Below are 93,004 nucleotides of genomic sequence, written 5' to 3' on the forward strand. Positions count from 1 at the left end.
CCCCACCCCACATCGACCCCCACCAAACACCCCGACGCAACCACCACCACACACCACCCAAAACATGACACCGGGCGAAGCAGACACGTCTCAGCTAGGCAGAAACCCTGACCGGCGCACCCGTCTCCAGGGACTCCTGTGCTGCATCCGCCACCTTGGAAGCAGCCACAGCGTCCTCCGGCGTGCAGGGATTCTTCCGCTGCCCGCGCACCAGTTCAACAAACGCAGCCATCTCCGAGCGATAAGCCTGATCAAACCGCTCCGCAAAAGTCAGATGAGGGGCGCCCGTGGGAAACGCGACGCCGGGTTCGGCGGACCGCATGGCCATGTGCTCGTCCATCCCAACCAGGACGGAGCCATTGGAGCCTTGGAGTTCCAGCCGGACATCATGGCCGGCCCCGTTGTAACGGCTGGCCGAGACCGTGCCTACCGTGCCGTCGTCGAACGTCACCACCGCCAAGGCAGTGTCGACGTCGCCAACCTCACCAATTGCCGGATCGCCGTTGTTGGAGCCTTTGGCATAGACCTCCACGATTTCCTTGCCGGTGAGCCAGCGGAGGATGTCGAAGTCGTGGACGGAGCAGTCCCGGAACAAGCCACCCGAGGTGGCGAGGAACTGGACCGGCGGCGGGGTCATGTCGCAGGTGACTGCCCGAAGCGAATGGATCCAGCCAAGCTCTCCGGCTTCGTAGGCCCGTTTTGCCTCGAGGTAACCCGCATCGAAACGACGCTGGTGCCCGATCTGCACCACGCCGTTCTTCTCCCGGATATAGTCCAGGACCAGGAGGGATTCCGGAACGTTCACGCCCACAGGCTTTTCGCAGAACACAGGGATCCCGGCATCGACACCGGCACGGATGAGCTCCGGGTGGGTTGCCGTGCCTGTGGCTATGACCAGACCGTCCACCGCGGAGGCAATCAATTCCTCCACAGAGCCCAGGAAGTCGGCGCCGACAGAGCCGGCCACCGCGCGCGCATGCTCCTCCGCGACGTCTGTCAGCTTCAGTCGTACCTTCACACCGTCCTGCGCCATGGTGCCGTTCAGCGCGCTGATGTTATTCGCATGCATCACACCGATCCGGCCAACACCTACCAGTCCGAGGGTCACTTCGTTCGTCATGTTCTGTCTCCGTCACTGCAGCAGAAAGCGGTCTCGGGGCGAGAATCCTGAAGCGAGACTAGACCTTGTTAGTTTGTCCTGTCAAACTTTTTGATTCAATGACTCCTCCAGTGCAGCATCCGCATCCAACAGGACCTTCGCCGCCACTTCGAGCCCTTCGATGCGCCCCAGGGACACGTCTTCATGCTCGATGTTCACCAGCATGTCCGGGTCCACGTCATGCAGCGCCCGGAGGAATTCGGTCCAAAAGGCGGTGTCGTGCCCACGACCCAGGGCAACGAAGTCCCACGCCGAGTTCTTGGGCCACTCATTGGCCCACTCATCGCCGCCAAGGTTGGTGCGATTCTCGTCGGCTGAGAGTCTGCGGAAGCTGTTGTCCAGCACACCGTAGAGCGCGGCATTTTCCGGGTTGACGCGCACGTCCTTAGCTGCCGCCTGGAACACCAACGGGCCAAGCTCCCGGACCACGGCCACCGGATCCATCTGCTGCCAGAACAGGTGGGAAGCGTCGAGCTCCACGCCCACATGGGTGGCGCCGGTGAGCTCGATCAGCTTGTAGACGTCGGCGGTGTTGAACACGATGTTCTGCGGATGCAGCTCCAAAGCCACCTTGACACCGTGATCGGCAGCGAGGCGATCGGTTTCCTTCCAGAAATCCGCAGCCACGCCCCATTGGTAATCCAGCACATCCAGTGCTGCCGAGTTCCAGGCGTTAACCACCCAATTGACGGTACTCGCGCCAGGCTCACCACCGGGAAGGCCGGACATGGTGACCACCCGGTTCTGGCCCAGGCGGCTCGCCAAACGGATCGAGCGCCGAATGTCCTCCGCGTGCTTTTCACCGATCTCGCGTTTGGGGTGCAGGGGGTTGCCGTTGCAGTTCAAGCCTGCAATGGACACGCCAGTGCCCTCGAAGACCGCGAGGTAGTCATCACGGGCTGCGTCGCTTTCCAGAATCTGGTCAAAGGTAGGCACGTGCACAGCGGGCAGGAAGCCGCCCGTGTTGATCTCGATCCCCGTGAGCCCAAGGTCGGCAATGACTTTCAGCGCTTCGGGCAGGGGGCGGTCGTGAAGGATCGCGTTGTAGACGCCGAGCTTCATAGCGTGATCTTCTTTCCGTTGTTGAGAGCGGAGTCGGTGACGGCGCCAAGGAGCTCCATATTGCGGACACCTTCATCGAACGTTGCACAGCGCGGCAGGGAGGACTCCGCGCTGAGGCCGGCAACCTCTTCCAGGAAAGCCCGCGCCTGGTAGCCGAACGCGTCGTTCTGGCCGAAACCAACCTCGGGCGCATCCATGGCAAGGCCTCCGGCGATGTAGGGGTGGCCCGGGCCAAGGATGACTTGGCGGTAGCCGTTCTCATTCCCGGATCCATCGTTCAGGAACAACTGAATCTCTGAAGGCCTGCGCTGGTCGAACTTGGCTGCGCCATTCTCGCAAAAGACTTCAAATTGCAGGCTGTTGGCGTGGCCTGCCGCCACACGTGAGACTTCGAAGCTGCCGGCACCGTTGGTGAACTCAGCGTTGAAAGCGGCGTAGTCGTCATTCTCCACGGCTTCAAATACGTCACTGACGGCAACATGGTCATGGCCCATCACGGCGCTGAGCGGCAGGGGACGCTTGTCGATCGCCGTCGTCAGTCGTCCGCCGCTGATGGATTTGATGTCGCCACAGAGGAATTCGGAGACGTATGTCAGGTGGCTTCCGACGTCGGCCAGCGCACCTGATCCGGGCCCGCCCTTGTAGCGCCAGCTCATGGGCGCGGCGGGGCTGAAGCCGTAATCCGTCCAGTATCGGCCACTGAAGTGGAGCACATTGCCAAGCGTTCCATTGCGGATCAGGTCGCGAATGTAGGCAATGCCAGGGGTGCGGCGGAAGGTGAAACCGATGCGGGCAAGGGTTCCGCGGGCTTCCGCTGCCCGGGCGGCGGAAGCCATGGCCCGTGCGTCGTCCAAGGTATCGCTGAGCGGCTTTTCGCATAGGACATGCTTGCCGGCGGCCAACAACCCTTCGACCACTTCGCGGTGCAGGGAGTTGGCGATGACCACGCTGACCACATCGATGTCGTCAGCTTCGGCGATGGCCTGCCAGGAGGTGTCGTTGCGCTCGTACCCGAAACGGCGTGCTGCCAGTGAGCCGAATTCAGCATTGACGTCGCCGATCGAGACGAGGCGGACCGGTGGCAGCACCGGGCTGTAGAGGGCAGATGCGGTCCGGTAAGCGGCAGCGTGGGCCTTGCCGGCCATGCCCGCACCGATGACGGCGACGCCGAGGCTTTCAGCCATGATTTCTCCTTCGAAATTTCGCCTGCGCCCGAGGCGCTTTACGGCATTTTGTAGCGCTACAATTTTTACGCTGGATCTGATCGTAACTATGTCTATATGTCCTGTCAATCATTAACCGACTATCCTCGAAGACAGAACGAAAGGCATCCAGGAATCCCGTGACAAGCCCCGGAACACAGAACAGTCCCCTGGCCCGTCGGCCAACGCTCTACGACGTCGCTACCCAGGCGGGAGTCTCGCCGTCGTTGGTTTCCTTGTTCCTCAAGGATCCCGCACGCATCAGCGAAAAGCGCCGGGGCGCTGTGCAGAAGGCCATCTCGGAGCTCGGCTACCGGCCCAGCCGGGCCGCCACCACCCTGGCGAGCAGCAAGACCAAGAGCATCGGCCTGGTCATCGACGACTACCGGAACCTTTGGTTCGTGGATCTTCTCCGCGGCATGGAGTCCGTCCTTTCCGATCTCGGCTACCAAGTGATGCTCGCGGACTCCAGGCCAGGCGAGAACCGCATCAAGGAAGCCACCGACGGCCTGCTTGCCATGCATGTCGACGCCCTGGCACTCGCGGCCGAGCCCAGCGAAGCCATGTTGTCCGGAACCTGGGTTCCCACCGTGGTGGCAGGCTGGCGCAAAGGCATCCCGGAAGGCGCGGACCTGATCACCAACGACGACGACACCGGCGGCCGCCTGGCCGCCAACCATCTGCTGGAACTGGGCCACGTCCGCATCGGTCACCTCTCAGGTTCCGACGGCGCCTCCGCACACCGGCGGGCCGGTTTCCTGCGCGCTGTGGAGACTGCCGGCGTCGGGCCTGTCGTCAGTGAGTCCGTCGGCACGTCGGAGGAAGACGGCTACGCTGCGACCGTGTGGCTCCTGGAGCACCACCCGGACACCACCGCAGTCTTCGCAGCCAACGACACCATGGCGCTGGGCGCCTTCGCCGCCCTCAAGGCCCGTGGCTTGTCCGTGCCGGATGATGTTTCGGTGATTGGCTACGACAACTCCCCCTTGGCGAAGTCGCGCTACCTGGACCTGACCTCCATCGACAACCGGAGCGATCTGGTCGGAGTGGACACCGCCCGCAGACTGCTCGCACGGATCGAGGACCCCGCGCTCCTCCCCGAGCGGAAGCTTATTGAACCCGCCCTGGTACTGCGCGGCACAACGTCCACGCGCTGAGGCCCTGCTGCTGAAATAACTCTGCCCGGAACCGTTGCAGGCTCCGGGCAGAATTCCATGAAGGGCTGCCTAGTGGCGCTTGGGGGCGGCCTCCGTCGTGGCCTCGGCGACATCCGCTACCTCGGCTTTGACTTCCTCGAGCGCCGCGGAGTGTCCGCCAAGCTGCTCCAGCTCATGGGCCAGCTCAGCCAACTCCGCGCCACCAGCCATCTGGGCTGTCAGTTCATCCAGGGTGATGTCCTTCTTGTCGTAATAGCCGATCGACTTGCCGCGCTTGAGCAGCAGGAACCGGTCACCGACGGGGAAGGCGTGGTGCGGGTTGTGGGTGATGAAGATGACGCCCAGGCCCCGGTCGCGCGCCTGCAGGATGTAGCGAAGTACGACGCCGGATTGCTTGACTCCCAGCGCTGCTGTCGGTTCGTCCAGGATCAGGACTTTGGCGCCGAAGTACACAGCACGGGCAATTGCCACACACTGGCGCTCACCACCGGAAAGCTGGCCGATGGGCTGCTCGACATCGCGCAGGTCGATGCCCATGTCGGCGAGCTCCTTCCTGGTGATGTCCTTCATCTTCTGGACATCCATGCTCTTGAACGGACCGAAACCGCTGGTGAGTTCAGAGCCGAGGAAGAAGTTACGCCAGATGGGCATCAGCGGGACCACGGCGAGGTCCTGGTAGACGGTGGCGATGCCGGCGTCGAGGGCGTCACGGGGTGAGTTGAACTTCCGCTCGTCACCCATCACCTGAAGTGTGCCCTCGTCGTGCTGGTGCAAACCAGCGATGATCTTGATCAGCGTGGACTTGCCGGCGCCGTTGTCGCCCAGGACGCAGGTGACGCGGCCGTTGTCCACGGCCATGGTGACATCGCGCAGGGCGATGATGTTGCCGTAGTGCTTGCCTATGCCATCGAGTGAGAGCAGGTGCACCGGTGTGTGCGTCAAAGGGTCCTTCTCGTCTTTCAGCAGGGTTTGCTGGTCAATCTGTTGTGCGTTCATGGTTCCGGCCCCTTACTTCAGCTCTGCCCGGCGTTTGACGATGAGGTTGACGATGGTTGCCAGCAGGAGCATCAAGCCAAGGAAGAACTTGAACCAGTCCGGATTCCATTGTGCGTACACGATGCCCTTGTTGGCCATGCCAAAGATGAAGGCACCGATGGCGCCGCCCACTGCTGAGCCGTAGCCGCCGGTGAGGAGGCAGCCACCAATGACTGCGGCGATGATGTAGAGGAACTCGTTGCCGACACCTTCACCGGACTGCACGGCGTCGAAGGCGAAAAGGTTGTGCATGCCCAGGATCCAGCCGCAGAAACCCACAGCCATGAAGAGGCCGATCTTGGTCTTGGTCACAGGGACACCTACGGCCCGGGCAGCATTGGCGTCGCCGCCCACTGCGAAGATCCAGTTGCCGACCTTCGTGCGCAGGAGTACCCAGGATGCGATCAGGACAAGGACGATCCAGAAGAAGACGGTGATCTTCACTTCCACTCCGCCAATGCTGACGGAGGACGCAAAAACCGCACGTGCTGATTCGAAGCCGTCAAGCTTGGAGATGGACGGGGAGGAAACACTGCCGCCGATCAGGCGGGTCAGCGCCAGGTTGAGGCCGGTGAGCATCAGGAACGTGGCCAGGGTGACGATGAAGCTTGGCAGCTTGGTCTTGACGAGGATCCAGCCGTTGATGAATCCGATGCCCAGCGAGACCACCAGGGCCAAGCCCACACCAACCCAGGCGTTCAACGAGAAGTTCCAGCTGAACAGCGAGGCGGTCAGCGCTGACGAGATCACGGCCACGCCGGTGGAAAGGTCGAACTCGCCACCGATCATCAGCAGCGACACGCCCACGGCCATGATGCCGATGGTCGAAGAACCGTAAAGGACGGTGGCGAGGGCGTTCGGTTGGGTGAACGTCTGTGACACCGAGGCGAAGAAGATAAAGAGGACCACGGCACCAACGAGGGCACCAACCTCGGGCCTGGCGAGGAATTTCTGGAAGGGGTTGCGGCGGCCGACCCGTTCATCACCAGGCGATGTCGCCGGCGGCAGGGTTGCTGTGTTTGCCATGGGAGTGACTCCTTGTTGTCCAGGCTGCGCGGCGGTTGCCCGCCGCGCAGCCTGATGCCGGGATCTAGCGGACGCCCTGCTGGGCGAATTTGAGGACGTCGGAAGCGTTGGACTTGTCCACGATGGTTGGTCCAGTCAAGACCGGCTGGCCGCCACCGATCTTGAAGCCGCCGCGCTTTGCCTGCCACAGGGAATCCACGGACATGTAGCCCTGGAGCCACGGCTGCTGGTCAACAGTGAAAATGACTGCTCCGTCAACGATCTTCTGGGCGAGGTCGGCGTTGAGGTCGAAGCTGGCCACCTTGGACGAGCTTCCAGCGTCAGTAACAGACTTGAGCAGGGTCAGCGTGATCGGGGCACCGAGCCCGATGATTACATCCGCGTCCTTGGCCGCCTGGAGTTTGGCAGTGGCCGTGGACTGGACGGCTGTCATGTCCTTGCCGTCAACATAGAGGATCTCCGTTGCGGGAACCTTGGCCTTGACGCCGGCGCAACGGGCTTCCAAACCTACGTGGCCCTGCTGCTGGATGACGCAGACCGGGTGCTTGTAACCTTCGGCTGCGAGCCTGGTGCCGACGGCCTCGCCGGCCAGTTGCTCGTTGGAACCGAAGTGGGTGAAGGCGCCGAGCTGGGCCGAGACGGATTCGCCGGCATTGAGGCTGACCACCGGGATACCCGCATCGGTGGCCTTCTTCAGTACATCCTTCAGGGCGTCCGGGGTCGCCAGCGTCACGGCGATGCCGTCCACCTTCTGGTCAATGGCCTGCTGGACCAGCTGCGCCTGGCGGCCGGCTTCGGGGTCGCTGGTGTACAGCAACTCAACATTGTCCTTCGCCGATGCTTCCTCCGCACCCTTGCGGACGATGTCCCAGAAGGTGTCACCGGCAGCGGCGTGCGTAATCAGGGCAACTTTGATGCGATCAGTGCCGGCCACCTGGCCGGCGGCTGCTCCCCCACCGGAATCTGCCGGCTTGCCACCCTGGCTCGAACAAGCGCTCAGTGCCACCAAGGGAACCACTGCAGCGACGACCGCCGCTTTGCGCCATGAGAATTTTGCCACCGTTATCTCCTTTGATTTCAGGTTGAGGGGTCCGAAGACTCGTATCCGGATCTCCCCACTACACCGATCATGGTGACTCGCCTCACACTTTGTCAATAGTTTGTCCTGACATTAGGATGTTTTTACTTGACCTCCTCGTGTAGACGACAAAGAACGTCCCGCGTGGGGCGATGACCTTGACGGCTATAACCCGGCTGCTATCATCAAAAAAGGCAGTATGTCCTATCAAGAGAACATGACCTGACATACGCTTCCATCCGGCAGAGGAGCCACATCCTGCTTCCCTGGCCGGTCTTCAGCAGGCGTCTAGGAGAATCCAGTGGCGAACCAACTCAGTCTCAGCATCGATCGTTCGTCTCCAGTGCCCCTCTACCACCAAGTGGTCCAGGGCATCGAGGCCGCGATCCACAGCGGCATCCTGGAACCCGGGAGCCGCTTGGACAACGAGATCGACCTCGCGGCACAACTCAACCTGTCCCGGCCCACCATGCGCAAGGCAATGGATGAGCTCGTCCGCGCCGGTCTCCTGGTTCGCAAACGCGGTGTGGGAACACAGGTGGTAGCCAGCCAGGTCCGCCGGCCGCTGGAACTCTCCAGCCTCTACGACGACCTCAGCAACAACGGCAAGAAGCCCACCACCGAAGTCCTGAGCTTCTCCCACGTCGAAGCCGACGCGCTCACGCTCACAGCCCTCCAATTGCCCGCCGGCTCCAAGGTCTACCACTTCACGCGCTTGCGCAAAGTGGGCGGCAAGCCGCTGGCGCTCATGGAGAACTGGGTCCGCGATGACATCACCAGCATGGATGAAGCCCAGCTTTCCAAGGAGGGCCTTTACGCCATCCTCCGCCGTGGTGGCGTCAACTTCAGGCTCGCTTCGCAGCGCATCGGCGCCATGATTGCCAACGACTACCAGGCTCCCCTGCTCGAAGCAGAGGTGGGTTCAGCCCTGGTCACCATGGAACGCACTGCCGTGGACGACACCGGCCGCATGGTGGAAACCGGTCACCACGTCTACCGTGCCGACTCCTACAGCTTTGAAATGACACTCGTACAGCGCTAAAGCAAGGACAGATTACATATGGCCAACTGGGTCTACCCGCTGGGAACAGCCAATGACGGCAAGTGGGACATCTCCCTGGGCACGTCAGATTCCAACCTCGCCGTCGACGGTTGGGCCCACACGGGACTGAAGGTGGCGACGCTCGCCGCCGGGGCCGCCGTCGAACTTCCCGCAGCCGCGGAAGAACGCATAGTGGTGCCGCTGAGCGGCTCGTTCACCGTAACGGTCGACGACGGCGAGTACGTCCTCGCCGGGCGGCAGTCCGTTTTCCACGGGCCCAGCGACGTCCTGTACACGGGCATCGATAAGGCAGTCACCATCAGTTCGAACGACGGCGGCAGGGTCGCCATTGCGACCGCCCCGGCCAAGGCCGCGTACCCGACCCGGTTGATCACCGCAGCCGAGACCCCCGTGGAACTTCGCGGTGCCGGTAACTGCTCGCGGCAGGTGCACAACTTCGGTACGCCCGCCGCACTGGAAGCGGACCGTTTCATCGTCTGCGAAGTCATCACCCCGGCCGGCAACTGGTCGTCCTACCCTCCCCACAAGCACGATGAGGAGAAGGACGGCGAGACCAGCCTTGAAGAGATCTACTACTTCGAGACCCGGGTAGCTGCCGGTTCGCCCGCGCCTGAAGACGCCGACGCGTTCGGCCACGCGCGCGTGTACGCCTCCGACGAGCGCCCCATCGATGTCTCAGCCGAGGTCCGCACTGGCGACGTAGTGCTGGTGCCGTATGGCTGGCACGGACCTGCCATGGCGGCGCCGGGCTACGACCTGTACTACCTCAATGTCATGGCCGGTCCTGGCCGCGTGCGCGACTGGCTCATCAGCGACGACCCCCACCACGGCTGGATCCGTCGGACCTGGGAAGGCCAGGACATCGATCCCAGGCTCCCGTTTACGGCCTAACCGGCTGAGTTTTTGTACAGCTAATGCCCCCAAGACCGCGTCTTGGGGGCATTAGCTGTACGAAAACTCGCGTTACTTGGCCTGGGCGATGTAGTCGTTCATCGTCTTGAGCTGGTAGCGGGACACGTCTTCCGCGTTCTCATCCTCGGCGAAGACCGAAGAAACCATCACGGTGTTCGCCTTGTCCAGGAAGCCGATTTCTTTCAGCCCGCCAAAGAACTCGTCCCAGTTGACGTCCCCGTCGCCGATCTTCAGGTGCTGGTGGACGCGTACGGCGTTGCCGGGCGGGTTGGTGATGTAGCGCAGGCCGTGTGACGCGTGATGGTTCATGGTGTCCGAGACGTGGACCAGCCGCAGTTTATCCCCGGCCGCCCGCATGATCTCCAAGGGTTGGTTCCCCATGTGGAACGTGTGCGAAGCGACGTAGACCATGCCGATATTCGGCGAGTTGACGCCGCGGATCACGCGCAGGGCAGCAAGCCCGTCTTCAACGAAGTCGTCCGGGTGCGGGTCAATCAGCACGTCCAGATCTTCGCGTTCGATGATGGGCAGGAGCTCTTCCATGGAGCGGTAGAACGCCCGCTCCGACTCTTCGGCCTTCTCGGGACGGCCGCTGAACTCCGTGTTCATGGTCTGCACCCCAAGGTCCACGGCAATCTGGATGGCGCGCTTCCAGTAGCGGACCGCGGCTTCCCGCGCATCCTCGTCCGGACCGGACCAGCGCAGGACCGGCAGGACCGAGGCGATCTCGACGCCGGCGTCCTTGCACGCTGCTTTCAGCTTCCCCACCAGCTCGTCGTCTGCCTTGGGATGGTTGAAGAACGGGATGAGGTCCGCGTGCGGGGTCATCTGCAGGTATTTGTAGCCCAGGTCCGCGGCCACACGCGGGAACTCCAGCAGGCTGTGACTGTGGTGGAACGGGGTGGGATCCAGTGCGATCTTCATGCTCAATCCCCTACTTGTACAGGTCCGGCTTGGTGTTCAGCTGGACTTTGACCTTCTCGCCGGACTTCTGGGCCTCGACGCCTGCCTCGCAGCAAGCCGCGGTGGCGTAACCGTCCCAAGCGGTGGGCCCGCCGATTTCGCCACGAAGGGCGGCGTCCACCCAAGCCTGCACCTCGACGTCGTACGCCGCTCCGAAACGCTCCTCAAAGCCCGGGGTGACGTTGCCGCCCCACTTGCCCGCGGACTGGATGTAGGGGCCGGCGTCCCCGCCGATGCTCACAATGCCGTCCTCGAAGGAAGCCTGCGTAGCCACCTGGTAGCCGAACTTGGCGTTGACATAGATTTCGACGTCGGCCAGCACACCTGATTCGGTTTCCAGCAACACGTGCTGGGGATCGTGCTGGCCGTTCGGGGCGTTACGCGTCGCCTTGCCCAGGCGGACCTGCACGGAGGTGATTTCCTCACCGGTGAAGTAGCGGATCGCGTCGAATTCGTGGACCACGGAGTCGTTGATCAGCATCTCGTTGGTGAAGCCCTCGGGCGTTGTCGGGTTGCGGTGCTGGTGGTGCAGCATCAACAGCTCCCCCAATTCGCTGTTGCGGATGACCGACCCGAGCGCCGCATACTCGGCGTCGAACCGGCGCATGAAGCCCACCTGGATCCGCTTGTGGCCGAGCGCCTGCTCGGCCTGGACAACCTTCCAGGCGCTGTCGGCGTCAGGGGTCAGCGGCTTCTCGCAAAGAATCGGGAAGTCCTTTTCGAGCGCCTTGTAGAGGATTTCCTCGTGGAGGAATCCCGGGGTGGCAATGAGGACGGCGTTCACGTCACCGTTGTTGAGGGCCTCGTCGGCGCTGGCCAGCGCCACGGCGCCGTCGATGCCTTCAATGGCGGCTTGCGCGCGGGCGAGGTCGACGTCGACGACGGCGGCAACTTCAGCGCCGTGGATGCGGGTGCTGAGGCGCTTGATGTGGTCCGCACCCATGCGGCCCGCACCGATGACGGCAACGCGGAGAGTCTTGGTCACTGTTCTTATCCTTCGTGAGGTTCTTGTGGGGGTGCTGTTGGCGGGCGTTACTGGACTGCGTTACTCAACGCGGGTACGGGATCCGCAGGAAAGCAGATAGTTGCGGGTCCGCTTGGCGATGGGCATCGGCACATCGAATGCCACCGGGTACATGTCCTGCTCCACGATGCCGAAAATGGGGCGGTTGAGCGCCTCCACGGCGTCGATGACGGCGCGCAGGTCCGGGAGTCCGTTCGGCGGCTCGGTCATCACGCCGGCAATGTTGGCAGCTGCCCACGTCATGTTCTTCTCGTTGACCTCGGCAAGGACCTCGGGGTTGATCTGCTTGAGGTGCAGGTAGCCGATGCGGTCCGGATAGTTTTTGATGAGTTCCAGGCTGGAAGCGCCGCAGTATTCCGCGTGGCCCGTGTCCAGGCAAAGGTTCAAGTACCGCGGATCCGTCGCCGCCAGCAGGGTTTCGATGTCCTGCTGCGCACCGACGTGCGAATCGGCGTGCGAGTGGAACTGCTGGTGCAGCCCGAAGTCCTCCAGCAGGACCTTGCCCATGCGGTTGTGGCCTGCGAAGAGGTCCGCCCACTGCTCATCCGTCAAGTTACCGTTTTCCACGGCCTCGCCTGTGACATCGTCCCGCCACATCGCGGGGATGACCACCACGTGTTCACCGCCCATGGCTGCCGTCAGTTCGGCAACCTTGCGCGCCGGTTCCCACGCCTCGTCGTACTGCTTGGCCCCGCGGTGGAAAGCCGTGAAGACCGTTCCCGCAGTGACCTTGAGGTCGCGCTGCTTGAGCTCTTCAGCCAAGCGTGCGGGGTCGTTCGGCAGGTAGCCGTACGGGCCCAGTTCGATCCACTTGTAGCCGGACTCCGCAACCTCGTCCAGGAAGCGTTCCCAGGGGGTCTGTTGGGGATCATCCGCGAACCATACGCCCCAGGAGTCAGGGGCGGTGCCGATGATCAGCTTGTTCTCAACATCAGTCATGACAGCGTTGTCTTTCTTCGGGAAGCTGCTAGTTGGAGGGGAAGTTGTACGAGGCGCCGGAGGCGTGGGTGGGCTCGGGCCAGCGTGAGGTGATGACCTTGCCCCGGGTGTAGAAGGAGACGCCTTCGGGGCCGTAGATGTGCTTGTCGCCGAAGAGGGAGTTCTTCCAACCACCGAAGGAGTGGTAGGCCACCGGCACGGGCAGGGGTACGTTGATGCCGACCATGCCCACGGTCACGGAGCGCTGGAACTTCCGGGCGTTCGCGCCGGAGGAGGTGAAGATCGCGGTGCCGTTGCCGTACGGGTTGGAGTTGATCAGGGCGATGCCTTCCTCAAGGTCGGCCACGCGGACCACCACCAGGACGGGTCCGAAGATTTCCTCGGTGTAGGCGGTCATTTCGGTCTTGACGTGGTCGATCACGGTGGGGCCCACCCAGAAGCCGTCTTCGTGGCCGGGGACCACCAGGTCACGGCCATCCACCACCATTGCCGCGCCGGCCGTTTCGGCTTCGGTGACGATCTTGACGATGCGTTCCTTGGAAGCCGGGGTGATGACCGGGCCCATTTCAGCGTCGGGTTCGGTGCCGTTCTTGACCTTCACGGCCAGGGCGCGTTCTTCGACCTTCTTCACGATCAGGTCGGCGGCGTCACCGACGGCCACAGCGACGGAGATGGCCATGCAGCGCTCCCCCGCTGAGCCGAAAGCGGCAGCGGCGAGGTGGTCTGCGGCGTTGTCGAGGTCGGCGTCGGGCATTACGATGGCGTGGTTCTTCGCCCCGCCCAGGGCCTGGACGCGCTTGCCGTGCTTGGTGGCGGTCTCGTGGACGTACTGGGCGATCGGGGTGGAGCCGACGAAGGAGATGCCGTCCACGTCCGGGTGGGTCAGCAGGCCCTCAACGGTTTCCTTGCCACCGTGCAGGACCTGGAACACTCCGTCCGGCAGTCCGGCCTGCTTCCACAGCTTGGCCAGCAGCATCGAGGCGGACGGATCGCGCTCGGAGGGCTTGAGGATGAACGCGTTGCCGGTGGCGATGGCCATCGGAGCCATCCACAACGGAACCATGACCGGGAAGTTGAACGGCGTGATACCGGCTACCACGCCCAGCGGCTCGCGGAAGGAGAAAACATCGATGCCCGTGGAGACCTGGTCAGAGTAGTCACCCTTGAGCAACTGCGGAATGCCACAAGCGAACTCGATGACCTCCAGGCCACGGCCGATCTCGCCCTTGGCGTCAGAGAGGACCTTGCCGTGCTCGGCGGTGATCAGCTCAGCGAGTTCGTCCACGTGGGCGGCCACGAGCTCACGGAACTTGAACAGCACGGCGGTGCGCTTGGCCAGGGAAATGTCACCCCAGGACTCCGCGGCCTTCTTCGCGGCGGCAACCGCTGTGTTCAGGTCAGCCTCGTTGGCCAGGCGCAGTTCAGCCGTAACCTGGCCGGTGGCCGGGTTGTACACCGGCTGGGTGCGGTCGCCCTCACCGGTGGTTTCAGCGCCGTTGATGAAGTGGTGAATGGTGGTCAGTGTGGTCGTCGTCGACATGTGCGGACTTCCTTTGGTCTGTAGCGTGACGTGTGCGGGAATCAGCCGAGCAGTTTGCGCTGGCGGTTCTTGTGGTCGGTGTACGTCTTGTAGGCCTGCTGGGTGGACTCCAGGTCCGAGACCTGCGAGACGGGGACGTCCCACCAGGATTCGGAGGACGGCGCATCCAGCAGCGGATCGGATTCGACGTGGATCACGATCGGGCCGGTCTCCGGGGCTGCCTTGGCTTCCTTGATGGCGGCGCCCAGGGACTCAATGACGTTCTCTCCAGGCTCGATCCGGATGACCTTCGCGCCCAGGGATTCGGCGTTGGTGGCGAGGTCGATGGGCAGGTGTTCACCGGCGTCGAAACTGTGCTGTTCTTTGTCCAGGACGCGGTACTGCGTACCGAAGCGCTGCGAGCCGAGGGACTCGGACAGCGAACCGATGGAGGCGTAGCCGTGGTTCTGGATCAGGACTACGATCAGCTTGATGCGTTCGGCGACGGCGGTGACCAGTTCGGTATGCATCATCAGGTAGGAGCCGTCCCCCACCATGACCACCACATCCCTGTCCGGACCACCGGCGGCGGCTTCGGCCAGCGCTGCGCGCTTCACGCCCAGCCCGCCGGGGATTTCGTAGCCCATGCAGGAGTACGCGTATTCCACGTGGTAGCCGAACGGGTCGCGGACACGCCACATCTTGTGCAGGTCACCGGGCAGCGAACCGGCGGCACAGATGACAACGTCCTGGTCATCCATGGCCTTGTTGGTGGCACCGATGATCTCGTTCTGGGCCGGCAGCGGTGTGTAACGGGTCTCGAAAGCCTCGTCCACGATCGCATTCCAGCGCTTCTTTTCCGCAGCGACCTTCTGTTCAAGGTCAGTACCGACGCGGTACCCGCCAAGGGCCTCGTTCAGCTTCACCAATGCCTTGCGGGCGTCAGCGACGATCGGGAGCGTTGTCCCGTGCTTGTAAGCGTCGATTGGGGCCACGTTGATGTTCACGAACTTCACGTCCGGGTTTTGGAACGCCGTGCGGGACGCGGTGGTGAAGTCCTCGTAGCGCGTGCCGATCCCGATGATGAGGTCCGCTTCGGCGGCGATGGCGTTGGCCGCCGTCGTGCCGGTTGAACCGATGGCACCGAGGGAGAACTTGTGGTCCCACGGCAGGACGCCCACGCCGGCCTGGGTGTTGCCTACCGGAATGCCGGTCAGTTCAGCGAACTTGGCGAGTTCATCGTTGGCGTAGGCGTAGAGGACTCCACCGCCGGCGATGATCAGCGGGCGCTTGGCCGCGCGGATGGCCTCCACGGCGCGGCGGATGTCGTCATCCTCGGCCTCGGGGCGGCGGATCCGCCATTCACGTTCGGCCAGGAACTCTTCCGGGACGTCGAAGGCCTCCGCCTGGACATCCTGCGGCAGCGAAATGGTGACGGCACCGGTTTCGGCCGGGTCCGTCAGGACACGCAGCCCGTGATGGAACGCGGAGAACAACTGTTCCGGACGCGAGACCCGGTCGAAGAACTTGGACAACGGACGGAAGGCATCGTTGACCGTGATGTCGTAAGCGTACGGGAGCTCCAACTGCTGCAGCACAGGGTCCGCCGCGCGGGTTGCGAAGGTGTCACTCGGCAGCAGCAGCACGGGAAGGCGGTTGGTGGTGGCCAAGGCGGCACCTGTCAGCAGGTTCGAGGAACCCGGGCCGATGGAGGTGCTGATCGCGAACGTCTGGCGGCGGCGCGTGTGCCGTGCGTACCCTACCGCCTGATGGGCCTGGGCCTGCTCGTTGCGGCCCTGGTAGTACGGCATGATGGTGGGGTCCGCAGCTTGGTACTGCTTCAAAGCCTGTCCCACACCAGCAACATTGCCGTGTCCGAAGATGCCGAACGTGCCCGGAATCAGGCGCTCACGATACTCCACTCCGTTAATGGAATCCACGGTGTACTGCTTGGAAAGGAACTCGACCACGGCCTGCGCCACGGTCATCCGACGGGTTGCTGTTCCCATGGGTCTTCTACTCCGATACTTTCACTGGAATACGGGCATCAGCGCCATTCTTCGCCGCGACGGCGGGCACGGACGCAGTGTTGTTCAGCAGCGAGGCGGCCGTTGCTACGGCACCTGCGACGTCGCCGTCGTGCGGGTACAGCAGGGTGCGCCCGACCGTCAGGCCACGCACGCCCGGAAGTGCCAATGCCGCTTGCCAGCTGGCGAACACCTCGTCCTGGGTACCGTCCGGGTCGCCGCCCAAGAGTACGGTCGGCAGGGTGGTCGAGGCCATGACGCGTTCCATTTCGGCCACCACCGGCAGCTTCATCCAGGTGTAGGCACTGGTAGAACCGAGGCCCTCGGCAATTCCCACGGACTTGATCACAGCATCCGCGCGGAGGTCGTTGCGGACTTTGCCGTGGGCGTCACGCACGGACAGGAACGGCTCCACCATGGCGATCAGCTTGCGTGCTGCCAGGGAATCAATAGCTTTGGCAGTGGCTTCGAGGGTGGCCACCGTGTCCGGGTCGCCCAGGCAGATACGGGTCAGCATCTTGCCGCCATCGGCACCGAGTGCTTCAAGGGCCTCTGCCGTGTGTCCGGTGAAACGGTCGTCGAACTCGTTGACCAGACCGGCCAGGCCGCCACGGTTCATGGAACCAAAAATGAGTTTGCCATCCAACGCGCCCAGGAGCAGGAGGTCGTCCATGATGTCCGGCGAGGCGAGGATGCCGTCCACGGCGGGGTTGGCCAACGCAATCTGGAGGCGGTCCAGGAGGTCGCGGCGGTCGGCCATCGCCATGGGCTCGGAGCCGACGGCCAGGGCACCACGGGCCGGGTGGTCAGCCGCGACGATGAAGTTCTGCTTGCCGTGCTTCAGTCCGGGGTGCCTGCGGCGCGTGGCTGCAGCGCGGGCAACAGCTTCCGGGTCTTCAAGCCTGATCCGGCTCAGGTGCTCATAACGGCGGGGGTCATCGTTGAGGCTCAACGCACTGCTCCTTCTGCGAGGGTCGAGGAGGCTGCAAGTGAGGCACCGGGAATGGGCCGGCCACGTTCGGCGAGCAGCGAGGTGACCTCGTCCGGCGTCGGCATCGCATCTGCGCACGACACCCGGGAGGCGACAATCGCGCCCGAAGCGTTGGCGTAGTCGAGGACTTCCGACAGCGGCCAGCCGGACAGCAGTCCGTGACAGAAAGCGCCGCCGAAGGAGTCGCCGGCGCCCAGGCCGTTGACTGTTTCCACCGGGACAGGCGCCGAGACCACGCGTTCCGTTCGGGTCTTGGCCATCACGCCTTCAGCGCCAAGCTTCACGACGGCGATTTCGACGCCGGCGGCCAGCAAGCGGTCTGCCTGCTCATCAGGCGTTCCCTCACCCACGGCGACGGCGCATTCCTTATCGTTGCCGATCGCGACAGTGACGTGCGGGAGGATCTTGGCGACCTCGGTGCGGGCTTCTTCTTCGGACGACCAGAACATGGGGCGGTAATCCAGGTCCAAGATGGTGAACTGGCCCGGCTTCAAGCCTGTCCGGGGACGGGCCTGGTGTGCGGCGATGTGTGCGCTGCGGCTGGGCTCCTGGCACAGGCCGGTGACGGTGGACCAGAAGATCCCTGCTTCGCGGACAGCTTCCAGATCAAGCTCTTCGGCTTTGATCTGCAGGTCAGGCGCCGTGGGGAAGCGGCCGTAGAAGTACAGCGGGAACTCGTCCGTTGCGGGCTTGATCGCGCAGAACGTCACTGCCGTGGGGTATTCCGCAACCGGCGACACGAACGAATCGTCAACATTGAACTTGTGAAGTTCGCGGTGCAGGTACTTCCCGAAGGCGTCATCGCCGGTGCGGGTGATGACACCGGTGCGGCGGCCATGGCGGGCTGCCGCAACAGCCACGTTGGAGGGCGAGCCTCCGAGGTACTTACCGAAGGACGTCACGTCCTCCAGGTCCACTCCGATGTCATTCGGGTAGATATCAACGCTGATGCGCCCGATCGTGAGTAGTTCGTGGGTCACGTTAATCGTTGACCTTTCTCTTGTGAACTCTGAACCTTTGAGCGCTGGGCCCCAATGCCTTGCCACCCCTCAGTGAGCGGGGCCACATGACTACTTTGCACCAGATTTCATGTCCTGTCAAAGGTTTGTACTGACATATTTACAACATGACACGGGCGGCTTTTACTTGCTCGGAACAGCCAGTTCCCCACTGACATATTGGCTGCGCCCAAAGCCAAAGGACCAGTCCCCCGGCGAGTTCTCCACGTAGCCAACAAAGACATCCTTGCCCGCCACGCCCACACCGGCCAGGCCAGTCGCGATGGCCTCAAAGAGGGAGCTCTTGGCCTCCTGGCTGCGTCCACCCTGGGTGAAGATCTGGATCATGACCACACTGTCGGTGCGCTCGAAACCCAGGCCCGCGTCCTGGGCGACGATTTGACCCTGCGCATGTTCCGTAAGGATGTGGAAGTAGTCCCGCTCGGGGATTCCATACTCGGCAAGGATGGCGTCGTGGATGGCGCGGCTGAGGGCAGCCAGCTCCGCGGGCGAGCGACCTTGGTTTACATCGATTCGAACAAGCGGCATTGCGATCCTCCTGAAGTACTTTGTCCTGACATACTAACAAACATTTGTATCTGGAGTACAGCAAAAGCCCGCCCGGGACATTCCGGACGGGCCTTTGCTTGAGCGTTGCGAGGCCCACTCTGCGCCCCCAAACACGCGAATACCCCGCACAGCAGGCCCCACAACGAACGCTTAAAGTACGACGGCGGCCCGGCACCTTCCGCGGGGAAGGGACCGGGCCGCCGTCGTAAATGACACCCAAACTCCTGAGCGACACCCAACCTGATCCAGGACACCCACATACGGGCGTCACCAACGAATATGCGCGTCGCCAGCAAACATGCGCGTCACTCGTCCCCGCGCTGCGCCACCCAAACACGCGAATACCCCGCAAAGCAGGCCCCACAACGAGGAACCTCACGTTGCGAGGCCCGCTCTGCGCCCCAAAACACGCGAATACCCCGCACAGCGGGCCCCACAACGAACGCTTAAAGTACGACGGCGGCCCGGCACCTTCCATGGGAAGGCACCGGGCCGCCGTCGTTAGTCTTACTGCGGAACCTAGAGCGTTGCGTAAACTTCGCGCAGCAGCTTCGCGGTCTCGGACGGCGTCTTGCCGACCTTCACGCCTGCAGCTTCGAGGGCTTCCTTCTTGGCCTGTGCGGTACCAGCGGAACCGGAGACGATGGCGCCGGCGTGGCCCATGGTCTTGCCTTCGGGAGCGGTGAAACCAGCCACGTAGCCAACAACAGGCTTGGTGACGTTGGCCTTGATGAAGTCGGCTGCGCGCTCTTCAGCGTCGCCACCGATTTCGCCGATCATGACGATTGCCTTGGTCTCGGGGTCAGCTTCGAACGCGGCCAGGGCGTCGATGTGCGTGGTGCCGATGATGGGGTCGCCACCGATGCCGATCGCAGTGGAGAAGCCGAGGTCACGGAGTTCGTACATCATCTGGTAGGTCAAGGTACCGGACTTGGACACGAGGCCGATGGGGCCCTTGCCCGTGATGTTCGCAGGGGTGATGCCAACCAGGGCCTCGCCCGGGGTGATGATGCCGGGGCAGTTCGGTCCGATGATGCGCGTGACCTGCTTGCCGTCGGCGTCCACCTTGGACTGGGCCAGTGCCCAGAACTCTGCGGAGTCCTGAACCGGAACACCTTCGGTGATGACAACCACGAGGCCGATGCCGGCTTCGATGGCTTCAACCACGGCGTCCTTGGTGAATGCCGGCGGAACGAAGACGATGGAGACGTCAGCGCCGGTTTCAGCCATGGCTTCCTTGACGGTGCCGAAGACCGTGATTTCCTTGTCGCCGTGCAGGACCGTGGTGCCGGCCTTGCGGGCATTGACGCCACCAACAATGTTGGTGCCGGCCTTGAGCATCAGGGCGGTGTGCTTGGTGCCCTCGCCGCCGGTGATGCCCTGAACGATGACCTTGGAGTCCTTGTTGAGGTAGATAGACATTGTCGCGTCCCTTTACTTAGCTGCGTTGGCGAGCTCGGCGGCCTTGTCGGCGCCCTCGTCCATGGTGGCGGCCAGGGTTACCAGCGGGTGGTTGGCCTCGGTCAGGATGCGGCGGCCTTCCTCAACGTTGTTGCCGTCGAGGCGAACAACCAGCGGCTTGTTCGCGGAAGACCCGAGCTCGGCCAGTGCACCCACGATGCCCTTGGCAACAGCGTCACACGCAGTGATGCCGCCGAAGACGTTCACGAACACGCTCTTGACCTGGGAGTCGCCCAGGATAACGTCCAGGCCGTTGGCCATGACCTCGGCGGAAGCTCCACCACCGATGTCCAGGAAGTTGGCGGGCTTGACGTTGCCGTGGTTCTCGCCGGCGTAAGCAACGACGTCGAGGGTGGACATCACAAGACCGGCGCCGTTGCCGATGATGCCTACTTCGCCGTCCAGCTTGACGTAGTTGAGGTCCTGGGCCTTGGCCTTGGCCTCGAGCGGGTCAGCTGCGTCCTTGTCTTCCAGCGTTGCGTGGTGCACGTGGCGGAAGTCGGCGTTCTCGTCCAGGGAGACCTTGCCGTCGAGGGCAACGATGTCGCCTGCTCCGGTGCGGACCAGCGGGTTGACCTCAACCAGGGTTGCGTCTTCCTTCTTGAAGACATCCCAGAGCTTCAGAATGACGTCGGCGACCTTGCCGCGCAGTTCTTCAGCGAAGCCTGCAGCTGCGACGATCTCGTCAGCCTTGGCCTGGTCGATGCCCACAGCCGGGTCGATGGCGATCTTGGCCAGGGCCTCGGGACGCTCGACAGCAAGCTGCTCGATTTCCATGCCGCCTTCAACCGAGCACATGGCCAGGTAGTTGCGGTTGGCACGGTCCAGGAGGACCGAGAAGTAGAATTCCTCGGCGATGTCAGCACCCTGGGCGATCATCACCTTGTTGACGGTGTGGCCCTTGATGTCCATGCCCAGGATATTGGTGGCGTGCTCAAGTGCCTCGTCGGCAGACTTGGCAACCTTGACGCCGCCGGCCTTGCCGCGGCCACCAACCTTAACCTGTGCCTTGACGACTGTTACGCCGCCGATCTTCTCGGCAGCTGCCTTCGCTTCTTCAGGAGTGTGCGCCACGATGCCGGCGAGCACGGGTACACCGTGCGCTTCGAACATATCGCGCGCCTGATATTCAAACAGGTCCACGGTTTAGTGTCCTTCTACGTCGAAGTAGTTTTCTGTTCAGCCGGGAACCGCGATGACCGCGATAGCCAGCTGCGGAGAGTACGCGGTAACAACCAGGATTGAAGCCGGTCACATTGCGTAAGGTCCTCTCGGAACTTTAGCCCTTTGAGGAGTCCCGCCAGCTACACAGTACCCGTTAAGTGAGTAACCTTACACTTCTATCGTATGTAGAAAAACCGCATAATCACGCGGATTTTGGGTTCTTCCGGATCCGTGCAAAGCCCATCAGAAGCCTTCCTTCAGGCTCCCGCGGACCGTCTTGCCGCCGTCGGAAACCAACTGGTAACCCTCACGGCTGACGAAGAACGCCACGCCCCCGGAGACGTTTCCGCAGGCTACTCCCCCGTTGTAGGCAGAACACCGCAGGCCGTTGCGTTCGATGTTCTGGCCGTCGGCCAGCTCGCGAAGCTTGGAGATGGGACCGTTGCGGCTGCCCTTGGGTCCGAACTCCGACTCCATTTGTGTTACGCCGGAACGACACGAGCCGTAGACGGCCTTGTCCGGAGTGAGGAGCGCTGTTCCGCCAAGGTAGCCCAGCCCGGTGCCTGCGCAATCGTCCGCCATGTCGTCAAGCTCAGCCTTGGCGTACGCGGCAAGTTCGCAGTGCGCCACCGGCACTACCGCGAATTTGTTGTTGGCTGCGTCCGAGTAGCTGTTGGCCTCGTACGGGAGGTTGAGGTGGCCGCCCCTTGAGGAGGTCATGGCGCACACGATGTTCCGGTCCCCGGTGACGAAAGCTGTCACGTCCTCGCCCGCAGCCAGAGTGGTCTGCTCAGAGACAGGTACCTGCTGCAGTTGCTCCAGCGGCGGCAAAGGGGCAGGCGGAACGTAGTCCGGGTCCTTGGCGGCGAAGGAGCAACCCGACACCAACACCAGGAGCAAAGCGGCCAGAATCCCCCACACTGTGCGTCGCATGGCACCAATTATGCCGTGCGGCCTCATGCATCAAGCTTGGTCAGCGGCGCATAACGCAACAACAGGCGCTTCTCGCCGACGTCGAACTTCACCTTCGCGACCGTCTTGTCGCCCGCACCTTCGACGCCGAGCACCACGCCGTTGCCGAAACTCGTGTGGTTGACTTTGTCCCCCACCACTACGGAAATGACTTCCTTCTGTGGCTGCACCCTGTTGCGTGCGACAGCGGCAGGAACGTCGGCGTCGAACCCTGCGGTTGGGCTCGCGGCCACACCGCGGGAGGTACCCGCACCCCAGAACGAACCACCGTAACGGTTGGAACCGATGGGAGCACTCCCCCATCCGCCCGCCTGCCGGCTCATGCCTTCGCGCTTCCACTCCACGAGTTCGGACGGAATCTCTTCGAGGAACTGGCTGGCCGGGTTGTACTGGCTTTGGCCCCACATGCTGCGGACCTCCGAGCGCGTGACGTAGAGCCGCTGGCGTGCCCGGGTGAGCCCCACGTAGGCAAGCCGGCGCTCTTCTGCCAGTTCCTTGGGGTCCGTGGCCGAGCGTTGGTGCGGGAAAATCCCGTGCTCCATGCCGGTCAGGAAGACCACAGGGAACTCAAGGCCCTTTGCTGTGTGCAGAGTCATCAGCGTGACAACTCCCATGCGCTTGGCTTCTGCCACCGCAGCATCGATGTCCGCGCCGGGAGCGTCCGGAATCTGGTCGGCATCAGCCACCAGGGACACCTGTTCCAGGAACTCGCCCAGTGAACCCTCCGGGTTGTCCCTTTCGTACTCACGGACGACGGCTACAAGTTCGGCAAGGTTCTCTACCCGCGATTCGTCCTGCGGGTCGGAACTGGCGCGCAGTCCGGCGAGGTAGCCGGTCTGTTCCAGGACTGCCTCGAGGGCTGCAGCCGCGCCGGATCCGGAGGCGACTTCCGCGAGGTCGTCCAGGAGCTTCACGAAGCCGAGGACAGCGTTGACCGAACGCGTGGCCATGCCCGGCGCCTGGTCCGCCCGACGCGCCGCAGCCATGAAGGATGTCCGCTCGCGCTCGGCAAGGGCGGCGACGGCACCCTCGGCACGGTCGCCGATCCCTCGTTTGGGTTCGTTGAGCACGCGGCGGAGGTTGACGTCGTCGTCCGGGTTCACCAGGACGCGCAGGTACGCCAGGGCGTCCTTGATTTCCTTGCGCTCGTAGAAGCGGGTGCCGCCGACAACCTTGTACGGCAGGCCCACGCGGACCAGGACGTCTTCAATGGAGCGCGACTGCGCGTTGGTCCGGTAGAAGATGGCAACGTCTCCGGGACGCAGGCCTTCCTCGTCCTGCAGGCGGTCGATTTCCTTGGCAATGAACTGGGCTTCGTCGTGCTCGTTCTCGCCCACGTAACCGATGATCTTCTCGCCATCGCCTTCGGCCGTCCACAACCGCTTTTCCTGGCGGTTGGGGTTGCGGGAGATGACGGAGTTTGCTGCGCTGAGGATGTTCTGCGTGGAACGGTAGTTCTGCTCCAGCTTGATGGTGCGCGCGTTCGGATAGTCGGCTTCGAACTCCACGATGTTGCGGATGTCCGCACCGCGGAAGGCGTAGATGGACTGGTCCGAATCACCCACCACGGTCAGTTCGCTGGGTTGGACCTCCGTGTCAGTGCCCAGGCCCACGATCTCCCTGACCAGAGCGTACTGTGCGTGGTTGGTGTCCTGGTACTCGTCCACCAGGACGTGCCGGAAGCGCCGCCGGTAGGACTCCGCGAGCGCAGGGAAAGCCCGGAACATGTAGACGGTCTCTGCGATGAGGTCGTCGAAATCCATGGCGTTGGCCTGGCGCAGGCGTTGCGTGTAGCCCTTGAAGACATCAGCCACGGCGGTTTCGAAGGGGTCGTTGTGATTCGCCGCGGAGGAGTAGGAGTCGGCGTCGATGAGCTCGTTCTTGAGGGCCGAGATCTTGAGCTGGATGGCCTTGGGCGCGAACTTCTTGGGATCGAGGTCCAGGTTCTTGGCCACCAGGGTGATGAGGCGCAGCGAGTCGGCGGAGTCGTAGATGGAGAAGTTCGAGTTCAGGCCCACGTTGGCGGCCTCTCGCCGCAGGATACGGACACAGGAGGAGTGGAAGGTGGAGATCCACATGCCCTTGGCCCGCGCACCCACCAACGCTTCAATGCGCTCCCGCATCTCGGCTGCTGCCTTGTTGGTGAAGGTAATGGCCAGGATTTCGCCGTGGTGTGCCCGTTTGGTGGCGATGAGGTAGGCGATGCGGTTACTGAGCACGCGCGTTTTGCCCGAACCTGCGCCTGCAACGATGAGCAGCGGACTTCCGGCGTGCTTGACTGCCTCTTCCTGCTGCGGGTTGAGCCCTTGGAGCAGGGCATCGGCAGAGGGGAGCCCGGACGTGCCCGGGTTGCCCCATCCCCCTGAGGCAGGAGCGTCCAACTGGCCGCCGCCGCCCTCCTGAAGACGGGGACCCGGCGCACCACCACCTGGGCGTGATAGCTCCGGGGCAGCCTTGACTGCGGCTTTGGTGCCTGCTTTGAAGGGTCCGTCTGCGTAGGGGTCAAACAACATATCCATGGTGCCTACCAGTCTAGGCGGTGCCCCCGACACTATAGGGCGGGACGTCCACGGCCCCGGGGCCAACCACCGGAATCTACTGCCGCGGGTCCTCCAGCAGCCATCCGCCGGCAGTGAGCCGCTCCCGGAGTCCCAGCCTCGTCAGGGGCTCCGGACCGTCCTGGAACTTCCGGCGCACTGATGCCAGGTGTTTCTTCACACCATCCACGGAGATACCCAGCAGTTGGGCTGTCTCCGCCATGGTTCCGGCCTCTCCTCCGAGGTAGACGGAGACCACTTGGTGCTCCCTGGCGGACAATTGCGGTTCCCCCCGGCCGGCATCCATGGCTGCGGCCACTTCAGGGGTGATGTGTTGCAGTCCTTGCGCTGCGCGCCGGAGCGCGGTTTCCACCACACTCGCGGAGGCTGTCTTGGGGATGTACGCCATGGCGCCGGCCGCCATGGCCTGGCGCATTACGGCAGGGTCAAGGACTGAACTGCACACCACAACCTGCGGGCCGGAGGAAAGGATGGCCTGGATCTTGGCGCGCAGCGGGACCTGGTCACCCAGGAGAACGTCCAGGATAACGACGTCGGACAGGGCACCCAGGCTTGCTGCGGCTTCGGCCCAGGAGGCGAACCGGCCAACCACACGGATGCCCGTGGTGTTGTCCTGGAGCCACTGGGAAAGCCCTTCGAGCAGGACGGCGTGGTCCTCCACGATGTCCACTTCGATCGTGGGTTGGGACACCGGGTATCGCACTTAAATCGGTCCTCCCCGCATATGATGCTGGCTAAGTGGTCATCATATTCCGATGACGGTTTTTGGGGAGACATTCATGGGGGCATGGATAAGGCGGCTGGCAACCTGCCGGCCCGCGTTGGAGCGCTCGGACCTGCTGGCCAGATCCGGGACGGTAATGAGCTTCGTTTTCGTGGCGGCCTCCTGGCTATACCTGTTTCCGATCATGGGCGGACCCCTGTGGCACCGGGCCTTGGCGTGGGTGCTCGTGATGATGCTGGTGATGTGCTTCGCTACGATGCTGCGGACCGATTTCTGGCCCCTTCGGCTGATGATCGTCGTGGGCCTGATCGCCCTGTCCGAACTCCTGGCTGGAGTCAGCTACCGCCAGGATTCGGACTCGCTGCTCCTGGCGCACAGCCTGCTGATCGGTGCCAGCTCCACGGTGGCCTTGTCCTTGCGAGCTTCTTGGCAGTCGTCGGTCTATACGGCGCTGCTGGCCGTCCTGGTATTTGGGCATACCATCGCGACATCAATCCTGCATCGCCTCGGTCCCATCACCTTCTCGATTCTTGTGGGATTCTGGCTCATCATGCTCGCCATCCGTCACTCAGCGCCCAGGGCCCTGGATATTTTCCTGCGCGACCAAGCTGTGAAGGCGGAATCCCTTGCTGCCCAGGCGGTCGTCCGTGACCGGACCAGTGCAGCCGCCCATGACGCCCGCTTGCTTCACGACACCGTGCTGCGGGGGCTGACCCACTTGGCCCGGGGCGGCGCCGGGTTGGCTCCGGAGGACTTCCGCAGCATGTTCGCCGCTGGGGAGTACGACGGCGTCGGGTCAGGTCACCGGAGCCCCGGCACCCCGGCGGAAGCCACCACGCTGGACGGCCGGCGCGCGGCCCTTGGCAGCGAAGGCGGGCTGGCCGTCGTCGAGTCTTCCACAGCCGCTGACGTGGCGTCGTTGCTGAAAGAGCGGGCCCGCGAACAGAGCCGGAACGGCTTCACCGTGGACGTTTTCGGCGAGGGCGGAACCCTGCCGCCGGATACCTTGCGGGCGGTTGCTGATGCTGCCGGGGAATGCATGGTCAATGCGGCCCGGCATGCCGGGAGCGATCACGTGGATGTGCTCATTTCGCGCACAGGTCCTGTGGTGTCGGTCCTCGTCAGCGATGCGGGCCGCGGATTCGACCCCGGGTCCCTCCCGGCGGAGAGCTTCGGGGTGAGGCATTCGATCATTGAGCGAATGGCACAGGTCGGCGGGAACGCCAGGCTGTTGTCGACACCAGGGCGTGGAACCACTGTTGTCCTTGAGGTCGAGGCGGCATGAACCGATTCCTTCCGGATGTACACGTGGCCACTGCCGGTCCCCTTTTCCTGTCCCGGGGCATCCTGGTGAGCATCAGTCTGACGCTCTGGATATTCTCGGCCATGACGCAGATGGTGTCCTTCGACGGGAGCAGCCTTGATCGCTCAAGGTTTGCTGCCGTGGCCCTCGACCTCATTGGCTGCTGCGCGGCTTTCCTGGCGTCTGCGCCGGCAACGCCCCGCAGGCATCTTCCCTATGTGCGCCTGGCCTGGCTGGCCACGTCCATTATTTCGGGCGTGATGACGGCCCAAGTGGTGACGCTGGGCTCGGGCTACCTGGCCCTCGCCTTCAACGTCATGCTGGGGTCGGCTTTGGTCTTCCTTGTCTGCATGCGGTGGGACCTGATGGGTTTCATGCTCCTGTCGGCCGCCAACTCGGTCCTGAGCAGCTTCTACTACGCCACCACTCCGAGATTCGGGTCCGGCGAGGGCCTGCTGATTTTCTTCATCACGCTGATCCCGGGGCTTTTGGGCGCTTTGTTCGTCGTGGGAATCCGGAGCCGCATGGAGGAACAGCTCGCCCGGCATTCCGCCCAGGCCATGACTGCCCTGACCAGGCAGGCTGATACCCGCAGTTCGGCCCACACCGAGGAGCTGTCAGCCACACACCATCAGATCCAGGAGCTGTTTGCGAGGGCAGCCCGGAGCGAAAGCCACCCGCTGACGCCGGGCCTGGCGGAGGAAGCCCAGTGGCTCGCCTCGCGGTTGCGTGCCCAGTTGATGGTGGCACAGGGCAGCGACTGGTTGTCGGAGTCCTTGGTGCTGGCCGGCCTGGACTCCACGGCCACTGTGACGGCCCAGCCGGACCTCCTTCAACGTATCCCGCAGGCACAGCGCCCGGCACTCCTCGCGGTCACCATGCTGCTGCTGAAGCCGGTGCCGGACGGGCCGCGCCAAGGCAGCAGTTTGCCCGGAAGGGTACATGTCTATGTGGAGCCGCATGTGAACGATCATTTGCTGATTACCTGGCGTGTGACCGGACTCAATCCGAACCGCTGCACCCCCGCGTTGTGGAGCGAGGTGGAAGCCCTGGGTTCGCCACGCGTTCACACGGACCCCGGAGGAGCCAGCATCATTGTCCCCATCAAGGCACCCAAGCCATGGTGACGCGCCTGATGGTGGTGGACCAGCACCAATTGATGATCGATACCTTGGATGCGTGGTTGCGCCGCAACGCCCCGGACCTGGTGGTCGCGGCGGGCTTCACTACCGTTCCCACGCAACTCCAGCAGGAGGCCTTGGCCGGCCTTTCGGTGACGGTGGCTGTCCTGGGTACCCTCGATCGCCGGGAAAAACTGGTCCCGGCAGTTCAACAGCTGGTGCGGGCCGGATTGCGGGTGGTAGTCCTTGCCACCGCCCTGGACCGCTGGGACGCGGGCGCGGTCCGCTCCGCCGGTGCCTTGGGTTATGTGCCCAAGGCAGCCGGCCCCCGGCACACGGAACTCGCCCTCCGCGCCGCCGCATCCGGACAGGAATATCTGCATCCTGACGTCCTGGCCGGTCATGACAGCAGCACACCGCTGCGCATCACACTTTCACCCCGGGAACAGCGTCTTGCCGAGCTGTACCTCGGCAGTGACGCCATGTCCGTTCGTGGCGTTGCGGATGCCATGGGAATCAGCGAGCAAACAGTCAAGGCGCACCTTCACCGGATCCGGCAGCGCTACGCCACGGCCGGCATCAAGCTCGGCAATGTCATCAGCCTCCGCAAGCAGTTAAGCAACGATGGCTGGATCAGCTGACCCTTGCTGTGCCTTGGCCCGCCGGCCCCTGCGCTTTCGCGCCGGCACCTTCCCCGGCTCCGAAGCCAGGATGCTGATCAGGGCCACCAGCAATGGCCCGCACAAAGCCGCCATGTAGCCCGCAATGATCATCTGCTTGTAAATTTCGGCCTGGCCGCCATTGAGCATGACGGCCCAGAACTGGAACCAGCATCCCAGCACCATGATGACCGCCAGCCTTCCCACGGCACTCCGCTTCCGGAAAGCCACGGCCAGGCCCAGCAGCAGCGTCACCAACTGCATCCCGACGAAGGCCACCGGAGCAGCTTTTACGGCGCTGAACAAGCCCAACACCACGGGAAAACGCCGTTCCTTTTCATAAGGGCCATGATCGGAACCCTCAAGGTACGAGCCAACATAGCCCAGTTCCGGAGTCAGCATGGCAGTCACTCCGCGTTCGCCCATGGTGATGAGCCGTTCCGGATGCGTGGCGTAAAAACCGGCGATCGTGCCCAGGCTGATCTTCTCCTGGAACTGGGAGTACAGCGGGTTGTAAACAGCCGAACGTGTGGAGGCCACCGTAGTGTCCATGGAGTTGATGAAACTTGGGTCCAGCCCCAACCATTCGAGGTCTGCCTCAGGGGTTGGGCTGTACGGAAGAAGCTCCACAAAGACGGCGTTGTAAAGGTTCACTTCCGAGAAGCGCTTGGGTTGGACGTTGATGAATGCCACCGAAAACGCAACGATGAGCAGCACCGCCGTCGCGGGCAGCAATAGCGCGCGCCAATGTCGACCCCTGCCGAGCGCACCGTCGGCCGGTTTACCGTCGGACGGAGGCACGACGACGGCCGCCTCACCGTCCGCTGCACCCCGCCGCCACGGCACCCAGAGCAGCGCCAGGGCAATAACGGGCAGCCACGAGACAGTTTGTGTTTTTGCCGCAACGGTAAAGACCGTCGCGAAGACGACCAGCAGCAAAGCCAGCCACCGCGGACCGCTGCCGTTCCAGTAGTGGAGCAGCGCAACGGACACGGCAAGAATGCCAAGGAAGGCCGCGGGTTCGCTGTAGGGCGAGACGAAGAAGTCAGCGAAGACGCCGTCTGCCATCACCCCGGTGACCAGCGCGGCGATGAGGATACGGAACCAGGTCCGGCCAGGCAGCACGTTGATCAGGGCCGCGATCAGCAATCCGAAGACCACACAGCAGACGATTCCAACGGCACGGGTGTCCAGCCCCGGTCCCCAGCCCAGGAGGGGTGTCAGCAGTTTCCCCAACCACAGGAACAGCAGCTGGGAAGAGTAGTACGGCTCCCCTGTGCCGTTGGCGCCGCAGCCTTCACCGTAGAACTGGTGCGGGACCCAGGAAGGGTGGATGTACTTCGTGAACCCCGCGTAATCCCAGGGCCGTTGGTTCATGACCCCCAGGGAGCACAGCAGACCATGCCCCTCGCCCTGGTCCCCCATCCCCACAGGTTCCGGAATGAACAGCCGGACCATCATGAGGGCGGCCGCAACCAGCCCCGCGATCAGGGCCGCGCCGTGGACTGGTCCCAGCGTCAAGGTACCGGGACCGAAGGTCCTCGCAAAGTATCGTCCCAGGCTGCCGAGCGGACGGGCCTTGGTGCCCTTGCGTCCGCGCACAGGGGCAGGGGTGAACGTTCTCTGCGCTTTCCCGCCACGTTCACGGAGCTGCGTGGCGCTCCCGGATCCTTGATCAGCCATTGTTTACTGCTCCCCCGGTGACAGGCACGCGCACGGGAGCCAGGGTTCCGGTCACCAATTCCGGAGCTTCACCCGGTACTGCCTGCCGGGCGGAGGCCACGGCGCAGCGGACGGTCCGGGCAGTGCCCACCGTCCGGATGATGGGATGGACTGTGACGCCTGCCGGCAGTTTTTCCGTGCCGAGGAATTCGAGCGCATAGGGAAGGCAACGCGCTTCACGCGCCACGGGTGTTGCCAGTGACGCGTCCTGGGCGATCCATGCGCTGATGTCTTCCGCGGTATGGGGCTCCGAACACGGGACATCGGTTCCGTCGTCGGAAAGAACGCCGTCCTTGTATTCCTGCCGGTAGCAGAGCCGTACTGCTGCCGAGTGTGGTCCCGCCAAAGCATCCTTGAGGTCAAGGCCGGTTTCCTGCGGGGTGCCGTCTTGGTCCGTGACCGCTACGTCGCAACGAACCGCCCGGCTGCCGGCAGCCCAGGCGTCCCTGTCAGGGAAGTAACTGGTGACCGCCAGTCCGAAGGTCCCGTCCCTGTCGGACGCGGAGAGATAAGTACGCAGGTCCTCGCTGGTGCACAGTCGTTTGCCGGCAGCCTTGAGCTGCTGCTGGTTGGGACGTGACTCCTGGCGGGCCAGGGGTTCGGGCATCGTCGTGACCAGGAAAGTCTGGGTGGTGTGGCGTTCGGTGCAGGAAACAGGCGGGCTGGCTTCGCTGCTGGCATCGAATTCTTCCGGGGACACCACGGCATGGCAGAGTCCTGTTTCCGGACTCGCCGTGTCCACCCCGGGTTTTCCTTCATCACAGGCGGCCAAGGCTGCCGTTATCATCACCGCGGCCATGACGGCCGACGCCCGGAACAGACTACGAGGACGCACGCCGGCCCTTGCTGCGGGTCGCTGCACGGTTTTTGCGGACGACGGCGGCCCGAACCAGCACGATGATGGCCGCGACGAAGCCGAAAATCACCACGAAGGAACCCAGGAAGTGGTGCATGACATCGAATCCCTGCTGCCCCCAGCTCTGTTGCGCCGCTGCGATCATGAAATAGCGGGTTGCGTTGCTGATGCAGACTATGAGGAGTGCGATGAGGGCCGCGGGCATGAGCCGGGAGACGGGGATGCGTCCCATTAGGAAAAGAATCCCGGCGAGGCCTGCGATCGGCGTGAGGAGGACGGCGCTGGAGCACAGCCCGGTGACTTGGAGGGCGAAGGGCTGGCCCCCGCCCACATTGTGGAAAATGATGTCGCCCACGCTGTAGGAAGCCCCGCCGAGGACGCCGTCGAAAATGGCGGACATGAGCCAGGCTTCGGCTGCCCTGATGTGCTCCTGCTGCAGCATGGCCGCGGCCGCGGCAGCGATGAAGACCAGCCCGATGAGGCCCCCGCCACGGGCCTTCCGTACGGGGATCGCACGGGGTCCGGTGGGGACGCTGATGTTGCCGGCTTCGGCGCTCATGGCCACTAGGCTTCCTTCGCTAGGAGTTTGACGTCTGTCTCCTGGTTGCGGCGGGTCTTGGCCCACCCCTGCCGTCCTGTGATGAGGCGGTAGGTTGCCCTGAGCACCGTGACGTAATTCTGGTACATGTAGAGCCAGTAGCCGAAGCCCCAGAGGACACCGAGCATGAAGTTCTTCTCCGGCGTGACCTGCTTCCGGTACACCAGGCCCCACAGCGCGAACGGCAGCACGCCTGTTGCGAAGATCAGGGGAATGATGAACCATGCCGCACTGATCCAGGCGCCAAAGCTGCCCATGGTCAATGAGCCCTGTGCCACCATGGTGATAAACAGCGTTGGCCACAGGACCAAGCCGAGAATCTGGATGAAAGGCTGGACCAGGAAGTAGCTGGATTCGATCGCGCCGACGTTGCTGAAGTAGGGCGATTCGAAGATCCGCTTGAGGTAGACGCTGCACTGCATGCCGCCGTGGCACCACCGCGTGCGTTGCGTGAGGAGCCTGCGGAGGTCAGGGAGTGCTTCCTGGGCTACGTGGGTGTCATGCATGTAGACGGTCTTGTAACCACCCAGCATGATGTGGATCGCGAGTTCGTAATCTTCAAGGAGCGCCCCGTGCCATGGCTGGCCGGACGTCCTGGCGATGACATCCAGGGCGGACAACCGCGTGAACTGGCCGTTGCCGCCCAGGCCGACCGTCAGGGTGTGCCGCCGAAGGGACTGCATGGCCGCGATGGTGGTGCGGAACTCCATGTCCTGCATCAGGACCAGGTACCGTCCGAAGGACTTCCTGAGACGCTGCATCCCGGTGCCGCCTTCGAGGGCCGGGTCCTGCAGGTTGGACATCCAGACGGCGGTTTGGGCGGCGCCGACTTCCGGGTCACCGAACGCCAGGGGACCAGCCGCCTGACGGAACGCATTGTCAGCCAGGTGGCCATCGGCGTCGACCACCAGGACAATCACCGACGACCGGTCGACGTCGGCGGGCAGCCAACCGTCCAAAGTGCGGTAGGCCGCGTTAAGCGCATCTCCCTTGCCGGTGCGGGCCAGTGGCCGGCGACGGCGAACGAGGTGGATCATGGCGTCGCGCTCAGAGGCCGCGTCCACGATGTCGGCGGTGGCGTCGTCGCTGTCGTCATCGACAACCCATACGTGGGCCTGCGGGAATTGCCTGCGGAGCAATCCCAGGGTTTCGCCGATCACCACTTCTTCATCGCGGCACGGAATGAACACATGCCACGAGAAAGAGTCGGGATCGCCCTCGGGATCGGGTTTGCGCCGGAGGAAGGGCACCAGAATCACCAGGATGTACGACAGAAAAACCACCAGGAGCACAAAAGCCAGCGCCTGTGCGGATTCGAGTACCGACATTTACTTCCGATGCTTGGGCGAGGCCGGAAAGGCCCGGGAAAAATGGGGATGGCGGGACGGCCCGGAAAGAGCCGCCCCGCCGATGGTATTACGAGTTGGGATGTGCTCCCCGCTTTGCGGCTTTGAGCCTGCTGTTTCGCAGGACTACAAAACCGGTAATCAGCAGGGCTACCCCCACGAGGATGACCCAACCAAGGGTTGGGGCTCCCGTGACAGCGAGCGTGGTACCGCCGGCGGCGGTACCGCCTGCGGTCCAGTTATTGCCGTACATTGACTGTTCTCCTTTCGCCGTGCGTGATCGCCGGGGCGATCAGACAGCGGCTACCGCGGTGCGGCGGCGTGAGCGGACGAACAACCAGGTGAGCAGAGCCAGGAGGGCCACGCCACCGCTGATGGCCATGGTGTCGGCGTTGACCAGCGGGATCGCCGCTGCGTCAAGGTTGGGTCCGACGGTTGCGTTGGCCAGGTTGACGGTGGCGATGGAGCCGCCGGCAACGGCGATCTGCAGGGCGCGCTGGGTAAAGGCCCCCGACGGAGCGGTTTCCTGGACGTTGACCTTGGCCGAAACGAGGGCGGTCAGCGCGGTGCTCAAAGGAGCCACAACGCTGGTAGCAACTGCTCCGGTCACGCCGTTCAGGGTGGTGGTCAGGACAGACAGGGCAGGTCCTGCGACGAGCTGGGCGATCGGTCCAAGACCGTTAACGGCGGCCGTGGCGGTTGCCAGGGTGCTGCTGACGATGGAGGTCAGCTTGTTGGCAACAGCCTGCGGCAGGAACGAGATCAGGTCGGTTCCGGCCGGCAGGGAGTTCAGGTCCGGCACGCCGGCAACGGCCAGCAGGTCTGCCTCGGTGATGGAGATGGTTCCACCGGCCACCGGGTTGGCCACCGTGACGCCCAAGGGGGTCAGGACGGCGTTGGCCGTGTTGATGGCGGTGCTGATGGTGCCTGCGACGCCGCCAATGACAGTGCCGCCGACTTCAGCCGAAACGCCGGCCAGTGAGTAGGCACCCTGGGGGGCTGCACCCTGGTCCTTCTTGGCTGCCGCCGCGAGGGTGGCCACCTGAAGGTTGACGTTGACCAGGTCCGTGCCACCGAGGATGGCTGCAGTGCCGAGGCTGACGCGGGCTGCCGGGATGGCAGGATCGCCGGACGTGGGAAGGCCGCCGGGCAGGGTCACCAGACCGGGAGCGCCGCTCACGGTACCGGAGAATGCTTCCGAGGAACCGTCGTTGACTGCCTTGCCGTACTGGCTGACAGCACCAACCTGGATGATGCCGTTGTTCTGGAGCAGCGGGATGTTGCCCGCGCCCACGTTGACGACGCCGAAGACTGCGCTGAGATCCAGCGGGTCGGTGGCCTCAATGACTGCCGGGCCGCTCGGCGGGGTGCCGATCTGCTGGGCAGTTGCTGCTCCGTTGGATGCCAGGTTGGCAAAGTTCGGAAGTGTCAGGACAGAACCATCGATGATCTGTCCGCTGCCCACCGAGATGACGTCGGTGGGCGCTGCGTTTGCGGCTGGTGCGGCCACGAGGCCGATTGCCAAGGCCGATACGGCGGTGACGCCGACGGCTGTGGGCCACAGCTTGCTCTTGCTGTTCAAGTATTTCCCCCTTGCGAACGCTGCAGGACAGGGCTGTTCTGCAGCTGAGACCGTGGGGGCAAACGCCCCCCGGTGCAAAATAACAAGGGGAATGGGGCCAGGTCCGCGGGGGTACCCGAAGGGGTTAACCCGCGTCCTGGTTCTATAGCTGTTCTATTTACTGAGTTGGTGTCAGTCCGGCAGTTCCAGCTGGAACCCGCACTGGCACCGCAGCAACTTCGTGCCGACGTCGACTGCCGAAGCGTCGTCGCCGGGTTCGTCGGTCGACAAGGGCGCGTAGATGCTCTTGACGTTGGAGCCTGCCAGGGACATTGCTTCGCCGCAATGGAAGTACTCTCCTGCGAAGCGGAGCAATCCCTCCAGCGAGCGCACCTTGTTCAGGACCGCTGCCACATCACGGAACCGTGCCCTGTGCAGGTAGTTGCCTTGGCATTTGCGGCAGACGTACCCGACCTGGACCTGCAGTTCGCCCGGATGCGGCGGCAGGGACTCGATGGATTCGATGGCAACATTTTCGTTCGTTCCGCAGTGCAGGCAGCCAAGGGGCCGCATGTCTTGCGTCAGCCGTGGAAGGCTGGGACCACCAATGCCTTGCATGGCGTCTCCTGGGGCTCGGCAGCTGACCGGTCAGCACCTGGGCAGCGGGACGAACCATTCGTCCCAGTACAAGGAAACCATTACTAAGGCTACTTAGCAATACCCTGCGGGGTACGTTGGCGGCAGCTAGGCGAACTGCGGAACCGAGGTTAGCGCGGCACCCAACTCGCGGACCGCCGTCGGGCTTCCGGCAACGAACCAGTTCATCCCGTTGACTTTCACGACGGCGGTGTCCCCGCCGGCCGCGCGAACGATCGCCTTGCCGGGCAGCCAGTCCCATTCGGGGCAACTGTGCTGGAACCAGCAACCGAGTTCGCCATCGGCCACCCGGCCCAGGTCACAGGAACCTGAGCCAAACATCCGCAAGGAGGCGGCGGTGATGGCGGCCGCGTGCCATGGCATGGCCGTGCGCGGATCCGCGAGCCAGGTCGGATGGATGTACGTGGCTGCGCAAATCCCGGCCACCGAAACATCGCCGGAACCGGAAATGGGTTCTCCGTTGAGCGTCGCCGCCTGGTCCTCGCCGCCCAGCCAGAGCTTGTCCAGTTCGGGCTGGTAGATCGCCCCCAGCAACACCGACGGGTCCACCAACGGGCTGCCGGACTGGCCACTGTGGGCGGTGTCGCCACGCTTCAAGGCAATGGCCGAGCACCAGTAGGTAGAGCCGTGCAGGAAGTTGTAGGTGCCGTCAACGGGGTCGATCACCCAGGTCCGTCCGCTGGTCCCGGCCACCGAGGCACCCTCTTCACCAAGGATGCCGTCCTCCGGCCGGCAACGGCGCAGTTGCTCCAGGACGTAGGCCTCGGCTGCGTGGTCGGCTGCGGTGACGACGTCCGAGACGGACGTCTTGCGTTCGCCCTGCAACCCGCCCATCCGCATGAGCAACGCCAGTTGCCCCGCTTCCCGGACCAGGGCGCTGGCCAACTGGTAGTCATCAAGTGAAGGATCGAGTTCAGTTGCGGTGTGCCTGCCGGTGGTCATGGATCCAGCTTAGGTGGCGGGATAATGAATGACATGGCCAAGACACCAGCTCAGCGGATCAAAAAGCACGGAGCGAAGGCAGTGGTTCCCGACCACACACTGCCTCCCGTGATCAACAGCACCACCGCGCGGACGCCGCAGAAGGCACAAAACAACTCCAGGTTGATCGTGATTGCCGGCGTGGTGGCCAGCCTGTTCCTCTTCTGGTACCTGCACCTGTTGACCCTGAACCAGATGACCCAGCTTTCCGGCGGGCTGGCAATGCCGGACTCCCTGATCGGCGGTTTCTCCCCGGACTACATCGCCCAACTGCGCGCAGCCATGGATGACGCGGCACGCGGCCAGCTCAACTACGTCCACAAGACGGCCGGCACGCTGTTCCCGTTGATCTTCGGCTTCAGCTGGCTCCTGCTGATCGGCACCAACGTGGCGAGGAAGTCCTGGCGCTGGGCCATGTGGGCCGCTCCCCTGCTTTTTGCCGTGGCCCACTTGTGGTCGAACGTGGCCATTGATTCGGTGCTGGCCGCAGAGACGCCCGACGCCGGTTCGGTCGCCGTGGCATCGGCCGTCACCGTTGCCTCCTGGGTACTTTTCCTGGTGAGCCTCGTGTGTGGCGTCGTTGCCGTCTTCCTGGGAAAGAAGCGCGCGTCCTGAAACGGGGGGCCACCTCCCCGCCCCCGCCCCCGCAGCAACCGTTGAGGATAGCTCTCCCCATTCCGCGTCCCGGCCCGCCCGGATAGTGTTGCGCTTGCCGCCAAGTGCTGGCGCGCAGTAAGTGGATCTTGGGGGATCAATGGGGGAAATTCACGTCGATGCGAGGCTCAACATCGTTGAGCTCAGCGGAATCGCCTGGGCAGAAACTGTCCGCAGGGCGGCCGAAGCAACGGGCAGCGAGGCCGACGCCGCCGCCTATCCGGAGTACTTTCCACGTCCGGACGCGCACCACCAGGACGCCGGGGACGAACTTCGCCGTGCCGGCATCCTCGATGCGCAGGGCACCTTGTCACCGCAATGGATACTGGCGGTTACCCTCGCTGTATCGGCACCCCTGACGGCCACCACGGTGGTGCAGTTCCAAGACCAGTCCATCCACAGCAGGGCCGGCCTGGCAGGAGGGCGGGGCGTCGCCGTCTCCTATCGACGCCGTATAAGCCACCAGCCAAACGGTGTGGTGGTGACGGAAGTCCGCAACGCCGTCGAGGTTTCCTTCTTCCAGGAGGAAAATGCGTGGGCTGCCCTCAGCCGCCATTTTCCCCGGCTCCATCAGCTGGAGCCCTTGCCGGAAGCGACGCCGCAGGCGGTAGCGGCCAACACCAGCTGCACCATCCACCTTGACGTGTCAGGCCACCTTGATGTTCCAGGCACTCCGGCGCCAGGTTCCCGCCCCTATACCAGCCGGCGCGTTTGGGCCGTCGCGGACCAGCTGTACTCCGTTGACCAGCTGAACTCCGTTGACCAGCTGAACTCCGTGGAAACCGGGCCAGGACAGAACCCCGCGCCCACCCTGACCGCCGTTCCATCCACGGACCCCGGGCTCGAATTCGCCTGGTCCCTCCTGGGAGCAAAGGAATACCTTGGCAGCGCTGCCGGTCGGAGCGTGCGCTCATGAGCCTTTACGGAATGGATGTGGAGGGCGGGCGACGCCTCAGCAAAGAGTTTGCCCGCAGCAGCCAACGCCTGCTGGACCTGAGCGGCAACCTCACTCCCTTGATCACCGGTGTGGACTGGCACGGCGATGACGGGAAGCGCTTCACGCAGGAGTGGATGGCCTACCGCAGTCAGCTCATCGCGGCAGGGCATGCCCTCGCCGCCGCTTCCAGTGCCGTGCAACGCAACGTCGACGAGCAAATGGCCGCCAGTACCACCGCGGCCGGCTCCGGGAATCCATCCGTCCTTGACCGGCTCCTGGACGCCGCCGCCGGGGAGGCTGAGGACCTGTGGGATGCCAGCGGAAAAGTCACCAGCCTGTTGGCAGGCACTGCGTCCACCATGTGGAACCTTGCCCAGGACCTGGCTCCCCTCCCTGTGGGGAACCTCATGGATGCCGAGGAAAACCGTGCCTCGCGGCTGGGCGACTTCGTGAACATGGGCTGGGGGTGGCTGACCTCGGGCGAGCCACCGTCGATCACCCAGCTGGTGTCCAACGGGGTGCTGTTCGTAGCGGCGACACTGAACACAGCCGCGACGGTGACGAGTTTCGGCTTCCACAATCCGCATTTGATGGATGACGGAAGGCCGGTGGCCGGAGAGCCCATCCCCCTGACCGTTGGCAAACCCGGAACCGCCGACGTGAACGGCAGGCCGGTCACGCCCGTGCCGTCAACCATCAGCTCCGTCCTGGCCGCCACCGACGCAGCCTACGCCGACGCAGGAATCGCGGGCACGGAAGATACCGGGATCCGGATCACCACAGTCGACAAGCCGGGCAGTCCCCCTGCCTACATCATCAGCATTCCAGGGACCACCCGGTGGATGCCGGACGGCGCGGCCAACCCCACCGATCTCACCGGGAACCTTGAACTTGCCGGTGGGAACCTGTCCACTGCCGCCCAAGCGGTCCGCATCGCCATGGAGAAAGCCGGCATTCCCCAGGACGCACCGGTGATGCTGTCAGGTCATTCGCAGGGCGGCATGATCGCCACGGCCTTGGCATCCGACAGCAGCTTCACCGACAGGTTCAACGTCACCAACGTTGTCACGTACGGATCGCCGGTGGATTCGGCACCCATCCCGGCATCCATCGACGTCCTGGCCCTTCAGCACGCCGGTGACCCCGTCCCGCAGGTGGACCTGGCGGATGCCACTTTGCTTCCCGGCGGCAGCATCACCACGAGCCGGGACAACAACGCCCTGGTGGTGACGCTGCCCAATCCGGACATCGACCCGGGGTTCGCCGGTATCAGTTACCACGACTCCTACCGTTACGTTGACTCGGTAGCGCAGCAGGAAGCCGGGGGTCCCATCGCCCAGTACAGTCAAAAGGAATCCACCCAGCAGTTCCTCACAAGCGATGCCGGCCAGGTGTCCTCAACCGTGTCCAACATCTCCCGAAAGCAGTGACCTTGAAGAAACTTCCCAAGCCGGTGCCGGCCCTGATCATCATGATGCTGATTCTGGGCATCACGGCTTGCGGTGTGGGTGGCCCGTCCAAGGCCGAGCGGCTCGGCAAGGACATGCAGGACGCTGCTGCGTCCGTGCCGGGAGTAAAGGACGCCCAGGTCCACGTGAACATGAATACGTCCGGCAACTTCATCACCGCCAAGCTCACAGGAACCGGCTCCGAGCACGCCGCGCTTGCACAGGCCCTGGAAGAGGCCCTTCCGGCCATGCTGGAGAAGACCACGGACTTGGACTCGGGATCCTTCTCGGTCAGTATCTTTTCACCCGACGACTCGGTTTCGGTGAGTGCTGGCGACCTCGGCTACGCGGGAGGGACTTCACTCGTGGACTTCCGCGAGTACTTCCTCAATCGGCCCTGAGCGCTTTTTCGTTCCGTTCGTACCCGCTGGGCAATAACAAGGCCTGCAGTGGCCAGGCCGATAGTGACCGGATACCCCATGAAGCGTTCCAGAGTTCCGGGCCGGGGTACATCCATGGCGGTGATGCCGCCAATGACCAGCGCCCCAAGGCAGAGAATCCCGCAGATTCCGAGGAACCAACTGACGGGGGTTTGCCTGAACCACAATACGGCCAGCAGGAGCAAGGCGAACCCTCCCCCAATGAAGAACATGAGGGCCCCTGCAAGATGCCACGGCGAGCCCAGGTCTTCGGGTACCAGTCCCACAATCACCGTGCCCACCCCCGCAACGCCCGTCAGGATCCGGATGGCGACCGCCATGATCCAGGGCACGGCCAGCACGCGGATGGGCGTTTCACCCTCCTGCGTCGCCCGGAAACGCCTGGCCCGGACTTCCGGCCTCGCCGCGACGCACAGGAGCCCGGCCGTCAGGAGGATTGCCCCGAGGACCAACGCCAGCCCCTGGACCACGAAAGAGGCATTCATCAGCCAATGCAAGGGCGAACAGACTGGCCGGTCCTCATACAGTCCGCAGGAAACAGCGCCCAGGTCGCTGATGAAGCCCGTGGCCCTGCTGTAGGGCTCCGGACCGGCCCAAGCCTCGATCACAGCAGCCTCGGCCACGAAGTACTGGACGACGCTCAGTTGCGCCCATCCCCCAATATTTGCCCTGATGCTGCGGACATCCGGAAGGAACCATCCCGCCGGTGCCGACGCCGTTGCACGCCCGTTCATGGTGGCCAGCCTAGCTGTGTTCGGGCATCGCCCCGGCAGCTTGTATGCTTGTAGTCGTGTCCGGGCCCTTGAGCTCCAGCAGTGGGATTCCGAGCCATGGACACACAGGCCCTCGTAGCTCAGTGGATAGAGCACGGCTCTCCTAAAGCCGGTGTCGTTGGTTCGATTCCAATCGAGGGCACTTGAAGCACCAGCAGCGCATCCAGGACTTGCGGGCCTACCTGGCCGGCAGCTGGAGTGTGGAGCGTAACCTCCTGGACCGCGCCTCCGGCGCCCGCGGAACCTTCACCGGCGTCGTGTATTACAGACCGAACCCCGACGGCGGCCTGGACTACCGCGAAGACGGCACCATGCACTGGCCCACCCACACCGGCCCCGCCTTCCGTGAATACGTCCTGACACCCGGCGCCGCACCGGACTCCATGGATGTGTCCTTCCCCGACGGCAGGCCTTTCCACGTCATGGGATTCTCCGAAGAGGGCCACCAGGACAAGCACTGGTGCGATCCCGACGACTATCAGGTCAACTACACCTACAACGGCCCGGATTCGTTCAGTTTCACCTGGGACGTCACAGGGCCCGCCAAGGACTTGCTGCTGGAATCGCATCTGGTCCGCATCGACGCCAGGAGGCATGAATGACAACAACGGACCTGATCGTGGTCAGCGCCGTGTGCGTCTACAACAACGAAGGGCAGCTGTTGACCGTCCGCAAGCGCGGCACGGACAAATTCATGCACCCCGGCGGCAAACCCGAACCGGGTGAAACGGCCGCCCAGGCCGCTGCCCGGGAACTGTCCGAGGAAGTCGGCATCGAGGTATCACCGGAGCAGCTGGAACCCCTGGGTGTCTGGCTCGCCGTAGCCGCCAACGAAGCCGCCACGAACATCGAAGCCACCGTCTTCACGGCGCCCGGAACCTGGGACGCGCACCCCTCCGCCGAGATCGCGGAAATCCGCTGGCTGGACCTCTCAGCACCCCTGCCGGCGGACCTGGCGCCGCTGCTCACGGACCACGTCCTTCCGGCCCTCAAGTAGCGCTAGAGCTCCGGGACAGCTTCCTGCGCCACTGCCGTGGCCTCCGCGAACTGGGTCTGGTACAGCTCGGCGTAGCGCCCGTCCGCCGCCAGCAGCTCGGTATGCGTGCCACGCTCCACGATCCTGCCGTCCTCAACCACCAGGATCGCGTCAGCGGCGCGGATGGTGGACAAGCGGTGCGCAATCACGACGGCGGTACGTCCCTCGAGCGCCTCACCCAGGGCCGCCTGCACGGCGGCTTCGTTGGTGGAGTCCAGCGCCGCCGTCGCCTCATCCAGAATCACCACGCGCGGCTGCTTGATGAGCAAACGTGCGATGGTAAGGCGTTGGCGCTCGCCGCCGGAGAGCCGGTAGCCACGCTCCCCCACCACTGTCTCCAGGCCATCGGGCAGGGAACGGATCATCGGTTCCAGGCGGGCGCGCCTGAGCACATCCCACATGTCGTCCTCGGTAGCATCCGGCCGTGCCAGGCGCAGGTTGGAGGCGATGGTTTCGTGGAACAGGTGGCCGTCCTGGGTCACCATGCCCAGCGTGTCGCGCAGGGAATCGAAACTGATGTCCCGCACATCGGCACCCGTCCGGGGCCCGTTCCCGCCCAGGCGCACTGCTCCGGAGTCGACGTCGTACAAGCGGGACAGCAGCTGGGCGATGGTGGACTTGCCGGCACCCGAGGAACCCACCAGGGCCACTGTCTGGCCCGGTTCCACCCGGAAGCTCACCCCGTGCAGCACTTCCTCTCCGCCGCGGGTGTCCAGCGTGGATACCTCCTCCAGGGAGGCCAGGGAAACTTTGTCTGCTGAGGGGTAGGAGAAGCGGACGTCATCAAATTCCACCGCGACAGGGCCCGGAGCGACCTCAATGGCATGCGGCTTTTCGGTGATGAGCGGCTTCAGGTCCAGGATTTCGAAGACCCGTTCAAAGCTGACCAGTGCGCTCATGATTTCCACCCGCGCGTTGGACAGCGCGGTCAGCGGCGCGTAAAGCCTGGTGAGCAGGAGCGCCAGGACCACCACATCGCCCGGTGCCAGCTGGCCGCTGAGGGCCAACCAACCGCCCAGGCCGTACACGAGGGCCAGTGCCAACGCCGAGACCAGGGTCAGGGCGGTGACGAAGGTGAACTGCAGCATGGCGGTGCGGATGCCGATATCCCGCACCCGTCCAGCCCGGTCGGCAAATTCACGCGATTCCTCGTCCGGGCGGCCGAACAGTTTCACCAGCGTGGCACCGGGCGCCGAGAAACGCTCCGTCATCTGCGTGCCCATGGCGGCGTTGTGGGCTGCAGCCTCACGGCGAAGATCTGCCAGTTTGGAGCCCATGCGCCGCGCGGGGATGAGGAAGATCGGCAGCAGCACCATGGCGAGCACCGTCACCAGCCAGGAAGTATTGAGCATCACGGCGAGGGTCAACGCCAGGGCCACTACGTTGCTGACCACACCGGACAACGTGCCGGCGAAGGCGGACTGTGCCCCGATGACGTCATTGTTCAACCGGCTCACCAAAGCGCCGGTCCGTGTCCGGGTGAAGAACGCGATGGGCATGCGCTGCACGTGGTCGAACACCCGCGTGCGCAGGTCCACGATGACGCCTTCACCAATGATCGACGACAACCAGCGCGTCAGCAGGCCCACTCCGGCCTCACCCACCGCAACGATCGCAATGAGGACGGCCAGCCAGATGACCGTTCCTACGCCTGCGTTCGCGATGATCGCATCCACCACTTGTCCGGCAAGCACCGGGGTGGCCACTGCCAGGAAGGCGCCCGCGATGGAAGCTATGACGAACGCAATCAGCTTCCCCTTGTGAGGGGCAGCGAAGGCGAGGACCCGTTTGAGGGTTTCCTTGGAGAACGGCTTGGAGCCGCTCTTGGCAGTGGTGATGTTGTACAGCGAGCTCCAGGCCACGCGGTCCATGCTCATGGGTTACTTCTCCTGGCTTGGGGTGTGGTGGAGTTCCCGGACTTGTCCGTTGTCCAGGTGCCACCGCGAATCGAGACGGACGTTTTCCAGCAGCCGGCGGTCGTGGGTGACCAGCAGGAGCGCACCGTCGTAGCTCTCCAGCGCTTCTTCAAGCTGTTCGATCGCCGGAAGGTCCAGATGGTTGGTGGGCTCGTCCAGCACCAGCAGGTTCACGCCGCGGGCCTGCAGCAATGCGAGCGCAGCCCGGGTCCGCTCCCCCGGGGACAACGAGTCCACAGTGCGTGAGGTGTGGTCCGCTTTGAGCCCGAATTTGGCCAGGAGGGTGCGGACGTCTGCGCTGTTCCAGTCCACGAGCACGGCTTCCACTGCGTCGCCGAGCGGCTGCCCGCCGTCGAGCAATCCGCGTGCCTGGTCGATTTCGCCGATGGCGACGGACGCGCCCATGGAGGCAACGCCGTCGTCGGGTTGTTGCGTCCCCAGCAGCAGGCGCAACAAGGTGGACTTGCCGGCGCCGTTCGGACCCGTGATGCCGATCCGCTCCCCACCGTTGAGCTGGAGGTTCACCGGTCCCAGCGTGAAGTCGCCCTGGCGCACGACGACGTCACGCAAGGTCGCGACGACGGCACTTGAGCGGGGTGCCTGGCCGATGCTGAACTGCAGCTGCCACTCCTTGCGGGGCTCGTCCACCTCAGTGAGCCGGGCAATGCGGGACTCCATCTGGCGGACCTTCTGCGCCTGCTTCTCCGACGATTCGACGCTGGCGGCCCGGCGGATCTTGTCGTTGTCCGGGTTCTTCTTCATGGCGTTGCGGACACCTTGGGAGCTCCACTCCCGCTGGGTGCGCGAGCGGGAAACGAGGTCCGCTTTGGTGTTGGCGAACTCCTCGTAGCGCTCCCGGGCATGGCGTTTGGCCACCGCGCGCTCTTCGAGGAAGGCTTCGTAGCCGCCGTCGTAGACAGCTACCGAGTTCTGGGCCAGGTCCAACTCCACCACTGTGGTGACGCAGCGGGCCAGGAATTCGCGGTCGTGGGAAACCAGCACCACTCCGCCGCGCAGGCCCTGGACGAAGGCTTCAAGGCGTGCCAGCCCGTCGAGGTCCAGGTCATTGGTGGGTTCGTCCAGGAGCACTACATCGAAGCGGCTCAGCAGCAGCGCCGCCAGAGCCACGCGGGCGGCCTGGCCACCGGAAAGGCCGGTCATCAGTGCCTCGGTGCCAACCTCCAGCCCGAGATCGGCCAGAACGGCGGGAATGCGGTCTTCCAGGTCTGCCGCGCCGGAGGCCATCCAGCGGTCGAAGGCAAGGGAGTAGGCGTCGTCGGCTCCTGCGGCACCTGAGCCGAGGGCTTCGGCAGTGGATTCCATCTCGGTGGTGGCTTGCGCGCAACCGGTGCGTCGGGCGATGTAGCCGGCGATGGTTTCGCCTTCGGTGCGCTCGTGTTCCTGCGGCAGCCAACCCACGAACGCATCCGAGGGTGCAAGGCTGAGGCTGCCTTCCTGCGGCTGGTCGACGCCCGCCAGGATACGGAGCAGCGTTGATTTTCCGGCGCCGTTGGCTCCCACTACGCCCACCACGTCGCCGGGCGCCACCGTGAGGGACAGCTTGGAAAAGAGTGTGCGGTGGCCATGCCCACCGGCCAGTTCCTTGGCCACCAAGGTTGCAGTCATTTGTCTATCCTCCAGCAAGGAAACGCAGATCATCAGGCCCCGATTCCCGCGGGCATGGAAAAACCCGCTGGTCCGGACTTGGGGGGTGTACGGACCAGCGGGTTCAATCATCAAGCATAATTCAATGTGGCGTCGGCGTAAAATCGATCTGTACTCCCACTTACCGCAATTTGCCGGTTTGCCGCGCCCCACATCACAGAGAGTTCCACATGCCCTTACCGTCCAAGGCGTTCCAGCGCTGGCTTCATGGCGTTGCGCCCGATGCCAGCACGGCGGACGTCTGCAGGATCGCCGGCATCAAACGGACAACCCTGGCCCAGCAGCTGGTCCGCGGCAAGGTGGCCGAGTCCACGCTGGTGAGCATCAGCCGGGGCTTCAACATCAACCCTGTGCAGGCCCTGGCCACTTTCGACCTCTACTCCGATCTCCGCGGCGACCCCGTTCCGCCCACGGGCTGCGAACTGGTCAGCCAAGTAGCCACGATCGATCTTCTGCGTGCCGTAGTGGAGCGCAGCGAGCCCGGCTCCGCGCCCGTGGCCCGCCTTTCGGAACCACCTCACCCCACCTCCGTGCGCAACTGGGTGGACGCAATCGACGACGGCGAGTTGCGGCACCGGGTCAGCGACACCACCGGCATCGCGCCCCAGAATTTCTCGGCCCACCTGACAGCCAACAGGCTTCCGCCGGAGCTGGCGATTGCCACCTCCCGTGCGGCCGGGGTGGGACCGGCAGGAGGGTTGGTGGCCGGAGGACTGATCACCGAAGCCGAAGCCGGCTGGCCACCCAATGCACGCCGGGAGGCCTTGGACGCAATGTCCCAAAGTGCACTGGTGACCCTTGCCGGTGAGCGGCTGCTGGCATTGGGAAAAACCCTCCGCCGCCAGGAACAAGACCACGAACGAACTGAACGAATTTGGGAGAACCTCGGATGACGGCTGTCCTGCCCTGGGTCACGCTGGCAGTTTGCCTGGCGATTACGATCGCACGGATTCCGAGCGCACTGCGTGGGGAGAACCGCGTTGTCTTCTACATCTTTTCGTTGATCTCACTGAGCATCTTCATCAGCATCGAGGCGCCCTACCTTGTCATCGACGGCTGGCTTGGCGGGATGAACGTTGGGAACCTGATTCTGCGTTTCCTGCTGTATGCGACGTTCTTCTTCATGGGCATCAAGATCGCCACCGCGTTCGGCTCCCAATCGGCAGTGCGGGCCATCCGCGGGCCACTGGGTATCACGGTTGCCGCAATCGTGGGCGTGCTGACCATCTACTTTTTCCTCATCACCGACACCCGGGGCTCGTCGGCGGGGATGAGCGGGCTGGTGTGGGGGCCGTCGTTGGAGGCCTATGCCTTTATGGGCCGCTTCTACCCGGGATTCGTTGCTGCCTGCCTGGTGCCGGCCATCTGGCGCACGGTGGCGAGCCAGGCGCCTGTGTTGCTGCGCGTCGCCTCGGGCCTGCTTTTGCTGGGACTTTCGTTGCTTTTGCTGTCACAGCTTTTTCCGCTGATCCCGTTTTCGGAGGCCTGGCTGCGGGTGCTGATCAACTACTCCGCAGCCATGTTCACGTGTATCGGATTGGCCGGAATCTGGTTCTCGAAAGCAGTTGCGCGTCGAAAACGGCGTCTCTCAGCGTAAGACTTTCACAAAACCATTAGATCGTGGCACAATCATGAATGTGTGAACGCGGCTGCAGCCTGACACCGGAATCAGAGAACGGGTTTCCGGTGGATGTGGCGCCCACGGGATCACAATTGGGGGGATGAGTGGTGGCGGGCTGTTGGGGACCGCCCCCACTCAGCCTTTTTAACGCACCTTTACCTGGCACTGGTGTCCACCGCCGTGCCCGTTCCCTCCGGTGACTAAGATGGCTCCATGAACAGCCTCCGCACCCGACGTTCCATCCTTGCCGCCACCTTGGCTTCCGCTGCCCTCGCTCTTTCGGCGTGCGGTGGTGGCTCAACGCCGGCGCAGTCCGGCGGGGACACCTCCCTCTCTGACGTGAAGTCCAAGGGCGAACTGGTAATTGCCACCGAGGGCACCTACCGCCCGTTCAGCTTCCACGCCGAGGGAGCCGGCGACCTCACCGGATTCGACGTCGAGATTGCGCAGGCCGTCGCCGGGAAGCTCGGCGTCAAGGCGTCTTTCCAGGAGACCCAGTTCGACGGCATCTTCGCAGGCCTCGACTCCAAGCGTTTCGATACCATCGCCAACCAGATCTCCATCAACGACGACCGCAAGGCCAAGTACGAGTTCTCCACCCCGTACACGATCTCCACCGGCGTAGTGGTCACCAAGTCGGACAACTCCAGCATCAACAGCTTCGCCGACCTCAAGGGCAAGACCACCGCCCAGTCCCTCACGAGCAACTTCTACAAGATGGCCGTGGAAGCCGGCGCCAATGTCCAGGCCGTTGAAGGATGGGCCCAGTCCGCCACGCTGGTCCAGCAGGGTCGTGTGGACGCCACGGTGAACGACAAGCTCACCTACCTGGACTATGCCAAGACCACTCCCGACTCCGGCTTGAAGGTGGCAGCCGAAGCACCGGACAAGACTGAGAGTGCCTTCGTCTTCCGCAAGGGTTCCAGCGAGCTCACCAAGGCCGTGGACAAGGCTCTTGAAGACCTCCGCGCGGACGGAACCCTGGCGAAGATTTCGGACAAGTACTTCGGCGCGGACGTCACCAAATAGATGAACTGGGACCTCATCTGGAGTTCCTTCGGACCACTCATCACCGGCGCCGTGACAGGGACCATCCCCCTGACACTGGCTTCCTTCGCCTTTGGCTTGTTGCTGGCCTTGGTAGTGGCCCTGATGCGCCTGAGCCCCAACCGGTTGTTGTCCGGCATTGGCCGGTTTTATGTCTCAGTCATCCGCGGCACTCCCCTGCTGGTGCAGCTGTTCGTGATCTTCTTCGGACTGCCTAGCATCGGTGTGCGGCTTGATCCGTGGCCCAGTGCCATCATCGCGTTTTCGTTGAACGTGGGTGGTTACGCCGCCGAGATCATCCGCGCCGCCATCCTTTCCGTGCCCAAGGGCCAATGGGAAGCCGGGCACACCATCGGCATGTCCAACCGGCAGACGCTGGTACGGATCATCCTTCCGCAGGCTGCCCGGGTCTCGGTTCCACCGTTGTCCAACACCTTCATTTCCCTGGTGAAGGACACGTCCCTCGCATCACTGATCCTGGTCACCGAACTGTTCCGGAACGCCCAGCAGATCGCCGCTTTCAGCCAGGAGTTCATGGCCTTGTACCTGCAGGCAGCCCTGGTCTACTGGGTGATCTGCCTGGTTCTGTCCACGGCGCAGTCCGCGGTCGAAAGAAGATTGGACCGCTATGTCGCCCACTGATCCGTCATCCATGGTCCTGGAGGCAAGGAACCTCGCCAAGGCCTTCGGCAGCAACACAGTATTGCGGGACATCGATATCACCATCCGCCGCGGCCAGGTGGTGGCCCTGATCGGGCCTTCCGGCTCCGGTAAGACCACGGTCCTGCGTTCGCTCAACGGCCTGGAAGTTCCCGACGCCGGTACGGTCACCTTCGGCAGCGGCGATGCCTCAAGCGGGCTGGCCATTGATTTCGGGGCCAAGGTGGGCAAGAAGGAGATCGCAGCGCTCCGCGACCGCAGCGCCATGGTTTTCCAGCACTACAACCTGTTCCCGCACATGACGGTGCTCAAGAACGTCATCGAGGGGCCCGTCCAGGTGCAGAAGCGGCCGAAGGCGGAAGCCATCGCGGAGGCCGAGCGGCTCCTGGAACGCGTGGGCCTGGCGGACAAGCGCGATGCCTATCCGTTCGAGCTTTCCGGCGGCCAGCAGCAGCGTGTTGGCATCGTCCGGGCCCTCGCCCTCAAGCCGCAGCTCCTGCTGTTCGACGAGCCCACGTCCGCCTTGGACCCGGAGCTTGTGGGTGATGTCCTGGGCGTCATCAAGGAGTTGGCCGAGGAAGGCTGGACCATGGTGATCGTGACGCACGAACTCGCCTTCGCCCAGCATGTTGCCGACGAGGTGATCTTCATGGACGGTGGAGTCGTGGTCGAACGTGGCCCGGCCGCCGAGGTACTGCGGGCGCCACGGCAGGAACGTACCAAGCTCTTCGTGAAGCGGCTTCAACACGACGTTTAGCCTTTTCAAAAATATGGGGGATCAGACTTTGGACGAGACCAACAAGGACTCCGGGCGCAGCAATTCCCGGCGTACAGGCATCATTGTTGTCGTGGTGGTCCTGGCCTTGGCCGCCGGGGGGTTCGGAGCCTGGTTCGCCTTTCTCCGGCCAACCGGAGTGCAGCGCGCGGACGTGGAGCGGCTGGACAAGCAACGGGGCATCGTGGATCGCTCCATGAACCTTTACGACCCCCTGCTTGAGGAGTTCACGGCACGGTACACCAACGTGGTCGCCGAGGAAGAGGGCGATCAGGAAAAAGAGCAGGTGTTCACCCGGGAAAGCGATGTGATCAAACGCGAGTCGGCCGCCAACACCGGCAGGCTCGACGCCATGGCCGCTTCTCCCGTGGCGCAGGAGCCGGAGATTGCCGAGGCGTTCCGGCGGTTCAAGGACCAATACGTAGCGGTGATCGCCTACAACGACCAACGACTCATCAATACGGCCAACATCACCCGTTCTGTGGGTGGACCGTGCGCCCCGCTCCACAGGGACCTGAACGTCAGCGGTGGCGACTATGCGCAGGCGTACGTCCAGACGGCCGATTCCTGCCTGCTGGCCTTGGCAGGTGCCAAGGACAAGGCAGATGCGGACACGGTCCAACTCCTGCAGGGGATCGAAGGCATCGTCAAAGGACAACGCGACAAGCAGCAGGAAGTCCTGGACGCGACGGATGACCTCGGACGCCTCGCCAAAAGCACCACCGCGGGAGTGGCCTTGCTCGACATCAATGATGCACTGAACAAGGTCCGCACCACGTATGAGGACGCTGTGAAGGCCAGTTCAACCAAACTCGTCGATGACGCGAATGCCGCCAACGCAGAGCTCGAACGTGTCCTGAAATCCCGGCTGGACCAGTTCAAGGCCTCCGGCCAAGAGGGGAAATAGGCCATGACCTACGAGAACCCCGGGGTCACCCCCGAACCCGCCCGCTCACGCCGCCGCCCCGTCATCCTGGTGACGTGCATTGTCCTTGCCGTGCTGGTGATCGCCGTCGGCGCCCTTGTGGCCGTCAACAACTTCGCCGGACAGCAAAAGGCCGAAAGCCTCTCCGCGTTGAAGGGAGACCGCCTCAACGCACTGGGCGACGCCAGGGGCAAGGTCCAGCCGGCAGCCAATGCGTACCTGGCCGCCTACAAGAAGGCCCGGAACGCCCCTGCCTCGCGGGACCAGGCCGTGAAGGACAGCCAAAAGGAAAAGGACGAATTCCAGCAGGCATCGAACTCCGCCCGCTCTGCCCTGCAGGAGCTGAAGTCAGGGAATGACTCCGTCGACACTCCCGTCGGCGTCGCTGTTCACCAGCTGGTCGAATCCCACGAGGAATACTTTGACTACATGGAAGGCCTGGTGGAGTCCTACCCGCAATTTGAGGGCCTCTTCCGCGATGACGACGCGGCCCGATGCAACGGCCTGTTCGTCGGCTCGAAAGCATCCACCCTCCGGGAACGCCAAACCCTGCTTGCCCAGGCTGCGGAGCCTTGCCGGAAGGCGGCAAGCGATCTGTTGCAGTCAAAGAACAATGCCTACGTGGAGTTCGCCCGGACGTTCGACAACAAGGTGGCTGAGCTGCAGGAACGCGCCGAAGTTACGGCCAAGGGCGAAGAAAACTACGCTGGGTTTGTCCGGCTCAAGGACGACCTCGTCAAAAGGGCGGATGATGCTGAGGCACGCAACGCCCCGGAGGCGGAAGTGCAGAAAATTGCCGATGACGCCAAGGCAGTTAACGCCCAAATCCGTACAAACCGCTCCGAGTTCGACTTCGCAGCCAAGCGCTACCTGGCCGGAGTGAAGGAGATGCCCTCCACAGTGGAGAATGTCTTTTCCAAAGAGGTCTCAGCCGACATCAAGCACTTCGACGCGGTGATCCCGGCCAGGGAGCAGATCCTCAAAGACACGATCGACGTCGAGTTGACCACCAAGTAGGCAGTCGTTGAGGGTCCTGCGCTTCTGTGCAGGACCCTCAACCGCTTTTTACCTGGAAAAACGCAGCGTGACTAGCTGGAACGGACGCAGCGCCAGGCTGACAGCGGAGTCGTCCTTCACCGTCACGCCAGGGGCGTCGGTGGCGCGCTCCAGCAAGTCCGTGGCAGTGGCTCGCCTGGCATCGAAGCCAGGCTTAACCAGGGCAACTGACCGCTCCCCCAGTGATTCGTAGAGCCGCACTATGACATCACCCGAACCGTCCTCAGCCAGCTTCACGGCTTCGACCACGATTGCCGGGTTGGATACGAGAACCACTGGGTCCACCGCATGTCCGCCGGTAACGAACCGCGGACGGAGATTGGTGCGGTAGCCCTCCTCCACGGCGTCGGCGATTGCGGCACCGGGCCTGATGGACAGCTCGAGCGTGTGCTCGCCCCTGTCTGCTTCCGGATCCGGGAAACGGGCCGAACGCAGCAGCGAGGTGCGGACCGTCGTCGTAGTTCCGCCGTCGTCGCGGACCGCCCTGGTGACGTCGTGTCCGTAGCTGGAAGCGTTGCTGATGGCCACGCCGTAGCCGGGTTCGGACACGTGGATCCAACGGTGCGCGCAGATCTCGAACTTCGCCGCTTCCCACGAGGTATTGGTGTGGGTAGGCCGGAAGACATGGCCGAACTGGGTCTCCGAGGCCGATCGGTCCGCCCGGACGTCCAGGGGGAAGGCGATCTTCAGCATCTTCTCCCGTTCCTGCCAGTCCACCGTAGTGGAGATCCCCAGCGACCTGGCGCCGGCGTCGAGCGTCAGGCGTTGGATGATGGATGAGCTGCCCACCGCGCGCTTAACCACGACGACGGCACCGTTGGGTGTCCGCTCCAGCTCAATTCCTTCTGCCTGGGTCAACGGAGTGACGTTGCGGCGGTAGAACTCCTCGATGTCCCAGGCGTCCCATTCATTGGGGGTGTCCCGGAACAATTCGAGCAGATTGCCGGCCTGCCCCGGAGCGATGGCTTCCCTGCCGCTGGCATGGTCCACCACGGAGGTCAGGAGGCCGTTTGCGTCCACCACAACCCGGATCAGTCCGTTATCCAGTACGAAACCATCGCCGGACTGGTCCACCTCAACCACGGAATCGTCGTGGCTGATCTTCGCGATGCCAAGAGCGGGCACGCCATGACGCTGGTGCGGAGCGGCGTTGAGCAGGAACTCCTCGGTGCCCGGCCCTGCCAACGCCTGGGCCGCGTGGGTGATGATCCGTTCAAGATCGCGGGAAATGGCCTCATAATTCCGCTCGGCATCCTGATGGACCCACGCGATGGAGCTGCCGGGAAGGATGTCATGGAATTGCTGGAGGAGAACCAGCCGCCACAGCCGCTTCAGTTCCTCGCGGGGATACTCGTATTCGTTGCCCAGCCGGACAGCGGCCGTGGTGCACCACAGCTCAGCCTCGCGAAGGAGGTGTTCGCTGCGCCGGTTGCCCTTCTTGGTCTTGGCCTGGCTCGTGTAGGTTCCTCGGTGCATCTCCAGGTACATCTCCCCCACCCAAACGGGAAGGTTGGTGTACTCGGCTTCCGCTTTGGTGAAGAAGTCCTTGGCCGTGCCCATCCGGACCTTCGGTGAGCCTTCCAGGTTCTCCGTGCGGTGTGCCGCAGCCACCATTTCGCGCGTGGGTCCGCCACCGCCGTCGCCGTATCCGAAGGGCACCAGCGACATGGTGCCGCGGCCGTGCTCACGGTAGTTGCGCTCGGCGTGCGCCAGCTCGCGGCCATGAAGCTCGGCGTTGTAGGTGTCCACCGGTGGGAAGTGGGTGAACAAGCGGGTGCCGTCAATGCCTTCCCAGGAGAAGGTGTGATGCGGCATGCGGTTGACCTTGTTCCAGGAAATCTTCTGCGTGAGGAACCACCGGGATCCCGCTTCCTTGACGATCTGCGGAATCGCGCCGGAATAGCCGAAGGAATCGGGGAGCCAGGCTTCCCGGCATTCGATGTCGAACTCCTTGAGGAAGAAGCTCTTGCCTTCCACGAACTGCCGCGCCATGGCCTCGCCGCCGGGCATATTGGTGTCCGATTCCACCCACATGCCACCCACGGGGACGAACTGGCCGGCCTTCACTTTCTCGCGGATGCGCACAAAGAGCTCGGGGAAGTATTCCTTGATCCAGGCCATCTGCTGTGCCGAGGAGCAGGAGAACACAAAGTCCGGATCTTCGTCCATGAGCGCCACCACGTTGGAGAACGTCCTGGCGCACTTGCGGATGGTTTCGCGGACAGGCCACAGCCAGGCTGAGTCGATGTGTGCATGGCCCGTCGCCAGGAGTTCGTGGGCTGAGGCATACGCGGGACGGCCCAGCACCTCCCTGAGGGCCTCACGGCCGGCTGCGGCGGTACCGGCGACGTCGTCCGGGTCCATGATGTCCAGCATGCGTTCAAGGGCGCGCAGGATCTCGTGGCGGCGGGGCAGCTCCATGGGCAGCTCATGCATCAGGCCGGTGAGCGTCCAGATGTCCTGGTTGAGTTCCCAGACGGTCTCGTTGAGCTCGGCGATGGCGATCCTGCCAAGGCGGTACCGTGGCTCGTCGCCGGAAGTGGCCTTGTCCCCGAGCGGAGTGGGGGCAAAGGACCAGCCCTGCGCCACATCCGGGTTGGCCGCCGCTTCCACATAGAAGTCAACGGATTGTCCGCCACCCAGCAGCTTCAGCGGAACGTGGTAATTCCGAGGCGATATCGCTTTGATGATGCTTCCATCGGCACGCCAGGCAGTTCCTTCGCACTGGAAACCCGGGACGTCGCTGTTGAAGCCGAGATCCACGATGATCTCCACAGCGGTGGCATCGGACATGCCCCAGTCCGGCGGAACCTCGCCCTGCAGACGCAACCACTTGGTGCTCCATGCCTTACCCCAGGGCGCCCCGGGCTCCTGCGGTGTGAACAGTTGGCGCATCGCTTCTGCGGCCGGCACCGGTTCTCCGGGTACATCCCAGCTGCTGAGTTCAAGCGGTATCGCCCTGCCGTAAATGGCCGGAAGAATGCGGTCCCGAACAAATCGGTCGAGACGCTGTTCAGTGATCCGGCGGTCGTCGTGCAATTATTTCCCCTTTGGGCGTTGGCTGGGCGGCCAGGCTTGGTGACCCGGCCCCGGCGTGCTTGGCGTGGACGGCATTTATGGTTTTCGCCGCGCTTCCAATCGATGGATAAAATCTACGGCGTTCGCGGACAATAGCCAAGTGATTGGACACTATCCCCAGGCACCCACCAGCTTTAACCTGGCTGCCCGACTATCCGGTCCCGGCCGGCGTACACGTTCAGGCTCGATCCCCGGCTGAAGCCCACCAAGGTGATGCCGGACTCCACGGCAAGTTCAGCAGCAAGGCTGGAGGGCGCGCTGACCGCGGCCAGGACGGGGATCCCGGCCATGGCCGCTTTCTGCACCAGCTCAAAAGATGCCCGCCCGGAAACCTGCAGCACGGTACCGCGCAAGGGCAGCTTGCCGGCGCGCAGTGCCCAGCCCACCACCTTGTCCACCGCATTATGCCGGCCGACATCTTCCCGGAGGCACAGCAGCTCGGTGGTGCCGTCGTCGTGAATCCGGAAGAGTCCGGCAGCGTGGACGCCGCCCGTCTTGTCAAAGACCGCCTGTGCCTCGCGGAGCCGGTCCGGAAGTGCGGCCAGCGCCGCCACGGGGATGGTGACGTCGTCCTCCTTGGGGCTGTGGCGGGAGGACTTGCGGACGGCCTCGATCGAGTCCGTGCCGCAAATGCCGCACGAACTGGACGTGTACACGTTCCTGCCCGTGTCAGGGCGCTCCACGTCAGGACGGAGCTGGGCATCCACGACGTTGAATGTCTGAACCCCGTTCTCGTCCTCCCCCGAACAAAAACGCTCGGAAATCAGCTGCGAAGGCTCCCACACAATGCCCTCCGACACCAGGAAGCCCGCCACCAGGTCAAAGTCGTCCCCCGGGGTCCGCATTGTCACCGAGAAGGACATGTCTCCAAGCCGGATTTCCAGGGGCTCCTCCACCGCCAGGACATCTTCCTTGAAACGGACGGGATGCTCCAAAGCCTTGGGCGAACCGTCCAGGACGAACTTGTGCACCTTGCGGCGTTGCGTCACGCGTCCCACGTCAGGGTCCGTTCTCCTCGTGGTTTACAAAGCGCACAGTCATGGCCTTGTAACCGGGGGTGTTTGATTCCCGGGCCACCAGCTCACGGTGCACCAGGGCATTGGCTTCCGGGAAGTACGCCGCAGCGCATCCCCTGGCGGTCGGGTAACCGATGAGCCGGAACTTGTCGGCCCGGCGCTCGGTTCCGGCGAAGGTGGAGATGACATCCACCAGATCACGGTCATTGAAACCCAGCTCCGTCAGGTCGTCCGGGTGGACCAGGACCACCCGGCGCCCATCCGAGACGCCACGGTAACGGTCATCCAGGCCATAGAACGTGGTGTTGTACTGGTCGTGGCTGCGCACGGTTTGCAGGATCAGGTGGCCTTCGGGCGCTTCAAGGTACTCCAGCGGCCGCACGGAGAACCGGCCCTTTCCGATATCCGTGGCAAAGGTGCGGGAATCACGGGGCGGGTTTGGCAGTACGAAGCCGTTCTTGGTCCGGACCCTTGCGTTGAAGTCCTCAAATCCAGGTATGACGCGCGAGATGTGGTCCCGGATCACGTCGTAATCCTCGGCCATGGCCCGCCAGTCCACGCTGTGGTCGTCACCGAAGGTGGCCTGGGCCATGCGGGCTACGATCACGGGTTCGCTGAGCAGGTGTTCGGAGACCGGTTCCAGCCTGCCTTGTGTCTTATGGATGACGGACATGGAGTCTTCCACCGAAAGGAACTGCTTGCCTTTGGGGTGCTTGTCGTCCGTGTCGGTCCGCCCCAGTGTCGGCAGGATCAGCGACGTCCGGCCATGGACAATGTGGGCGCGGTTGGGTTTGGTGGAGATGTGCACGGTGAGCCCGGCCCTCTTCAGGCCCTCCTCCAACGCCGCCGTGTCCGAGCCGGCGGCGGCAAAGTTCCCGCCCATGGAGACGAACACGTCCACGTCTCCCTTTTCCAGGGCGTGCTGTGTTTCCACGGAGTCGTAGCCGTGGTCCCGGGGCATGTGGAAGCCGAATTCCTGGTCCAGGGCAGCCAGGAAGGATTCCTTGGGTTTCTCCCAGATCCCCATGGTGCGGTCGCCCTGCACGTTGGAGTGGCCACGAACCGGACAAGCACCAGCGCCGCGCTTGCCGAAGTTGCCCTGCAGCAAGAGCAGGTTGATGATCTCGCGTAGCGTGTCCACCGAGTGCGGCTGCTGGGTCAGCCCGAGCGCCCAGCAAATGACCGTGGCCTTGGAAGCTGCCATCATCCCGGCAACCTTGGTGATCTCCGCGCGCGAGAGTCCCGTAGCCCGTTCTGTCTCAGCCCAGTCCAGCACGGAACGCGCTTCCCGGTAGGCGTCAAAGCCTTCGGTCTGGCTCTCGATAAAGGAATGGTCGACGACGGTTCCCGGGTTGCGCTTCTCTTCCTCCAGGAGCAGGTGGCCCAGGGCCTGGAACAGCGCGAGGTCGCCACCGACCTTGATCTGGAGGAACTCATCGGCAATCGTGGTGCCGCCACCGATAACGCCGTTGAGGGACTGGGGGTCCTTGAAATTCAGGAGTCCGGCCTCGGGAAGCGGGTTCACGGCCACCACTTTGCCGCCGTTGTTCTTGCAGTCCCGCAGGGCGGACAGCATCCGCGGATGGTTGGTGCCCGGGTTTTGGCCCACTACCAGCACCAGCTCCGAGTGGTGGATGTCCTCCAGCGAAACAGTGCCCTTGCCGATCCCGATGGTGGGGTTCAACGCACTGCCTGAGGACTCATGGCACATGTTGGAGCAGTCCGGCAGGTTGTTGGTGCCCAGGCTTCGTGCGAACAGCTGGTACATGAAGGCGGTCTCGTTGGCTGTCCTGCCGGAGGTGTAGAACACACACTTATCCGGGGTGGTGGCATTGATGTGTTCGCCGATCAAGGCGAAAGCATCGGTCCAGCTGATCGGCGAGTAGTGCGTGTCCCCCGGCCTGATGACGACAGGCTCGGCGATGCGGCCCTGGCTGCCCAGCCAGTACTCGGTTTTGCCCTCCAGTTCGGCAATCGGGTGTTCAGCCCAGAATCCGGCACCGACTGTACGGGTGGTGCTTTCCTCGGCGATGGCTTTGGCGCCATTCTCGCAGAACTCTGCCGGGCTCCGCCTGCCGGTGATCGATTCCGGCCACGCACAGCCGGGGCAATCGAAGCCGTCATGCTGGTTGACCCTCAGCATGGACCGGACAGTCCGGGTTACACCAGCTTGGGCATAACCGCGCTCGAGGGCGACCGTGACGGCCTTGACACCTGCTGCGGCTCGTTTGGGCGGATGGATTTGCAGGTCATCTTCATTGATGTCCTGTTCGGGAGCGTGCCTGTTCATAGGTCCATCATTGCATCTTGCATCCTGCGCTCAGGCGTCCAGTCCGCTCCAATCGACAGGACCCGCGGGAGCCTTGCGCGGGGGCCGGGCCTGCGTCTTCCGCGGTTTGTCCTCCGGCGGCTTCGGCGCGGGCAGCGGCTTCGCCCAGGGCAAAGGGAAAGCAGGGACCAGTTCCCCCAGCTGGACTCCATGGGGAGGCACAATCATGACCCCGTCAGCGCCCGCCAATCCCCGCATCATTCCCGGACCTGTGTGCTGGGCCGGCGACGCCAGGCCATAGACCAGCCTGAAGGGCATCAGACGCGTTCGCCCCGGATCAGCATCGATGGTGGTGCCGCACGGCACTTCTCCCACGTCAGCCGGGCGGGCATGCCCGAGGGCTGCAAGCAACGGCGCCCCGACAGTGAAGAGAGCCATCATCGCGGCCAAGGGGTTGCCCGGCAGCCCCACCACGAACCTTCCATCAGGAAGTTCCGCCAAAACGGCCGGGTGCCCTGGCCGCATCGCGATGCCATCGATCAGCAGGCGGCCGCCGAGTTCGGCCACGGCCCTCCGGAAGTGGTCCGTTCCGGAGCGCCCGGTCCCGCCGGTCGTGATGACGACGTCGGCCGGCGGCTCTGTTTCTGCGTCCGGTCCGCCTGGTTCCGGCTCAGTATCCTGAAGCGCGGCCATCCATTCCTCGTAGCTGTCACCCACCCGGAGTTGTTCGCCGGCGATTCCGCCCAGGAGTTCCACTACTGCACCTAATTGTGGCCCGAAAGTGTCCCTGACCTGACCCGGTTGCGGGATGCCGCGCTCCACCACTTCCGAGCCTGTCAGGAGGAAGCGGACCAAGGGCTTTCCCAGAACATCCACGTGATCCAGGCCGGCAAGGGCCGCTAGGGCAATGTGCGCGGGGTTCAGGCGTGTTCCGGCCTTGAGCAGGACGTCACCTTCGGCCGCTTCTTCTGCGGCCTTGCGGATGTGCTGGCCGTTGCGGGGCTCCCCCGGCTTGGCGGCGCCGCCAAGCGCGAGAACCGGCAGACCGTCGTCGTCGGTGGTGATGATACCGCTCTCGCTTCGCAAGACGGCCTTGGCGCCGGGCGGAATGAGTCCGCCGGTGACTATCGGGCTCGCTTGGTGGGGCGCCAGACGCTGACCGGGTTCACTGAGGATCCACGGGCCGCTGCCGTTCACTGCCCATCCATCCATCGCGGAGGAGGCGTAGTGGGGCATGTCCTGGATAGCCAGGGCATCAGAGGCCAGGGTACGGCCAAGGGCTTTTGCCAGGGGAACCGGCCCCGGGGGTATGGGCGTGGCGGCGTCGAACGCGCGCTGCCGGGCTTCCTGCCATGTGTGTGCCGCGTGGTGGCCCTCGCCGGGGGCCTCCGTCATTCGGCGTCAGTCCCGGTCTCCGAGTACTCCTTGGCGATTTTGCGGGCCAGGTCCAGGGCCGCTTTCATGGAGGCGTCATCGCTGGCCTGGCCAATACCACGGGCCATTCCCGCCGCGAAGCCTGCAATGAAGGTGGTGAGCGGCGCGGCCGGGCGAACCACCGAATGCGCGGCCACTCCTGCCACGGCCAGTACCTCGTTGATGTCTATTTCCACGCCCTCAAGCTCAAACGCCTGCAGCAATATGCGGCACCAGTCCTCGAGCGTTTCTTCCTGGCTCTTCACGTCCGCCTCCAACTCGTAGTCAATACCCAGCACCGCGGCGTCCTCCCACGTATCCACGTCGTCTGTGGACCCCGCGGGGACGTCAACGTCCAGCAGGTTCAGCCTAGCAAGCAGCTTGAACACTGAAGAGTTCGTTAACCCGGAACCCCGGACGGCCGAGGCCACCTCCCGGTCCAGAGCGGCCGTGCTGTATATGCCCAACAACGGCTGCTTCCGCCCGTCACCGGATACCGCCATGACCCCTTCCACCCCGGGGTGCCCAGCGAGCACTTCCAACAGGCGGCCGATCCCCTGCGATGCCTTGGGCATATCGCAGGCCAAAACCAGTGTCCAGGGGGATCTCATCCCGGCCGTATCAAGTGCTGACAACCCTGCGGCGATCGCCGCTGCCGGGCCCGCGAAGGCCGGCTCCTCACGCGCGAGCAGCACGGATCCGGGCAAATGCACTCCGTGCTCGCCGGGACCCACCACTACGGTGGCCGCAGCAGCCCGGGCAGCCTCCAGTGCGTGCGAAAGGAGGGTGCCGCCGTCGTACTTCAACGTGGGCTTAGGCACGCCACCGAGGCGGGTGGCCCTGCCACCCGCCAAAACAACGGCGTTGAACTCCACCCGCCCAGCGTACCCGGACGGCGGGAGCTCAGCAGAAATCGATCAGGCAGCGGATTCCGGCAGAAGGAACGGGTCCCAGTCCGGCGCAGGTTTCTCGAGTTCTTTGATCTGCCACATGGTCCCCTGGGGCACACCGGGTTTGAAACGGAGTTTCCAGCCCATTTCGGCAAGTGTGTGGTCGCTCTTGGCGTTGTTGCATTTCAAGCACGCCGCAACCAGGTTTTCCCAGGAATCCGCGCCGCCCCTGGACTTGGGGTGGACGTGGTCTATGGTGTGGGCTGTTTTCCCGCAGTAGGCGCAACGGTGACCGTCGCGGCGAAGAACCCCGCGGCGACTCACGGCAGTGATCTTGTTGTACTTGGGGCGGATGTAGCGGTTAAGGAGGATCACGGAGGGGCGTCCGAGAATCTCCTGTGGCCCGACGACAGGCTCGTCGCCTTCGGCCACTACGCTTGCTTTCCCAGTGAGCACAAGGACCAGCGCCCGGCGGAATGTTATTACCGCCAGCGGTTCATATCCAGCATTCAGAACGAGTGTGCGCATGCACGTACCTCTTCACGGCCGCACCCGTCAGGGGCACGAGGGCCGGCTGCCCTCTGCATGTACGGGCTGTGGATCGACAACACAAGGGTAAGCACTTATATGCCGTATCAACGAATTTATTTGTCGTTTCGCTCACAGTGTCGGCAAAAGTTCACGCGTGATTAAAGCAAAACACCCCGCAGGCATCTGCCTGCGGGGTGTTCCGGGAGCTGATTGTCAGCCGTTGACGCGGATGAAGACCGGGCCGGAGCCGACGTTGACGCTGAACAGTGCCGTGGTGGATCCGTTCCATCCACCGTGGACTGCCATGCCGTTGCCGACGTACACAGCAATGTGTGCCTGTCCGGCCAAACCGCCGTTGGCGTAGTAGGCGAGGTCCCCGGGCTGCGCTTCTGCTGCACTCACGGTGCGGCCCAGCGAAAGGTAACCGGCGGGCCAGTCGTGGAAGTGGATTCCCACTGCTGCCAGGGAGTTGGTGACCAGCATGGTGCAGTCCTGCGTGACACCGAGCTGGGCGTACGCGGCGGCAGCAATTGCCGCGCCGAGTCCGCTGGACGCAGCCGGAGCAGCCGGTGCAGGGGTGGCAGTGCTGACGGCCACTGAGGCGTTCGTGGCCGGAGCCGCGGTGGCGGTGGACTTGGTCGATGCCTTGGCCTCAACCTTTGCCGGGGTCTCTTCAACCACGGGAGCCGGAGCTTCCACGGTGGTGACCACGGGACGCTCGTAAGAGATGGCAACCGTGGAGTCCGCAGCGATGGTGGCCTGGGCAACAGACTGGACATCGAGGGCGGAGGTCGACGTCGATTCGCGGTCGACATTCGTCTCAGCAGCATTGGCAGCGATACCGCTGGTCAGCACCAAGCCTGAAGCTGCGGCGATGACTGCTGCCTGGCGGCCGACGCCACCGGCGTTGACGGTGACGGCCTTTGCGATGACGGCAAGCGAGCTGGTCTTGGGGGCCTCAGCGCGGTGCCGTGCAACTTTGTGTGCACTGGTCATTGTTTTCTCTTTCGTATCCGCAGGCAGTTGGGGTACCTGTGGGTAGTGGGTCAGCTGGCAGGGGTACGTCAGCCGGCCCCGAATCGGGTTGTTTCTAGCGGAGGGTGAAGAACGAAGATGTGCCGGTGGAGGCCACGGAGTGCAGCAGGGTTCCCTGGCCCGGGTTCAAAGCACTGATCATCATGCCGTTGCCGACGTAGATGCCTACGTGCGCACCGCCGTTCTGCATGACCAGGTCACCGGGCTGGGGTGCGCTGGTGGGCTTCATGGCCGTCCAGGCGTTGACGCGGGGGATGCTGATGCCGGCCTGGGCGTAGACCCACTGGGTGAAGCCGGAGCAGTCCCAGCCGCTCGGAGTAGTGCCGCCCCATACGTAAGGCGAGCCGATTCCTGTGTAGGCAATCGCTGCGAGCCCGGATGCTGCCGCGCTGGAGGCGGACTCCTTGGCTTCGGAGGACTGGGCAGTGACTGCAGTGGCTTCATCCGCCGTGCGCTCTGTGACCAGGGCCGCACGCTGGACAACCTTGGGGGCTTCCTTGGTGGCCACGACGGGGCTCTCGAAGGAGACGGTGGCTGTTGGCTCTGCAGTGACCACTGCGGTGGCAGCCAGCTGCTGGGTGCTGGAGACTTCCGAGGTGGAGACGTCGGTGTCAGCGGCGTGAGCCGGCAACCCGACAGTAAGGACGAGGCCTGAGGCTGCTGCCAGCACGGCGGCCTGGCGGCCAACGGTACCGGCGTTCGAGGAAACAGCCTTCGAAAGAGTGTTCAACGGGTTCGAACGAACCGATTCAGCGCGATGGCGCGCAGGGGTAGTGCGTGATGACACGTAGGTAGCCTCTCCCAATGCCTGCGAGGTGAGCTGTCGGATTCGGATGGGAGTCATCCGGCCGCGCTGCTTCACTGGGAAACTTTGCGACTTAACCCCAAGGCCTTCATTCGAAGACCAGAAGTGGTTCCCCCGCCCCTGCCAGACGATTTTGCGAACGGACCTCGAGTGGTGGCAGAGCTAGGCAATCCACTCAAGTGCACCGGCCCCCTAAAAAGCCGATGCGCTCTGAAGGTTATAACAATTGAAAGCGAATGTCACATTCAGGTCACGAGGCCTGTCATCAATGCGAGAGAGCACCATCAACTGGCTTAGAGCCAGCCCATGGGGTCAACGACCTCGCCGTTGACCTGTACTTCGAAGTGGAGGTGGCAGCCGGTGGAGGCGCCTGTGGTGCCGCTCAGGGCTACGGTGTCCCCGCGGTTGACCGTCTGGCCCACCTGGACGTTGAAGGACGACAGGTGGTTGTACGTGGTCTCCAGGCCGTTGCCGTGATCCACAACCACGCGGTTGCCTCCGCCGTACTCGTGCCACCCGGCAAAAGTAACTTTGCCTGCTGCAGCTGCATGCACGGCAGTTCCGCATTGGGCCACGAAGTCCTGGCCGCGGTGGAAGTCGCCGGTGCCGCCCGTGAGGGGGCTGACGCGGTAACCGAAGGGGGAAGCGGTGGTGAGCGTGTCGAGGGGGCTGCCCAGGGTGCCCACGGAAGAAGCACGCTGGATGCTGCCGGCCGACTGGGCGCTGAGCAGTTGCTTCAGTTTTCCGTCAGGGTCCGCAGCGGTGGCTACAGCTGCGCGGCTGAAGTCGATTTTGGCTGATGCTGCCGCGGAAACCTCGGGCTGGCTTCCCACAGTGCCGCCAACGGCCAGGGCAGATTCGGACTGTCCCGATTCCGAGGTGGCCATGACGGGGCTGGTGGCCGGCAGGCCGACAGTCAGGGCAAGTCCGGTGGCGGCAAGCGCAACTCCGGCCTTCTGCCCGACGCCACTTGCTGCGGCGAAGTCGGCAACCTGGCGCAACGGGCTCTTACGGCGGCGCACCTGGCGTTCGGTGTCGCGGGGCCGGATCTCCGTTACGACGCGGGCTGGCCGCAGCTCAGTAGCGGGGCCGGACGCACGGCGGCGGCCCCTGACGTTCTGCGATGTCAAACTCTGTTCCTCTCTGAAAAGCCTGCGAAGTTAGCTGTCGGATTCGGGTCAGAGAGTTCAAAGACCCGGTCCGCACGAAGCGCTCACGGCACACAGGTATCCAAGGAGGGACTTGCATCAATGGGCACTTCTGCTGCGGACTTCACCCCAAGGCTGCTTCTTTAGACAGCCGCTTGTGGTTCCCCCGCCTCTGCCAGTGGTGATGGTTCACCCGATCCGCTGGCAGAGCTCGGCTCCGGATCAGGTAACGCTTTGGTATCAGCGCTAGTAGATAACTATAGGGGATTAAGGCCCTTGGTAATAAATTCGTTATCAACAGAAAGACGCCTGCGGCGGCGGGCCCTTATCATCAATTTCGAAAAACCGCAGGTCACACGCGCGCCAAAGCCCCTCAAAGTGAGGTTTGACACTGCCGGGAGGGTTGTCGGACCGGAAGGCTGTCAGTTGAGGGACACGAAGACGTGCGCTGCAACTTCAGGCGGGAGCTCCAAGGCTCCTTCGATGCCGGGCACCCGGACGGAGATGTACTCGCCCACGCGCTCGAGGGAGACCGGCGCCCCGGGCCGGATTCCGCCCTCATCCAACTGGGTGAGCAGTTCCGGCTCCACCTGGATGGGCTCGGCCAGCCGCGTGACGACCACCCGGGAGTCGGAGGCGTAGCCGTCCATGGCCTGCAGGAGGTTCACGTCGATCCGGGGGAACTGTGTTCCGGCCATGCCTCCCAGTGCTTCCAGTCCCGGAATCGGATTTCCGTAAGGTGACTCGGTGGGATGCTCAAGCAGTTCATAGAGCCGGCGCTCCACGCGCTCACTCATCACATGCTCCCAGCGGCAGGCTTCATCATGCACGTACGCCCAGTCGAGTCCGATGACATCGGCCAGGAGCCGCTCCGCCAGGCGGTGCTTCCGCATGACTTCGGTGGCCCGCTTGCGTCCGACTTCGGTCAGCTCCAGGTGGCGGTCGTTGGACACAATCACCAGGCCATCGCGCTCCATCCGGCCGATGGTCTGGGAGACCGTGGGGCCGGAGTGCCGCAGGCGTTCGGCTATGCGGGCCCTGAGAGCCACGATGTTTTCTTCTTCAAGCTCCAAAATGGTCCGAAGATACATCTCAGTGGTATCGATCAGATCCGTCATCCAGCTCAGCTCTCCTCGAACGCAGTTCTTGCGTAATCTCCACCGTACCGCGTCCCATACCGGGGTGGGCGGTGCCACCGCCACCCTTTGAACGCCAACCCCCAGCCTAGCTTATTTGGAATTACTCCGGATAATTCCGGACCCATTGCGGTCGCATCTTGTTCGTCCGCGTTCCACGTGGCGGACTATGACAGGGGCAGGTTCCTGCGCGCGGGCCATGTCAGGCAGAATTGGGGTGTCGAAGGGGCAGCTGACGCCACCTGCCACGACCCATCTTGAGCCGATACCCTTTGGAGCCACACGTGAGCGACAACAGCATCACCATACCCGCCGACCTCCTGCCGAAAGACGGACGCTTCGGCGCTGGACCGTCCAAGGTCCGCCCGGAACAGCTCGAGGCCCTGTCTGCCGCTGCCACCACCATCCTGGGCACCTCCCACCGGCAGGCTCCCGTCAAGAACCTGGTGGGTTCCGTCCGGGAGGGCCTGAGCCAGTTCTTCCGCGCCCCCGACGGCTACGAGGTTGTCCTCGGCGTCGGTGGTTCCACCGCGTTCTGGGACGTCGCCGCGTTCGGCCTGGTGGACAAGAAGGCCCAGCACCTCTCCTTCGGCGAGTTCGGTTCCAAGTTTGCCGCCGCCACCAACAAGGCACCTTTCCTGGATGCGTCCTCCATCATCAAATCCGAACCCGGCACCCGTCCTGCCGCTCAGGCAGAAGCCGGCGTTGACGTGTACGCGTGGCCGCAGAACGAAACCTCCACCGGCGTCGCGGCTCCCGTAAAGCGGGTCCAGGGAGCCGACGAAGGTTCGCTGGTCCTGGTGGACGCGACCTCCGCCGCCGGCGGCCTGGACGTCGACGTCTCGGAGTCGGACGTCTATTACTTCGCGCCGCAGAAAAACTTCGCCTCCGACGGCGGCCTGTGGCTCGGTCTTTTCTCCCCCGCCGCGTTGGAGCGGGCCGCCCGCATCAAAGCCAGTGGCCGCTGGATCCCTGACTTCCTGGACCTCCAGACAGCCATCGACAACTCCAAGCTGAACCAGACGTACAACACGCCGTCGCTCTCCACCCTGGTAACGCTGGATGCCCAGGTGCAGTGGCTGAACAGCAACGGCGGCCTGGACTTCGCCAGCAAGCGCACGGCAGATTCGGCCAACCGCATCTACTCATGGGCAGAAGCTTCCGAGTACGCGACGCCGTTTGTCGCCAACGCCGAAGACCGCTCCAACGTCATCGCCACGATCGACTTCGACGATTCGATTGACGCCGCCGCCATCGCCAAGGTCCTGCGGGCCAACGGCGTGGTGGACACCGAGCCGTATCGCAAGCTTGGCCGCAACCAGCTGCGCATCGCCACGTTCGTAGCCATTGAACCGGACGACGTCTCGGCCCTGCTCGCCAGCATCGACTACGTGGTGGGCGAACTGAAGAAGTAGCTCCCCCAAAAAAGGATCGACCGGAGCCGCCTGGGTCATGCCCGGGCGGCTCCCCCGTTTAAATCCCCCACGTTTAAATCCCCCAAGGCGCCTTAGCGGACCGGCCCAGGGCCGCCGTCGCCATCCTCAGTAACCGGACCGGACAGCAGCGACTCCACCCGGAAATGCCGCAGGCCGCGGGCCCTGCGATCGAAGCGGAGGCGCAGCTGCTTGGCCCTGATGATCCACACCAAACCCACGACGGCGGTGCTGACGCCGGCTACGGCCGCGACGCCGACAGCCCAGCGGGGGCCGCCCACATTGGCCACCCAGCCCACCAGCGGAGCGCCAATAGGTGTGCCGCCCATGAAAATAGCCATATAGAGGGACATCACGCGGCCACGCATGACTGCCTCGGTGGTGGACTGTACGTAACCGTTGGCGCTGGTAATCAGGGTCAAGGCGAACAGGCCACATGGGACCAGGGCGAGCCCGAACATCACGGCGTTGGGAGCCAGGGCTGCGAGGGCACTTGCCACGCCGAATCCACCGGCTGCAGCGAAGATCAGCCTAAGGCGGGGCCGGCCACGGCGCGCGGCCAGCAGCGCCCCGGTCACTGAGCCGATGGCCATGACGGAGTTCAGCAGCCCGAATGCGCCTGCATCCATGCCGAACTGCGTACCCACCATGGCTGCGATGAACAGCGGGAAGTTAAGTCCGAAAGTGCCCACGATGAAAATGGCCACCAGGACCACCTGGATATCGGGCCGGCTCCGCACGTAGCGCAGCCCTTCCCGGATTCGTCCCTTCCCGGCGGCGGCACGGGGTTGGGCACGAAGCGACGACACCGGAATCAGCTTCAATGCCACAAGCATGGCCACGAACGAGACCGTGTTGATAAGGAAAACCCAGCCGGGGCCCACCACCACCGTCAGCACGCCCGAGACCGCGGGTCCGATCATGCGTGCCACGTTGAAGGAAGCGCTGTTGAGGGCCACCGCATTGGACAGGTAGTCGTCGGTAACCAGCTCGGAGACGAATGTCTGGCGCACCGGCGCGTCCAGGGCAGTCACGATTCCCAGGAGCAACGCGAAAATGTACACGTGCCACAGCTCAGCCACGCCCAGCAATACCAGGATGCCCAGGCCGGTACTGAGCAAGGCCATGGCTATGAGCGTCATGAACAGCAGCTTGCGGCGGCTGTAGCGGTCAGCCAGCAGGCCCGCCCAGGGCGCAAGGAACAGTTGAGGCCCCAGTTGCAGGGCCAAGGTAATGCCCATCGCCCCGGCGTCATGCGCTGTCAGATGGTCAAACACCAGCCAGTCCTGGGCTGTGCGCTGCATCCAGGTCCCGATGTTGGATATCAGCGCACCGAAGAACCAGATGCGGTAGTTGAGGATTCCGAGCGACCTAAACGTGGACATCAGTGTCCGCCATCCATTGAGTCACCCAGTGTTTCCGCAATGCTTATTCAGCCCCGGCTTCGTCGCTGTCCACAGCGATGTCTTCGTCCCCGGACTCGTCCGGTTCGTCGTCGTCTTCGGCGGCCGGGCCGGTTGCCTCGTCTTCGGCAGCCTGCACGGACTCTTCGGAAACGTCACTTTCTGTCTCCTCCACCAAGGGCGTCTCGTCCTCGGGCCGGACACGCTTGGCCCAAGGCACCCACTCCGGCGCCAGGATGGAATCCTCGGAAGGCAACAGCCCGAGCTCACTCACAGTGACGATCTTGGAACGCGAGTTGCGGGTCACCACGGCATACCACTGCCAGCCGCCGTATCCGGCAAGCTTGGACTCAAACAGGTGGGTGACCACTCGGTCACCTTCGGACTTGGCGCCAAGGTGCGCGCCCACCTCGCCCGGTTTGGCGATGCCCTCCACAGCCTCACGGGCAGTATCGACGGCGGCTGCCAGGAAGGCGTCCGGCTTGCCTGTGCGCCACACGGGCAAACCGGCACGCGGCTTGGTGGCCGTGGGCTTCCGCGCGGGAGCTTCCCCGTTGCCAGGAGCCTGGGCACCACGAGGACCTGCCCCGGCGTTATCCAGGACATCCTGTGCGGGCGTTGTTTCCTGTGCGGATTCCGAGGTCATGGCCGGTCCTAGGCTTCCAGCTCGTCGGCAACCTTGCGCAGCGCCATGCTGATGGCCTTGGCCTTGTTGCCATCGGGGTACTTGCCGGAGGACAACGAACCGGAGAGGTTGTCCAGGACGGTGACCAGATCCTGCACCATCGGAGCGAGGTCCCTGGCATTCATGCGCTTGGCCTTGGCAATCGACGGAGTCTTCTCCAGGACGCGAAGTCCCAGTGCCTGGGCACCGCGGCGGCCGTCGGCGACGCCGAACTCCACGCGGGTACCGGCCTTGAGCTCCGTTACGCCCGCAGGCAGGGACGTCTTGGGCAGGAAGACTTCCTGGCCGTCTTCAGCTGCGAGGAAGCCGAAGCCCTTTTCCTTGTCATACCACTTGACCTTGCCGGTAGGCACGTAATCAACCTTCTTCGTTCTTGCTGTGGGAGACACGCCGGGCCGTTACCGCATCCGCAGATAGCTGCGGGATCGAGGGTGACAGTCCGGTCCGTGTTGGTCTGTTCCTTCAAGGTTATCCTGCCGGACCCTCTAATCCCGCTTTGTCGGCCATGCACGGGCAAGCTGCGGCTTCATTTCCTGCGGCGCGCAGCCCCGGACTCTCTGCTGCTAGCGTTGAAGGCATGACTTCCCCGGGTTACCGCCGCCCCCTTATGATTGCCGCCGTCGCCATTGCCGCCTTTTCCCTGGCAGCTGTTGCCGTGGTCATAGCAGTGGCATATTACGGTGGCGTGGCACCCGTTTGGGTTACCTCCACTGCCCTTTATGGTTTGCCTGTGGCCTTCACGCTCGCGATGGTCCTGATGCTGGACGCAGTCCGGCAACGCCGCCGGCAGTAGGACGGCCGGCCCAGGATCGGGCACGAGTTGCCGCGGGGCGGTAACGTTGGATTGATGTCCCTTATTCGCGCGCTCAGCAAGGAACTGGAAGCGCGCAGCGACAATTCGCTGCGGGCCTTGTTTGCCGCGCGGCCTGATCTCATTTCCCCCATGGCGCCGGACTTTGCGGCATTGGCTGCGAGGGCGAGCGCACGCGTCAGTGTGCAGCGGGCACTTGAACGCCTGAACAAGCCGGAAATGCAGGTCCTGGAAACCCTCCATCTGTGTACCAACACCGATACCGGGCACAGCGTTTCGGCGGCAGGGTTGAAGAAGGTCATCGCCGGTTCCACTCTTTCGGCCTTGGACCCGATCCTCGCAAAGCTGCAGGAGCTGGCCTTGATCCACCGGGCTGACCCGCCCCAGGGTTCTCCGCCCACCTCGTCGCGCCAGCGTTTCTACCTTCCGGTGGGCAGCCTCAAGGACGTGATCGGCATCTACCCGGCTGGACTGGGCAGGAGCTACACGGAACTGGTGCGGTTGCAACCCGCTTTCGCCCAGCGGGTGGTCCAGTTGGTCGCCGAGCTGCACCAAAGCGGCCTGGGAATCCATCCGGCCAGCACACCCATGGATGCGGCCCTGGCCCTGCAGCGATGGACGGCCACTCCCGAGAACCTGCGGGCCATCCTTTCGTCAGCGCCCGAACGGACGCTTGGCCTGCTGAACAAGTTCGGCGGCTGGGCCATGGGCGCAGTACCCCAGGCACAGCGGCGGGCTTCCGTTACGCACGAAAGCCACGACGTCGGGCCCATTGACTGGTTGCTGGCGCGCGGCCTGCTGGTTCCCCTGGATGCCGGCCACGTCGAATTGCCCCACAGCGTGGGCCTTGCGCTCCGGGGCGGCGCCATCATTGACGACTTCACTCTTTCCCCGCCGGTTCCGGAGTTGGGGCACACCAGTGCGGCACTGCGGCGCAACGCGGCCATGGGTGCCATCGCGGAAACACTGCGGTTGGCCAACGAGCTGCTGTTCGCTGTCCGGGAGCAGCCTCTCACCACGCTCCGGAGCGGTGGCGTGGGCGTCCGGGAACTGCGTCGCCTTGCCGAGTCGATCCGCCTGGGTGTGCACGAAACGGCGATTCTCCTGGAGCTGTGTGCCTTGTCCGGCCTGCTGCGCCTGGACGTCGACAGTTCAACGTGGATCCAGCCGCCGTCCCTGGAATGGCTCAGTCTGCCCCGGCAGGAACAATGGCTGTGGCTGGTCAATGCCTGGCTTGCCAGCGAGCGCGCCCCTTCGCTGGTGGGGCAGCCGTTGACGGGCCCTTCGTCCTCGACGGCCCATCATGGTGCAGCGGGCACCACCATCAACGCCTTGTCCGCAGAGGCCCAGCGGCCGGATGCCCCGGTGGTCCGGCGTCGTGTCCTTGAAATCCTGAACGAGCTGACCGTCGAGGCAGCCGCGCCCGACGGCAAAGCACCTGTCCTGGACGCCAGGGCCGTACTCCAACGCGCCGAGTGGGCTCAGCCGAGGATGTCCCGCCGTTTCAGCTCCCTGGTCCGCGGCATCCTCGAAGAGGCCGCCCTGCTGGGTTTGATGGGTTCCGGGGCGTTGACGCAACTGGGCTCAGCTATTGCCGATGCCCAGCCGGAGCAGGCCATCACCATCCTCGGCGAGCATCTGCCGGCCGCCGTCAACCACATCCTCCTGCAGGCCGACCTGACGGCCGTCGCCCCGGGCTACCTGGCTCCGGAGCTAAGCGAGACGCTGTTGCTGATGGCCGACGCCGAAGGCCAGGGGCCGGCGTCGATCTACCGTTTCTCTGCCATCACCATCCGCAGGGCCCTCGACGCCGGACAGGACGCGGAGTCGCTGTTGGCTTTCCTTCGCGAGCACTCGGCCACCGAGGTACCCCAGCCATTGGCGTACCTCATCCAGGACACAGCCTCCCGCCACGGCCGCCTCCGGATCGGAACCAGTGCCAGCTTCATCCAAAGTGACGACGAAACCGCCATCTCCGATCTCCTCCAGGAAGCCAGGACCTCCGTGCTGAGCCTGGTACGCATCGCCCCCACCGTGCTCACGTCCTCGGCCAGCCCCCGTGAAACGGCCCGCGTCCTGCGCGAGCTGGGACTTTCGCCGGCCGTGCAGGAGGCCGAACCCGCCGTCGTGCGTTTCAAGCGGACCACCGCGGTGCCGGGCAGCGCGCGGCCTGTCTACACCGCCCCCAGGACCGCACCCCCGGACGACGACGTCGAGGCGCAGCTGACGGTTCTACGTCAGCATCGCGGCGTCCCGGCCGAGGCGACGGGCGAGGCATCCACGCAGCTAGGCCTGGAGACGCTCCAAACCGCGATCCGGCTCAAACAGGCGGTCACCATGAACGTGGTGGACAGCCTGGGGAATGCCAACACCGAAACCGTTGTTCCTGTATCCGTCTCCGGCGGACGGGTCAGGGTGTTCGATCCTGCCAAGGACACCGAACGGGTGTTGTCCATCCACCGGATCATCGATGTGGAACCCGCCGGAGAAATGCGTTCATGAAAACAGCGCTGCCAGCCAAACGGCGCTTTGACGGTGCCAAGTGAGGATTCAGCTGTGAACGTGAGGACGAGACTGTGAACGTGAGGATTCAGCTGTGAACGACGGTCCCCTGATCGTACAAAGTGACAAAACCATACTGCTCGAAGTCGACCACGAGCTCGCCACCGAAGCCCGGCACGCCATTGCGGCCTTCGCCGAACTGGAGCGCGCCCCGGAACACATGCACAGCTACCGGCTCACGCCACTGGGCCTGTGGAATGCACGCGCTGCGGGCCTGGACGCCGAGCAGGTACTCGATACCCTGCTGAAGTACTCGCGCTTCCCCGTGCCGCACGCACTACTGATCGACATTGAAGAAACCATGTCCCGCTACGGCCGCCTGCGGTTGGAGAAGGACCCCCAACACGGCCTGGTGATGCGCACCGACGACTATCCGGTACTCGAGGAAGTCATCCGCGCCAAGAAGATCGCACCCCTGCTGGGGCCGCGGATCGACGGTGAAACCGTGGTGGTGCATTCCTCGCAGCGGGGACAGCTGAAACAGTTGCTCCTCAAACTGGGCTGGCCCGCCGAAGACCTCGCTGGATACGTTGACGGGCAGCCACACCTCATCATGCTGGACGAGAGCGGCTGGCAGTTGCGGCCGTACCAGAAGCTGGCCACGGAGAACTTCTGGGCCGGCGGCAGCGGCGTCGTCGTGCTCCCCTGCGGTGCCGGGAAGACACTGGTGGGCGCGGCAGCCATGGCGACGTCCTCCACAACAACCCTGATCCTGGTGACCAACACTGTTTCGGCGCGGCAGTGGAAGGACGAACTCCTCAAGCGGACGTCCCTCACCGAAGACGAAATCGGTGAGTACTCCGGCTCCGTCAAGGAAGTCCGGCCCGTCACGATTGCCACCTATCAGGTCCTCACAACCAAGCGCGGGGGCCTGTATCCGCACCTGGAACTCGTGGATGGGCACGACTGGGGACTCATCATCTACGACGAGGTCCACCTGTTGCCTGCCCCGATCTTCCGCATGACGGCGGATCTGCAGGCCCGCCGTCGTCTGGGCCTCACCGCCACGCTGGTCCGTGAGGACGGCCGGGAAGGCGAAGTCTTCAGCCTCATTGGTCCCAAGCGGTACGACGCGCCATGGAAGGACATCGAAGCACAGGGTTACATCGCACCTGCGGACTGCGTCGAAGTGCGGGTGGACCTCCCCCGCGACGAACGCGTGGCCTACGCCATGGCCGACGATGCCGACAAGTACCGCCTGTGCGCTACCTCCGAAACCAAAACCAAACTGGTGGAAGACCTGGTGGCCGTCCACAAGGGCGAGCAGTTGCTGGTGATCGGACAGTACATCGACCAGCTGGATGAAATTGCCGAGCGCCTGGACGCGCCCCTGATCAAGGGCGAAACCACTGTCAAGGCCCGCCAGAAACTCTTTGATGCTTTCCGCAAAGGCGAGATCCAAACCCTGGTGGTCTCCAAGGTAGCCAACTTCTCCATTGATCTCCCCGAAGCGTCCGTGGCCATCCAGGTGTCAGGTTCCTTCGGTTCCCGGCAGGAAGAGGCGCAGCGGCTGGGGCGCCTCCTGCGTCCGAAGCAGGACGGCAGGGCTGCCCGGTTCTACTCACTGGTGGCCAGGGATACGCTCGACCAGGACTTTGCCGCCAAACGCCAACGGTTCCTGGCCGAACAGGGCTACGCCTACCGGATCATGGATTCGAAGGACGTCGGCAAGGACGTGGGTCAGGAACAGTAGCGGCCCTTCCGGGAATGTACCTCAGGACCCTTGCTATTCACCTCCAGCGAATTTACGATTCCTAGTGAAGCTCTCCGCCCTACGTGGTTGCCCCTGGTCCAGGCAATCCGGCGGCCAGCCGTCGGCGGTGGGGGTAGCCCGCAGCCAGGGAGCCGGCGGTTCGAAGGCCTAGAAGAATCCGAAAAGAAGTTTTCCCCAGAGGATTCCCCATGCGTAAAGCCCTCCTGGTCATTTCCGCAATCGTCCTGTTGTCAGCACTCGCGCAGTTGTTTTTCGCAGGATACTTCCACTTCCAGAACACCATTGAAGCCCAGCGCGAAGCTGGTGTCTTCCACGTGATGAACGGCCAGTATGTGCTGCGTTACTCGGCGCTCCTCGCCGCCATTGTGGCCGCCATCGCCCGGATGGGCGCCCGGACAATCTGGCTGGCAGCCGGAATTTTCCTGCTTTCCTGGGTCCAGCTGTTCATTTTCATCATCGGCGGCATGTTGACCGGTTCTTCGGAAGACTTCATCACCCCTGCCGGATCATGGGTTGTCTCCATCCACCCGATCACCGGTGTGCTGATGATCTTCATGTCCTACTGGCTCTTCAACCGCGCACGCGCAGCGGCCCTCAATCCGCAGCCGTTGCCTCCGAAAGCTGCTGCTTCGGATGCTTCTGCCTCCTCCAGCGCAGCCTGAGCAAAGGCAGCTGTGAATACCTCGCAGCTGCTGGCGGTGGATTTGGTGTTGTCCATCCTCGCGGCCGCAGCCTGGACGGCTGCCGTGTGGATGACTGTTGTTTCAAGCACTGACCCCAAGCCGGGGCCGCGCCGCGGGATTGACCTGGCTTTGCTGTTGGTGGGTATTGCCGTGATCGTGACGGTGTCACGCTATGCCTTGCTTCCGTCTTTGGTGGCCGGCGGTTGGTGGTTTGCCAGCGAACGCATAATCATCAGTCTGCCTCTGACCGCCATCCCCGCGGCTTGGGCCGCGATGGCCGGTGTTCCGTTCTTGCTGAGGAGGCGGAACACCGGCGCCAAACCTGCCAGGGCCCGGTGGTGGTTCGGGCGAAGCCGCCGAGGGGCGGTGATGGCAATGGTGGCGGCGGCCTCGTCCGCTGCCGCCGCACTGGTTCTAGTCCTGGTCCTCGGACCGTTCCCCGCACCGTGGAGCATCGCAGTACTTCTCTTCATGGTGGGCGGAACAATGCTGATCGCCTGGATCGCCCTGGGAAAGCCGGCCGGCACCGGCGTCGCGCGAACCCACGGCAGACGTTCGACGACGGCGTCGGCCGCCGTGGCCGCCCTTATGCTTTGCACAGTGTTGGGGTCGGGAGTCTTTGCATGGCTCGGGAGCCGCTCCGCCGATGGCGCGGCGATAGCCGCCGCTGTAAGCCATCACCGCGGTAACAGCGCCGCCACGGTCGCGGACCCGACGCCGGTGACCAGCCTCGTGGGTGAGACACCCAAAGATGCGGTGGTCCGGCACTACGAGCTAACCGCCCGGGTGGAGCAGCTGACCCTGCCATCCGGACGAACCACGGAAGCCTGGACCTTCGGGAGCGTTCCTGGCCCGATGATAGAAGCCACGCTGGGCGAGGTAGTGGAGGTGGTTCTCAAGAACCGGGATGTCGCCGCCGGTGTGACTGTCCATTGGCACGGCTACGACGTCCCCAATGCCATGGACGGAGTGGCTGGCGCAACACAGGACGCAGTGATGCCTGGCCAGTCCACCACCTACCGCTTCACCGCAGCACAGGCCGGTACGTACTGGTATCACACACATCAGGATTCGGCCGAGGGGGTCCGCAAGGGCCTCTACGGCGCATTCGTCGTGCACCATCCCGCGAAGGTCCGTGCTGACACGGATATCGTGGTGGCGGGGCACGACCTCAGCGGTCTGGGGTTGCTGGGCTCCTCAGACCGCAGCAGCGAATACCGGGCCGCCCCGGGGACGAGTGTGCGGGTGCGGCTGGTGAACACCGATTCCTTGCCCCAGCGCTACCTTGTGGAAGGCACGTCCTTCAAGGCCGTGGCCGTGGACGGTACCGACGTCAATGAGCCCGGGGACATCAAGGGAAAGTTGGTGCGGCTGGGAGCGGGCGGCCGGGTGGATGTTGCTTTCAGCATGCCGGACTCCCCCGTCACCCTGCGCTCGGATTCGGCAGCCGACGCCGTGGTGGTCATTGCCCCACCCGGATTCCCCACAACGGCCCAAGGGCGGGCGCCGTCAGGCGTTTTTGCCACCACTCCTGTGCTGGACCTTTTGGATTATGGCAGTCCACTGTCCGCCGGGAATACGCTGGCCGGAACTCCGACAGAGGCGTCCGGTTCACCTGCCTCTGCTGTCACCCGCGAAGAGGTAGTGGTGCTGGACCGGCAATTTCGTTTTGTGGATGGTGTCCCGCGGTATGCCTTCACTGTGAACGGGGCGGCGTACCCGCTGGTGCCGTCCATTGAGGTGGCGGAGGGTGACACCGTGAAAGTGACGGTGGTGAACAGGACCGCCGAACCCCACCCGATGCATCCGCACGGTCATCACGTACAGGTCCTGAGCAGGAACGGCGTGGCACCCAGCGGCTCACCACTGGTCCTGGACACCGTGGATGTGCTGCCCGGCGAAGTATGGGAAGTACTGCTGCACGCCGACAACCCGGGAATTTGGATGGATCACTGCCACAACCTGGATCATGCTGCCGAGGGCATGATGATGATGCTCAAATACGAAGGCGTGTCATCACCGTTCGTCCACGGCGGCCACGCCGGGAACCGGCCCGAGTAAGGCGTTCAGGCGACCTGCCAGGGGTTCAGGCGACCATCCGGTTTGAGGGCGTGGTGTCCACTTGGTCAATGACGGCCCAGGAGTCCGCGTCGCGGAGCTGCGCACTGGCGAAGCGTTCTGCCTCCATGAGGTCCTGGAAGTCTTCACGCCGGACCCGTCCGGCGTCCGTGTCCAGGTAGGTGACATGGAATTCGACCTCACCGGTGAGGTGATGGATGCTGACTGGAGCTGCTGTGTTTGCCATGTTTTAAGTGTGGAACGGGGCACCGACATTTTTGGAAGCATCGGCGGGCGTGTTCGGATTTAGCGTCTTCAGGACTGGCGGAGGTATTGTGCCGACACCCGGCGGACCGTCTCGCTGAGCGTGTCCAGTGCAGAGGACGCCGTGCGCCACCGCTGCCAGTAAAGCGGCACATCGAATGGCTGCTCCGGAGCGAGCTCGATCAGCCGCCCGTCCGCAATGTCGGGACCGCATTGGACTTCCGGGATGAGACCCCAGCCGAGTCCCAGCCGGATCGCATCGCCAAAGTCCTGGGATGCCGGCACATAGTGGCGCGGGCCTTTCCTCTCGGGAACCGGCCGCCCCTCGGCGTTGATCACGGACTGGACGAAGGCCCATTGGTAGGTGTCTTTGCGGTCGAAGTCCACTGTTGGCGCAGCATTGAGTGCTGCGCCGTCGAGGCCCATGGGAAGGCCCGGAAACCAACGTTCCACGAACGTCGGAGCGGCCACGGGGAGGTACCGCATGATGCCGAGGCTTTCGACGCGGCAGCCTTGGACGGGCTCGGGCGTGGCCGTCACAGCAGCCATGACCGTGCCTGACCGGAGCAGCGACGTGGAGTGCTGCTCGTCGTCACGGTGGAGATCGAACGTGACGTTGAGGCTGCCGGGCACTTGGGCAAGCGCCTTCAGGAACCACACCGCCAAAGAATCCGCGTTGACCACGATCGGCAGGGCCAGTTGGGGCTGGCCACCATCCAGACCCAGTTCCTTGCCCGCGTCGGCTTCCAGCTGTCCCACCTGCCGCGCCAGCCGCAGGACGACCTCGCCGGCTTCAGTTGCCAGGGCAGGGTTGCTGCGTTGCAGCAGTACCCGGCCCGTGGATTGTTCCAGTGCTTTCAGCCTTTGGGACACCGCCGACGGCGTGATGTGAAGCATGCGCGCCGCCGCTTCCAACGTGCCCTCGGAGAGGACAGTGGCAAAGGTCAGCAACTGTTCGGATGGAAACTGGCTCATAAGCTCAGCTTACGCAGATTCAGAAACTTTAGCTGGTCTTAGGTTTGGGACCGCCGTAACTTCGGGAGGGTGACTTCCCTTGACTACTTCCATTCCGCAGGCCTCGGCCTGGCCACGGGTCTTGCCCTCATTGTTGCCATCGGCGCCCAGAATGCGTTCGTGCTGCGCCAAGGCATCAGAGGCGAACACCTCGTCCCCATCGTCGCTGTCTGTGCGCTTTCGGATGCCGTCCTGATCGCGGCCGGAGTCTTCGGTACAGGTGCGCTGATGACGGCAGCGCCTGCCGCCGTCGTCGTCCTCCGCTATGTAGGCGCCGCATTTTTGGTGACGTACGGCGTGATGGCGGCCAGGCGCGCCATGCGGCCGCAGTCGTTGACGATGGGCGAAAGCACCAGTGGTAACGGTGGTACCGGCCGCAAGGGCGGCGCCCTGGCCGCGGTAGCCACCGTCCTCGCACTGACCTGGCTCAATCCGCACGTCTACCTGGACATCGCCCTCATCGGCTCGCTGGCGAACGCCCAAGGCAGTCCCCTGCAGTGGTGGTTCGGGGCCGGCGCCATGGTGGGCAGTATTCTCTGGTTCTGTTCCCTGGGATTCGGTGCGAGGTTCCTCCGCGGCTTCTTCGCCCGTCCGTTGTCCTGGCGGTTCCTGGACGGCGGGATTGCCGTGACCATGGTGGCGCTGGGAGTCGGGTTGGTCCTGCAGGCATAACCAACCTGACACGCCGTTGGCACTTGGGGGGCTCACATGCAGCATTCAGAGAACTCCCAGTTTCTGGGAGCACTATGGGTGTCATGAAAAAGAACGGTCCTGAAGCCAAGCTCCTTGTGGTTGACGACGAGCCCAACATTCGCGAGCTTCTTTCCACGTCTCTGCGTTTCGCCGGCTTCGAGGTGGTGGCCGCGGCCAACGGTCGCGAAGCCCTCGCCGCCGCCGACCTTCATGCCCCGGACCTGGCGGTCCTGGACGTCATGCTTCCGGACATGGACGGTTTCACCGTCACCCGCCGTCTCCGCGCGGCCGGCAAGCACTTCCCCGTGCTTTTCCTGACCGCGAAGGATGACACCGAAGACAAGGTCACCGGCCTGACGGTGGGCGGCGATGACTACGTCACCAAACCGTTCAGCCTTGACGAGGTTGTGGCCCGGATCCGCGCCGTACTCCGCCGCACGCAGCCGCTGGAGGACGATGACGCCGTCATCCGCGTCGACGATCTTGAACTCGACGACGACGCCCACGAAGTCCGCCGCGGCGGCACCGTGATCGAGCTGTCCCCCACCGAATTCAAGCTGCTCCGCTACCTGATGCTCAACCCCAACCGCGTGTTGTCCAAGGCCCAGATCCTTGACCACGTGTGGGAATACGACTTCAACGGAGATGCCTCGATCGTCGAGTCCTACATTTCCTACCTTCGCCGCAAGGTGGACATCGATCCCGATGCCGCAGCCCTCATCCAGACCAAGCGCGGCGTGGGCTACGTGCTGCGAACGGCAGAGAAGCGCTGACCTTGCTGCAACGCTGGAAGTCGGCTTCCCTGCGGTCGCAGCTGGTAGCCATCATCATGTGCCTGCTCCTGCTTGCCCTCGCGGCAACCGGCGCGGGTACCCTGACGCTCGTCAAGAGCTACCTGCAGGGCCAAGTCGACGACAAGCTCAAGGCCGCCGTCGCCTTGGCCCAGGACCGCCAGTCCTTCGACAGGCTGACCGAGCCTAACAGCGCCGTGCCCGCAGACACCGCGGTTCCCACGGACTATTCCCTGACGCTATACGTCCCTGACCTTGCACCGTATCCATTCGGCGGCAGCCAGAGCGATCGTCCGGCGATTTCCAACATCACCCCGCTGGAAGCGAAGCAGCGCGCCAATGCGCCCTTCCAGGTCAAGGGAACCGCCGGAACCAACTGGCGGGTTGTTGCTGTGGGAGTCGTGGCCAACGGGCAGAATGGCGTGGTCATCATTGGGCTGCCGCTAACTCCCGTGGACAAGGTCATGGAGCACGCCGTTCTCGTGGTGGTGGGCGTCGGCCTACTGACGCTGGTCCTGGCGTTCTTCATAGCCACCTGGACAGTTGCACGGTCCTTCCGCCCTCTGGCCAAGGTGGAAAAGACCGCAGCAGCCATTGCCGCAGGCGACCTCTCCCGCCGTGTGGAAGTAGACAATCCGCATACCGAAGTGGGCAGGCTCGGCGGTTCCCTCAACGCCATGCTCGCCCACATCGAAGCCTCGTTCGCCGCACGTGCCGCCTCTGAGGGCCGGATGCGCCGCTTTGCCGCGGACGCGTCCCACGAACTGCGGACTCCCCTGGTGACTATTCGAGGCTTCTCCGAGCTGTACCGGCACGGAGCCCTCTCCACCGAGGAAGACGTGGCCATGGCCATGGGGAGGATCGAAAGCGAAGCCAAGCGGATGGGTTCAATGGTGGAAGACCTGCTGCTTCTGGCGCGCCTGGACGAACAGCGGCCGCTCCAGCTCAAGCCTGTAGACCTGCAGCTCCTTGCCCACGACGCCATGGTGGACACCAAGGCCTCCTCCGGCGACCGGACCATCACCCTCACAGGTCTCGACGGCGATTCCCCCTCTGCGGCGCCGGTCCAGGGGGATGAAGCGAAACTTCGGCAAGTGATTGGGAACCTGGTGGGCAACGCCTTGCGGTACACGCCGGAGGGAAGCCCGATTGAGCTCGCCGTCGGCGTAAGCACCACTCCCGCCGGGAAGATGTCCGTCATTGAGATCCGCGACCACGGGTCCGGCATTCCGGAGTCGGAAACCAACAAGATCTTCGAACGCTTTTACCGGGCAGACACCTCGCGGACCCGGGAAACCGGTGGCAGTGGCCTGGGACTGGCGATTGTGGCGGCGATCGTCGGCTCCCACGGTGGCTCGGTCCAGGTGACAGAGACCGACGGCGGCGGCGCCACTTTGGTGGTCAGCCTCCCCTTCCGTGAAGAACCGGCCGAGGTGACGTCCGCATAGTGCTTTTGCACATAGCAGTCTTATCCACATAGCGATGAAGGGCCGTTACGGGCTGCAGGCGCAGTCCCTAGGCTGAATGCAGTGGCCACGCTTCCCAAGCAGCCCGCGCATACGGCGGGACATCTTCATCGAAAGGCACCATCCATGACCGTCATCTCCGTTGATACCGAGTTGCTGCAGCTCAAGTCCGCCAACGTCAAAGGAACTGTGGACCGCATCAGTACAGACGTGCACACCATGAGACGCGGCTTGGAAGAACTGCAGGCCAGCTGGAAAGGCTCAGCTGCCAACAACTTCCAGGCCCTCCTGGTGGAATGGTCGCTCACCCAAAGCAAGGTCGAAGCTTCTCTGGATTCCATCACCATGGCATTGGCCTCGGCCGCAACCAGCTACTCAGAGGTGGAACAAGGCAATACCCAACGCTTCGCCTACTAGGATCCACTCGGACCAAACGTCCCGATCCAGGACGCTTCGAACTCCTGCAGGGCCGTTGAACTCCTGCAGGGCCGGCTGTCTTCCCCCTGTGCATCCGGCCCTGCAGGTTATACCGGGCTGTCTCAGCTACTGTTTTTCGAGCGTGCCCTGGTGGAACCGCAGCCGCCACTGGCCCCGGTCGAGCGTCCAGACGGAGCTGCGGAGCGCTGAACCGGAATGGCTGAAACTACGGTAAGTCAGCAGGATGGTGTTTTCGCTGAGCCGGTCCGCGCTCAGGAGTTCCAGTTCCGTTGCCTCTCCCGGGTCTTCTTCCAGGGCCATCATCATGGCATCGCGGGTCCAGTAGCGTCCCGAGCTGCCGATTTCGGCGAAGTCCGGGTGAAGGAGAACTCCGATCCTTCCGATGTCGGCCCTGACGTCCGGCCTGAGCAGTTCGCGTTCCAAGGCAAGGACGGTGTCCTCAGCCGAGAGCTCGGGCGCTGAAGTGGCATCTCCCAGTTCGCTGAACAGGTCGGGCTGGCCGAAGAGGCCCGCCTCGCCAAACAAGGTGGGCTCGAAATGCGGCCGGATGCTCCGGTCAGGACGCGCGGACGCCGGAAGTGCATTCGAGGCGGACACAGAAGCGACCCCGGAGGCCACGGCAACGGGCTCGGACCGGACCGGTACCTCCGATACCGTCGTCGCTGCCGGAGATCCCTCGCCGGCAGCGGTTGCCTTCTCCTGGGCTCCAGGGAAGCCGGGGCCACTGCGCGGCGCTATGCCCTGCTGATAAGCCGTGGCCACCGCGCGTGCGCGCTCGTCCGCTGCCTCATTGAGGTCATGGCCGGCATGGCCCTTGACCCACTCAAACGTGTACTTGCGTCCCGCGATCGCTTGGTCGATCTCTTTGAGGAGGTCCACATTCAAGACGGGCTTCCCATCGGCCTTCCGCCAACCCTTTCGCTTCCAGCCCGGCATCCACTTGGTTATGCAATTGATGACGTATTGGCTGTCGCAAAGGATCAGCAGTTCTTCGTGAGGTACGTGGGCTGTTGACCGGAAAAGGTCAAGCACAGCCATCAATTCACCCTGGTTGTTGGTGCCGTGCGGCCACCCTCCCGCGCGCCAACAGGAGTCATCAACGTACCAGGCCCAGCCGGCCGGTCCAGGATTACCGAGGGCAGACCCATCGGCGGCAGCAATAATCGTCATGCATTAATCCTGCCAGACCGCACCGACACTTAAACGCGCCCGCGCCCCGGCAGCCAGCAGCAGCAGGCTCCAAAAGACCTGACCGCGGACGCACAACGGCGGCCCCCACCGGAGTGGGGACCGCCGTCGCGTGTTTTCAAGCGTGAGCCTGGCGCTGTATCGCTACAGCTGTGGGGCTTAGAAGCCGCCCATGCCGCCCATGTCGTCGCCGCCGGGAGCCGGAGCGTTCTTCTCGGGCTTGTCTGCAACAACAGCTTCAGTGGTCAGGAAGAGACCAGCGATGGAAGCAGCGTTCTGGAGAGCCGAGCGGGTGACCTTTACGGGGTCGTTGACGCCGGCAGCCAGAAGGTCTTCGTAGACGCCCGTGGCAGCGTTCAGGCCGTGGCCGGAAGGCAGGCCGCGAACCTTGTCCACCACAACGCCCGGCTCCAGGCCGGCGTTGAAAGCGATCTGCTTCAGCGGTGCGTCGATGGCAACCTTGACGATGTTGGCACCCGTTGCCTCGTCACCCTGCAGGGTGAGGTTGGCGAATGCCTTGGCGCCTGCCTGGATGAGGGCAACGCCACCACCGGCAACGATGCCTTCTTCAACAGCAGCCTTCGCGTTGCGGACTGCGTCCTCGATGCGGTGCTTGCGTTCCTTGAGCTCAACTTCGGTGGCGGCACCCGCCTTGATGACTGCAACGCCGCCGGCCAGCTTGGCCAGGCGTTCCTGCAGCTTCTCGCGGTCGTAGTCGGAGTCGGAGTTCTCGATCTCGGCGCGGATCTGGGCCACGCGGCCTGCGATTGCGTCAGCGTCGCCGGCACCTTCAACGATGGTGGTCTCGTCCTTGGTGACAACAACCTTGCGGGCGGTGCCGAGGAGGTCCAGGCCGGCGTTTTCGAGCTTGAGGCCAACTTCTTCGGAGATGACCTGGCCACCGGTGAGGATGGCGATGTCGGCCAGCTGGGCCTTGCGGCGGTCACCGAAGCCCGGAGCCTTGACGGCAACAGACTTGAAGGTGCCACGGATCTTGTTGACGATCAGGGTGGCCAGGGCCTCGCCCTCGATGTCTTCGGCGATGATCAGCAGCGGCTTGTTGGACTGCATGACCTTCTCCAGAACCGTGACGAGTTCCTTCACGTTGGAGATCTTGGAGTTGACGATCAGGATGTACGGGTCTTCGAGGACCGTTTCCTGGCGTTCTGCGTCCGTGACGAAGTAAGCGGAGATGTAGCCCTTGTCGAAGCGCATGCCTTCGGTGAGCTCAAGTTCCAGGCCGAAGGTGTTGGACTCTTCAACCGTGATGACGCCTTCCTTGCCCACCTTGTCCAGGGCTTCGGCGATCAGGCTGCCGATTTCCGGGTCACCGGCAGAGATGGAAGCCGTAGCTGCGATCTCTTCCTTGGTTTCGATTTCCTTGGCGGAGGCCAGCAGTTCGCTGATGACTGCCTCAACAGCCTTCTCGATACCGCGCTTGAGGGACAGCGGGTCGGCGCCTGCGGCAACGTTGCGCAGGCCTTCCTTCACCAGTGCCTGGGCGAGGACGGTTGCAGTGGTGGTACCGTCGCCAGCGACGTCATCCGTCTTCTTGGCAACTTCCTTGACCAGTTCTGCACCGATCTTCTCGTAAGGATCGTCCAGCTCGATCTCCTTGGCGATGGAAACGCCATCGTTGGTGATCGTGGGGGCGCCCCACTTCTTTTCGAGGACGACGTTGCGTCCACGCGGGCCGAGGGTGACCTTGACGGCGTCTGCGAGGATGTTCAGGCCCCGCTCGAGGCCGCGGCGTGCCTCTTCATCAAATGCAATGATCTTGGCCATAACGGCGGTAGTCCTTTCGGGACAGTCGTTAAGAAGGTACCTGTCAGATGGGGTGCCCGCGACGGACGGTCCTTCACGTGCGGCCTCTGTATGCCCCGCGTTCCGAACCTCACCCCACCAAGGTGTTTCTTGATCTCCCAGCGATCCCACCACTGTCCGCCACCGGGGAAACCCGGGCCGGATTTAGCAGTCGAACCGCAGGAGTGCTAAATCAATAATTAGCACTCGACCGGGGAGAGTGCAAGCAGAGCCTCCACTTTTCGCAGTAAAAACACGGGTTTCAGCCGATAGCTGATGGCGATGCGGGACAACCCTGAAAGTCAGGCGACGCGAACACCCTCGGCCTGCGGTCCCTTCTGGCCCTCCCCCAGTTCGAACTCCACCCTCTGGCCCTCCTCGAGGGCACGGAAGCCATCCATCTGGATAGCCGACCAGTGCACGAAGACGTCGTCGCCGGACTCATCCACAGTGATGAATCCGTAGCCCTTTTCGGCGTTGAACCATTTGACGGTTCCCAATGCCATGATGCCCACACTTTCGCAGTAGCCAAGACCGGTTGCCGGGATCTCCGGACCGGAATTAGTCCACTGTAACCACAGTCACTCCGCCGGCGCTGCCCCCAATGGGCGGGGTGCTGGTTTTGTTATTGAGGCTTAACCGAGTTGGCCGTTTTGGGCCGTGGAGTCGCGCCGTTACTGGTAGCCGGGTCCCGCTACGACAACCAGCGGCTGCTGCACATCCGGGGTCTCAATGATCGTCTGGATGCCCAGGAGGGTTCCCAAGGCCTCTGCATTGGCCTTCTGCGCCGGAGCGTTGTAGAAGATCACCGAAGTCTGCTGGGGAATGCCGCCCCAGTTGGCTACCGTGCTGAGCGTCCAGCCACCGCCCTGCACCAGGCCTGCAACCCTGCCCGCCAAGCCGGCAGTACCTGCCCCGTTGTAAACCGCCACCGGAACGCTCTTGTCCACCGGCGCCGATGACGGCGTCGCTGACGGAGTGCTCGACGGCGTCGGCTGGGTGCTCGGTTCGCTGGAAGCGTGCGGGGCGCTGCTCGATTCGGAAGGCGCAGCGGACGGCGAGGTGGATGTTTGCTGGGGTACCGGCGTCGAGACGTTTGACGACGCGCTGGGCGCGACAAGCCCAAGGTTCGGCAGGATGAGGAACGCTACGAGGCCGAGCACCAGAGCCACAGCTCCAACAGTCAGAACCGGCCACAAGGTGGGACGCGCGATGTCCTGGCCGTCGCGATGAACGCCCTGCCGGGAGGTGTTCTGTGGGACCTGGTCGAATTCGTCCCTGGCATATTTGGTCATGGTGAAGCGTTGTCCTTGCTGGTTGCTGCTGACAGATCAGCCTGGCGATTTACGCGTCCGACCCCAAGCGCCGCGCTGTCCGCGCGCGTTGGCGGGACGTACGTAGTCTACGCAATCTCTTGACGAGCATGGGGTCGTGGGCCAGCGCGTCCTCGGTGTCGATCAGTGCATTCAGGATCTGGTAATAGTGGGTGGCAGAGAGGTCGAAGAGCTCCCGGATAGCCTGTTCTTTCGCGCCGGCATACTTCCACCACTGCCGTTCCAGCGCCAACATCTGCTGATCACGCTCACTCAATGGGGAGTCGCTTCGGGTACCGGCCGTGAGATCTTCCAAGGCCAACCCGTCGGCCTGCGGCGCCATTGGTTCCGGTGCTGGTTCTGCCACGGCATACTCCTTCGACGCTTGTTGGGGAAAATGTCCTACCCCCATGTTACGGGCGAATAACATCACTGTCATTCGCCCGACCTCCGCCACGCGGGAGACAATGGCCAGGTGACTGGCGAGGATGCTCTCTTTGATCTTGAACCTGCGGGCCCGGAGGACGCGGGCTTGGCTGCGCTGCTTGACCGTCCGATTGAGGAGCTGATGGCTCCCGACTGGGCCGATGCCCTGCGTCCGGTCGAAGGCCAACTGCGCGATGCCCTGTCCTTTGCCGCCCGGCGTGCCAACGACGGCAAACAGATCCTCCCCGCCTCCGGGAACATCCTCCGGGCGTTCCAGCAACCCTTGTCCGACGTCAAAGTCCTCCTCCTGGGCCAGGATCCCTATCCGACACCGGGACACGCCGTGGGACTCTCCTTCTCCGTCTCGCGCGAAACACGGCCCATCCCCCGCAGCCTTGCCAACATTTACCGAGAGCTTCATGACGACCTCGGCCTCCCACCCCGCGTCCATGGCGATCTCAGCGCATGGACGGAGCAAGGCGTCCTCCTCTTGAACCGCGTCCTCACGGTCGAGGCCCGCAATGCCGGCGCCCACCGCGGGAAAGGATGGGAGGCCATCACGACGGCGGCAGTCACCGCCGTCGCACAGCGGACGGACGGTGCGGGACGGCAGAAGCCGCTGGTCGCAATCCTGTGGGGCAAAGACGCCGAAAGTGTCGTGCCGCTGCTGGAGGGGGCGCCGTCGGTGGTCTCCGTCCATCCAAGCCCGCTCTCGGCGTCCCGGGGCTTCTTCGGTTCCAAACCCTTCAGCAGGACCAACGCATTGTTGGTCGAACAAGGCGCGGAACCTGTCGACTGGGAACTCCCGGTCCTGTAGGACGTGAGGGAGCGTCCGGCCCAAGCACGCGGAACGTGAGGGAGCGTTTGTAACCTTCGACTTGTAACCTTCGACTCATACCCGGCCGGGGCCCAGTCGATTAGCTTAGGCTTACCTATATGACTGCTCTCCCCGTCACCTCGTCCGCCACACGCAAAAGCCGTCCGCAGGTCAACCTGACCGTCTTGCGGAACGAGCGCCTTTCGCCCCACATGGTGCGGATCGTGGCCGGCGGTCCGGGGTTCAACGACTACGTCAACAACGACTACGTGGACCGCTACGTCAAGATCGTCTTCCCGCAGGACGGCATCGACTACGAGCAGCCCCTGGACTTGTGGGCCATCCGCGAGACCATGCCACGCGAACAGTGGCCGCATACCCGGACCTACACCATCCGCTGGGTGGACCTGGAGGCACAAGAACTGGCCATCGACTTCGTGGTGCACGGGGATGAAGGCCTTGCAGGTCCTTGGGCGGCCAAGGCCAGGCCCGGGGATTCGCTGATTTTCACTGGTCCGGGCGGCGGCTACAACCCATCCCCCGACGCCGACTGGTACCTGTTTGCCGGAGATGACGCAGCGATCCCTGCGATCGCCGCATGCATTGAGGCCCTGGACGCCGACGCCCGGGGAACCGCCTACCTCGAGGTAGACAGCGAAGCCGACATTCTTCCCCTCGCAGCGCCCCACGGAGTCGAACTGCACTGGCTGCTGCGCAAGGGCACGCCGGCCGGCTCCAGCCCCCTGCTCCTGGACGCCCTGCGCAGCACCGAATGGCTGCCGGGACGCGTCGACGTCTTCGCGCACGGCGAGCGGGGGTACATGAAGGGCCTCAGGGAGATCTTCTTCGTCCAGCGCGGCCTGGAGCGTTCGCAGGTTTCGTTGTCCGGGTACTGGGCCCTGGGCCGTGTGGAAGAAGTGTTCCAAGCTGAGAAGAAGCTTCCCGTCGGCCAGATCTAGCCGACTTTTTGTACAGATATTGCCCCTAAAAAGGCCTTTTAGGGGCAACATCTGTACAAAAACTCCAGAGGGGGGAGGCGGCCTAGCGCCGGCGCACCCGGCGGCGTTCGTTGCTGGAAAGACCCTTGGTCAGCGGCCTGGCGAGGTTGTCGCCGAGAACGATTCCTGCGGCTACCCCGAGTACGATCGCGCCTGCATTCAGCATTCCGCCCGCACCCAGCAGGATGTTGCCGCCTTCCACGGTCAAGGCATACATTGACCGGAAAATGGTGAGCCCCGGCAGCAGGATGAGCGCGGCCGGAACAGCCACCACCAGCTGCGGGGCACCCAGCTTCAACGCCACCACACGGGCCAGGAGGCCAATGGCCACGGCCGCAACGGCTGGAGACAAACGGTCCCCCAGGCCGGCCTGGCCGACCCCCCACAAAACGAAGAAACCTACCAACCCGACTGCCGCCGTCGGAATCAACAACCGCATCTGGGTCTGTTCCGTCACGCCGATTGCCACTACGGCGACGGCGATCAGGATGGCCTGGCCCCACAGCGGGTACGCGTCGGGGAACGTCTGGGTGACGTCGAGGACGGCGCTGCCCATGAGTGTCCCGACCACCACGGCCACGCCGATGCCCGCCACGATCGCGCCAAAGGTCAGCAGCGTGGAGAGGAACCGGCCTGCGGCAGTAACCGGAAAGCCGTTGATGGCATCCTGCACCGAGGACACCAGCCGGCCCGTGGGAAGGAGCAGCAGGATTCCACCGGCCACCACAATGGATGGGGCGATCTCCACCCCCGCCCAACGGAGCATCAGGGCAACGAACGTAACCAGGAAGGCGCAGGCCATGGTGTTGAAGAAGTCCGCCGTCCGCCATCTAACAAGCTGGCGGGACAGCAGGCTGATGAGGATGTTGGAACCGAAAGCCACCGCCGAGGCACCAATGCCGCCACCCAACACACCCACAAAGACTGCGGCGAAGATACCGAAGGCGATCGTCACCATCCACCGGGGGAAGGGTTTGGCACTGCGGATGATGCCGTTCAGCCGGCGAACGGCTTCGTCACGGCCAACTCCCCCGGCCACGATGTCGGTGACCAGTTGATGGACCTGAGCCAATCCGGCGTAGTTGTTGGTCCAGGAGCGCACCACCCTCAGCAGGGTGATGGGGGTCTGGTCCTTGGGAGCGTAGTTGATGGCCACCGACTGGTTGGTGATGTCCACTTCCACGTTCTTCAGTCCGAGCGCGGCCGTGACAGCGATCATGCTCGTCTCTACTTCCAACGCACCCGCACCGTAACGGAACATCACTTCGGCCAAATGGAGCGCGAAGTCGATGGTCTTGCGGGCCGAGGCGTCCACGCCAACCACCTGGATGGTGGGATTGGCGTAAGGACTCCCGGCGAGCCGGTCCACGATGTTCATGGGAGCGGTAGGCGGACTATCGCCCTGCACCAGGCGCATCAGCATGCGTTTGGCGTTGACGTTCTGCCGGACCTGCGACGGGCGCAACGGCTGGGTCTTTGGCAACCCGTCGGTCTGGGGCCGGCTGGCGGACCCATCGGGGCGTTCAGTCACGCGGCGATCCTCCCTTGGCTGTTTGATCAGCGGTTACCCCGCAGGTTTCGTACTACCGGCAATTTGCCCAGCGGCAATCGTCCCAGAACTGTCTGGGCGGCCCCTGCGAGCTTCCTGGCCACACGGTACGCCGTGTACTTCAGGGGACTGACCGGAGCAACGAAGTCACCCAGCAGCTGGACTACCTCGCCACCGAATCCCTTCTTGAATTCATAGCCACCGTGCCCGGTTTCGTCCTGGCCCTGGATGCCGAAAGTCCCGTAGAAGTTGTAGCGGGAGTAGCCGTTGTTCAGCGCGTGCAGCATCATGCCCCAGTAAAGGGACGTTGCGCCGTTGAAGTAGATGTAGTCCTGCACGGTGCCGCCGATGACGCACGTGAGTTCGTCACCTGAACACGCAAAGTGAATGGCAGCTACGGTAGCCACGCCCACGGAGTCCGGGAAGCGCTCAATGTCCTTCAGGCTTCGCTCGTAGCTGTCCACGAGATCCTGGACCACTTTGACGCGGTTGGCTTTCTTCTTGCTGCCGGTTTCCTCAACCTCCCGCTTGAGGTCAGCAAGGGTAGCGGATTCAGCTTCCAGGCGTTCGGTAATGGAGGCCCGGTACTCGGGGATGTTGATCTTGGCCATCATGAGCTTGGTGAACTCATCGGAGGTGTTCCTGAGGAGTTGCTCGTAGTACTCGCGTTCGCGGTACGTGAAGCCCTTCTCGTCGCCGGCAGTGCTCAGCGCGCTGTAGAAGTCATCCAGCGTTTCCAGCGTGGCCTGTTCCAGGTACACGCCGTTCTTCTCCGCTTTCCTGATGGCCTTGCGGGTGCGGTAGTTCATACCCATGATGAGCTCTTCGGAATCGGCGATGCCGTCGAGCTGCTTGATGAACATCCAGTTGATGTTGGCGAAGTTCATGTCGAAGCCCTGGTGCTGGAAGCCAAGGCCTTCCAGTTCCTTGAGCAATGGACGGTTGTCCTCGACTTCCGGATGCTCCGCGCCGTCCTCATCGCGCGCGATGTACCGGAGGTTGGGTGATATCCGCAGTTCTGCGGCCTTCTTCGAGGCCGCGTGCTTCTTCAACTGCCCGACGACGAAGCGAACCACTGCCGGGTCGCTGTAGTCCATCAGTGGTCCCTTGGCGCAGTCAGCTGTCTTGTAGCCAAAACGGTTGGACGTGTACACGAGCTTTCCTGCTGAGATAAGGCTCCCGCCCCGGGTCACGCCGAAGAGCTCGACTTCCTGTCCGCGGGCGCGCTGGAAACGCGTCAGGTCCATGGACTGGATGAAGCTCCCCTGCGGGTGTCCCTTGGCAAACGTCTCGAAATCAGCGTCGCTGAGAATCACGAATTCCATGTCGGTTCCAGCCTCGATCGGAGTCAAAGAAATTACCTCGCCTAAGTTAGATTTGCGCCCGTTGGTGGCCGGGGCGGGCCTTTTCGCTGGCTTGTTGGCTTTTGCTGCCGGTCAGTAGAACTGGCCTCCGGTGCGCATGGTTTCAAGTCGACGGAACACCCGCTCGGCCCCTTTGAGCCACAGCTTGTAACGGACCGGACCCAGCACGAGGTCGTAGCAGCCCACGAAGTCCGTGACCGTCTTGGTGAAGCTTGTCTTGAACGACCCCAGACCATACAGCGGGTGGGTCTTGTCCTTGATCCGGGCTCCTGGAGGAGTGCCGCAGAAGTCATACTCGACGCAGCCAAGTTCCTGCATGCGCTGAATGGCAGCCCACTGGACCAGGTGCGAGTCGCCATACTGTTTGCGGTTCTGTGTCGACCCGCCATCCTTGTAGGTGGCTTTGGAACCGTAATTGATCACAAACGCGCCTACGCTCGGGGCATCGTCCTCGTACACGAAGAAGAACTGTCCCTGTCCACGACTGCAGAATGCACCCCAGAACGCGGCATAGTACTCATAGCTCCGCAGAGGCATGGCGCCCTTGGCGTTCACGGTGTTCTGCATGAGGGCGTAGAGCTTGCGGTAGCTTTCCTCGCCCGCCTCTTCCTGCCGGACATCGCAGCCCTCGCGCTCTGCACGGCGGACTGCGTTGCGGGCCCGGGAGGAAATGCTCCGAAGCACTTCATTGGCAGGCGCTGAGATGTCCAGCAGCGCGGTGGAGTCGTTGGACTGTATATTCGGGGCCTTGACCAGGCCACTGGCCTTCAGGTGAGCGGCTACCTCAGGCGACTCCACGACGTCGGGCTCTATCTTGATGGTGAAGACGTTCATCTTCTGTTCCCGCGCCAAGGAAGCGACGGCGTCCAGCATGGGCTTGATGTCGTCAACGGACCCGGCGTCCGGACCCTTGATCAGGTACCAGAGCCGTCCCAGGACGGGGAACTTCTTCTCCAGCAGGAGGTTGTAGCTGGCGTAGTCAGCGGTCTCGATGACGAGCCGGCGGACAAGCCACCCATTGCCGTCCTTGACTGCCGCGTAGGCGTCCGACTGCAGCATGTTGCCACCGTTCGGGTTGGCAGTGACGTGCTTGTCCCAATTATCGATTTCCTCGGCAGTGGCAAAGCGGGCGGTAAATTCTCGCAAGGTGGCCGTGTCCAATCTCAGGGTTTTGGTGCAGTGTTCAAAAGCATCGTGCGCATGCGGACATGCAGCCCCAAGTCTATCGGGCCGAGAAAAATCGGGCTGATTCCCGGGCGGACCGGGCAAACGAAACGCTCAGCACAAGCCCGGCAAGGGGTTCGCTAGGCTTGGAAGCCACCATCCACTCGTTCCACTGCGTACATCGTCCACAGCTGATCCGGGGAAATCTATGCCAACGAACATCGAAATCAAAGCGCATGTAGACAGCATCGAACGTCTGCTGCCCACCGTGCTTTCCCTGGGTGGCTCGGAACCCGGGCACAGCTCGCAGGACGATACTTTCTTTGAGTGTCCGGGCGGCCGGCTCAAGCTGCGCGTGACCGGCGATGGCCACGGAGTGCTGATCTTCTACCGCAGGGCAGACGAACCCGGTCCGAAGTCTTCCTACTATGTTCATTCAACAACGTCCGATCCGGATGGTCTGCGTCAGGTCCTGGCCGACGCTTACGGGGAACTTGGGCGCGTTCGCAAGCACCGTGCCGTGGTCCAGGTGGGAGAGGCCAGGATCCATCTGGACTCCGTGGACGGGCTCGGTGACTTCATCGAGCTGGAAGTGGCCGTGGGTGGAGTGTTCGGACCCGAAGAGGCCACCGAACAGGCCCATCAACTCATGGAAGCCCTGGGAATCAGCCCTGCGGATCTGGCGAAGGGCGCCTACCTGGATCTGATCATGGCCAAGCTGTGACCCCGTTCCACCAAGTGGGCGAGCCTAGAGCCTGATCTGCTCCATGCTCTCCAGTTCCATCGCTTTCGGCTGCTTCCCCAGTTCACGCTGGCCACTGCCAAGACGGTCGGCGTTCGCGAGGCGGCTGAGACTCAGCCCGGTGAGGTCGGCGATCTCCCCGATGGGGACCTGGAAGGTCCGGAAGGGACCCAGGGGCGGAGGTTCGCCTTCCAGAAGCCGTTGATCAATGGCCCTCTTCAGTTCCACCTTCCCGAGCAGTGGTGACTGGTCCAGAACGAACCCGACGGCGGCCAGCTTGGCATCGTTGGTCCATGCCGCAATCTTCCAGAACTTTCGAGGGATCCGGACACCACGGTAGGGCTGATCATCCTCAAGCAGGACCGGCCCCGTGAAGACGCTGATCTTGGCGTCATGGGCATCGGCGTGCCCCAGGACATGGTCCTCCAAGCCCACCCAGAGTTCCTTGCCTTGGTTGAAATCGTCCACTTGCGGCGCCGCATTGGTGAATGAGAACGTCTCCTGGTTGGCCTTCTTGGCAGTGGCGGCGTCCCCCCAGACGGGATCCAGCCGGCGCACCAAGTGGCCGCGATCGAAGGCGTTGTTCTTGTAGACGTCCGGACCCGCCTGCTGTTCCCGGGGGATCCTGTCATCGAAATGCCAGGTTCCTTCCCGCGCCAACGGGTTCAGTTCTGCACCGCTGATGTTGACTCCCACGATCGCCGCGAGCTTCCGGGCAGCCCGGAAACGCACGGAGAAGTGGGTGTAGTCCAGCAGTATCGTCGTTGCCGACGGACTGGGCAGTTCAAGGCGTGCCCGCAAAAAATCCCTGTCGTATCCCCCGCTCATGGATACAGCATGGCACTACGCACTGACAGTAAAAAGACTCAGCATTCGACGACGTTGACGGCGAGGCCGCCCATCGCGGTTTCCTTGTACTTATCGGACATGTCCTTGCCCGTCT

At 63.7% G+C, this 93,004-nt stretch carries 86 protein-coding genes, 1 tRNA gene and 2 riboswitches; of the genes, 33 read left to right on the forward strand and 54 right to left on the reverse strand.

Annotated features, from left to right (window positions below; all coding sequences use genetic code 11):
- Positions 1-94: 94 nt before the first annotated feature.
- The 3 genes from PV760_RS17525 to PV760_RS17535 form a co-directional block, all read right to left on the reverse strand.
- Positions 95-1,120, reverse strand: coding sequence for a Gfo/Idh/MocA family oxidoreductase (locus tag PV760_RS17525; RefSeq protein WP_354628342.1), 1,026 nt, complete (start codon positions 1,118-1,120; stop codon positions 95-97).
- Between the two features lie 81 nt (positions 1,121-1,201).
- Entirely contained in the window at positions 1,202-2,221 is a 1,020-nt protein-coding gene (locus tag PV760_RS17530; RefSeq protein ID WP_018779630.1) for a sugar phosphate isomerase/epimerase family protein, read from the reverse strand.
- Entirely contained in the window at positions 2,218-3,405 is a 1,188-nt protein-coding gene (locus PV760_RS17535) for a Gfo/Idh/MocA family protein (RefSeq protein ID WP_018779629.1), read from the reverse strand. The genes PV760_RS17530 and PV760_RS17535 overlap by 4 nt, the downstream gene beginning before the upstream one ends.
- Positions 3,406-3,563: 158 nt before the next feature.
- Between PV760_RS17535 and PV760_RS17540 the strand changes: the two genes are divergently transcribed.
- Positions 3,564-4,580: a LacI family DNA-binding transcriptional regulator gene (locus PV760_RS17540; protein WP_354628343.1), complete on the forward strand. Its 1,017-nt coding sequence runs from the start codon at positions 3,564-3,566 to the stop codon at positions 4,578-4,580.
- A 69-nt stretch (positions 4,581-4,649) separates the two neighbouring features.
- Here the strand turns inward: PV760_RS17540 and PV760_RS17545 are convergent, their stop codons facing one another.
- The 3 genes from PV760_RS17545 to PV760_RS17555 form a co-directional block, all read right to left on the reverse strand.
- The gene (locus PV760_RS17545; protein WP_018779627.1) at positions 4,650-5,576 is read right to left on the reverse strand and encodes an ATP-binding cassette domain-containing protein; all 927 of its coding nucleotides are present in this window, start codon (positions 5,574-5,576) and stop codon (positions 4,650-4,652) included.
- A gap of 12 nt (positions 5,577-5,588) precedes the next feature.
- The gene (locus PV760_RS17550) at positions 5,589-6,641 is read right to left on the reverse strand and encodes an ABC transporter permease (protein ID WP_018779626.1); all 1,053 of its coding nucleotides are present in this window, start codon (positions 6,639-6,641) and stop codon (positions 5,589-5,591) included.
- A 64-nt stretch (positions 6,642-6,705) separates the two neighbouring features.
- Positions 6,706-7,701 carry a substrate-binding domain-containing protein gene (locus PV760_RS17555; RefSeq protein WP_018779625.1) on the reverse strand — a complete coding sequence of 332 codons (996 nt, stop codon included), beginning with the start codon at positions 7,699-7,701 and terminating at the stop codon, positions 6,706-6,708.
- 319 nt (positions 7,702-8,020) lie between these two features.
- On the opposite strand from PV760_RS17555, the gene PV760_RS17560 reads away from it, so the two are divergent.
- On the forward strand, positions 8,021-8,761 hold the full coding sequence (locus PV760_RS17560; protein WP_018779623.1) for a GntR family transcriptional regulator: 741 nt from the start codon (positions 8,021-8,023) through the stop codon (positions 8,759-8,761).
- Between the two features lie 18 nt (positions 8,762-8,779).
- Positions 8,780-9,673 carry a 5-deoxy-glucuronate isomerase gene (gene iolB, locus PV760_RS17565; protein WP_189076023.1) on the forward strand — a complete coding sequence of 298 codons (894 nt, stop codon included), beginning with the start codon at positions 8,780-8,782 and terminating at the stop codon, positions 9,671-9,673.
- 72 nt (positions 9,674-9,745) lie between these two features.
- Here iolB and PV760_RS17570 read toward each other — a convergent pair whose 3' ends face one another.
- The 13 genes from PV760_RS17570 to PV760_RS17630 form a co-directional block, all read right to left on the reverse strand.
- The gene (locus PV760_RS17570; RefSeq protein ID WP_039240063.1) at positions 9,746-10,618 is read right to left on the reverse strand and encodes a sugar phosphate isomerase/epimerase family protein; all 873 of its coding nucleotides are present in this window, start codon (positions 10,616-10,618) and stop codon (positions 9,746-9,748) included.
- Positions 10,619-10,628: 10 nt separating this feature from the next.
- Positions 10,629-11,642: a Gfo/Idh/MocA family protein gene (locus tag PV760_RS17575; protein ID WP_018779620.1), complete on the reverse strand. Its 1,014-nt coding sequence runs from the start codon at positions 11,640-11,642 to the stop codon at positions 10,629-10,631.
- 60 nt (positions 11,643-11,702) lie between these two features.
- Entirely contained in the window at positions 11,703-12,620 is a 918-nt protein-coding gene (locus PV760_RS17580; protein ID WP_039240059.1) for a sugar phosphate isomerase/epimerase family protein, read from the reverse strand.
- A 28-nt stretch (positions 12,621-12,648) separates the two neighbouring features.
- The gene (locus tag PV760_RS17585) at positions 12,649-14,160 is read right to left on the reverse strand and encodes a CoA-acylating methylmalonate-semialdehyde dehydrogenase (protein ID WP_039240057.1); all 1,512 of its coding nucleotides are present in this window, start codon (positions 14,158-14,160) and stop codon (positions 12,649-12,651) included.
- Between the two features lie 41 nt (positions 14,161-14,201).
- Positions 14,202-16,148 (reverse strand): 3D-(3,5/4)-trihydroxycyclohexane-1,2-dione acylhydrolase (decyclizing), encoded by a 1,947-nt coding sequence (gene iolD, locus PV760_RS17590; RefSeq protein WP_354628344.1) that lies wholly within the window; start codon positions 16,146-16,148, stop codon positions 14,202-14,204.
- Positions 16,149-16,155: 7 nt separating this feature from the next.
- Positions 16,156-17,118 (reverse strand): Cgl0159 family (beta/alpha)8-fold protein, encoded by a 963-nt coding sequence (locus tag PV760_RS17595; RefSeq protein WP_018779616.1) that lies wholly within the window; start codon positions 17,116-17,118, stop codon positions 16,156-16,158.
- Entirely contained in the window at positions 17,115-18,137 is a 1,023-nt protein-coding gene (iolC, locus tag PV760_RS17600) for a 5-dehydro-2-deoxygluconokinase (protein WP_039240053.1), read from the reverse strand. Before iolC ends, PV760_RS17595 begins: the two co-directional genes overlap by 4 nt.
- 162 nt (positions 18,138-18,299) lie before the next feature.
- Positions 18,300-18,704 carry a tautomerase family protein gene (locus PV760_RS17605; RefSeq protein WP_354628345.1) on the reverse strand — a complete coding sequence of 135 codons (405 nt, stop codon included), beginning with the start codon at positions 18,702-18,704 and terminating at the stop codon, positions 18,300-18,302.
- 540 nt (positions 18,705-19,244) lie between these two features.
- The gene (gene sucD / locus PV760_RS17610) at positions 19,245-20,147 is read right to left on the reverse strand and encodes a succinate--CoA ligase subunit alpha (RefSeq protein WP_018779613.1); all 903 of its coding nucleotides are present in this window, start codon (positions 20,145-20,147) and stop codon (positions 19,245-19,247) included.
- A 12-nt stretch (positions 20,148-20,159) separates the two neighbouring features.
- Complete coding sequence (gene sucC / locus PV760_RS17615; RefSeq protein WP_039240049.1) at positions 20,160-21,329, reverse strand: ADP-forming succinate--CoA ligase subunit beta; 1,170 nt, start codon at positions 21,327-21,329, stop codon at positions 20,160-20,162.
- Between the two features lie 264 nt (positions 21,330-21,593).
- Entirely contained in the window at positions 21,594-22,283 is a 690-nt protein-coding gene (locus PV760_RS17620; protein WP_354628346.1) for a hypothetical protein, read from the reverse strand.
- Between the two features lie 23 nt (positions 22,284-22,306).
- On the reverse strand, positions 22,307-24,841 hold the full coding sequence (pcrA, locus tag PV760_RS17625; protein ID WP_354628347.1) for a DNA helicase PcrA: 2,535 nt from the start codon (positions 24,839-24,841) through the stop codon (positions 22,307-22,309).
- Between the two features lie 76 nt (positions 24,842-24,917).
- The gene (locus PV760_RS17630; protein WP_018779609.1) at positions 24,918-25,571 is read right to left on the reverse strand and encodes a response regulator transcription factor; all 654 of its coding nucleotides are present in this window, start codon (positions 25,569-25,571) and stop codon (positions 24,918-24,920) included.
- A gap of 88 nt (positions 25,572-25,659) precedes the next feature.
- On the opposite strand from PV760_RS17630, the gene PV760_RS17635 reads away from it, so the two are divergent.
- From PV760_RS17635 to PV760_RS17645, 3 genes are read left to right on the forward strand one after another with little or no spacing between them, the layout of a single operon-like run.
- Positions 25,660-26,889 (forward strand): sensor histidine kinase, encoded by a 1,230-nt coding sequence (locus tag PV760_RS17635; protein ID WP_354628348.1) that lies wholly within the window; start codon positions 25,660-25,662, stop codon positions 26,887-26,889.
- Positions 26,886-28,034 (forward strand): hypothetical protein, encoded by a 1,149-nt coding sequence (locus tag PV760_RS17640; protein WP_064723363.1) that lies wholly within the window; start codon positions 26,886-26,888, stop codon positions 28,032-28,034. The genes PV760_RS17635 and PV760_RS17640 overlap by 4 nt, the downstream gene beginning before the upstream one ends.
- Positions 28,028-28,669: a LuxR C-terminal-related transcriptional regulator gene (locus tag PV760_RS17645; protein ID WP_193590992.1), complete on the forward strand. Its 642-nt coding sequence runs from the start codon at positions 28,028-28,030 to the stop codon at positions 28,667-28,669. Before PV760_RS17640 ends, PV760_RS17645 begins: the two co-directional genes overlap by 7 nt.
- On the opposite strand, the gene wsfD is transcribed toward PV760_RS17645, so the two are convergent.
- The 8 genes from wsfD to PV760_RS17685 form a co-directional block, all read right to left on the reverse strand.
- Positions 28,643-30,370, reverse strand: a complete 1,728-nt coding sequence (gene wsfD, locus PV760_RS17650; RefSeq protein WP_354628349.1) for a glycan biosynthesis hexose transferase WsfD — start codon at positions 30,368-30,370, stop codon at positions 28,643-28,645. The genes PV760_RS17645 and wsfD overlap by 27 nt on opposite strands.
- Positions 30,363-31,244 carry a septum formation family protein gene (locus PV760_RS17655; protein ID WP_354628350.1) on the reverse strand — a complete coding sequence of 294 codons (882 nt, stop codon included), beginning with the start codon at positions 31,242-31,244 and terminating at the stop codon, positions 30,363-30,365. The genes wsfD and PV760_RS17655 overlap by 8 nt, the downstream gene beginning before the upstream one ends.
- Positions 31,231-31,824: an exosortase S gene (xrtS, locus tag PV760_RS17660; protein ID WP_156524827.1), complete on the reverse strand. Its 594-nt coding sequence runs from the start codon at positions 31,822-31,824 to the stop codon at positions 31,231-31,233. Before xrtS ends, PV760_RS17655 begins: the two co-directional genes overlap by 14 nt.
- 5 nt (positions 31,825-31,829) lie before the next feature.
- Positions 31,830-33,191 (reverse strand): XrtP-associated glycosyltransferase, encoded by a 1,362-nt coding sequence (locus PV760_RS17665; RefSeq protein WP_064723368.1) that lies wholly within the window; start codon positions 33,189-33,191, stop codon positions 31,830-31,832.
- Between the two features lie 88 nt (positions 33,192-33,279).
- Entirely contained in the window at positions 33,280-33,462 is a 183-nt protein-coding gene (locus PV760_RS17670) for a hypothetical protein (RefSeq protein ID WP_018779601.1), read from the reverse strand.
- A gap of 39 nt (positions 33,463-33,501) precedes the next feature.
- Positions 33,502-34,791: a PVV-CTERM domain-containing choice-of-anchor G protein gene (locus PV760_RS17675; RefSeq protein ID WP_018779600.1), complete on the reverse strand. Its 1,290-nt coding sequence runs from the start codon at positions 34,789-34,791 to the stop codon at positions 33,502-33,504.
- A 171-nt stretch (positions 34,792-34,962) separates the two neighbouring features.
- Positions 34,963-35,388, reverse strand: a complete 426-nt coding sequence (locus PV760_RS17680) for a hypothetical protein (protein ID WP_018779599.1) — start codon at positions 35,386-35,388, stop codon at positions 34,963-34,965.
- 126 nt (positions 35,389-35,514) lie between these two features.
- Positions 35,515-36,369 (reverse strand): inositol monophosphatase family protein, encoded by an 855-nt coding sequence (locus PV760_RS17685; RefSeq protein WP_354628352.1) that lies wholly within the window; start codon positions 36,367-36,369, stop codon positions 35,515-35,517.
- Positions 36,370-36,402: 33 nt separating this feature from the next.
- On the opposite strand from PV760_RS17685, the gene PV760_RS17690 reads away from it, so the two are divergent.
- From PV760_RS17690 to PV760_RS17705, 4 genes are all read left to right on the forward strand, one after another.
- Complete coding sequence (locus tag PV760_RS17690) at positions 36,403-37,023, forward strand: hypothetical protein (RefSeq protein WP_018779597.1); 621 nt, start codon at positions 36,403-36,405, stop codon at positions 37,021-37,023.
- A gap of 139 nt (positions 37,024-37,162) precedes the next feature.
- Positions 37,163-37,978, forward strand: a complete 816-nt coding sequence (locus PV760_RS17695) for a hypothetical protein (RefSeq protein WP_354628353.1) — start codon at positions 37,163-37,165, stop codon at positions 37,976-37,978.
- Entirely contained in the window at positions 37,975-39,429 is a 1,455-nt protein-coding gene (locus PV760_RS17700) for a PGAP1-like alpha/beta domain-containing protein (RefSeq protein WP_354628354.1), read from the forward strand. The genes PV760_RS17695 and PV760_RS17700 overlap by 4 nt, the downstream gene beginning before the upstream one ends.
- Complete coding sequence (locus tag PV760_RS17705) at positions 39,426-39,848, forward strand: hypothetical protein (protein ID WP_354628355.1); 423 nt, start codon at positions 39,426-39,428, stop codon at positions 39,846-39,848. The genes PV760_RS17700 and PV760_RS17705 overlap by 4 nt, the downstream gene beginning before the upstream one ends.
- Here PV760_RS17705 and PV760_RS17710 read toward each other — a convergent pair.
- Complete coding sequence (locus PV760_RS17710; RefSeq protein ID WP_354628356.1) at positions 39,791-40,621, reverse strand: DUF998 domain-containing protein; 831 nt, start codon at positions 40,619-40,621, stop codon at positions 39,791-39,793. The two genes, PV760_RS17705 and PV760_RS17710, sit on opposite strands and share 58 nt — an antisense overlap.
- Positions 40,622-40,729: 108 nt before the next feature.
- Between PV760_RS17710 and PV760_RS17715 the strand changes: the two genes are divergently transcribed.
- The 3 genes from PV760_RS17715 (at position 40,730) to PV760_RS17725 (ending at position 41,657) form a co-directional block, all read left to right on the forward strand.
- Positions 40,730-40,802, forward strand: a tRNA-Arg gene (locus tag PV760_RS17715).
- Between the two features lies 1 nt (position 40,803).
- Positions 40,804-41,262 (forward strand): DUF6314 family protein, encoded by a 459-nt coding sequence (locus PV760_RS17720; protein WP_354628357.1) that lies wholly within the window; start codon positions 40,804-40,806, stop codon positions 41,260-41,262.
- Positions 41,259-41,657 carry an NUDIX hydrolase gene (locus tag PV760_RS17725; protein WP_039240031.1) on the forward strand — a complete coding sequence of 133 codons (399 nt, stop codon included), beginning with the start codon at positions 41,259-41,261 and terminating at the stop codon, positions 41,655-41,657. The genes PV760_RS17720 and PV760_RS17725 overlap by 4 nt, the downstream gene beginning before the upstream one ends.
- A gap of 2 nt (positions 41,658-41,659) precedes the next feature.
- Here PV760_RS17725 and PV760_RS17730 read toward each other — a convergent pair whose 3' ends face one another.
- Positions 41,660-43,573 carry an ABC transporter ATP-binding protein gene (locus PV760_RS17730; RefSeq protein WP_079581233.1) on the reverse strand — a complete coding sequence of 638 codons (1,914 nt, stop codon included), beginning with the start codon at positions 43,571-43,573 and terminating at the stop codon, positions 41,660-41,662.
- 3 nt (positions 43,574-43,576) lie between these two features.
- Positions 43,577-45,238 (reverse strand): ABC-F family ATP-binding cassette domain-containing protein, encoded by a 1,662-nt coding sequence (locus PV760_RS17735; RefSeq protein ID WP_354628358.1) that lies wholly within the window; start codon positions 45,236-45,238, stop codon positions 43,577-43,579.
- Between the two features lie 209 nt (positions 45,239-45,447).
- Between PV760_RS17735 and PV760_RS17740 the strand changes: the two genes are divergently transcribed.
- The 7 genes from PV760_RS17740 to PV760_RS17770 all read left to right on the forward strand — a co-directional run bounded on the left by PV760_RS17740 (position 45,448) and on the right by PV760_RS17770 (position 51,322).
- Positions 45,448-46,170, forward strand: a complete 723-nt coding sequence (locus PV760_RS17740; RefSeq protein WP_354628359.1) for a hypothetical protein — start codon at positions 45,448-45,450, stop codon at positions 46,168-46,170.
- Entirely contained in the window at positions 46,167-46,874 is a 708-nt protein-coding gene (locus PV760_RS17745; RefSeq protein WP_018779587.1) for a hypothetical protein, read from the forward strand. Before PV760_RS17740 ends, PV760_RS17745 begins: the two co-directional genes overlap by 4 nt.
- Before the next feature lie 237 nt (positions 46,875-47,111).
- Positions 47,112-47,927: an amino acid ABC transporter substrate-binding protein gene (locus tag PV760_RS17750; RefSeq protein ID WP_039240027.1), complete on the forward strand. Its 816-nt coding sequence runs from the start codon at positions 47,112-47,114 to the stop codon at positions 47,925-47,927.
- Positions 47,928-48,587, forward strand: a complete 660-nt coding sequence (locus PV760_RS17755) for an amino acid ABC transporter permease (RefSeq protein WP_018779585.1) — start codon at positions 47,928-47,930, stop codon at positions 48,585-48,587. It begins immediately after the preceding gene.
- The gene (locus tag PV760_RS17760) at positions 48,574-49,362 is read left to right on the forward strand and encodes an amino acid ABC transporter ATP-binding protein (protein ID WP_018779584.1); all 789 of its coding nucleotides are present in this window, start codon (positions 48,574-48,576) and stop codon (positions 49,360-49,362) included. The genes PV760_RS17755 and PV760_RS17760 overlap by 14 nt, the downstream gene beginning before the upstream one ends.
- A 13-nt stretch (positions 49,363-49,375) precedes the next feature.
- A complete protein-coding gene (locus PV760_RS17765; RefSeq protein WP_354628360.1) occupies positions 49,376-50,287 on the forward strand; it encodes a hypothetical protein in 912 nt (303 codons plus the stop codon).
- A gap of 3 nt (positions 50,288-50,290) precedes the next feature.
- Positions 50,291-51,322: a hypothetical protein gene (locus PV760_RS17770; RefSeq protein ID WP_354628361.1), complete on the forward strand. Its 1,032-nt coding sequence runs from the start codon at positions 50,291-50,293 to the stop codon at positions 51,320-51,322.
- Between the two features lie 48 nt (positions 51,323-51,370).
- Here the strand turns inward: PV760_RS17770 and PV760_RS17775 are convergent, their stop codons facing one another.
- From PV760_RS17775 to PV760_RS17820, 10 genes are all read right to left on the reverse strand, one after another.
- Positions 51,371-54,400 carry an alpha-mannosidase gene (locus tag PV760_RS17775; protein WP_354628362.1) on the reverse strand — a complete coding sequence of 1,010 codons (3,030 nt, stop codon included), beginning with the start codon at positions 54,398-54,400 and terminating at the stop codon, positions 51,371-51,373.
- A 173-nt stretch (positions 54,401-54,573) separates the two neighbouring features.
- Complete coding sequence (gene fdhD, locus PV760_RS17780; RefSeq protein WP_354628363.1) at positions 54,574-55,437, reverse strand: formate dehydrogenase accessory sulfurtransferase FdhD; 864 nt, start codon at positions 55,435-55,437, stop codon at positions 54,574-54,576.
- 1 nt (position 55,438) lies between these two features.
- The gene (locus PV760_RS17785) at positions 55,439-57,745 is read right to left on the reverse strand and encodes an FdhF/YdeP family oxidoreductase (RefSeq protein ID WP_354628364.1); all 2,307 of its coding nucleotides are present in this window, start codon (positions 57,743-57,745) and stop codon (positions 55,439-55,441) included.
- A 30-nt stretch (positions 57,746-57,775) separates the two neighbouring features.
- Positions 57,776-59,119, reverse strand: a complete 1,344-nt coding sequence (locus PV760_RS17790; RefSeq protein ID WP_018779578.1) for a molybdopterin molybdotransferase MoeA — start codon at positions 59,117-59,119, stop codon at positions 57,776-57,778.
- Complete coding sequence (locus tag PV760_RS17795) at positions 59,116-60,012, reverse strand: NTP transferase domain-containing protein (RefSeq protein WP_018779577.1); 897 nt, start codon at positions 60,010-60,012, stop codon at positions 59,116-59,118. Before PV760_RS17795 ends, PV760_RS17790 begins: the two co-directional genes overlap by 4 nt.
- Positions 60,013-60,054: 42 nt before the next feature.
- Positions 60,055-60,555 carry an HNH endonuclease gene (locus tag PV760_RS17800; RefSeq protein WP_039240018.1) on the reverse strand — a complete coding sequence of 167 codons (501 nt, stop codon included), beginning with the start codon at positions 60,553-60,555 and terminating at the stop codon, positions 60,055-60,057.
- 216 nt (positions 60,556-60,771) lie between these two features.
- Entirely contained in the window at positions 60,772-61,554 is a 783-nt protein-coding gene (locus tag PV760_RS17805) for an NlpC/P60 family protein (RefSeq protein WP_354628365.1), read from the reverse strand.
- Positions 61,555-61,648: 94 nt separating this feature from the next.
- Positions 61,649-62,323 (reverse strand): C40 family peptidase, encoded by a 675-nt coding sequence (locus tag PV760_RS17810; RefSeq protein ID WP_035734251.1) that lies wholly within the window; start codon positions 62,321-62,323, stop codon positions 61,649-61,651.
- A 61-nt stretch (positions 62,324-62,384) separates the two neighbouring features.
- Positions 62,385-62,546: riboswitch (cyclic di-AMP (ydaO/yuaA leader) on the reverse strand.
- A gap of 145 nt (positions 62,547-62,691) precedes the next feature.
- On the reverse strand, positions 62,692-63,528 hold the full coding sequence (locus PV760_RS17815) for a M23 family metallopeptidase (protein WP_018779573.1): 837 nt from the start codon (positions 63,526-63,528) through the stop codon (positions 62,692-62,694).
- A 4-nt stretch (positions 63,529-63,532) separates the two neighbouring features.
- A riboswitch (cyclic di-AMP (ydaO/yuaA leader) is annotated at positions 63,533-63,773 on the reverse strand.
- Between the two features lie 195 nt (positions 63,774-63,968).
- A complete protein-coding gene (locus PV760_RS17820) occupies positions 63,969-64,664 on the reverse strand; it encodes an iron-dependent transcriptional repressor DtxR (RefSeq protein WP_018779572.1) in 696 nt (231 codons plus the stop codon).
- Positions 64,665-64,966: 302 nt separating this feature from the next.
- On the opposite strand from PV760_RS17820, the gene serC reads away from it, so the two are divergent.
- A complete protein-coding gene (gene serC, locus PV760_RS17825) occupies positions 64,967-66,097 on the forward strand; it encodes a phosphoserine transaminase (RefSeq protein ID WP_189076048.1) in 1,131 nt (376 codons plus the stop codon).
- 92 nt (positions 66,098-66,189) lie between these two features.
- Here serC and PV760_RS17830 read toward each other — a convergent pair whose 3' ends face one another.
- Genes PV760_RS17830 through PV760_RS17840 form a run of 3 tightly spaced genes read right to left on the reverse strand, consistent with a single transcriptional unit; the run spans position 66,190 to position 68,556 of the window.
- Positions 66,190-67,500 carry an MFS transporter gene (locus tag PV760_RS17830; protein WP_354628366.1) on the reverse strand — a complete coding sequence of 437 codons (1,311 nt, stop codon included), beginning with the start codon at positions 67,498-67,500 and terminating at the stop codon, positions 66,190-66,192.
- Positions 67,501-67,543: 43 nt separating this feature from the next.
- Positions 67,544-68,164 carry a DUF3027 domain-containing protein gene (locus tag PV760_RS17835; protein ID WP_039240013.1) on the reverse strand — a complete coding sequence of 207 codons (621 nt, stop codon included), beginning with the start codon at positions 68,162-68,164 and terminating at the stop codon, positions 67,544-67,546.
- An 8-nt stretch (positions 68,165-68,172) separates the two neighbouring features.
- Positions 68,173-68,556, reverse strand: a complete 384-nt coding sequence (locus PV760_RS17840) for a cold-shock protein (RefSeq protein ID WP_011773749.1) — start codon at positions 68,554-68,556, stop codon at positions 68,173-68,175.
- Positions 68,557-68,780: 224 nt separating this feature from the next.
- Between PV760_RS17840 and PV760_RS17845 the strand changes: the two genes are divergently transcribed.
- The 5 genes from PV760_RS17845 (at position 68,781) to PV760_RS17865 (ending at position 76,034) form a co-directional block, all read left to right on the forward strand.
- Positions 68,781-68,996, forward strand: coding sequence for a hypothetical protein (locus PV760_RS17845; protein WP_055973402.1), 216 nt, complete (start codon positions 68,781-68,783; stop codon positions 68,994-68,996).
- Positions 68,997-69,050: 54 nt separating this feature from the next.
- Positions 69,051-71,516, forward strand: coding sequence for a helicase-associated domain-containing protein (locus PV760_RS17850; RefSeq protein WP_354628367.1), 2,466 nt, complete (start codon positions 69,051-69,053; stop codon positions 71,514-71,516).
- 94 nt (positions 71,517-71,610) lie between these two features.
- Positions 71,611-73,269, forward strand: coding sequence for a DNA repair helicase XPB (locus PV760_RS17855; RefSeq protein WP_018779566.1), 1,659 nt, complete (start codon positions 71,611-71,613; stop codon positions 73,267-73,269).
- 209 nt (positions 73,270-73,478) lie between these two features.
- Entirely contained in the window at positions 73,479-73,952 is a 474-nt protein-coding gene (locus tag PV760_RS17860; RefSeq protein ID WP_018779565.1) for a hypothetical protein, read from the forward strand.
- Between the two features lie 12 nt (positions 73,953-73,964).
- The gene (locus tag PV760_RS17865) at positions 73,965-76,034 is read left to right on the forward strand and encodes a multicopper oxidase family protein (RefSeq protein ID WP_354628368.1); all 2,070 of its coding nucleotides are present in this window, start codon (positions 73,965-73,967) and stop codon (positions 76,032-76,034) included.
- 25 nt (positions 76,035-76,059) lie between these two features.
- On the opposite strand, the gene PV760_RS17870 is transcribed toward PV760_RS17865, so the two are convergent.
- Both PV760_RS17870 and PV760_RS17875 read right to left on the reverse strand, forming a co-directional pair.
- Complete coding sequence (locus PV760_RS17870) at positions 76,060-76,278, reverse strand: hypothetical protein (protein ID WP_193590977.1); 219 nt, start codon at positions 76,276-76,278, stop codon at positions 76,060-76,062.
- 68 nt (positions 76,279-76,346) lie between these two features.
- Positions 76,347-77,270, reverse strand: a complete 924-nt coding sequence (locus tag PV760_RS17875) for a LysR family transcriptional regulator ArgP (RefSeq protein ID WP_039240008.1) — start codon at positions 77,268-77,270, stop codon at positions 76,347-76,349.
- Positions 77,271-77,339: 69 nt separating this feature from the next.
- On the opposite strand from PV760_RS17875, the gene PV760_RS17880 reads away from it, so the two are divergent.
- The 4 genes from PV760_RS17880 to PV760_RS17895 all read left to right on the forward strand — a co-directional run bounded on the left by PV760_RS17880 (position 77,340) and on the right by PV760_RS17895 (position 80,676).
- Positions 77,340-77,981, forward strand: coding sequence for a LysE/ArgO family amino acid transporter (locus tag PV760_RS17880; RefSeq protein WP_354628369.1), 642 nt, complete (start codon positions 77,340-77,342; stop codon positions 77,979-77,981).
- Between the two features lie 83 nt (positions 77,982-78,064).
- Positions 78,065-78,775: a response regulator transcription factor gene (locus PV760_RS17885; protein ID WP_026267426.1), complete on the forward strand. Its 711-nt coding sequence runs from the start codon at positions 78,065-78,067 to the stop codon at positions 78,773-78,775.
- A gap of 2 nt (positions 78,776-78,777) precedes the next feature.
- Positions 78,778-80,241, forward strand: coding sequence for a sensor histidine kinase (locus PV760_RS17890; RefSeq protein WP_354628370.1), 1,464 nt, complete (start codon positions 78,778-78,780; stop codon positions 80,239-80,241).
- Positions 80,242-80,385: 144 nt separating this feature from the next.
- On the forward strand, positions 80,386-80,676 hold the full coding sequence (locus PV760_RS17895; RefSeq protein WP_018779558.1) for a WXG100 family type VII secretion target: 291 nt from the start codon (positions 80,386-80,388) through the stop codon (positions 80,674-80,676).
- 126 nt (positions 80,677-80,802) lie between these two features.
- On the opposite strand, the gene PV760_RS17900 is transcribed toward PV760_RS17895, so the two are convergent.
- The 5 genes from PV760_RS17900 to PV760_RS17920 all read right to left on the reverse strand — a co-directional run bounded on the left by PV760_RS17900 (position 80,803) and on the right by PV760_RS17920 (position 85,368).
- Positions 80,803-81,867 (reverse strand): ribonuclease HI family protein, encoded by a 1,065-nt coding sequence (locus tag PV760_RS17900; protein ID WP_039240005.1) that lies wholly within the window; start codon positions 81,865-81,867, stop codon positions 80,803-80,805.
- Positions 81,868-82,044: 177 nt separating this feature from the next.
- The gene (groL, locus tag PV760_RS17905; RefSeq protein ID WP_018779556.1) at positions 82,045-83,670 is read right to left on the reverse strand and encodes a chaperonin GroEL; all 1,626 of its coding nucleotides are present in this window, start codon (positions 83,668-83,670) and stop codon (positions 82,045-82,047) included.
- A gap of 320 nt (positions 83,671-83,990) precedes the next feature.
- Positions 83,991-84,194, reverse strand: a complete 204-nt coding sequence (locus tag PV760_RS17910; RefSeq protein WP_011773737.1) for a cold-shock protein — start codon at positions 84,192-84,194, stop codon at positions 83,991-83,993.
- A 168-nt stretch (positions 84,195-84,362) separates the two neighbouring features.
- Positions 84,363-84,983, reverse strand: a complete 621-nt coding sequence (locus PV760_RS17915; RefSeq protein ID WP_354628371.1) for a LytR C-terminal domain-containing protein — start codon at positions 84,981-84,983, stop codon at positions 84,363-84,365.
- A gap of 49 nt (positions 84,984-85,032) precedes the next feature.
- Positions 85,033-85,368, reverse strand: a complete 336-nt coding sequence (locus tag PV760_RS17920) for a DUF3263 domain-containing protein (protein ID WP_039240001.1) — start codon at positions 85,366-85,368, stop codon at positions 85,033-85,035.
- Between the two features lie 108 nt (positions 85,369-85,476).
- On the opposite strand from PV760_RS17920, the gene PV760_RS17925 reads away from it, so the two are divergent.
- Positions 85,477-86,244, forward strand: a complete 768-nt coding sequence (locus PV760_RS17925; RefSeq protein ID WP_055973380.1) for a uracil-DNA glycosylase — start codon at positions 85,477-85,479, stop codon at positions 86,242-86,244.
- A gap of 119 nt (positions 86,245-86,363) precedes the next feature.
- A complete protein-coding gene (locus tag PV760_RS17930; RefSeq protein ID WP_018779552.1) occupies positions 86,364-87,203 on the forward strand; it encodes a siderophore-interacting protein in 840 nt (279 codons plus the stop codon).
- Between the two features lie 82 nt (positions 87,204-87,285).
- Here the strand turns inward: PV760_RS17930 and PV760_RS17935 are convergent, their stop codons facing one another.
- From PV760_RS17935 to PV760_RS17945, 3 genes are all read right to left on the reverse strand, one after another.
- Positions 87,286-88,773 carry a threonine/serine exporter family protein gene (locus tag PV760_RS17935; RefSeq protein ID WP_018779551.1) on the reverse strand — a complete coding sequence of 496 codons (1,488 nt, stop codon included), beginning with the start codon at positions 88,771-88,773 and terminating at the stop codon, positions 87,286-87,288.
- A 26-nt stretch (positions 88,774-88,799) separates the two neighbouring features.
- The gene (locus PV760_RS17940; RefSeq protein ID WP_354628372.1) at positions 88,800-90,116 is read right to left on the reverse strand and encodes a peptidoglycan bridge formation glycyltransferase FemA/FemB family protein; all 1,317 of its coding nucleotides are present in this window, start codon (positions 90,114-90,116) and stop codon (positions 88,800-88,802) included.
- Between the two features lie 111 nt (positions 90,117-90,227).
- Complete coding sequence (locus PV760_RS17945; RefSeq protein ID WP_354628373.1) at positions 90,228-91,316, reverse strand: lipid II:glycine glycyltransferase FemX; 1,089 nt, start codon at positions 91,314-91,316, stop codon at positions 90,228-90,230.
- A 211-nt stretch (positions 91,317-91,527) separates the two neighbouring features.
- Here PV760_RS17945 and PV760_RS17950 point away from each other — a divergent pair, with 211 nt between their 5' ends.
- Complete coding sequence (locus PV760_RS17950) at positions 91,528-92,043, forward strand: class IV adenylate cyclase (protein ID WP_079581250.1); 516 nt, start codon at positions 91,528-91,530, stop codon at positions 92,041-92,043.
- A gap of 24 nt (positions 92,044-92,067) precedes the next feature.
- On the opposite strand, the gene PV760_RS17955 is transcribed toward PV760_RS17950, so the two are convergent.
- Positions 92,068-92,889, reverse strand: coding sequence for a DNA/RNA non-specific endonuclease (locus tag PV760_RS17955; protein ID WP_354628374.1), 822 nt, complete (start codon positions 92,887-92,889; stop codon positions 92,068-92,070).
- Positions 92,890-93,004: the final 115 nt, after the last annotated feature.

Source organism: Paenarthrobacter sp. CC6, from assembly GCF_040560085.1.
GTDB lineage: Bacteria > Actinomycetota > Actinomycetes > Actinomycetales > Micrococcaceae > Arthrobacter > Arthrobacter nicotinovorans.

Excerpts from the sequence above, each read along its gene's own strand:
- PV760_RS17525 (WP_354628342.1), bottom strand. The coding sequence starts at position 1,120 with ATGACGAACGAAGTGACCCTCGGACTGGTAGGTGTTGGCCGGATCGGT.
- PV760_RS17530 (WP_018779630.1), bottom strand. The coding sequence starts at position 2,221 with ATGAAGCTCGGCGTCTACAACGCGATCCTTCACGACCGCCCCCTGCCC.
- PV760_RS17535 (WP_018779629.1), bottom strand. The coding sequence starts at position 3,405 with ATGGCTGAAAGCCTCGGCGTCGCCGTCATCGGTGCGGGCATGGCCGGC.
- PV760_RS17545 (WP_018779627.1), bottom strand. The coding sequence starts at position 5,576 with ATGAACGCACAACAGATTGACCAGCAAACCCTGCTGAAAGACGAGAAG.
- PV760_RS17550 (WP_018779626.1), bottom strand. The coding sequence starts at position 6,641 with ATGGCAAACACAGCAACCCTGCCGCCGGCGACATCGCCTGGTGATGAA.
- iolB (WP_189076023.1), top strand. The coding sequence starts at position 8,780 with ATGGCCAACTGGGTCTACCCGCTGGGAACAGCCAATGACGGCAAGTGG.
- PV760_RS17570 (WP_039240063.1), bottom strand. The coding sequence starts at position 10,618 with ATGAAGATCGCACTGGATCCCACCCCGTTCCACCACAGTCACAGCCTG.
- PV760_RS17580 (WP_039240059.1), bottom strand. The coding sequence starts at position 12,620 with ATGACTGATGTTGAGAACAAGCTGATCATCGGCACCGCCCCTGACTCC.
- PV760_RS17585 (WP_039240057.1), bottom strand. The coding sequence starts at position 14,160 with ATGTCGACGACGACCACACTGACCACCATTCACCACTTCATCAACGGC.
- iolD (WP_354628344.1), bottom strand. The coding sequence starts at position 16,148 with ATGGGAACAGCAACCCGTCGGATGACCGTGGCGCAGGCCGTGGTCGAG.
- PV760_RS17605 (WP_354628345.1), bottom strand. The coding sequence starts at position 18,704 with ATGCCGCTTGTTCGAATCGATGTAAACCAAGGTCGCTCGCCCGCGGAG.
- sucD (WP_018779613.1), bottom strand. The coding sequence starts at position 20,147 with ATGTCTATCTACCTCAACAAGGACTCCAAGGTCATCGTTCAGGGCATC.
- PV760_RS17620 (WP_354628346.1), bottom strand. The coding sequence starts at position 22,283 with ATGCGACGCACAGTGTGGGGGATTCTGGCCGCTTTGCTCCTGGTGTTG.
- pcrA (WP_354628347.1), bottom strand. The coding sequence starts at position 24,841 with ATGGATATGTTGTTTGACCCCTACGCAGACGGACCCTTCAAAGCAGGC.
- PV760_RS17635 (WP_354628348.1), top strand. The coding sequence starts at position 25,660 with ATGGGGGCATGGATAAGGCGGCTGGCAACCTGCCGGCCCGCGTTGGAG.
- PV760_RS17640 (WP_064723363.1), top strand. The coding sequence starts at position 26,886 with ATGAACCGATTCCTTCCGGATGTACACGTGGCCACTGCCGGTCCCCTT.
- PV760_RS17645 (WP_193590992.1), top strand. The coding sequence starts at position 28,028 with ATGGTGACGCGCCTGATGGTGGTGGACCAGCACCAATTGATGATCGAT.
- wsfD (WP_354628349.1), bottom strand. The coding sequence starts at position 30,370 with ATGGCTGATCAAGGATCCGGGAGCGCCACGCAGCTCCGTGAACGTGGC.
- xrtS (WP_156524827.1), bottom strand. The coding sequence starts at position 31,824 with ATGAGCGCCGAAGCCGGCAACATCAGCGTCCCCACCGGACCCCGTGCG.
- PV760_RS17665 (WP_064723368.1), bottom strand. The coding sequence starts at position 33,191 with ATGTCGGTACTCGAATCCGCACAGGCGCTGGCTTTTGTGCTCCTGGTG.
- PV760_RS17670 (WP_018779601.1), bottom strand. The coding sequence starts at position 33,462 with ATGTACGGCAATAACTGGACCGCAGGCGGTACCGCCGCCGGCGGTACC.
- PV760_RS17680 (WP_018779599.1), bottom strand. The coding sequence starts at position 35,388 with ATGCAAGGCATTGGTGGTCCCAGCCTTCCACGGCTGACGCAAGACATG.
- PV760_RS17685 (WP_354628352.1), bottom strand. The coding sequence starts at position 36,369 with ATGACCACCGGCAGGCACACCGCAACTGAACTCGATCCTTCACTTGAT.
- PV760_RS17690 (WP_018779597.1), top strand. The coding sequence starts at position 36,403 with ATGGCCAAGACACCAGCTCAGCGGATCAAAAAGCACGGAGCGAAGGCA.
- PV760_RS17695 (WP_354628353.1), top strand. The coding sequence starts at position 37,163 with ATGGGGGAAATTCACGTCGATGCGAGGCTCAACATCGTTGAGCTCAGC.
- PV760_RS17700 (WP_354628354.1), top strand. The coding sequence starts at position 37,975 with ATGAGCCTTTACGGAATGGATGTGGAGGGCGGGCGACGCCTCAGCAAA.
- PV760_RS17710 (WP_354628356.1), bottom strand. The coding sequence starts at position 40,621 with ATGAACGGGCGTGCAACGGCGTCGGCACCGGCGGGATGGTTCCTTCCG.
- PV760_RS17725 (WP_039240031.1), top strand. The coding sequence starts at position 41,259 with ATGACAACAACGGACCTGATCGTGGTCAGCGCCGTGTGCGTCTACAAC.
- PV760_RS17730 (WP_079581233.1), bottom strand. The coding sequence starts at position 43,573 with ATGAGCATGGACCGCGTGGCCTGGAGCTCGCTGTACAACATCACCACT.
- PV760_RS17735 (WP_354628358.1), bottom strand. The coding sequence starts at position 45,238 with ATGACTGCAACCTTGGTGGCCAAGGAACTGGCCGGTGGGCATGGCCAC.
- PV760_RS17740 (WP_354628359.1), top strand. The coding sequence starts at position 45,448 with ATGCCCTTACCGTCCAAGGCGTTCCAGCGCTGGCTTCATGGCGTTGCG.
- PV760_RS17745 (WP_018779587.1), top strand. The coding sequence starts at position 46,167 with ATGACGGCTGTCCTGCCCTGGGTCACGCTGGCAGTTTGCCTGGCGATT.
- PV760_RS17750 (WP_039240027.1), top strand. The coding sequence starts at position 47,112 with ATGAACAGCCTCCGCACCCGACGTTCCATCCTTGCCGCCACCTTGGCT.
- PV760_RS17755 (WP_018779585.1), top strand. The coding sequence starts at position 47,928 with ATGAACTGGGACCTCATCTGGAGTTCCTTCGGACCACTCATCACCGGC.
- PV760_RS17760 (WP_018779584.1), top strand. The coding sequence starts at position 48,574 with ATGTCGCCCACTGATCCGTCATCCATGGTCCTGGAGGCAAGGAACCTC.
- PV760_RS17765 (WP_354628360.1), top strand. The coding sequence starts at position 49,376 with ATGGGGGATCAGACTTTGGACGAGACCAACAAGGACTCCGGGCGCAGC.
- PV760_RS17770 (WP_354628361.1), top strand. The coding sequence starts at position 50,291 with ATGACCTACGAGAACCCCGGGGTCACCCCCGAACCCGCCCGCTCACGC.
- PV760_RS17785 (WP_354628364.1), bottom strand. The coding sequence starts at position 57,745 with ATGAACAGGCACGCTCCCGAACAGGACATCAATGAAGATGACCTGCAA.
- PV760_RS17790 (WP_018779578.1), bottom strand. The coding sequence starts at position 59,119 with ATGACGGAGGCCCCCGGCGAGGGCCACCACGCGGCACACACATGGCAG.
- PV760_RS17800 (WP_039240018.1), bottom strand. The coding sequence starts at position 60,555 with ATGCGCACACTCGTTCTGAATGCTGGATATGAACCGCTGGCGGTAATA.
- PV760_RS17805 (WP_354628365.1), bottom strand. The coding sequence starts at position 61,554 with ATGACCAGTGCACACAAAGTTGCACGGCACCGCGCTGAGGCCCCCAAG.
- PV760_RS17820 (WP_018779572.1), bottom strand. The coding sequence starts at position 64,664 with ATGACGGATCTGATCGATACCACTGAGATGTATCTTCGGACCATTTTG.
- PV760_RS17830 (WP_354628366.1), bottom strand. The coding sequence starts at position 67,500 with ATGTCCACGTTTAGGTCGCTCGGAATCCTCAACTACCGCATCTGGTTC.
- PV760_RS17835 (WP_039240013.1), bottom strand. The coding sequence starts at position 68,164 with ATGACCTCGGAATCCGCACAGGAAACAACGCCCGCACAGGATGTCCTG.
- PV760_RS17845 (WP_055973402.1), top strand. The coding sequence starts at position 68,781 with ATGACTTCCCCGGGTTACCGCCGCCCCCTTATGATTGCCGCCGTCGCC.
- PV760_RS17850 (WP_354628367.1), top strand. The coding sequence starts at position 69,051 with ATGTCCCTTATTCGCGCGCTCAGCAAGGAACTGGAAGCGCGCAGCGAC.
- PV760_RS17860 (WP_018779565.1), top strand. The coding sequence starts at position 73,479 with ATGCGTAAAGCCCTCCTGGTCATTTCCGCAATCGTCCTGTTGTCAGCA.
- PV760_RS17870 (WP_193590977.1), bottom strand. The coding sequence starts at position 76,278 with ATGGCAAACACAGCAGCTCCAGTCAGCATCCATCACCTCACCGGTGAG.
- PV760_RS17875 (WP_039240008.1), bottom strand. The coding sequence starts at position 77,270 with ATGAGCCAGTTTCCATCCGAACAGTTGCTGACCTTTGCCACTGTCCTC.
- PV760_RS17885 (WP_026267426.1), top strand. The coding sequence starts at position 78,065 with ATGAAAAAGAACGGTCCTGAAGCCAAGCTCCTTGTGGTTGACGACGAG.
- PV760_RS17895 (WP_018779558.1), top strand. The coding sequence starts at position 80,386 with ATGACCGTCATCTCCGTTGATACCGAGTTGCTGCAGCTCAAGTCCGCC.
- PV760_RS17900 (WP_039240005.1), bottom strand. The coding sequence starts at position 81,867 with ATGACGATTATTGCTGCCGCCGATGGGTCTGCCCTCGGTAATCCTGGA.
- groL (WP_018779556.1), bottom strand. The coding sequence starts at position 83,670 with ATGGCCAAGATCATTGCATTTGATGAAGAGGCACGCCGCGGCCTCGAG.
- PV760_RS17910 (WP_011773737.1), bottom strand. The coding sequence starts at position 84,194 with ATGGCATTGGGAACCGTCAAATGGTTCAACGCCGAAAAGGGCTACGGA.
- PV760_RS17915 (WP_354628371.1), bottom strand. The coding sequence starts at position 84,983 with ATGACCAAATATGCCAGGGACGAATTCGACCAGGTCCCACAGAACACC.
- PV760_RS17930 (WP_018779552.1), top strand. The coding sequence starts at position 86,364 with ATGACTGCTCTCCCCGTCACCTCGTCCGCCACACGCAAAAGCCGTCCG.
- PV760_RS17940 (WP_354628372.1), bottom strand. The coding sequence starts at position 90,116 with ATGGAATTCGTGATTCTCAGCGACGCTGATTTCGAGACGTTTGCCAAG.
- PV760_RS17950 (WP_079581250.1), top strand. The coding sequence starts at position 91,528 with ATGCCAACGAACATCGAAATCAAAGCGCATGTAGACAGCATCGAACGT.
- PV760_RS17955 (WP_354628374.1), bottom strand. The coding sequence starts at position 92,889 with ATGAGCGGGGGATACGACAGGGATTTTTTGCGGGCACGCCTTGAACTG.